Source organism: Sphingomonas sp. RS6 (genome assembly GCF_054489705.1).
The window spans coordinates 1-111085 of record NZ_JBTMWM010000006.1; the positions used below are offsets into that span (position 1 = coordinate 1).

Annotated in this window: 102 protein-coding genes, 3 tRNA genes, 3 pseudogenes, 2 riboswitches and 1 other annotated feature (1 of these 111 cut by a window edge); of the genes and pseudogenes, 44 read left to right on the forward strand and 64 right to left on the reverse strand. The window is 65.0% G+C overall.

Features of this window, described 5'->3' with window-relative positions; genetic code table 11:
• Positions 1–99: 99 nt before the first annotated feature.
• The 4 genes and pseudogenes from ACX40Y_RS12125 to ACX40Y_RS12140 all read left to right on the forward strand — a co-directional run bounded on the left by ACX40Y_RS12125 (position 100) and on the right by ACX40Y_RS12140 (position 2984).
• A complete protein-coding gene (locus tag ACX40Y_RS12125; RefSeq protein ID WP_459119829.1) occupies positions 100–1419 on the forward strand; it encodes a tyrosine-type recombinase/integrase in 1320 nt (439 codons plus the stop codon).
• Positions 1420–1639: 220 nt separating this feature from the next.
• Positions 1640–1783, forward strand: a pseudogene (locus tag ACX40Y_RS12130) (zincin-like metallopeptidase domain-containing protein); the annotation flags it as partial.
• Positions 1780–1983 carry a sigma factor-like helix-turn-helix DNA-binding protein gene (locus ACX40Y_RS12135; protein WP_459119830.1) on the forward strand — a complete coding sequence of 68 codons (204 nt, stop codon included), beginning with the start codon at positions 1780–1782 and terminating at the stop codon, positions 1981–1983. The pseudogene ACX40Y_RS12130 and the gene ACX40Y_RS12135, both read left to right, overlap by 4 nt.
• A 77-nt stretch (positions 1984–2060) precedes the next feature.
• Entirely contained in the window at positions 2061–2984 is a 924-nt protein-coding gene (locus ACX40Y_RS12140) for a HEPN domain-containing protein (RefSeq protein WP_459119831.1), read from the forward strand.
• Between the two features lie 42 nt (positions 2985–3026).
• Here ACX40Y_RS12140 and ACX40Y_RS12145 read toward each other — a convergent pair whose 3' ends face one another.
• From ACX40Y_RS12145 to ACX40Y_RS12155, 3 genes are all read right to left on the reverse strand, one after another.
• The gene (locus ACX40Y_RS12145; RefSeq protein ID WP_459119832.1) at positions 3027–3536 is read right to left on the reverse strand and encodes a Ros/MucR family transcriptional regulator; all 510 of its coding nucleotides are present in this window, start codon (positions 3534–3536) and stop codon (positions 3027–3029) included.
• 100 nt (positions 3537–3636) lie between these two features.
• Complete coding sequence (locus ACX40Y_RS12150; RefSeq protein WP_459119833.1) at positions 3637–3852, reverse strand: conjugal transfer protein TraD; 216 nt, start codon at positions 3850–3852, stop codon at positions 3637–3639.
• Between the two features lie 13 nt (positions 3853–3865).
• Positions 3866–4189 carry a conjugal transfer protein TraD gene (locus tag ACX40Y_RS12155; protein ID WP_459119834.1) on the reverse strand — a complete coding sequence of 108 codons (324 nt, stop codon included), beginning with the start codon at positions 4187–4189 and terminating at the stop codon, positions 3866–3868.
• A 172-nt stretch (positions 4190–4361) separates the two neighbouring features.
• On the opposite strand from ACX40Y_RS12155, the gene traA reads away from it, so the two are divergent.
• Positions 4362–7259, forward strand: a complete 2898-nt coding sequence (gene traA / locus ACX40Y_RS12160; protein ID WP_459119835.1) for a Ti-type conjugative transfer relaxase TraA — start codon at positions 4362–4364, stop codon at positions 7257–7259.
• Positions 7260–7302: 43 nt separating this feature from the next.
• Here traA and ACX40Y_RS12165 read toward each other — a convergent pair whose 3' ends face one another.
• The 10 genes from ACX40Y_RS12165 to ACX40Y_RS12210 are packed head-to-tail and all read right to left on the reverse strand — an operon-like array spanning position 7303 to position 16145.
• Complete coding sequence (locus ACX40Y_RS12165; protein ID WP_459119836.1) at positions 7303–7713, reverse strand: TrbC/VirB2 family protein; 411 nt, start codon at positions 7711–7713, stop codon at positions 7303–7305.
• Complete coding sequence (gene virB11, locus ACX40Y_RS12170) at positions 7710–8714, reverse strand: P-type DNA transfer ATPase VirB11 (RefSeq protein WP_459119837.1); 1005 nt, start codon at positions 8712–8714, stop codon at positions 7710–7712. The genes ACX40Y_RS12165 and virB11 overlap by 4 nt, the downstream gene beginning before the upstream one ends.
• A 7-nt stretch (positions 8715–8721) precedes the next feature.
• Positions 8722–9339 (reverse strand): hypothetical protein, encoded by a 618-nt coding sequence (locus ACX40Y_RS12175; RefSeq protein ID WP_459119838.1) that lies wholly within the window; start codon positions 9337–9339, stop codon positions 8722–8724.
• Positions 9340–9399: 60 nt separating this feature from the next.
• On the reverse strand, positions 9400–10506 hold the full coding sequence (locus ACX40Y_RS12180; protein WP_459119839.1) for a TrbI/VirB10 family protein: 1107 nt from the start codon (positions 10504–10506) through the stop codon (positions 9400–9402).
• Positions 10506–11213 (reverse strand): TrbG/VirB9 family P-type conjugative transfer protein, encoded by a 708-nt coding sequence (locus tag ACX40Y_RS12185; protein ID WP_459119840.1) that lies wholly within the window; start codon positions 11211–11213, stop codon positions 10506–10508. Before ACX40Y_RS12185 ends, ACX40Y_RS12180 begins: the two co-directional genes overlap by 1 nt.
• Positions 11210–11998, reverse strand: a complete 789-nt coding sequence (locus tag ACX40Y_RS12190; RefSeq protein ID WP_459119841.1) for a VirB8 family type IV secretion system protein — start codon at positions 11996–11998, stop codon at positions 11210–11212. Before ACX40Y_RS12190 ends, ACX40Y_RS12185 begins: the two co-directional genes overlap by 4 nt.
• On the reverse strand, positions 11995–13221 hold the full coding sequence (locus ACX40Y_RS12195; RefSeq protein ID WP_459119842.1) for a type IV secretion system protein: 1227 nt from the start codon (positions 13219–13221) through the stop codon (positions 11995–11997). Before ACX40Y_RS12195 ends, ACX40Y_RS12190 begins: the two co-directional genes overlap by 4 nt.
• Positions 13218–15572, reverse strand: coding sequence for a VirB4 family type IV secretion/conjugal transfer ATPase (locus ACX40Y_RS12200; RefSeq protein ID WP_459119843.1), 2355 nt, complete (start codon positions 15570–15572; stop codon positions 13218–13220). Before ACX40Y_RS12200 ends, ACX40Y_RS12195 begins: the two co-directional genes overlap by 4 nt.
• Entirely contained in the window at positions 15551–15835 is a 285-nt protein-coding gene (locus ACX40Y_RS12205) for a VirB3 family type IV secretion system protein (RefSeq protein WP_459119844.1), read from the reverse strand. The genes ACX40Y_RS12200 and ACX40Y_RS12205 overlap by 22 nt, the downstream gene beginning before the upstream one ends.
• Before the next feature lies 1 nt (position 15836).
• Complete coding sequence (locus tag ACX40Y_RS12210; RefSeq protein ID WP_459119845.1) at positions 15837–16145, reverse strand: TrbC/VirB2 family protein; 309 nt, start codon at positions 16143–16145, stop codon at positions 15837–15839.
• Positions 16146–16648: 503 nt separating this feature from the next.
• Between ACX40Y_RS12210 and ACX40Y_RS12215 the strand changes: the two genes are divergently transcribed.
• Together ACX40Y_RS12215 and ACX40Y_RS12220 are read left to right on the forward strand one after the other, a co-directional pair.
• On the forward strand, positions 16649–20815 hold the full coding sequence (locus tag ACX40Y_RS12215) for an RHS repeat-associated core domain-containing protein (RefSeq protein WP_459119846.1): 4167 nt from the start codon (positions 16649–16651) through the stop codon (positions 20813–20815).
• Positions 20816–21003: 188 nt separating this feature from the next.
• Entirely contained in the window at positions 21004–21282 is a 279-nt protein-coding gene (locus tag ACX40Y_RS12220; RefSeq protein ID WP_459119847.1) for a hypothetical protein, read from the forward strand.
• A gap of 18 nt (positions 21283–21300) precedes the next feature.
• Here ACX40Y_RS12220 and ACX40Y_RS12225 read toward each other — a convergent pair whose 3' ends face one another.
• A complete protein-coding gene (locus tag ACX40Y_RS12225; protein ID WP_459119848.1) occupies positions 21301–22038 on the reverse strand; it encodes a hypothetical protein in 738 nt (245 codons plus the stop codon).
• A gap of 1403 nt (positions 22039–23441) precedes the next feature.
• Here ACX40Y_RS12225 and ACX40Y_RS12230 point away from each other — a divergent pair.
• The 4 genes and pseudogenes from ACX40Y_RS12230 to ACX40Y_RS12245 form a co-directional block, all read left to right on the forward strand.
• Positions 23442–24213, forward strand: a pseudogene (locus ACX40Y_RS12230) (IS3 family transposase); the annotation flags it as partial.
• Positions 23723–23832: a sequence feature (AL1L pseudoknot), on the forward strand. It overlaps the preceding pseudogene by 110 nt.
• Before the next feature lie 235 nt (positions 24214–24448).
• Positions 24449–25156 (forward strand): transposase, encoded by a 708-nt coding sequence (locus ACX40Y_RS12235; protein WP_459119849.1) that lies wholly within the window; start codon positions 24449–24451, stop codon positions 25154–25156.
• Positions 25059–25355: a transposase gene (locus ACX40Y_RS12240; protein ID WP_459120006.1), complete on the forward strand. Its 297-nt coding sequence runs from the start codon at positions 25059–25061 to the stop codon at positions 25353–25355. Before ACX40Y_RS12235 ends, ACX40Y_RS12240 begins: the two co-directional genes overlap by 98 nt.
• A 15-nt stretch (positions 25356–25370) precedes the next feature.
• Positions 25371–25962 (forward strand): annotated as a pseudogene (locus tag ACX40Y_RS12245) (IS30 family transposase).
• A 444-nt stretch (positions 25963–26406) separates the two neighbouring features.
• Here the strand turns inward: ACX40Y_RS12245 and ACX40Y_RS12250 are convergent.
• The 3 genes from ACX40Y_RS12250 to ACX40Y_RS12260 form a co-directional block, all read right to left on the reverse strand.
• Positions 26407–28314 carry a BCCT family transporter gene (locus ACX40Y_RS12250; RefSeq protein ID WP_459119850.1) on the reverse strand — a complete coding sequence of 636 codons (1908 nt, stop codon included), beginning with the start codon at positions 28312–28314 and terminating at the stop codon, positions 26407–26409.
• Positions 28315–28446: 132 nt separating this feature from the next.
• Positions 28447–30633: a TonB-dependent receptor gene (locus ACX40Y_RS12255; protein WP_459119851.1), complete on the reverse strand. Its 2187-nt coding sequence runs from the start codon at positions 30631–30633 to the stop codon at positions 28447–28449.
• Between the two features lie 102 nt (positions 30634–30735).
• Positions 30736–31785 (reverse strand): alpha/beta hydrolase, encoded by a 1050-nt coding sequence (locus ACX40Y_RS12260; RefSeq protein WP_459119852.1) that lies wholly within the window; start codon positions 31783–31785, stop codon positions 30736–30738.
• 113 nt (positions 31786–31898) lie between these two features.
• Here ACX40Y_RS12260 and ACX40Y_RS12265 point away from each other — a divergent pair, with 113 nt between their 5' ends.
• A complete protein-coding gene (locus ACX40Y_RS12265; protein ID WP_459119853.1) occupies positions 31899–32999 on the forward strand; it encodes an alpha/beta hydrolase in 1101 nt (366 codons plus the stop codon).
• On the opposite strand, the gene ACX40Y_RS12270 is transcribed toward ACX40Y_RS12265, so the two are convergent.
• The gene (locus tag ACX40Y_RS12270) at positions 33000–33953 is read right to left on the reverse strand and encodes an alpha/beta hydrolase (protein WP_459119854.1); all 954 of its coding nucleotides are present in this window, start codon (positions 33951–33953) and stop codon (positions 33000–33002) included. It lies immediately after the preceding gene.
• Positions 33954–33955: 2 nt separating this feature from the next.
• The gene (locus ACX40Y_RS12275; protein ID WP_459119855.1) at positions 33956–35008 is read right to left on the reverse strand and encodes an alpha/beta hydrolase; all 1053 of its coding nucleotides are present in this window, start codon (positions 35006–35008) and stop codon (positions 33956–33958) included.
• Positions 35009–35185: 177 nt separating this feature from the next.
• Between ACX40Y_RS12275 and ACX40Y_RS12280 the strand changes: the two genes are divergently transcribed.
• Complete coding sequence (locus ACX40Y_RS12280; protein WP_459119856.1) at positions 35186–36190, forward strand: LacI family DNA-binding transcriptional regulator; 1005 nt, start codon at positions 35186–35188, stop codon at positions 36188–36190.
• A gap of 6 nt (positions 36191–36196) precedes the next feature.
• On the opposite strand, the gene ACX40Y_RS12285 is transcribed toward ACX40Y_RS12280, so the two are convergent.
• The gene (locus ACX40Y_RS12285; RefSeq protein ID WP_459119857.1) at positions 36197–37360 is read right to left on the reverse strand and encodes a glycoside hydrolase family 68 protein; all 1164 of its coding nucleotides are present in this window, start codon (positions 37358–37360) and stop codon (positions 36197–36199) included.
• 113 nt (positions 37361–37473) lie between these two features.
• On the opposite strand from ACX40Y_RS12285, the gene ACX40Y_RS12290 reads away from it, so the two are divergent.
• A complete protein-coding gene (locus tag ACX40Y_RS12290) occupies positions 37474–38406 on the forward strand; it encodes an alpha/beta hydrolase (RefSeq protein WP_459119858.1) in 933 nt (310 codons plus the stop codon).
• Positions 38407–38498: 92 nt separating this feature from the next.
• Here ACX40Y_RS12290 and ACX40Y_RS12295 read toward each other — a convergent pair whose 3' ends face one another.
• From ACX40Y_RS12295 to ACX40Y_RS12315, 5 genes are all read right to left on the reverse strand, one after another.
• The gene (locus ACX40Y_RS12295; RefSeq protein WP_459119859.1) at positions 38499–38966 is read right to left on the reverse strand and encodes a DUF4396 domain-containing protein; all 468 of its coding nucleotides are present in this window, start codon (positions 38964–38966) and stop codon (positions 38499–38501) included.
• Complete coding sequence (locus tag ACX40Y_RS12300) at positions 38957–39196, reverse strand: hypothetical protein (protein WP_459119860.1); 240 nt, start codon at positions 39194–39196, stop codon at positions 38957–38959. The genes ACX40Y_RS12295 and ACX40Y_RS12300 overlap by 10 nt, the downstream gene beginning before the upstream one ends.
• A 161-nt stretch (positions 39197–39357) precedes the next feature.
• Positions 39358–39990 (reverse strand): hypothetical protein, encoded by a 633-nt coding sequence (locus tag ACX40Y_RS12305; protein ID WP_459119861.1) that lies wholly within the window; start codon positions 39988–39990, stop codon positions 39358–39360.
• A gap of 52 nt (positions 39991–40042) precedes the next feature.
• A complete protein-coding gene (locus ACX40Y_RS12310; RefSeq protein ID WP_459119862.1) occupies positions 40043–40654 on the reverse strand; it encodes a methyltransferase family protein in 612 nt (203 codons plus the stop codon).
• Positions 40651–42369, reverse strand: a complete 1719-nt coding sequence (locus tag ACX40Y_RS12315; RefSeq protein ID WP_459119863.1) for a M1 family metallopeptidase — start codon at positions 42367–42369, stop codon at positions 40651–40653. Before ACX40Y_RS12315 ends, ACX40Y_RS12310 begins: the two co-directional genes overlap by 4 nt.
• Before the next feature lie 210 nt (positions 42370–42579).
• Between ACX40Y_RS12315 and lon the strand changes: the two genes are divergently transcribed.
• The 6 genes from lon (at position 42580) to ACX40Y_RS12345 (ending at position 51196) form a co-directional block, all read left to right on the forward strand.
• Complete coding sequence (gene lon / locus ACX40Y_RS12320) at positions 42580–44985, forward strand: endopeptidase La (RefSeq protein WP_459119864.1); 2406 nt, start codon at positions 42580–42582, stop codon at positions 44983–44985.
• Positions 44986–45145: 160 nt separating this feature from the next.
• Entirely contained in the window at positions 45146–45418 is a 273-nt protein-coding gene (locus ACX40Y_RS12325; RefSeq protein ID WP_459119865.1) for an HU family DNA-binding protein, read from the forward strand.
• 100 nt (positions 45419–45518) lie between these two features.
• Positions 45519–45593: transfer RNA gene (locus ACX40Y_RS12330), tRNA-Val, on the forward strand.
• A gap of 92 nt (positions 45594–45685) precedes the next feature.
• The gene (locus ACX40Y_RS12335) at positions 45686–46570 is read left to right on the forward strand and encodes an EamA/RhaT family transporter (RefSeq protein WP_459119866.1); all 885 of its coding nucleotides are present in this window, start codon (positions 45686–45688) and stop codon (positions 46568–46570) included.
• 205 nt (positions 46571–46775) lie between these two features.
• Positions 46776–48425 (forward strand): hypothetical protein, encoded by a 1650-nt coding sequence (locus tag ACX40Y_RS12340; protein WP_459119867.1) that lies wholly within the window; start codon positions 46776–46778, stop codon positions 48423–48425.
• Between the two features lie 83 nt (positions 48426–48508).
• Positions 48509–51196: a TonB-dependent receptor domain-containing protein gene (locus ACX40Y_RS12345; protein WP_459119868.1), complete on the forward strand. Its 2688-nt coding sequence runs from the start codon at positions 48509–48511 to the stop codon at positions 51194–51196.
• A gap of 55 nt (positions 51197–51251) precedes the next feature.
• Here ACX40Y_RS12345 and ACX40Y_RS12350 read toward each other — a convergent pair whose 3' ends face one another.
• Complete coding sequence (locus ACX40Y_RS12350) at positions 51252–51929, reverse strand: prolyl hydroxylase family protein (RefSeq protein WP_459119869.1); 678 nt, start codon at positions 51927–51929, stop codon at positions 51252–51254.
• A 121-nt stretch (positions 51930–52050) separates the two neighbouring features.
• Between ACX40Y_RS12350 and ACX40Y_RS12355 the strand changes: the two genes are divergently transcribed.
• The 3 genes from ACX40Y_RS12355 (at position 52051) to ACX40Y_RS12365 (ending at position 54403) form a co-directional block, all read left to right on the forward strand.
• Positions 52051–53190, forward strand: coding sequence for an ATPase, T2SS/T4P/T4SS family (locus tag ACX40Y_RS12355; protein ID WP_459119870.1), 1140 nt, complete (start codon positions 52051–52053; stop codon positions 53188–53190).
• Positions 53191–53247: 57 nt separating this feature from the next.
• A tRNA-His gene (locus tag ACX40Y_RS12360) sits at positions 53248–53324 on the forward strand.
• A gap of 26 nt (positions 53325–53350) precedes the next feature.
• The gene (locus tag ACX40Y_RS12365; protein WP_459119871.1) at positions 53351–54403 is read left to right on the forward strand and encodes a Glu/Leu/Phe/Val family dehydrogenase; all 1053 of its coding nucleotides are present in this window, start codon (positions 53351–53353) and stop codon (positions 54401–54403) included.
• A 19-nt stretch (positions 54404–54422) separates the two neighbouring features.
• On the opposite strand, the gene ACX40Y_RS12370 is transcribed toward ACX40Y_RS12365, so the two are convergent.
• On the reverse strand, positions 54423–54995 hold the full coding sequence (locus ACX40Y_RS12370) for a TMEM165/GDT1 family protein (RefSeq protein WP_459119872.1): 573 nt from the start codon (positions 54993–54995) through the stop codon (positions 54423–54425).
• A gap of 94 nt (positions 54996–55089) precedes the next feature.
• A riboswitch (yybP-ykoY riboswitch) is annotated at positions 55090–55194 on the reverse strand.
• A 108-nt stretch (positions 55195–55302) separates the two neighbouring features.
• On the opposite strand from ACX40Y_RS12370, the gene ccmC reads away from it, so the two are divergent.
• From ccmC to ACX40Y_RS12410, 8 genes are all read left to right on the forward strand, one after another.
• Positions 55303–56022: a heme ABC transporter permease CcmC gene (gene ccmC / locus ACX40Y_RS12375; protein ID WP_459119873.1), complete on the forward strand. Its 720-nt coding sequence runs from the start codon at positions 55303–55305 to the stop codon at positions 56020–56022.
• Positions 56019–56150 (forward strand): hypothetical protein, encoded by a 132-nt coding sequence (locus ACX40Y_RS12380; protein ID WP_459119874.1) that lies wholly within the window; start codon positions 56019–56021, stop codon positions 56148–56150. The genes ccmC and ACX40Y_RS12380 overlap by 4 nt, the downstream gene beginning before the upstream one ends.
• Positions 56147–56581 carry a cytochrome c maturation protein CcmE gene (ccmE, locus tag ACX40Y_RS12385; protein ID WP_459119875.1) on the forward strand — a complete coding sequence of 145 codons (435 nt, stop codon included), beginning with the start codon at positions 56147–56149 and terminating at the stop codon, positions 56579–56581. Before ACX40Y_RS12380 ends, ccmE begins: the two co-directional genes overlap by 4 nt.
• Entirely contained in the window at positions 56578–58518 is a 1941-nt protein-coding gene (locus ACX40Y_RS12390; protein WP_459119876.1) for a heme lyase CcmF/NrfE family subunit, read from the forward strand. The genes ccmE and ACX40Y_RS12390 overlap by 4 nt, the downstream gene beginning before the upstream one ends.
• On the forward strand, positions 58515–59042 hold the full coding sequence (locus tag ACX40Y_RS12395; protein ID WP_459119877.1) for a DsbE family thiol:disulfide interchange protein: 528 nt from the start codon (positions 58515–58517) through the stop codon (positions 59040–59042). Before ACX40Y_RS12390 ends, ACX40Y_RS12395 begins: the two co-directional genes overlap by 4 nt.
• On the forward strand, positions 59039–59464 hold the full coding sequence (locus ACX40Y_RS12400) for a cytochrome c-type biogenesis protein (protein WP_459119878.1): 426 nt from the start codon (positions 59039–59041) through the stop codon (positions 59462–59464). Before ACX40Y_RS12395 ends, ACX40Y_RS12400 begins: the two co-directional genes overlap by 4 nt.
• Positions 59461–60105 carry a tetratricopeptide repeat protein gene (locus tag ACX40Y_RS12405; RefSeq protein WP_459119879.1) on the forward strand — a complete coding sequence of 215 codons (645 nt, stop codon included), beginning with the start codon at positions 59461–59463 and terminating at the stop codon, positions 60103–60105. Before ACX40Y_RS12400 ends, ACX40Y_RS12405 begins: the two co-directional genes overlap by 4 nt.
• Positions 60106–60234: 129 nt before the next feature.
• Positions 60235–61701 carry a radical SAM protein gene (locus ACX40Y_RS12410; protein WP_459119880.1) on the forward strand — a complete coding sequence of 489 codons (1467 nt, stop codon included), beginning with the start codon at positions 60235–60237 and terminating at the stop codon, positions 61699–61701.
• Between the two features lie 43 nt (positions 61702–61744).
• On the opposite strand, the gene ald is transcribed toward ACX40Y_RS12410, so the two are convergent.
• Positions 61745–62851 carry an alanine dehydrogenase gene (gene ald / locus ACX40Y_RS12415; RefSeq protein WP_459119881.1) on the reverse strand — a complete coding sequence of 369 codons (1107 nt, stop codon included), beginning with the start codon at positions 62849–62851 and terminating at the stop codon, positions 61745–61747.
• Positions 62852–62985: 134 nt separating this feature from the next.
• On the opposite strand from ald, the gene ACX40Y_RS12420 reads away from it, so the two are divergent.
• From ACX40Y_RS12420 to ACX40Y_RS12435, 4 genes are all read left to right on the forward strand, one after another.
• Positions 62986–63456, forward strand: a complete 471-nt coding sequence (locus ACX40Y_RS12420; RefSeq protein ID WP_459119882.1) for an Lrp/AsnC family transcriptional regulator — start codon at positions 62986–62988, stop codon at positions 63454–63456.
• Positions 63457–63669: 213 nt separating this feature from the next.
• Positions 63670–65556 carry a potassium transporter Kup gene (locus tag ACX40Y_RS12425; RefSeq protein WP_459120003.1) on the forward strand — a complete coding sequence of 629 codons (1887 nt, stop codon included), beginning with the start codon at positions 63670–63672 and terminating at the stop codon, positions 65554–65556.
• Positions 65553–66065 (forward strand): 2'-5' RNA ligase family protein, encoded by a 513-nt coding sequence (locus ACX40Y_RS12430; protein WP_459119883.1) that lies wholly within the window; start codon positions 65553–65555, stop codon positions 66063–66065. The genes ACX40Y_RS12425 and ACX40Y_RS12430 overlap by 4 nt, the downstream gene beginning before the upstream one ends.
• A 56-nt stretch (positions 66066–66121) precedes the next feature.
• Positions 66122–66198: transfer RNA gene (locus ACX40Y_RS12435), tRNA-Met, on the forward strand.
• Between the two features lie 43 nt (positions 66199–66241).
• Here the strand turns inward: ACX40Y_RS12435 and cobU are convergent.
• The 9 genes from cobU to ACX40Y_RS12480 all read right to left on the reverse strand — a co-directional run bounded on the left by cobU (position 66242) and on the right by ACX40Y_RS12480 (position 75246).
• Entirely contained in the window at positions 66242–66757 is a 516-nt protein-coding gene (gene cobU, locus ACX40Y_RS12440) for a bifunctional adenosylcobinamide kinase/adenosylcobinamide-phosphate guanylyltransferase (protein WP_459119884.1), read from the reverse strand.
• Positions 66754–68220 (reverse strand): cobyric acid synthase, encoded by a 1467-nt coding sequence (locus tag ACX40Y_RS12445; RefSeq protein WP_459119885.1) that lies wholly within the window; start codon positions 68218–68220, stop codon positions 66754–66756. The genes cobU and ACX40Y_RS12445 overlap by 4 nt, the downstream gene beginning before the upstream one ends.
• Positions 68208–69146, reverse strand: a complete 939-nt coding sequence (cbiB, locus tag ACX40Y_RS12450; protein ID WP_459119886.1) for an adenosylcobinamide-phosphate synthase CbiB — start codon at positions 69144–69146, stop codon at positions 68208–68210. The genes ACX40Y_RS12445 and cbiB overlap by 13 nt, the downstream gene beginning before the upstream one ends.
• A complete protein-coding gene (locus tag ACX40Y_RS12455; RefSeq protein ID WP_459119887.1) occupies positions 69139–70119 on the reverse strand; it encodes an aminotransferase class I/II-fold pyridoxal phosphate-dependent enzyme in 981 nt (326 codons plus the stop codon). The genes cbiB and ACX40Y_RS12455 overlap by 8 nt, the downstream gene beginning before the upstream one ends.
• A complete protein-coding gene (locus ACX40Y_RS12460; RefSeq protein WP_459119888.1) occupies positions 70116–70835 on the reverse strand; it encodes an adenosylcobinamide-GDP ribazoletransferase in 720 nt (239 codons plus the stop codon). The genes ACX40Y_RS12455 and ACX40Y_RS12460 overlap by 4 nt, the downstream gene beginning before the upstream one ends.
• Positions 70832–71401: a histidine phosphatase family protein gene (locus tag ACX40Y_RS12465; protein ID WP_459119889.1), complete on the reverse strand. Its 570-nt coding sequence runs from the start codon at positions 71399–71401 to the stop codon at positions 70832–70834. The genes ACX40Y_RS12460 and ACX40Y_RS12465 overlap by 4 nt, the downstream gene beginning before the upstream one ends.
• A complete protein-coding gene (cobT, locus tag ACX40Y_RS12470; RefSeq protein ID WP_459119890.1) occupies positions 71398–72414 on the reverse strand; it encodes a nicotinate-nucleotide--dimethylbenzimidazole phosphoribosyltransferase in 1017 nt (338 codons plus the stop codon). The genes ACX40Y_RS12465 and cobT overlap by 4 nt, the downstream gene beginning before the upstream one ends.
• Positions 72411–72818: a DUF1636 domain-containing protein gene (locus ACX40Y_RS12475; protein ID WP_459119891.1), complete on the reverse strand. Its 408-nt coding sequence runs from the start codon at positions 72816–72818 to the stop codon at positions 72411–72413. Before ACX40Y_RS12475 ends, cobT begins: the two co-directional genes overlap by 4 nt.
• Positions 72819–73040: 222 nt before the next feature.
• A riboswitch (cobalamin riboswitch) is annotated at positions 73041–73227 on the reverse strand.
• Between the two features lie 51 nt (positions 73228–73278).
• The gene (locus ACX40Y_RS12480) at positions 73279–75246 is read right to left on the reverse strand and encodes a beta-N-acetylhexosaminidase family protein (protein WP_459119892.1); all 1968 of its coding nucleotides are present in this window, start codon (positions 75244–75246) and stop codon (positions 73279–73281) included.
• 171 nt (positions 75247–75417) lie between these two features.
• Between ACX40Y_RS12480 and ACX40Y_RS12485 the strand changes: the two genes are divergently transcribed.
• Positions 75418–77007: an asparaginase domain-containing protein gene (locus ACX40Y_RS12485; RefSeq protein ID WP_459119893.1), complete on the forward strand. Its 1590-nt coding sequence runs from the start codon at positions 75418–75420 to the stop codon at positions 77005–77007.
• Positions 77008–77028: 21 nt separating this feature from the next.
• On the opposite strand, the gene dcd is transcribed toward ACX40Y_RS12485, so the two are convergent.
• The 3 genes from dcd to ACX40Y_RS12500 form a co-directional block, all read right to left on the reverse strand.
• On the reverse strand, positions 77029–77583 hold the full coding sequence (dcd, locus tag ACX40Y_RS12490) for a dCTP deaminase (protein WP_459119894.1): 555 nt from the start codon (positions 77581–77583) through the stop codon (positions 77029–77031).
• A gap of 197 nt (positions 77584–77780) precedes the next feature.
• Positions 77781–78230 carry a cytidine deaminase gene (locus tag ACX40Y_RS12495; RefSeq protein ID WP_459119895.1) on the reverse strand — a complete coding sequence of 150 codons (450 nt, stop codon included), beginning with the start codon at positions 78228–78230 and terminating at the stop codon, positions 77781–77783.
• A gap of 5 nt (positions 78231–78235) precedes the next feature.
• A complete protein-coding gene (locus ACX40Y_RS12500) occupies positions 78236–78718 on the reverse strand; it encodes a UPF0262 family protein (protein WP_459119896.1) in 483 nt (160 codons plus the stop codon).
• An 82-nt stretch (positions 78719–78800) separates the two neighbouring features.
• Between ACX40Y_RS12500 and ACX40Y_RS12505 the strand changes: the two genes are divergently transcribed.
• Positions 78801–80297 carry a replicative DNA helicase gene (locus ACX40Y_RS12505; protein ID WP_459119897.1) on the forward strand — a complete coding sequence of 499 codons (1497 nt, stop codon included), beginning with the start codon at positions 78801–78803 and terminating at the stop codon, positions 80295–80297.
• Between the two features lie 94 nt (positions 80298–80391).
• On the opposite strand, the gene ACX40Y_RS12510 is transcribed toward ACX40Y_RS12505, so the two are convergent.
• Together ACX40Y_RS12510 and ACX40Y_RS12515 are read right to left on the reverse strand one after the other, a co-directional pair.
• Positions 80392–81075 (reverse strand): hypothetical protein, encoded by a 684-nt coding sequence (locus ACX40Y_RS12510; protein ID WP_459119898.1) that lies wholly within the window; start codon positions 81073–81075, stop codon positions 80392–80394.
• Positions 81076–81111: 36 nt separating this feature from the next.
• Entirely contained in the window at positions 81112–81810 is a 699-nt protein-coding gene (locus tag ACX40Y_RS12515; RefSeq protein ID WP_459119899.1) for a VIT1/CCC1 transporter family protein, read from the reverse strand.
• Between the two features lie 273 nt (positions 81811–82083).
• On the opposite strand from ACX40Y_RS12515, the gene ACX40Y_RS12520 reads away from it, so the two are divergent.
• Entirely contained in the window at positions 82084–82716 is a 633-nt protein-coding gene (locus tag ACX40Y_RS12520; protein ID WP_459119900.1) for a PEPxxWA-CTERM sorting domain-containing protein, read from the forward strand.
• A 75-nt stretch (positions 82717–82791) separates the two neighbouring features.
• On the opposite strand, the gene ACX40Y_RS12525 is transcribed toward ACX40Y_RS12520, so the two are convergent.
• The 11 genes from ACX40Y_RS12525 to ACX40Y_RS12575 all read right to left on the reverse strand — a co-directional run bounded on the left by ACX40Y_RS12525 (position 82792) and on the right by ACX40Y_RS12575 (position 91193).
• Positions 82792–83595 carry a fructosamine kinase family protein gene (locus ACX40Y_RS12525; protein ID WP_459119901.1) on the reverse strand — a complete coding sequence of 268 codons (804 nt, stop codon included), beginning with the start codon at positions 83593–83595 and terminating at the stop codon, positions 82792–82794.
• 51 nt (positions 83596–83646) lie between these two features.
• Positions 83647–84411, reverse strand: a complete 765-nt coding sequence (locus tag ACX40Y_RS12530; RefSeq protein WP_459119902.1) for a phosphoadenylyl-sulfate reductase — start codon at positions 84409–84411, stop codon at positions 83647–83649.
• Positions 84404–84829 (reverse strand): DUF934 domain-containing protein, encoded by a 426-nt coding sequence (locus tag ACX40Y_RS12535; RefSeq protein WP_459119903.1) that lies wholly within the window; start codon positions 84827–84829, stop codon positions 84404–84406. The genes ACX40Y_RS12530 and ACX40Y_RS12535 overlap by 8 nt, the downstream gene beginning before the upstream one ends.
• Entirely contained in the window at positions 84822–86456 is a 1635-nt protein-coding gene (locus ACX40Y_RS12540; RefSeq protein ID WP_459119904.1) for a nitrite/sulfite reductase, read from the reverse strand. The genes ACX40Y_RS12535 and ACX40Y_RS12540 overlap by 8 nt, the downstream gene beginning before the upstream one ends.
• A 196-nt stretch (positions 86457–86652) precedes the next feature.
• Positions 86653–86949 carry a DUF2849 domain-containing protein gene (locus ACX40Y_RS12545; RefSeq protein WP_459119905.1) on the reverse strand — a complete coding sequence of 99 codons (297 nt, stop codon included), beginning with the start codon at positions 86947–86949 and terminating at the stop codon, positions 86653–86655.
• Complete coding sequence (gene cobA, locus ACX40Y_RS12550; RefSeq protein WP_459119906.1) at positions 86946–87743, reverse strand: uroporphyrinogen-III C-methyltransferase; 798 nt, start codon at positions 87741–87743, stop codon at positions 86946–86948. Before cobA ends, ACX40Y_RS12545 begins: the two co-directional genes overlap by 4 nt.
• 101 nt (positions 87744–87844) lie before the next feature.
• Positions 87845–88318, reverse strand: coding sequence for a cyclic pyranopterin monophosphate synthase MoaC (gene moaC, locus ACX40Y_RS12555; protein ID WP_459119907.1), 474 nt, complete (start codon positions 88316–88318; stop codon positions 87845–87847).
• Positions 88315–89085, reverse strand: coding sequence for an indole-3-glycerol phosphate synthase TrpC (gene trpC / locus ACX40Y_RS12560; RefSeq protein WP_459119908.1), 771 nt, complete (start codon positions 89083–89085; stop codon positions 88315–88317). Before trpC ends, moaC begins: the two co-directional genes overlap by 4 nt.
• A complete protein-coding gene (gene trpD / locus ACX40Y_RS12565) occupies positions 89082–90077 on the reverse strand; it encodes an anthranilate phosphoribosyltransferase (protein ID WP_459119909.1) in 996 nt (331 codons plus the stop codon). The genes trpC and trpD overlap by 4 nt, the downstream gene beginning before the upstream one ends.
• A 79-nt stretch (positions 90078–90156) precedes the next feature.
• Positions 90157–90564 carry a hypothetical protein gene (locus ACX40Y_RS12570; protein WP_459119910.1) on the reverse strand — a complete coding sequence of 136 codons (408 nt, stop codon included), beginning with the start codon at positions 90562–90564 and terminating at the stop codon, positions 90157–90159.
• A 44-nt stretch (positions 90565–90608) separates the two neighbouring features.
• Positions 90609–91193 carry an anthranilate synthase component II gene (locus ACX40Y_RS12575; RefSeq protein ID WP_459119911.1) on the reverse strand — a complete coding sequence of 195 codons (585 nt, stop codon included), beginning with the start codon at positions 91191–91193 and terminating at the stop codon, positions 90609–90611.
• A gap of 129 nt (positions 91194–91322) precedes the next feature.
• On the opposite strand from ACX40Y_RS12575, the gene ACX40Y_RS12580 reads away from it, so the two are divergent.
• On the forward strand, positions 91323–91733 hold the full coding sequence (locus tag ACX40Y_RS12580) for a hypothetical protein (RefSeq protein WP_459119912.1): 411 nt from the start codon (positions 91323–91325) through the stop codon (positions 91731–91733).
• A 46-nt stretch (positions 91734–91779) separates the two neighbouring features.
• On the opposite strand, the gene ACX40Y_RS12585 is transcribed toward ACX40Y_RS12580, so the two are convergent.
• Together ACX40Y_RS12585 and ACX40Y_RS12590 are read right to left on the reverse strand one after the other, a co-directional pair.
• Positions 91780–93267 carry an anthranilate synthase component I family protein gene (locus ACX40Y_RS12585; protein WP_459119913.1) on the reverse strand — a complete coding sequence of 496 codons (1488 nt, stop codon included), beginning with the start codon at positions 93265–93267 and terminating at the stop codon, positions 91780–91782.
• Positions 93264–95204, reverse strand: a complete 1941-nt coding sequence (locus tag ACX40Y_RS12590; protein WP_459119914.1) for a peptidylprolyl isomerase — start codon at positions 95202–95204, stop codon at positions 93264–93266. Before ACX40Y_RS12590 ends, ACX40Y_RS12585 begins: the two co-directional genes overlap by 4 nt.
• Before the next feature lie 118 nt (positions 95205–95322).
• On the opposite strand from ACX40Y_RS12590, the gene tpiA reads away from it, so the two are divergent.
• Both tpiA and ACX40Y_RS12600 read left to right on the forward strand, forming a co-directional pair.
• The gene (gene tpiA / locus ACX40Y_RS12595; RefSeq protein WP_459119915.1) at positions 95323–96081 is read left to right on the forward strand and encodes a triose-phosphate isomerase; all 759 of its coding nucleotides are present in this window, start codon (positions 95323–95325) and stop codon (positions 96079–96081) included.
• A 34-nt stretch (positions 96082–96115) separates the two neighbouring features.
• Positions 96116–98086 (forward strand): putative bifunctional diguanylate cyclase/phosphodiesterase, encoded by a 1971-nt coding sequence (locus tag ACX40Y_RS12600; protein WP_459119916.1) that lies wholly within the window; start codon positions 96116–96118, stop codon positions 98084–98086.
• A gap of 27 nt (positions 98087–98113) precedes the next feature.
• Here the strand turns inward: ACX40Y_RS12600 and ACX40Y_RS12605 are convergent, their stop codons facing one another.
• Positions 98114–99508 (reverse strand): leucyl aminopeptidase family protein, encoded by a 1395-nt coding sequence (locus ACX40Y_RS12605; RefSeq protein ID WP_459119917.1) that lies wholly within the window; start codon positions 99506–99508, stop codon positions 98114–98116.
• Positions 99509–99688: 180 nt separating this feature from the next.
• Between ACX40Y_RS12605 and ACX40Y_RS12610 the strand changes: the two genes are divergently transcribed.
• On the forward strand, positions 99689–102109 hold the full coding sequence (locus ACX40Y_RS12610) for a membrane-bound PQQ-dependent dehydrogenase, glucose/quinate/shikimate family (RefSeq protein ID WP_459119918.1): 2421 nt from the start codon (positions 99689–99691) through the stop codon (positions 102107–102109).
• Positions 102110–102124: 15 nt separating this feature from the next.
• Here ACX40Y_RS12610 and ACX40Y_RS12615 read toward each other — a convergent pair whose 3' ends face one another.
• From ACX40Y_RS12615 to rimO, 4 genes are all read right to left on the reverse strand, one after another.
• Positions 102125–103051, reverse strand: coding sequence for a hypothetical protein (locus ACX40Y_RS12615; protein ID WP_459119919.1), 927 nt, complete (start codon positions 103049–103051; stop codon positions 102125–102127).
• Positions 103051–104448, reverse strand: coding sequence for a serine hydrolase domain-containing protein (locus ACX40Y_RS12620; protein ID WP_459119920.1), 1398 nt, complete (start codon positions 104446–104448; stop codon positions 103051–103053). Before ACX40Y_RS12620 ends, ACX40Y_RS12615 begins: the two co-directional genes overlap by 1 nt.
• Positions 104449–104566: 118 nt before the next feature.
• On the reverse strand, positions 104567–105325 hold the full coding sequence (locus tag ACX40Y_RS12625) for a DUF2306 domain-containing protein (protein ID WP_459119921.1): 759 nt from the start codon (positions 105323–105325) through the stop codon (positions 104567–104569).
• 170 nt (positions 105326–105495) lie between these two features.
• The gene (gene rimO, locus ACX40Y_RS12630) at positions 105496–106827 is read right to left on the reverse strand and encodes a 30S ribosomal protein S12 methylthiotransferase RimO (RefSeq protein WP_459119922.1); all 1332 of its coding nucleotides are present in this window, start codon (positions 106825–106827) and stop codon (positions 105496–105498) included.
• A 125-nt stretch (positions 106828–106952) separates the two neighbouring features.
• On the opposite strand from rimO, the gene ACX40Y_RS12635 reads away from it, so the two are divergent.
• The gene (locus ACX40Y_RS12635) at positions 106953–107477 is read left to right on the forward strand and encodes a GNAT family N-acetyltransferase (protein WP_459119923.1); all 525 of its coding nucleotides are present in this window, start codon (positions 106953–106955) and stop codon (positions 107475–107477) included.
• 8 nt (positions 107478–107485) lie between these two features.
• Here the strand turns inward: ACX40Y_RS12635 and ACX40Y_RS12640 are convergent, their stop codons facing one another.
• The 4 genes from ACX40Y_RS12640 to serS are packed head-to-tail and all read right to left on the reverse strand — an operon-like array spanning position 107486 to position 110518.
• The gene (locus ACX40Y_RS12640) at positions 107486–107830 is read right to left on the reverse strand and encodes a DMT family protein (RefSeq protein WP_459119924.1); all 345 of its coding nucleotides are present in this window, start codon (positions 107828–107830) and stop codon (positions 107486–107488) included.
• Complete coding sequence (locus ACX40Y_RS12645) at positions 107830–108438, reverse strand: murein hydrolase activator EnvC family protein (RefSeq protein ID WP_459119925.1); 609 nt, start codon at positions 108436–108438, stop codon at positions 107830–107832. The genes ACX40Y_RS12640 and ACX40Y_RS12645 overlap by 1 nt, the downstream gene beginning before the upstream one ends.
• Positions 108439–108470: 32 nt before the next feature.
• The gene (surE, locus tag ACX40Y_RS12650) at positions 108471–109244 is read right to left on the reverse strand and encodes a 5'/3'-nucleotidase SurE (protein WP_459119926.1); all 774 of its coding nucleotides are present in this window, start codon (positions 109242–109244) and stop codon (positions 108471–108473) included.
• Positions 109244–110518: a serine--tRNA ligase gene (gene serS / locus ACX40Y_RS12655; RefSeq protein ID WP_459119927.1), complete on the reverse strand. Its 1275-nt coding sequence runs from the start codon at positions 110516–110518 to the stop codon at positions 109244–109246. Before serS ends, surE begins: the two co-directional genes overlap by 1 nt.
• A gap of 94 nt (positions 110519–110612) precedes the next feature.
• On the opposite strand from serS, the gene ACX40Y_RS12660 reads away from it, so the two are divergent.
• Positions 110613–111085 carry the 5' portion of a host attachment family protein gene (locus ACX40Y_RS12660; protein ID WP_459119928.1) on the forward strand. 37 nt of this gene lie beyond the right edge of the window, so 473 of the gene's 510 nt are visible here — the first part of the coding sequence; it begins with the start codon at positions 110613–110615; the stop codon falls past the right edge of the window.

Consider the following 111085-nt stretch of genomic DNA (forward strand, 5'->3'; position numbering starts at 1 on the left):
ACACCGACATACCAAAGCGCTTCAGGACATCCTGAGGCGGCTTTTTTATGCCTGTTTTCCGAAGCTTGCGCCCGAGTCGCGTCGTCTCAGATGGCTCCTTTGGACCCCACCGAACGCCAGGACGTCGATTTGCTTTTGGGGGTATTTTCTGGGGTAATCGCCGCAACCCCAGCGGAGTACCCCCAGATGGCGCTCAAGGAACTCGAAGTCCGCTACGCGACCAAGCGGCAGAAAGATTACAAGCTCGCCGACGGCGAGGGCCTGTACCTGCTCGTTCGGCCCAATGGCTCTAAGCTATGGCGGATGAAGTACCGCTTCGACGGCAAGGAGAAGCTGCTCTCCTTCGGCCGCTATCCCGACCTCAGCCTTGCTGAGGCGCGGCTCCGCCGCGCAGAGGCCAGGGTGGCGCTGGGGCAGGGCAGGGACCCAGGCGCCAGCAACAAGTCGCCGGTCGGCAAGACCTTCGAGCAGGCGGCGCGTGCCTGGCATGAGAACCGCGAGGGCAATCTCGACGACGGCCACGCCAGGCGGCTGATGACGCGGCTCGAGCGGGATGCCTTTCCGGTGATCGGCGATCGGCCGCTTCGGTCTATCACCAGTGCCGACGTGCTGGCCATGGTGCGGACCGTAGAAGCGCGCGGCGCGCTCGACGTCAGCCGGCGAATCAAGCAGCATGTCAGCCAGATCTATCGCTTTGCCATTCCGCAGGGCTGGGCGGATCAGGACCCGGCGGCCTATCTATCTGACCTGCTGAAGCCGAAGCCGCGGGTGCGGCACATGGCGCGGGTGGGCCTGCAGGAGCTGCCGGCGCTGGTGCGCGCGATCGATAACTACGACGGCGAGGAGAACCCCAGGCGGCGTGCTGTCACCCGTGCGGCGTTGCTGTTCACGCTGCTGACCTGGGCACGTACCAACGAGACGCGGCTCGCCCGCTGGGACGAGTTCGAGGGGCTCGACGGGTCGGAGCCGCTTTGGCGCGTGCCAGCGGCGCGAATGAAGATGGAGCGCGAACACATCGTACCCATCTCGCCTCAGGTCGTGTCTCTGCTCGAAGACGTTCGAACTTACTCGACCGGCATGTACGTCTTTGGCGGGGACAAGCTTGGGCAGTCCATTTCGCAGAACACGATGATCTATGGCTGTTACCGCATGGGCTATCGCGGGCGGCAGACGGTCCATGGCTTCCGCGGCCTCGCATCGACCTGGGCGAACGAAGCGGAGCGCTATCGATCCGACTGGATCGAGATGGCGCTCGCTCACGTCGACCGCGATGACGTCCGCAGCGCGTATAATAGCGCGCTGTACCTCTCACCGCGCAGGCGCGTGCTGCAGGATTGGGCCGATCACGTGTTCGGCTTCCTGAAGCAAACTAGCGACACGTCTCACCTTGGCGGTCACCGACTGGCTCGCACGGCCTGACATGCGCCTGCTGACAGACTTTGGATCCGCGATGGACTGCCGCAGCCAATAATGCCCGGGGTGGCCGGTCACGACCAGTCCCAGTCGTTCACATTCGGCCTGGCGAACGTCCGATCTTGGCATAAGCTGCCGATGAGGACAGCCGAAACCACCGATCGCCAACGCGGGGCTTATCGCCATTCCCGAAATCGGACGAGACCTCCAGCTGTAGGACAGGAAAACGGTGCGGCACGCCGATTATATCGGCAGCTGGCTGGCGGTGCTGCGCGAGGACGAAAAGGCGATCTTTCGGGCGGCGAGTGCTGCCAGCAAGGCGGCTGACTATCTGCTCGGGTTCGTCTCGGATGAGGAGGCGGGGCAATGATGCGCTGGCTTCGTTTGCGGCGCATGCGCCGCGCGTTTCGCGCGCTCCCCGAGCGGGATCGGGCAATCTTCGGATCGGTGCGGTTCGACGATTTGGACTGCGTCCAAACCGCTCAGCGGCATGGCTGCACGGTGGCGGAGGTGGAACAGACGCTCGCCCGCGTGCTGATCGCGCTCGACCGCGCCGCGCGGGGCAAATGACAATGACCCAGACGACACCTCGGTCGGTGAAATCGGGTGAGGTGTACGCCGCCGCATCAGCGCGTTAGGATCGATCCATGAGGACCACCCTCGACCATCTGCCCCCAGCCAAACAGCGCGAGCTGGAGCGTGTCGTCCAGATCCTGTTCGAGGAGTTTGGCGACGCGATCGCCATCGCGACACAGGACTGGAAAAAGCAGGCGCGTATTCTCAAGGTGATCCTCTACGGCAGCTATGCGCGCGGCGGCTGGGTCGACGAGCCGCATACCGCCAAGGGCTATCAGTCGGATTTCGACCTGCTCGTCATCGTCAACAATGAGAAGCTCACCGACCGCGTCGAATTCTGGGCGACCGCCGAGGATCGGCTCAACCGCGAACTGGCGATCACCAGGACGCTGCGCACGCCGGTCAATTTCATCGTTCACACCCTGCACGAGGTGAATGACGGCCTCGCGCATGGGCGATACTTCTTCATGGACGTCGCCCGCGATGGGATCGCGCTCTACGAGAGCGATCCCAGCGAACTGCACGAGCCGAAGCCGAAGACGCCGGAACAGGCACTGGTGATGGCGCGGGAATATTTCGAAGAGTGGTTCTCGGCGGCGATGCGCAGACATGACTTCGTGCGCTTTGGCTTGGAGAAGGGGCACGCTCGCGAGACCGCTTTTGAGCTCCACCAGACCGCCGAGAGCCTCTATCACTGCGTTTTACTGGTATGCACTTTCTACACGCCGCACACCCACAATTTGGGGTTTCTGCGCACCCAGGCCGAACGCATTGATCCGCGTTTGGTCGACGCGTGGCCGCGCGACCAGCGTGGCGACCGCTCGCGGTTCGAGAAGCTCAAGGCTGCCTATGTGAAGGCGCGCTATTCGAAGCACTACCGGATCAGCGCCGAGGAACTGGCGTGGCTGGGCGAGCGCGTCGAAGTGCTCGGGCAGGCGGTGCAGGTGATCTGCGAAGAGCGCATCGCCGCGCTGGAGCAAGCGGCTGCAGCATGATCGTCGCGCGCCGAGGCTTCGAGCCTCGGCGCGCGAATGGGGTCAGGCAGTGGGTGCCGCCTTAGCGCGCGGCTTGCGCGCGGGCTTTGGGGCTGGCGTTTCGGCAGGCGCGTTCCGTGCTGCGCGGCCCTTGGCACCAAGGCCAATCTTGTGCGCCATCGCGCGGCGCTGTTCCGAATAGGTCGGTGCCACCATCGGATAATCGGACTTCAGATTGTAGCGCGCGCGGTATTCCTCGGGCGTCAGACCGTGCGTGCTCAAATGTCGGCGCAGCGTCCGGTACGGCTTGCCGTCGATCAGCGAGATGATGTGGTCTTTCGAGGCCAGCGATTTGCGAACCGAGACGGCAGGCGTGAATTCTTCCGAAGCAGGTTCTTCGCTCGCGCCTTCCGCGCTCGCGACGCCACCTGAAAGCTCCATCACATCTGCATGCATCTTCCGAAGAAACGTGGAGACATCGTCCATCGACGCGCGATTGTTCGGGTTCGATAGCCAGGCAATGGTAAGGTCGCTTGCGAGTTCAACGGGATCGGTATTGCTCTGCTCAGACATTCTGCGTCCCTGCTCCTTGTTTTTCGGCATGCTGCCGACCTTTTGATTATAGGAGCGTGCGTACGCCGTCTGCTAAAATATGCTGGAAGGCGCGGCGACATTACTCATTCTGCAGCTGCTCGAACGCGCGACGTCCACGTCTTCGCCATAACGTAAGCGCCTGATCCCGTTGTTCGCCTTTGAGCGTAGCAGCAGCGTCGATCATCACACCGAACAATACGGCGCGATCATCGTCTGTGAGTTCGATCAGTCCGGCTTTGGCAACCAACCCGCCCAGCTCGATCAGCTGGCGCGTTCGTTCGCGGCGCTTCACCACCCATTCTCGCGTATCATCCCGCGCCCGCTGCCTTTCCAGCCGGTGCCTTGCCGCCGTCAGCTGCCGCAGCCGATGCCGCACGCGAACGAGCGCCGCCGCGAGCTTTCCCCTGTCGTTGAAAGAAGGCCGCGCCACGCTGGCGCCAGTCCTCCCGCACGATCAAGTCGGACATGCTGACAGCGGCGAGCAACGCGCCCGCCAGGCGCTCGTGTGGCAGCGCATCGGCACCGGTCGCGACGACCAGCTCGCCGAGTTGCTGGAGTTTGGCTTGTTTGAGCTGCCGCGCCTTGCTGTCGAGCGCCTTCAGCTCCGAATCGAAGTCACGTGGTTTGCGCATCGAACCCTCCGCAGTTGATGGATGATGCTCGGTGATTTAGGAACTGCATCGATCAGCGCAAATGTCGTGAAACATCTTGGGATGATCACGTCGCGAAAAAGATGAAATCTTTTGAGGGCGCGCTTATACGTCGTGCCGACGTCGCTTGTTTTAGTGTAAGTGAAGTGTCGCTATGGCGATCTACCATTTCTCGGCCAAGATCATCAGCCGCGCCAGCGGATCGTCGGCGCTGGCCGCTGCCGCCTATCGTTCGGCCTCCCGACTGCACGATCAGCGGCTCGACCGGCATCACGACTTCTCGAACAAGGCCGGCGTCGTGCATTCCGAAGTGCTGCTGCCGGACGGTGCACCTGAGCATCTCGCCGATCGCGAGAAGCTGTGGAATGCCGTCGAAGCCGTCGAGCTGCGCAAGGACGCGCAGCTTGCCCGCGAGATCGAATTCGCGATCCCACGCGAGCTGAACCAGGCCGAGGGCATTGGACTAGCGCGCGAGTTCGTCCAAGCAGAGTTTGTGAACCGCGGCATGGTCGCCGATCTCAATGTCCATTGGGATATCGGCGCCGATGGCGAAGCCAAACCGCATGCGCATGTCATGCTGGCGTTGCGCGAGGTGGATGCCGATGGCTTCGGCAAGAAGAACCGCGACTGGAACCGCACCGACCTGCTGGAAAAATGGCGCGAGCGCTGGGCGGGGCACGTCAATGCGCGGCTGGCGGAATTGGATATCGATGCACGTGTCGATCACCGCTCGCTGGAGGCGCAGGGCGTCGACCTCGAACCCCAGCACAAGATCGGCCCGGCCGCGGCGCGAATGGCTGGCCAGGGCCTAACGTCGGAGCGGCTGGAAGAGCATCACGAGATCGCGCGGGCCAATGGCGAGAAGCTGCTGGCCAACCCGGCGCTGGCGCTGGATGCGATCACCCGCACCCAGGCCACCTTCACCACCTGCGATCTGGCGATGTTGGTGCATCGCCACAGCGAAGGGAAGGAGCAGTTCGACCAGGTGATGGCGGCGGTGCGTGCGTCGCCCGAACTGGTGAAGCTCGGCAAGGACGGGCGCGGCGAAGATCGCTTCACCAGCCGCGACATGATCGAAACCGAAGCGCGGCTGGAGCGCGCAACGATGAAGCTGGACGCCAGTCGCGGGCACGGCATGGACGAACAGCATCGCAAGCTTGCGCTGGCACGCGCCGAGATGCGCGGGTTAGTGCTGTCGAGCGAACAGCGCAGCGCCTTTGACCATATCACCAGCGGAAGGGATCTGGGCGCGGTCGTTGGCTATGCCGGTACCGGCAAATCGGCGATGCTCGGCGTTGCCCGCGAAGCATGGGAGAGCGCCGGCTATCAGGTGCAGGGGCTGGCGCTGTCCGGCATCGCCGCCGAGAATCTGGAGAGCGGCTCTGGCATCGCATCGCGCACCATTGCCAGCATCGAGCATCAATGGGGGCAGGGGCGCGAGTTGCTGACCGACAGGTCGGTCCTCGTGATCGACGAAGCCGGCATGATTGGCACACGCCAGATGGAGCGGGTGATTGCCGAAGCCGAGAAGCGCCGCGCCAAGGTCGTGCTGGTCGGCGACCCCGAGCAGTTGCAGGCGATCGAAGCGGGGGCAGCGTTCCGATCGGTGGCCGAACGGCACGGCGCCATCGAGATTACCGACATTCGCCGGCAGCGCGAGGACTGGCAGCGGCTGGCGACGCGGCAACTAGCAACCGGCCGCACCGCCGAGGCGCTGGAGGCTCACCGGCAGCAGGATGCACTTCATGTTGCCGAGACGCGCGAAGCTGCGCGTGCCGCGTTGGTCGAACGCTGGAATAGGCGGCGGCACGAAGCACCCAGCGCCAGCCGGATCATCCTCACCCATACCAATGACGAAGTGGCGGCGCTCAATCGGGCGGCGCGCGACCGGCTACGTGCACACGGCGAGCTGGATGAAGATGTCCCTTGGCAGGTCGAGAAGGGCGAACGCCAGTTCGCCGCTGGCGACAGGGTCATGTTCGGGTGCAACGAGCGCAGCCTGGGCGTCAAGAATGGATCGCTCGGGCGTATCGAAAGCGTCACCGCCACCCGAATGGCGGTGCTGCTGGACAATGGCGGTTCGGTCGCCTTCGACCGCAAGGACTATGCAGCGGTCGATCATGGCTACGCCGCGACCGTGCACAAGGCACAGGGTGTCACCGTCGACGAGGTGCATGTGCTGGCGACGCCGGGTTTGGATCGGCACGCCGCCTATGTCGCATTGTCCCGACACCGCGAGCGTGTGGACCTCCATTATGGCCGAGACGACTTTTCGGGCCATGCGACGCTGGCGGCGGCGCTGTCGCGCGAGCGGGTCAAGGATATGGCGTCGGACTACGCGCCCGAATTCGCAGAACGTCGGCAGATCGTGCTGCCGCCGCCGGTTCCGGCCCTGCAGCCGGCACCCAAGCGCGACATGTTTGCCGGGCTGAAGCTGCGGGTATCGCCCGAAGTGCCGCCACCGGTGCAGCCATTGGCGCCCAAGCAGGCGCCGCAGCCTGAACCCGTGATCGTGCCGTCGCGGGCCGTGCAGCGCCATGCGACGATTGTCCGCGCGATGCGCTTCGCGAATCGTGTTGGTGACCGCCACACCCACGCACAGCGCGAGGAGCTCCAGGCGAGCCGTGCAGCGCTGAATGCGCTTGCTCCGTATGCCGCGCGCGGTCTTGAGCTGGCGTTCTCCAACGATCCAAGTCTAATCCAGGAAGCGTCAGAAGGCCAGGGGGCCAGGTCGATCCGCGCCATGCAGTTCGAAGAAGATATTCGTGTCGATCCGCAACTTCGCGCCGACGCCTTCGTGCAGCGCTGGCAGGCATTGGAACGGCAGCGCCGGCTCTTGTTGCGAGACCATGAGACCACCGCCGCGAACAACGTCGGCAACCGGATGATCGGTATGGCGAAGAGCCTTGAGCGCGATCCGCAGGTCGAGTCCATTTTGCGCAACCGGAAGGCGCAGCTCGGCTTGCCCGAAATACCCGGAAAGAGTGTGGGTCAAAGCTTGGCAGACCTCATCGGCCGCGGACGAAGCCGTGGGCTCAATATCGGGATATGAGCTGAATACGGCAGGAAGTATGCTGGCTGTTTGAGCGTCAACGTCAGTGCTGTTGCGGCACGGCAGCGCCCGCATAGGGATCGTAAGGTTGGCTTCTTGGAGCTGGGGTGGGCGTGGCGATCACCGAAAGGGGGGAGGGGGCGACACTGCCGGTTACCGCTCGATTGTCCTCGCCGATGCGGCCCTCCAAAGCGTCGCGGATCCCCCTCGCGATGGTGGCCGCGCCAAAGAGCAGGAAGCAGCCTGCGAGGACAGTCAGCCCGTGTCGGATATTTGCCCGTCCCGTCAGCAGCAGGAGCCCGAGTATCGCCACGGCAATCACCGCAACAGACGTAGCGAGCGTCCCCAGCAGTGTCTCCAAAACCCAGCTGCTCGCATTCAGAAACGGACTGACGGAGGGCGGCTCGGTCAACGGACCGGATGCGCGCGATAGCGTTGCGATGATCCCGATCACGCCAAAACCACTTCGGCAACGTGCCGGCGGCCACCCGTCCGAGCCAGGTGCACGAACACATCGACTGTGCTGCGCACGTAGTGGCGAACATCATCGCGGCTGAGCTGGGTTCCGGCTTGTAGCACCAGGAGCACGATCTGCTCGATCGCCCGCTCGGCCGAATCGGCATGCACCGAGCTCATTGAGCCGGGGTGCCCCGTGTTGATGGCGCGCAGGAAGGTGTAGGCCTCCTCCCCGCGCAGCTCGCCGAGGATGATGCGGTCGGGGCGCATGCGCAGCGATGCGGCGAGCAGCTCGGTGGCGCTCACCCGTGCTTCTCCAAGGCTGCCGCGCACGGCCAGCAGGCCAACCAGGTTGTCGTGATGCTGCTGAAGCTCGGGGGTGTCCTCGATCAGGATCAAGCGCTCATGTGCCGGGATCTCGCGAATGAGCGCGTTGAGGAAGGTCGTCTTGCCGGTGGAGGTGCCGCCCGAGACCAGAATGTTCTTGCGCTCGCGGACCGCGCCAGACAGCAGCGCCGGGATATCACCGGCGTCGAGCAGCCGCCTCAGCCGGTCCTCCTCCGGGATATGCTGGGAGACAGTACCCAATCGGGTCTGATTGAATGCCCCCGCCTCGACATAGTCGGCAAGGCTCAGATCGGAGGAGAGGTGTTTCCGGATTGCGATGGCCATCGGTCCGCGGGTCGCGGGTGGCGCAATCACCTGGACCCGTGACCCATCCGGCAGCGTGGCCGAGAGCAGAGGGTGCTCCCGGCTGATGCCCTGATGCGACAGGGCGGCGATCTGCCGTGCAAGACGGTCGAGCGTCGCGGCATCGAGCGCAGGCACGTCAAACCGCTCAACCGCGCCGCCCAGCGTCTCTGCCCAAGCCTCCTCCGGGCGATTGACATAGATGTCGGTGACGTCCGAGCGGAACAAAATGGGCGCAAGTGGCGCCAGGTACGCCTCCAGAAACATACGATCCGGCCTGCCCGACACGCCTGCGCTCGTCTTCGTCATCCGTGAGTCAACGATAGCCGACACGTTCTATACGGACATAGGACTGTTGCTGATACCAGACACGAAATTCAATGGCATGCCCTGCTCGCGAAGCATCCAGAACAAAGGGAATTTCGAAGACCTGATAGGCAAAGGGGGCCTTGAACTCCCGTCTTGTCACCTGCCGAGATGCCAACGTGGTCAAAGACGTGGTATCAAAGACGTCCAGTAGCACGACGTTCGCATTGTTCGCTATGTTGTTGTCGACCAGCATTCTGAAGGCCGCGACATGCGACCCAACGGAGACGTTCGCAGTGTACGGACCGAACGACATGAAGCTGGCAGCGTCGGTTGCGCTTGCCGACCAGGCGCTCCCTTCAGCGCGCCCAACATAATGTCCGATGGCCGGATCTGTCGCTGACCAAGCCATTGGAAATTGCGGTGTCACCCGGACGCGTGTTCGGTTGCTCGCTGGGTCCATGGTGTAGTCTGACGTGACGCCCTCACCCTGCTGGGTGCCAATCAGTCTCCCTTGCGCATCATAGGAATACTGTGTCACGCTCTGCGCTGACGCTTCCAGTGGCAGGAGCGTCGAGAACGCGGTCAGTACAATGCCCGGCGCACGATGTATGATTTCCAACGCCATAGTTTCCCCCCTTTAACGATCTGCCTCGACACACTCGAACGTCATTATGTCGGCCCGGCATCATGGCGTCTCAACTCCCGTGAAGTCGAGATCTCTTGAGACGAAGACTGAAATGCTCGTCGCAGGCTTCACCTTGAGCGTCGGGCGCACCTGATTGGGCGTGACGGTCTGGCGGATCGATCCGGCCGTTCCCGGCAGGGCAACAATGACGGGCGAGTTGGCCGACCTTGAGGCGAGGTTCACACCAACGTCGAGGACGGATTGAAGAATAGCGCCCGAGAAGCGTGCGAAGAAATGGGAGTCCACCTTCGCGCGGACGCCACCACGCCCTACCGGGTCGGCGGCAGGCGATCCGATTGCGATGGTGACCCCGTCTGGCCGGATCAGGCGCAGCCAGTTGACCAGCATCCGGTTCTGGCCGCTTTCAGTGGTCGCACCATATTCTCCTATCAGGCGACTGCCCCGCGGGATGAGCACGCGTGTGCCATCGAAACCCCTCACGTCACTCGAAACGACGGCGCGGGCGAGCCCGGGCAAGGTGGAATCGAGTGCTGTCTCCAAAACCGCCGGGATGAGAGTTCCCTGTGCGACGGTAAGCGTTCGACTGGCCAGCACGCCCGCGCCAACTCGCGTTCCAGCGATCTTACCCGAACCTGCTTCGTTCCCTCCCTGCTCGCCGCCCGCGGATGCTGGCGATTCCGCGCCTGCGGGCGCGCTGCTCGTGTCGATCATGAGCGCGGACCCGCTTGCAACTCGGGCCGGCGGCTGTGGCGGTATTGTGCTGCCTTGTATGGTGGTGGTGATTGGCTCTTGGATCAGGCGCTGCGGTTCTGCCCGAACGGGAGCGGGCAGCTGCTGCAGGGTTGGTGCAGGCGCCCGAGATAGCGGGGCCGGCACGATTGACTGCGCCGGCGTCAGCTCAGGTGGAATGTACAATGTGGGCGGCGGGGCAGGAGAGGATATCGCGTCGACGCTGCGTGGACGCACTGCCGGCGCCATGACGGAACGGCGTCGTGCATCCAGGACGATGAAGAGCAGCATCGCAGCCACGACGGCGCCTCCCAGGATCAGCCAGAGCGGCAGTCCGGTCGATTGCCTGGCGACGACGGGCAGGGCCGAGGCGGTGGACTCGGGCTGCGGCGACGATGCGGGAGGGACCTGCGCCATCAGTTCTGCTCCAAGATGACGCGGGTGGCCGTCGCCTTGCGCCTGTCGATGCGGAAGACGAGCACCTCTGCGACGCTGTCCACCACCATCCGTCCGTCGCGCATCATGCCGTTCACGAGCGTCTCGCGACCTCGTCCGTCGATCGCGTAGATCGCCGGCAGCGGAACGCCTTGGGCGAATTCGATATAGGTCTGTACGCCGTCATCGTGAATTCCGGCGGGTCTGAGGCCCTTGTCGCCACGAAGCTTGTAGCGCCCGACGGGCGGTGTCTCGGGCTGCGTTGTACCAGGACTCCCGGGAATGCGCTCAAGCGTGACGGGGGCCGGATAGCGGAATTCTACCGTGTAGGGCGTGTCTGCTTCCGGGGTGGCGATCGTCGTCAGGTCGAACAGATAGAGCCGGGCATCGCTTACGACCGTCATGTTGGTACTGGCACCTGCTTGAAGCGGCTTGAGAAACAGACGATTGCCGGCATGATTGATGTTCACCTGCCACGCGGCGCTGTCGCCAAGCGCGACATTTTCGACATGCTCGTCCGGGGCTAGCTCGACCATCAGCTGATAGCCAGGTGCTGATTGCAGCTGAACGACCTGGCCGGCGATGAAATCCACCGACTGGACATGCGCGTTTGCGCCGGTGGGGCGCGGCCGGATCTGCGCCTCTGCGGAAGGCGCCAGGAGGACCAGGAAAAGGAGCGCGTATTTCACGGCGTTGCTACCGATGGGGTGGGGGCGGCGGCGGGCACATCTTTGGGAGCGACCGGCTCCGTGTTAGGTGCCGCGACAATCGGCTGAGTGGCTGGATCGATTCTGGGGAAGGCCTCGGGGTTGCGCTGATAGGCAGTCACTTCGAACCCGAGCGGGTTGAGGAACCGATCTTCCAGGCTCATCGGCTCGCCCGAATAGCGATAGGCGAGCACCGCCACCCATGGCTGCGCCGGCAGCTGGCGACCGTTGGCGTCGCGGCGGATGGTATCGAACCGCACCATGGCCCGATTTCCGCCGAGCGGACTTACGCTCTTCACCCGCGTCTCGACGATGCTGCTGCGGGGCAGACGGGCAAGCGGACTGTCCGGATTGGATGCCTGCATGCTCGCGATATACATGCTGCGGGCGCGCCCCTCGGACCAGAGCGATACCTTGCGGTAATTCGCCTGGAGCGCGTTGATGTCGAAGCTCTCGCGGGCAATGACGTATTGGACGAGGAAGGATTGAGTGAGTGCGCTGTCGGGGGCAATGCGCTGTGCGTTGACCGGTTGGAGAGCCTGGACGAACCCGGTCTGCTTGTCGACGAGCAGCGTATAGGGCTCCACCGTCTTGAGCGGGGTCAGGAAAACCAGCGCCAGCGCCTCCAGCACGGCGACCCCGCACGCGCCGCCGGCTACAATCCAGGCGGCGCGCCTGGATTTCTCCAGCGCCGAGCGCTGATCCTCGGCCCAGCTGCCAGCTTCGTGATAATAGGCGTCGAGCGCTTCGCGCGCTTTGTTCTTCATGGCTTTTGATCCCTGCGGCCGGCACTGGCGGAAATGCGTCCGCGCGTCCGTCGGCGATGTTGTTGACCAAGCGGCTGCGCGGCGTTGCCGCGCTGTGGCTGAAGCGCGCTTTGGAGAATGGCGGTCTGGTTCGCCACCGCGTTGTCCCGGCCGCGCGCTTCGCGACGCTCGACCTGCGCAACCGCTTCGGCAACCGCTGCGGCGCGAGAATGGCTTTCTGCTGGCGATGAGGTGCGTTCCGGCAGCGGCCGGGACTTTGATGCCGCCTCGCCGAGGCTGTTGGTAAGGCGCTCGGGCAACGCTCGCAGTGCGAGTGGCAAGCGAAAGGCCATGGCGAACCGCGCGGCCATCCCGAGGCCAGCAACCAGCGTCAGCGCGAAGGCGAGCGTTACCACCAGCAGTTCGGTTGCGGCGCCGCCGATCAGCAGATCGCCGCGCCGTCGCAGGATGAGCGAGCCAAGCCAGGGCTCGAGCAGGGCCAGTTCGACCGATAGCAAGATGGTGACGGCAATCGCGCCGAGCGCCGCGCCAAGCAGGCCGCGCATCCAACCTTCGAAAAGCGATCGAGTACCGTCGAACAACAGAAAAGCGATGAACAGCGGCCCAAGCGCCAGCAGCAACCCTGCGACCAGCCGGACGGCAGCAAAAGCCGCGATAGTAGCAGTGAGATACACGATGCGGGCGGTGCCCAGCCCATAAGGGCTGAAGATGCTCGGCGGATCGCTGACTTCTTGCGTTACAACCGATGCCTGCCCATTGTCGACCTGCGGACGGCTTGCCATCATCGCCGAACCCGGCCCCAATCGACCCAGTTCCTGTATCGCACGATCGACTTGACCCAACCGGCCGACGATCCCACCACTGGTACCCGGCAGGCCCGCCGGTGCGCCGATATCGGAGACCAGCGATGCGGGCCCATGGAACACGACGTCATAGGCGAGGGTGCGATAGGCTGCCCAGCTCATCGCGAGCGCGAAAACGATACCGACCTTGACGAAGGCGATGACGCCGTCGCGCGCCGACGGTGTCTCGCCGAGGATCATGCGATAGCCAATCAGCGCGATGAAGATCGTCAGCATGCCGCCAAGGAGCAGCGAAAGCGAAGAGCCCGGCGCCGCCATCGCCTGGTAGCCTTGCGCACCCAGCGTCTGCGCCTGGCAGTCGATTGATGTGAGCACGCTCTCGAGGAACGTGTTGTCGGCGATCCCCGGACAGGTGTTCATGTGCGTGCCATGAGTTGCGGCAGCCATATTTCTGGATCATCACCGGTGGTAGCGCGAATTTCGTCGAGCAGGCGGACAGTACGTTCGCGACCTGAGAGGATCGTGAGCAAATCCTCCTCGCCGCTGAGGTTGAGTCGCGCGACCACGCTCTCATTACCATGCTTGATCAGGAAGCAGTGCGAACTGTCCGGCAGCGTGCGAACCAGCGCGAACTCATGCTCGGTGAGCCCGAAGCCCTCGATATAATCAGCCGCACGTGCCTTGGGATTGACCATGAAAATTTGGGTCGCGGCCTGTTCGATGATGGCGCTGGCAATCTTGCTCTCCAGCGCATCCTGCGCGCTCTGCGTGGCGAAACCGACCACGCCGTTCCTTTTGCGGATGGTCTTTTCCCAGTCCTTGATCCGGCGAACGAAAACCTCGTCATCGAGCGCCTTCCATCCCTCGTCGACAACGATGATCGCGGGTGTGCCGTCGAGCCGCTCCTCCACCCGGTGGAAGAGGTACATCATCGCCGGGGTACGCAATGCCGGGTCGTCGAGGATCTGGGTCATGTCGAACCCCACCGTCGCGGCGGTGAGATCAGTCTCGTCGGCCGCATTGTCGAACAACCAGGCGCGCTCGCCATCGCCCCACCAGGGGCGCAGCCGCGCCCAGAGGTCGTGGCCATGGGGCCGGTGGCCGCCACGGAACAGCTCGACCAGGTGGCGGAGGCGTCGCTGTTCGAGGGGCTGCCCGAAGCTCGCGTCGATCGCGTCCTTGATCTGGGCGAGTTCCTCGATGTCAGCGCCGCCGGCAAGCAGCGCCACCCAGTCGATCAGGAACTGGCGATTTGCCGGTGTGTCGTCGATCTGGAGCGGGTTCAGTCCCGAGGGCGTCCCAGGCCGCAGCACATCGTAACGTCCGCCGATCGCGCGCAGGAACAACTCGGCGCCCCGATCCTTGTCGAAGAACACGATGCGGGGGGCGAACTTGCGCGCTTGTGCCAGCAGGAAGTTGAGGACCACCGTCTTGCCCGAGCCCGAGGGGCCGATGATCGTGAAATTGCCGAGATCGCCCTGGTGGAAGTTGAAATGGTACGGGCCGGCAGCCGTGGTCTCGAGCAGCGTGACAGCCTGTCCCCAATGGTTGCCGGATGCCTTGCCCTGCGGCAGGTTGTGCCCAGAGGCAAAGCCGGCGAAGTTGCTGGTCGAGATCAGCCCGCGACGGGCGATATAGTTGAAGTTGCCCGGGAACTGCGCCCAGAACGCCGGCTCGAGCGCGATGTCCTCGCGTACCGCGATGATGCCCATATCAGCGAGCGCCGCATGGACCTCGGCCACGCCTTCATCGACCTCCGCCAGTGTCTGCCCGCGGATCGCGACTGTCATATGATGCTCGCCGAAGCCGGCGCGACCGGCGGCGACATCGTCCTTGGCGCTGGAGAGATCAGCGCGCAGGCTAACGGCCTCGTCTTCGGCTGAGCGCATTCGGCGAAGCGCCAGATTCATCCGGGAAAGCGCTGCCTGGCGCTCGACAAAGCCGAAGCTCTGCGAGATTGTCAGTTCGAACGGCAGGCGGAGCAAATCGTCGAGCATGCCCGCCGCGGTTTGCCCTGGATAATCCTTGATCGAGAGTAGTCCCATGAAGCTGCGCGGCAGTGCACCGACGGGGGCGAGCTCGATCGCCTCCTGACCAAAGCTGATCCGGCGATAGGGAAGATACGCACCGATATCCTGGCGCGGCAGCCGCACCGGCCGGGTCTCGCCATTGAACAGGCTGGATAGAAACTCGAGCGGCTCGGAGCAGGGCCCTTGCTCGGTCTCATACACGCTCAGCAACCGGGGCTCATAGCTGCCAAGCGCCGCCATCATCGCCTCGCGCGCCGCATCGAGTTGGCGCAGGCCGCGCGTGCCGTCCTGCGCGACGCCGGTGCCGCGAAGTCGATCGAGCAGGCCGATCCGGCCCTGTAACGGCCTGCGGATCAGTGTCAGGAACAGGTCGTTGACGTAGAGCTTCTTGCGCGAAAGCCGCGCTTGCCAGGCGTCGTCGAGCCGCTGCGAGAACGCATCGGCGAACACGGCGTCGAGCTCGGGTTCGACCTGCCGGCGCACGACATGGTGGTAAAGCGCGAACTGGGAGGAGCCGATCGTCTGCAGCATCGCGTCGCGCAGGCGCTTGCGATAGTTGATTTCCTCGCTGTCGGCCGTTTCGAACAACAGTCCCCGCAGATGGAGGAACTGCATCAACACGCCGTGGCGTGTCTGGATCGTATGATCGTCGACATGCGCGGCATAGGGCAGATGCCGCCCTGCCGGCGCTTCCCTTGCGACGATCTTCCTGTCGCGGGTCAGGGCCGGTAGGAATTGCATCGCCACAGGCCATGGTTGCGCACGCGCGGGCAGCGGCCGACGCGGGTCAACCAGAGATCGAAGAAGCGCGGCTCGCGCAGGCACAGCAGCACGCCGGCAAGGTGCACGGCGAGCGCGATGGCCAGCACCCAGGCGGACTTGAAGATCAGGAACAACTCGGTCGCGATCACCGCGTTGCCGACGAAATAGCTATAGGTGACGCCAGCGAACATTTGCGGTCGTGTGAGGGCGACGAACAGTTGGTCACGCTCCAGATGATCCATGTCACTGTCCGAGCTGAGCAGAGGATTGTATACCGGCCACGATGCTGGCCGCGCCGAACAGAATGAAGCACCCGAGGATCACAGTCGCACCGTAGCGCCAGTTGATTCGCCCGGTCAGCATGAGGAAGCCAACGGTAGCGACGGCGATCACCGCCACGACCGTCGCCACGGTGCCGAGCAAAGTACCTTCAAGCCATTGTACTGCCGAGACGATCACGCCTGAACCGGCCGGATCTGCCAGCCCATCCTGCGCAAGAGCTGATCCCGAAAATTGGGTTGTCAAAACCGCCATCAACGCCGCGGCACTCATTCGCGCCCTCAAAGTGACCTCCCCCGGTAGCTGCGTTTGCACGCGCATCCTTGCAGCCAATCCGAAGATTTTCAACGCGTTTCGCGAGTGAGTGCGAACGTCTTATGGTTGATCAACAATTATTTGAAATGATCTCTTGCGAGACTTGAAAAAACGTGCATCCTCTCATTTTGCGTAAGCACGACGAACGGCGTCTAAGCGGCGTCTACAGCCAACTTTATCTCGTGCTGCATAGAAGGGGGTGGGGGATGCGGAGTTTCTGGACAGCAGTCTTGATTGGCGTTGGGCTGCTTGGTGGGGCTTCCGCAATGGCAGCCGAAACAGTGACCTATACATACGACGCCAAGGGGCGACTTGTCAGGGTGGTTCGATCTGGAACTGTGAACAACGGCGTAAGTGCGCAGTATACGCATGATGCTGCGGACAATCGCACGAAGGTCAAAGTAACGGGCGCGAACTGAGCATCCGCAGCGGTTTCTTCTTTCTGTTAGAGGGGGGGTATGATGTTGAACTCGGCGTTCGCCGGGCGCGGCTTTGCGCGCGCGAGCTATGTCACTCTGGTTGTCACCACAGCTCTGTGTTCCAGTATTGCAATTCCCGCATTGTCGCAGGTTGCTGCGCCTGCGCCGGTCCGGAGTAATGTCGACGCCAACGGTGTGGATTTGTTTTTGGGAACGATGAATGTCGACGGGCCGACCCTCTCAGCTGGTGATGGCGATCGCCAGGGTCTGGTCTGGCAGAAGATGTTGCGAGGACAGAATGGCTGGGGCGACACCCTGGTGGGCACGCTCGTCGTTAGTGGGTCGACGACCAGCATATCATTTGGAGCAAACACCTATCGGTTCACGCTCTCGGGCTCTACCTATACGTCTACGGAAGGCGATGGCGCTTCGCTGACCAAGAGTGGCTCCACCTACACATTCACGGCATCAGACGGCACTGTCGCGACATTCACCTCCAACTATGTCGGCGCATACCCTTACGGTTCGATCCAGGGTAATCTTACGAGTGTGGTCAAGCCAGATGGCACGACATTCTCCTATAACTATAGTAGCGTTGGCTATTGCGCTGCTTCGAAACCGGGAGGCGATGGTGACATCTGCTTGCAGCACCGGACTGCATACAGAATCTCATCAATCACGTCGAATGCGCAGTATCGATTGACATTCCAGTACGCCAATTGGGAAAGCGTTTCCTTCGAGCCGGATACGGTGCCGATTTCGGCGCAGTGGGCCGGCTGGGGCGACATTACCAGTGTGACGATGGTCAACCTGGCGGGCAGTGGTTCGCCAGGGCGAACCCAGTCCTTCGGGTGGTCAAGCGCGAACGGCAACTCGTTCTACAATATCACCGACGCGCTCAATCAAACGACCAGATACCGCATTGTCAGTCAGGGCCTCGCCGGCATTCAACTGCCGGGCAGCACCTCAGAAGACGTCGTCGTCGGGTATAATGCCGCTGGTCGCGTGGCCACCGTAGCGACTAGCGCGGGTACCACCACTTATGCCTATGCCGACAGCGGCGGTACGCGAACGACGACCGTCACCGACCCGCTGGGGCACGCCACCGGCTACGAGTTCAACATCGCGCTTCAGCGGATGACAAGGAAAACGCTGCCAGCGCCGATTGGCACCAGCACGCAGTGGGCATATGATGGAAGCGGCCGTCTGACAAGGGTGACGGCGCATGAGGGAAACTATACCCAATACAGCTATGACAGTCGGGGCAACGTAACCGGCACCCTCGTCGTCGCAAAAGCGGGGTCTGGTGTCGCGAATATTTCGACGTCGGCAAATTATGATTCGAACTGTGCTAGCCCTGCCAAGTGCAACAGCCCCAATTGGACCAGGGATGCCAACGGCAACCAGACCGATTACACCTATGATAGCACGACCGGAAACGTGCTGACCATCGCACAGCCTGCAGCTTCAGCCGGCGCAGCGCGTCCGACCACGACCTACGCCTATGGTAGCGTGAATGGCATCTCGATGCTCTCGAGCATCTCTACCTGCGCCACTGCGGCGACATGCGCAGGCAGCGCGAACGAAACCAAAACGACCTTTGGTTACAATGCGAACGGCCTTGTCACCAGCGTCACAACAGCGGCGGGTGATAACACCTTATCGAGCACGGTGACCGCAGGTTATGACGATGCTGGCAATAAAGTGTCCCAGACGGATGCGCTTGGTGCCGATACTCGATACCGTTACGACGCCAATCGCCGGTTGATCGGGATTGTCGCGGCAGACCCGGATGGATCCGGTCCCTTGGTGCGTCAAGCGCAGAAGAACAATTATGATGCGAAGGGGCGTCTGATCGTCAGCGCGGTTGGAACGGTGTCCGACGCTTCCGACAACGCGTGGAACAATTTTTCGGAATCTTCGCGACAGACCGTTACGTTCGATTCGGCGGGGCGCCCGGTCCGGCAGAGCGTGTCCGCAGGCGGCATCACCTACGCCGTTGTCGATGCACTCTATGACGGTGCCGGCAGGCAAACCTGCGCTATTCAGTATATGGACAGTTCCAACTGGGGGTCGCAAGCGTCGAGTTGCGTTCCGCATCAGACCTCAGGCCCGAATGGCCCGGATCGCGTCACGCTGGGCACGTACGATGCCGCGAGCCGGCTTGTCAGCGTGACCAGCGGTGTTGGCACCGCCGATGCATCGACGGAGCAGACCGGCTACACGGCCAACGGGCAGATCGCCTGGGTCCGAGACGGCAACAACAATCTCACCAGCTATACCTATGACGGGCTTGATCGCCGTCGCAGGACCACCTTTCCGAACGGTACGTTCGAGCAAGTTGAATATGATCCGAACGGCAATGTGATCTCGCTACTGCCACGTGGTGCGACACAGGCGATCGGTTTCGGCTATGACAATCTCAATCGTCTGACATCGCGCGATCGACCGAACACGATTTTCTGGGAGACGGATCAAAGCTACGGCTATGACCTGCTCGGGCGGATGACGAGCGCCTCTGATTCGAACAACCGAACGATCAGTTTCACTTATGACGCGCTCGGCCGTCGAAAGACCCAGTCCGACAGCTGGTACGGCTACGGGAGCACGAGTTACCAATATGATGTCGCAGGTCGCCGTACCAGGCTCACCTGGGCCGACGGTTTCTTTGTCACGTACGATTACAACAACGTCGGCGCGATGACGGCTATCAAGGAGAATGGCAGCTTCGTGCTGGCAAGCTTCGGGTACGACAGCCTTGGCCGGCGGACGAGCCTTAGCCGGGGCAACGGAACATCCACGACCTACAGCTATGATGCCGTCTCAAGGTTGAGCAATCTTGGCCTCGATCTGGCCGGAAGCAACTATGATCAGTCGATCGGCTTCAGCTACAACGCCGCCGGCCAAATCGCAGCTCGGACGTCGCAGAACGATGCCTATGCCTGGAGCGGTGCGGTCAACACCGATCGGAACTATACTGTCAACAACCTCAACCAGTATACCAGCGCCGGTAGCATCAACTTCGGCTATGATGCGCGTGGCAATCTGACGAGCTCGGGCAGCCAGACCTACGGCTATACCGCAGACAACAAGCTTGCGACGTCGCCGGGTGGCAATCTGGCCTATGACCCTCTCGGGCGACTGTTCAATCTGAGCGGCGGCGCGGAACATACGACGTTCCTCTATGATGGTGCGGATCTGATCACCGAAATCGATCAGCCGACCAGTACGCTGCTTCGCCGCTACGTGTTCGGGCCGGGCAGCGATGAGCCACTTGTCTGGTATGGTGGTCCGGGCACGAACAATCGCTATTGGCTGCACGCCGACGAGCGTGGCAGCGTCGTGGCCGTAACTGACAACAGCGGGACGCCATTTGCGATCAACAGCTATGACGAATATGGCATCCCGGCACAGAACAACCAGGGCCGCTTCCAGTATACCGGGCAGAAGTGGATTTCCGAGCTCGGCATGTACGACTACAAGGCACGCATTTACTCGCCGTCGCTCGGTCGCTTCATGCAGACCGACCCCATTGGCTATGGGGATGGGCTGAACATGTATGCTTACGTTGGGAACGATCCGGTAAATGCAACAGATCCTAGCGGTCAGTACGAAGTCAGGATTTGTCCACCGCAACCTCAAAGTAGTGGTTGGTCGGTTTGGGATGAACACGGAGGAAGGGCGACTCAGTACCAAGTTAAGTGCCAAACTATAGACATTCCTGAAACCAGTTATTTTCAAGACCATTCCAGCGGTCAGCAGCAGTCAGGTTCTGGAGGCGGTCAATCAGGTGCTTCGCAGCAAAGTGATGACATCGTCGTCACCGCTGTCCGTCCGTCAAAAGATCGAATCTTGGTTGATGCCGCTGAAGAGGCTGCTAACTCCATTCCGCCATTTTTTAATACCCTCTTGGGCCGTTCAGTTTTTGGTTGGCTTCGTGGCATTCTAATTCATAACCGGTTTGCTGCTATCATTCGAGCAATGAACAACCCGATGTATAACGCTGAGGTTTCATATCTCCGTGGTAAAGTTGTTCCTTACGGCACACCAGGGTCGAGTAGGCCTGATGCCGTAGTAGGAAATATTGCCTCACCATTGTTCGTCATTGATCTCAAGACTGGTGCAGCCGTTGTTGGGGTCGGTCAGCTTAACGGCTATCGAGCTAATATTCCTTCTAGCGCCTTAATACAGCAGATACTGATACCATGACAAAAAAATCAGATTTACTTGCCAATATGGTTGCCGAAATTTCCTCCAAATTTCTGCCCGTCGATTCGTTTATATATTATAGAAATCCAGTTCTAATGTTGAGGGGATTTGCTTTCGACATGCCTCCTGGTGGGTGTTATATATGGAAATTCTATATTCCTCTATTTTCCGAAGTCCATTTCCTAAATATGAGCTTGGGCTACAGGATACATAATGGGTATATAGAAACGAAAAATAAAGACATAAAACAATTGGCTAGTGAGGCGATCGTCATCATTGATGAAAATGATGACTTCTCCGAAAATGAGAGTTTAGAAGAAATAATTTCGTTTTCTAGGAACAGAATGGTTTCTCCGATAGAAAGATCAAACCTATTCAAAGACCTAGAATGTTTCAATAATGAAAATCTAGAAATCATCCTTAAGAGAGCTGCGATGAATAGAGAGCGGCTTGGTATAGCAGGGTAGATGGATGGGAACTCTTTGCTACCCGATCCCTATCCCCACGGCCCTGACTGGTGCGGGGATGGCGATCGTCGCCACCTTCCCCCGCGCGAGGGTCTCGTCGATCGCACCGACCTTTGCACCGTCGCGGCCTTCGATGGCGTTCACCAGCGCGAGGCGATCGTCGGTATAGATGGCGGCGAACGTCTTGGCGCGCGACACGGCGACATAGGCCGCGCGGGTGTCCACGGTGTTGGTGCGGAAGGACTCCAGATGCGCCATCACCCGCTCGGCGGTCGCGCCCTGGGCAGCATGGATGGTCTGGACCCAACCGGGGCGGACGTGGCGATCGGCGAGCTTGGCCATGTCGAGCTGCTGGCGTTGCCCGTCCTGGTGCCGCTCGACCAGCATCGCGCCGCCCGCCACATCGAGTGCGACCACGGTGGCGCTGTGGCCGTTGAGGCGCTTGGCGGCATAGTTGTTGCGGGTGAACTGGACCCGGTCCCCGGTGCGGAACTCCTGGGTCACCTCGACGAACGCCTCGGCCTGATCGCCGCCTGACACGGAAGGCGACCAGGTGATCAGCTTGCCCTTGGGGCCAAGCAGCCGCACGGTGCCCGCGTCGGCGTCGACGCTATCGACGCGGTAGCCGATGCCGGGGCGCGGCTGCCCCTTGCCGGCACCTTTGCGGAAGGTAACGATCTGCCCGGGTTGATAGCTGCCGGCGTTGCGCGCTTCGGCGCGGGTCAGCCCCACGGGCTCCAGCACGGTCGCGACCATCGCCTCCTGGCCCAGCGTGCCGTCGCGGACCAGCGCGAGGCGAATCGACTCGGTCAGCCGCTGCCGCTGGCGGCACGCTGGAACTGCGCGTCGAACTTCCCGGCAAGGGCGTCATGCACCTGACTGGCATGGGCGAACTCGCCCCCTGACCACGCTGGCGCGGCGCCTGTCGCCGCGCTACGCTTCCCCGATGCAGGCCCAACGACTCCTGGTCGCCATTCCGCGCGCGCCTATGCGCCGCGTCGCCGCACGCACCCGATACCGAACCGCTTCTGCACCCGAAACCGCGTCTAGGGGCTCTCGCCTTCGGACCCGCTTCCGCATCGGGCAATTCGCCCCGCAAGCCACGGACGCATCACGGAAATTCGCTCCGAGCTACGATTTCGCGCGTCGGGGTGCTGTGTTGCCGCAAAATAAGAAGGAAGAACCTAAGGGGGACCTGAAGCAGTGTTTGCTCGGAGTTGGTGGAAAGCTTTTGGAAGGTGCACTGGATCCAGTGGGCGTGCTTGCCAACGGCGCGGCGTCTGTAGCTGTCTCTGCCGGATACGATATAGCTAAATATAACGCTTCTGCTGGAGGGATCATTGCGGAAACGGGTGTGAAACTTGCACCTCCAGGCGGTGCAATCAGCCGCTGGTCTATAGCTCGGGCAAGCGGGGCACTAGCTGGAAAGCTCTTTGTCGCGGGCACGGCAATAGTGGCAGTAGGTTACGCATCGTATTACGCTTACCATTCCCAAGACTGCAGGCCCCATTGATGAAATATCCGCTCTTAATATTTCTGGCTATATCCATGCCATCTTTTATCGTTATGAAGATTTTTCATTATGATGGAGTGTCTCTGTGGCTATTATCCTCCGCCTATATTATTATACTTGGCGTGGGAGTTATTTTATTCTGGAGAATGGTCCGGAGGAGAAGAATTCGCCAATCAAGCAAAGGCGAGAAACTTGAATGATTGGGGCGTTGGCAAGATAAAAGCAGTGGCTCCCCCTGTGGGCTAACCTGTTGTCTGCACATCATTATTTAGCGAGACAGACGGCACTGGTAGCGAGACACCAGTGCCGTTTTTGGTGCCAAGGCATTGATGTTGCGGGCGGAATGCCGGTGCCGCGAGTCTCGCGGCCTGGTTGCCCGGCGAAAGCCGGTACCCGGCTCGATCCGGCGACCGAACTGATCCAGCGCGATCGGCCCGGAAATGGCGGTATAGGGAAGCACACCCTACGCACGAGCGTGCATGACATTATTGAGCGATAGCAATGGCTTATCGGTGATAGCCCGTGTGTTACGTTGTGGTACAGCTTTTTGCGGAGGCGGAAAGCGCGCTATATTAATTCCTTGAGTGTGGTACTGAACCGCACCGGGTTTGCCGGAGGCCCCAACTCCTGAGAGGAAGGGGCTACGATGAGCAAGACGACGAACAAGTTTGCACCGGAGGTACGCGCCCGCGCGGTACGGATGGTGCAGGATCACGAGGGCGAGCATCCGTCTCGCTGGGCAGCACTGGTATCTATCTCCGAGAAGATCGGCTGTTCGGCGCACACGCTGAACGAGTGGGTGAAGAAGGCCGAGGTTGAGAGCGGCAAGCGTGCCGGGGTCCCGACCGACCTTGCTGACCGGCTCAAGGCGCTGGAACGCGAGAACCGTGAACTGCGGCAGGCCAACGAAATCCTGCGCAAGGCATCGGCTTATTTTGCCCAGGCGGAGCTCGACCGCCCGTTCAGACGATGATCGCTTTCATCGACGAGCATCGTGGGGAGTCGAGCCGATCTGCCGGGTTTTGCCGATCGCCCCATCCACCTATCATGACCAGGATGCCAAACGCCGCGACCCGTCGCGGCTGCCCGTTCGTGCGCGACGAGACCAGGCGCTGAAGCCGGAGATCGTGCGGGTCTTCGCCGAGAATTTCGGCGTCTATGGTGTTCGCAAGGTGTGGCGGCAGATGCGACGCGAAGGGTTCGACATTGCCCGATGCACGGTCGAGCGGCTGATGCGCGATCTCGGCCTGCAAGGCGTGGTCCGGGGCAAGCCGGTGCGCACCACGGTCAGCGACAAGACGGCGCCGTGCCCGCTCGATCAGGTCAACCGACAATTCCATGCACCAGCGCCGAATATGCTGTGGGTCTCGGATTTCACATACGTCCCGACCTGGGCGGGGTTCGTCTATGGCGGATTCAACCGGTCGTCGCAACACCAGGAAATTGGAGGTTGCGAACATGGCGGGTCGAAGAGCATCAGAGCGTTGCACCCGAGAGAAGCTGCATTCACCCGGGCGTCCATCTGCGTGGTTGCGTGAGCATCATTGTCGCTTCTGGGAGTCCATCTCTCGCGGGCGTTCGAGCGAGGAGGCTGCTGCGGACGCTGGCATCTCGACGCCGCTTGGACCGCGCTGGTTTCGGAGTTCGGGAGGTATGCCGCCAACCCATCTGGCGCCTTCGGCGTCGGCGCCCAGCGGAAGATTTCTGACCTTTCGCGAGCGGGAAGAGATCGCCATCGAGCTTGCCACGGGATCGGCGATCCGTGCGATCGCGCGCAAGCTGGGGCGCTCGCCCAGCACGATCTCGCGCGAAGTAGGGCGCAACGCTGCCACGCGTGGCGGCAATTTGGAGTACCGTGCCAGCGTTGCGCAGTGGCACGCTGAACGCGCGGGCCGGCGCCCGCGTCCGAGCAAGCTGGCCAGCAACTCTGCTCTATGCGCTTATGTCGAGGAGCGTCTTGCTGGCCTGGTCACGAATGCGGATGGCATCGGCTTTGCCGGCCCTGAAGTGGTATGGAGGAAGCGGCGCGCCGTGCTTCGACAGAATCGGCGCTGGTCGATTGCATGGAGCCCGGAGCAGATCGCCCATCGGCTTCGGATCGATTACCCAGAGGATCCCGCCATGCGCATCAGCCACGAGGCTATTTATCAATCCCTGTACGTCCAGGGACGTGGAGCCCTGCGCCGGGAACTGACGGCTTGCCTGCGTTCCGGCCGCGCGCTTCGTACCCCGCGAACGGACCCGCGGCCGTGGAAAATCCTTCGTGGGGGACGCCATCATGATCAGCGCGCGGCCTCCGGAAGTGGAAGATCGTGCGGTTCCCGGACACTGGGAAGGGGATCTTATCCTGGGCCTGCATAGCTCGGCGATCGGTACCCTCGTAGAACGCAGTTCGCGATTTACAATGCTGCTGCACCTACCGCGCGAGGAGGGATATCAGCGCGGGCAAGGGATCAAGAACGGCCCGCCGCTTGCCGGGCATGGCGCCGAAGCCGTCCGCAAAGCCATCGCCGAATCCATGCGGGCGCTGCCAGAGAAACTCCGTCAGTCGCTAACGTGAGACCAAGGTGCCGAGATGGCCCAGCACGCAACGCTCCGGGTCGACAGCGGACTGGAAATCTACTTCTGCGATCCGCAAAGCCCGTGGCAGCGTGGCTCCAATGAAAATACCAACGGCCTGCTCCGCCAGTACTTTCCGAAGGGCACCTATCTCAGCCGGCACTCGATGCAGGAACTCGACGCGGTTGCTCACGCCATGAACACGCGCCCGCGCAAGACGCTCGGATGGAGGACCCCCGCAGAAGTCCTCGACCAGTTCCTCGACCCTCAGTAGGAAGCTGGTGTTGCGACGACCGGTTGAATCCGCCCAATATCTTGCAATGAACTACACCCAGCGCCTCGCCGAAGCCGGGATCGAACCGTCCGTCGGCAGCGTCTGTGACAGCTACGACAACGCTTTGGCCGAAACCATCAACGGCCTTTTCAAGGCCGAGGTGATCCACAGGCGCGGGCCGTGGCGGTCCTTCGAAGCTGTCGAGTACGCCACGCTCGAATGGGTGGACTGGTTCAACCATCGTCGGCTGCTCGAGCCCATTGGCAACATCCCGCCGGCCGAAGCCGAAGAACAATATTATGCTGCCGCAAACTACATCGATATGGCAGCGTGACTCACAACCCAATGCCTCCGGCAGACCCGGTGCGGTTCACATCGTCCATCCGTCCCTCCGTCGAGCCGGGTCTGACACGCCATGCGCGCGGCGCCAACCTTTATCAGTCACGACCTAGCTTTGGTTCAGCACGTATTATCGCGAAGACGTCTTTTTGGGGTATTGTCGGGGGTATAGGACTCGAGTTTGCGATAGAACTCAAAGATAACAATAGAATAAAAGGGGTGATCTTCCAAGAAAGATCCTGCCCCCGCAACCAACATCACCAAACAAGCCCCGGCGCTACACGCTCCGGGGCTTGTTTGCGTTCAAACTCAACCCTCCAGCCGCTGCTTGATCGCCAGCAACTCGCCAGCAATCTGATCCCGCAGCTCCGCGCTCATCCGGATCGACGGCGCCGCAACGCCGATCGTCGCACAAGGTGTGGGGCGGACTAAGCGTCGCTCAGCGCGCCTTCCACCGTTCGAGTTCGCTGAGAACGTCGCTGGTGATCTGGCGAATGGAAAGGCCGGTCAAATCTCGAGGGCGCTCTGGCGAGTTCGTTTCCACGCTCAGCGACCAGCCCACGCTCCGGCGGCCTTCGGAAGCCTCCAGCGCCGTGAAGGCGGGGAGCGGCCGGGCCCGGGGCAGCAGGCGATAGATGAATGGACGGTTGCTCTGGCCGCCGACAATCAGCGCCACCTGTCCCTCCTCAATCTCAAGCATCAGGTCGGTCCAGCCTTGCGCCAGCATCGCTGCGTAGACTGCGCGCAACGCAGGTTCGCCGTTGCGATGAATCTGAGTGAGAATGTCGGCGCGCCGTGCGGGTAGCACCAGCCTTTTCAGCCGCTCGCTGATCGCCGGCGCCTCGTCGGGCAATGCGACACCCGCAAGATCGGCGTTAGTCTGCCGGATTAGCCCGAAGGCCAGAAGGAGCATGATGAAACAGAAGGGGAGCGCCGCAAGCAACGTCGCCGCCTGGAGTGCACCCAAGCCGCCGGCGACCAGCAAGAGTGTGGCGGTTGTACCGAGCAGAACACACCAGTACATCCGCTGCCACCGGGGTGCTTCTTCCTTGCCGCCGGAGGCCAGTGTATCGATCACCAGGGCCCCTGAATCCGCCGAGGTTACGAAGAACACGGCCACGAGCAGGATCGCGAGCGTTGAAGTGACGCCCGCTGCCGGCAGATATTCGAGAAACTTGAAAAGCGCCGTTGAGAGATTGGCCTGCACCGCCTGCGCGATCCCGCCGGACGCGGCACCCAGGTCGAGCGAAATGGCCGTATTTCCGAACACCGTCATCCAGAGAAAGGTAAAGGCGGTTGGCACGAACAGCACGCCGATAACGAACTCACGGATCGTTCGCCCGCGGGAGATACGCGCGATGAACATGCCGACAAAAGGCGACCAGGCTATCCACCACGCCCAATAAAACAACGTCCAGTCCGCCATCCAGGCGCGCGGCTCATAGGCGTAGAGCGTGAAGGTGCGCATCACGAAATGGTCGAGATAGAGTCCGAAATTCTGTACGAGCGCGCGCATCAGGAATAGTGTGGGCCCAAGCGCGAGCACGAACAGCATCAGTAGAACTGCGACCGTCAGGTTCAGTTCGGACAGCCGCCGTATTCCCCGGTCGGCACCGCTCAATACCGACAGGGTCGCCGCGCCCATCACGAGCATTATCACGACGATCTTTGTTGTCAGCGTATCGGGAAGCCCGTAGATATAGGCGAGGCCCGCGGTCATCTGCGACACGCCGAAGCCAAGCGAAGTGGCGACGCCAAACACCGTCCCGCACACCGCGAAAATGTCGATCGCGTCGCCAAGCGGCCCATTGATCCGCTTGCCGAGGATCGGCGCGAGCCCCGAACGGAGGGTGAGCGGCAGGTTCCTGCGGTAGGTGAAATAGGCGAGGCTAAGACCGACAAGGGCATAGATTGCCCATGCATGGACGCCATAGTGATGAAAGGTGATCGCCATCGCCTCGCGAGCGGCGTCAAGCGTTCCGCTCTTTGCCTCCGGCGGCGAGATGTAGTGCTGGATTGGTTCGGCGACCGCGAAATACATCAGTCCGATCCCCATGCCGGCAGCGAACAACATTGCCAGCCATGAAAGATACGGGAAGTCTGGCTCGGCATCATCCGGACCCAGCTTCAATTTGCCGGCTGGCCCAAAGCCCAGCACGACGACAACGATCAGAAAGACAGCCACCGCCGCGATGTAGAACCAACCGAACGTGTCGATGGTCCATGCCTGCGCCGCCTTGAACGCGAGATCCGCGCTGCCAGGCATAATGAGGGTGACGGCCAATAGTGTCGAAACGAGCACCGAGGCGCCAAAGAACACGCGGGGGTTTATTGCGCTTTTCAGCATATGTGAACGCCAAACGCGCGTCGGGCGAAATGGTAACAACCTGAAACGATTTTTCTGCGTTCCCGCGCGGCGATGCACAACCGCATTTGTGACAGCCACGGCGCGAGCTATTGTCGCGCCGTGAAGTGCTTATCACTGACTGTTCATGCGAAACGTCAGGCCCACCGTGCGCGGGCGAGGGCCGGCTAGCAGCGTCGGGCCGTTCGCTGCGGTCGGGCCACGCTCGTCCGAAAGATTGTCGCCGAACAGGCGAACTTCATAACGGTCGAAGCGGACGCCGATGCTCGCCTGGAACAACTGATAGGGATTGAGCGTGTCGACCGTGGCGTCGCCGTTGCGCGCACGCCCGACCGCGGTTGCCGATGCGGTGGCAAACCAGTCGAGATTGCCGACGCGGCGGTCATAGGTCGCATCAAGCCTAAAATTGTGCGGCGGCGTGTTGAGCAGGCGGGTGCCGTCGGCGATGCGCGGATCGCTGGCGGTATAAGCCGGGATTACGGCGGTGTAGGTGGAATCGTTGAGGTTCCCGATCAGTGACATCGTCAGCCCTTTGAGCGGGGTTCGCCAGGTCGTCTCGATGTCGATGCCCTGCGCCTTGCCGTCGCCCAGATTCGCGAAGGCCGACAGTCCGATCGAGGTGTTGAAAGCGCTCTGGATGTTCGTGTATTTGATGTCGTAGATGCTCACTGCGACGCGCAGCGCGCCATCGAACATCGATCCCTTCATGCCGAGTTCGAGGTTGCGTAGCTTGTCCGGCGTCAGCGACAACGCGCTGGGCACGCCATCGGCGATCACTGCGTCGGCTTGGGCCTTCGACTGGAGGATGCCGCTGCGGAAGCCGGTGCCGCTGTTGAAGAAGATCATCCAGTCCTTGCCCGGATAATAAGCGAGGTTCGCGCGCCAGGTGAGCGCGTCCGGTGTTGCCCGGCTGTAGACCTGTTCGCCGTTCGACAGCGAGTCCGACGAACGGGTGTCGCGGAAATAGCGCAGGCCGACCAGCGGCACGAGCTTGCCGCCGAACAGCTCGTAGCTCGCTTCCGAGAACAGCGCGGCATTTTCGGTGCGGGTGATCGTGTTGCCTTCGAGCGAAAGGCTGGGGAAATCGAGGTTGAAGGTGTAGAGGCCCTTCGCCTTCTGGTAGAACACGCCCGCGACGCCGTGGAACGGCCCCGATTTCGAGGTCGCCAGTCGCAGTTCGTTGACGAAGTTGTTGGCATCGCCGCCATTGGTCAGCGTCCCGATCCCGAGCGGCGCGCCAAGATTGAGGCCGACCGAGAAGCCGCCGGGCAGCGAACGCTGGAACGAGGTGGCGTTGGTAAGCGTGAAGTTGCCGATGTCGCGCGAAATGGTGCTCGACAGATAATAGGCGCGACGCTTGTCATAGCCGACGACATCGCCCTGATAGGAGGCATAGGGCGGATCGACCGAGTTGAGGACGTTCAGATAGTCCTGATCGGTGGAGAAATACCAGCCGCGCAGGCGCACGGTGGTCAGTGCATCCGGCTGCCAGAGCAGCACTGCCTGGATGTCCTTCGATCGGATTTCGTTGGCATCGCGCTCGCGCGGCATACCGGTGGGGGCGCCGCTATAGATGTCGGCGACGCCGGCGCGGCGATCGTAGCCGCCGCTGATCCGCAGGCCGACCGTGCCCGGCACCAGCGGCACCGAAACGGCGGCGGCGGCGCGATAGTTGAGCGCGCGCGCATCGGCAGAGCTCGACAATTCGACTTCGCCGGCGGTGGTGACGCGATCCAGATCGGGGTTCTTGGTGTGATAGATGATCGTGCCGCCCGACGAGCCGAGGCCATACAGCGTGCCCTGCGGGCCACGCAGCACTTCGACGCGATCGATATCGAAATACTGGACCGGCGGGGCTGCCTGATTGTTCGGCACCCCGAACGGAGTTTCGTCGAGATAATAGCCGATCAGCCCGTCGCCGATCGGGCCACCAGCGCCCGAGCCACGAAACGAGAAGATGCGATAGCCGGCGCCGATTTCCTGCGCCTGCGACGCGCCTGGGATCAACTGGATCAGATCGGCGCCGTCGCGAACATTGCGCTGCTTGAGCGTGTCGCCGGTAAACGCCTGGATCGCAAGCGGAACGCGATCGAGACGCGCGGCGCCAGATTTGAGGGCGGTGACGATGATTTCGCCGTCGTCCTCGGCTGTCTGACCAGCGGGGCGATCCGATGCGGCCTGCGCCTGGTCCTGCTGTGCCAGCGCAGGCGAGGTTGCCAGCGCGGCGACCGCCGAAGCGTAGAGCAGCGCCTTCCACTGGCGGCCACGGCCGGCCCGGGCACGATGTTGCGGAAGCGTCATATCCAATCCTCCCCTTTGACTCGCGATCTTGGTGATCGTGTAATCGATTGCGCAATCGGTATCATCGTCCTTGCACGTCCGCAACCGCTTTCGTCGGTGTGATCAGCGCGCTTGAAAGGCGGTTCGCAACGTCTGCTTCCATGCGGCGGTGAAGCCGATCGCCGCCCGGGACTGCGGCGCGAGGAAATCGAAGCCATGATAGGCGCCCGGCACGACCGTTAGATCGGTTCGCACCCCCGCATCGATCAGGCGCTGGGCATAGGCGATGTCTTCGCCGACGAACAAATCAATCGCCCCGACACCGATGAAGGTCGGGGGCAGTCCCGCCAGCGTCGCTGCACGCGCCGGCACCGCCCCGGCCGGCACCTGCACGCTGCCAGCGGGAACGCCGAGAAAGGCGGACCAGCCATAGCGGTTCGATGGCGCGTTCCAGCCGATCGTGCCGATGAACGGCGGCACCGGCCGTGTACTGCCGGTGCGATCATCGAGCATCGGATAGATCAGGATCTGGCAGCATAGCGCGATGTGCCCACGATCACGCGCGGCGAGCGCCACCATCGCGGCGAGCCCGCCACCTGCGCTCTCCCCCATGATCGCGATCCGCTGGCGATCGACACCGAGCCGATCGGCATTGGCGTGGAGCCAGACGAGGGCGGCGTAGCAGTCCTTCATGGGCCCGGGGAAACGCGTTTCGGGCGATAGCCGATAATCGGCCTCGACGACGACGCAGTCGAGCTCGGCTGCCAGTCGCTGTGAGGTGACATAGGTGTCCTGCGGACGCCCGACGATGAACCCGCCGCCATGAATGTGCAGGACGGCGGGACGCGGCGTTGCGCCGGGCCGCGCGCCGATCACGGCGACGCTGGACGCCGGCCGGTGCTCGCTCGCGGGCAGCGGATGAACGGCGATCGCCGGAGCGGCCAGAGGCGCAGCGGGCGGCGGCGCGCCTGCCCGCATCCGCAGCACCGCCGCATGATCGATTGGGTCGGGCAGGGGAAAGCCCATCACCTGCCGGGCGCCATCGCGAAGCTCGGGGTCAACGCGGTCGAGAATCGAAGCCTCGGCCGCATTCACGCTGGCGTTCTGGCCCGTCGCGCTGCCAGTGGTCGCGCCGAACGCGGCGGCGCCGAGTTGAAAGGTTCGTCTCGTCATCGGCATTGCGTGCCTCCTCCCCCGTATCGTGATGCAAGCGTAATCGATTGCATTCGCATTGTCGACGCAGCTGTAATCGATTACGCTACCTTAAAATGGTGAGGAGAGGGACAATGGCGCTCAAGCAACCGAGGGCGTGGCAGGGCATTTGCGCGGCGTTGATGACGGCGGCAGCGATCGTGCCGACGACCGGATCGGCGCAGACCGGAACTGCGGTTCGCGTCGAGCAGGACGGGACGGTGCATGTGCCGGCGATGACGGTGCCGGTTTCCCCGATGCTGAGCCCCGAGGCGCAGCGCTATGTCGCCGATCATCTGCTGGCGATGCAACAGCCGGCGCTGCTCAAGCAGGTGGCGGGTGTGCCCGTATTCCTGGCGCCTTATCTCGCTCGGCAGAAGCAGCTTTACGCCGTGGACAGGGCCGACACGCAGATCGGCGGCGTTCATGTGTATGACTATATGCCGAGACAGGGTATCGCCCCGGCCAACCGCAACCGCGTGCTCATCAACTTGCACGGCGGCGGGTTCATGGGGTGTTTTCCCGGCTGTGCCGAACTCGAATCCATCCCGATCGCGGCGCTGGGCCGGGTGCGGGTGGTGTCGATCGATTACCGGCAAGGCCCCGCGCACCGCTTCCCGGCAGCGAGCGAGGACGTTGCGAGCGTCTATCGTGAACTATTGAAACGCTATCCCGCCGCGAACATCGGCATTTACGGCTGCTCCGCGGGCGGCATACTCACCGGCCAGGCGGTGGCATGGTTTCAGCGGCACGACCTGCCCAGGCCGGGCGCCATCGGCATTTTCTGCGCTGGGCTCACCAGTTCGACGCGCGGTTTCGGGGGCGATGCGGATTACATGACCGCCGCGATCGGCGAGGCGCGGCCGGCGCCCGAATGGCCACGGGCCGAGCCGACGCAGGGATCCGGTCTGCCCTATTTCGCCGGCACCGATCCGGCCGACCCATTGACCTGGCCGGCGGAGTCGGATGCGGTGCTGCGCGATTTTCCGCCGACCCTGATCATCACGGGCACGCGCGGGTTCGAGTTCAGTTCAGCGGTCTATACGCACAGCCGGCTGGTGCGCCTGGGCGTAGACGCCGACCTGCATGTCTGGGAGGGGATGTTCCACGGCTTTTTCTACAATCCCGATGTGCCCGAATCCCGCGATGCCTATGACGTGATCCTGCGCTTTTTCGATCGTCAGCTGCACCGCTGATCAGAGATTGCGAAGCCAGCGATCGAACAATTCCATCCATTCGCCATCGGGCTGGCTCGGCGAGCCCAGGCCGAAGCCGTGCCCACCGCGCTGGAAGAAATGTGCTTCGGCCGCGACCGCGGCGGTGCGCAGTGCTGCGAGCATCCACAAGCTGTTTTCCGGTGGCACCGCCTTGTCGTCGAGCGCGTGGACGAGAAAGCAGGGCGGCGTATCGGCGTCGACGTGCAGATCGGGCGAGCGTCGCGCCAGCGCCGCTGCGCCCGGGTCGGGGCCGAGCAGCGCCGCGACCGAACCCGCATGGGTGAAGCGGGGATCGGTGGTGATGACGGGATAGATCAGCCCGGCGGCGTCGGGCCGCGTCGAAAGCCGGTCGGCAGCATCGCGCGGCGCATAGACGGTTTCGCGATAGCCGGTGGTCAGGCTGGCGGCGAGGTGGCCGCCCGCCGAATAGCCGAGCGCGACGACACGAGCCGACGCCTCGCGCACGCGGATCAAACGGATCGCGCGTTGGGCATCCTGAAGTGGCACGTCCTGACGGTGCGTCCAGCCTTCGCCGGGCAGGCGATAGATCAGGACGTAGCAAGTGTAGCCGCGCGCCGCGAGCGCCTCTGCCGTATCGGTGCCCTCATGCGTGCCGACGACGATGCTGTAGCCGCCGCCCGGGGTAAGCAATACTGCCGTGCCGTTGGGGCGGGCGGCAGGAAAGCGGTGCAGCGTCGGGCGCGCGACGTTGCGAAAGAAGCCCGGCGGCGCATCGGCAGGGAGCGGTTGCGGCTTGAAGCCGGTTTCGGGCATGGCATCGCCCCATAGGTCGATCACCTCGGCCTGGTGCCAGCTCGGCGGCAGCGGGCCGAGCGGATCGCGCGCGGTCTGCGCATGGGCCAGTGCCGGCGCGGCGGTGACGGCGGCGGCGGCCCCGAGCAGGGTGCGCCGGGTGAGGGATGCGTCGGCCATGCTCATGCCCCCTTTGCAAAGGCGGTGTGCAGCGCGGCCTTCCACGCTGCGGTGAACGCCTTTGATACCGCAGCATCGGGAACGACGAAATCAAAGGCGTGGAAGGCGCCGGGCGCGACATGGATGCCGGTCGGCACGCCCGCATCGATCAGCCGCCGGCCGAAGTTGAGATCCTCGTCGACGAACAGGTCGATCGCGCCGACGCCAATGAAGGTGGGTGGCAGGCCGGCGAGCGGTTCGACGCGTGCCGGGACGGCGCCGGCGGGGACGCTCGTTGCGCCGGCAGGCACGCCGAGAAAGGCCGACCAGCCGAACGCATTCGCCTCTGCCGACCAGCCGACAGGCGCGAGATGCGGCGCCGGCTTGCGTGTGCTGCCGGTGCGATCGTCGAGCATCGGATAGAGCAGGATCTGCTGGCAGGGCTGGATGCCGCCGCGATCCCGCACCGCCAGTGCGACCAGGGCGGCAAGTCCGCCGCCCGCGCTGCCGCCGAACAGTGCGACCCGGCGCGGATCGACGCCCAGCGTTTCGGCATTTGCGAACAGCCAGTCGAGTGCTGCGACATTGTCGTCAACCGGCCCTGGAAAGGGCGTTTCCGGTGCGAGGCGATAGTCGACATTGACGACGACGCAGTCGAACGCCGCCGCCAGCGTCTGGCAGAATGTGGTCATGTTGCGCGCGCGGCCAGAGATCATGCCGCCGCCATGGATGTGGAGGATCGCCGGGCAGGGTGCGGGGCGGCTGCGCACCCCGATCAGTTCCACCGGCACGGCGGGCGCGCCCTTCGCCCCCGGCGCCGAGCGGATTTCGACGGGAGGGCTTGCCAGTGGCGGCGGAGCGACCCAGCTCGCCCGCAGGGCCGGCAGACCGGCGCGGGTGAGCGGCGGAAATGTCTGCGCCAGCATCGCCTTGGCTGCCGGCCGCAATTCGGGGTCGACCACGGCAAGCGGATCGTCCGCGATTGCGGCGGCAAGCGCCCGTGCCGGTCCGCCGACCATCGCCGCCACCCCGGCTCCCAACAGCCAGCGATTGAGTTCGCGTCGATCCAGCTGCATTCTGTCCCCTCCCGGGCGCGCGGTTCGCGCCGTTTCCTTGCGATTGTGGAATCGATTGTGCATCGCTGCAAACGCTTTTTGCACCGATAGACGCGTGAAGCGGACCGCTGCTGCGGGGCTATCGGCGGTCGCCTGTGCGCGATACCATGCGGGGTGGAGGAGCACGAGCAGCGCGGCATGTCTACCATCAAGAATCTGAAGGAATTCGCACAACTCGCCGGTGTGTCGACCGCGACCATCTCGCGTGCGCTGTCCGGCACGGGGCGGGTGAGCGACGAGACGCGCGAGCGCATCGCGGCGCTCGCCGATCGGCTGGGCTATCAGCCCAACGCGACCGCGCGGAACCTACGCACCCAGCGGACGATGACGATCGGCGTGCTGGTACCGCTGGGGCATGAGGCCGCGCAGCATCTTTCCGACCCGTTTTTCAATACGATGACCGGCTTTCTTGCCGATGCGTTGAGCGATCATGGTTACGATCTGCTGCTTTCGCGCGTGCTGCCCAAAAGCGATCGCTGGCTCGATCGCTATATCGGTTCGGGCAAGGTCGACGGGATCATCGTGATCGGCCAGTCGACCGAGTTCGCGGTGATCGAGACGGTGTCGCGCCGCTATCTGCCGATGGTGGTGTGGGGCGGTCAGGTTCCGGGGCAGACGCACTGCTCGGTGGGTTCGGACAACCGCACCGGCGGCGCGTTGGCGGTGCGTCATCTGATCGAGCGGGGGTGCCGGCGGATCGCCTTTGCAGGGCCGGCACGGGGGCCGGAATTCGGCGAGCGGCTGGAGGGTGTGAAGCAGGAACTGCGCGACGCCAGGCTGGGCGAAACGCTGATCGAATTGCCATCGCATTTCGAGCCCGAAGCCGCGTTCGAGGACATCCGCGCGCAACTGAGCGGCATCGCCACGCTGCCCGATGGCATTGTCGCGGGGTCCGATGTGACTGCGATCGGCGTACTGCGCGCCCTCCAGGCGCTCGACATCGACGTGCCCGACCAGGTGAAGGTGATCGGCTATGACGGGCTGCCGGTGGGCGCGCATGTTTCGCCGCCGCTGACCACGATCGATCAGCAACTTCGCGCGGGCGCGGGGATGATGGTCGATCTGCTGCTGCGACGGCTGGCTGGCGAGCGCACCGAAAGCTGCATGATCGAGCCAAGGCTGATCGTCCGCGGCTCGACCTGAGGCGGATCAGGCGATCCGCGTGCGCGCGCCGTCGAGCACCAGCCGGAACCAGGGCGCGGGGTAGCCGCCGAAGCGGGCGCGGCGCATCGCCGTTTCCGTCACCTCGTCCATCGTCAGCACCGCTGGCAGATCGACGAAACTGGTGACGCGCAGATCATCCATAACCCACCAGCTATAGGCCTGGTAGGGCGCGTCGGGGGGATTTGCGGCGACCAGGCCGGTGCCGTTGAGCGGCTCGAACGGGCCGAGCGGGCTGGCAGCGACCATGCCGTAAAGGCCGGTCGGGCCGACCGGACCATCGGGCGCGAACACCTTCGCCTGGGTCGACCAGAACAGATAATATCGTCCGGCGATGTGCCGCATGTGCGGCCGTTCCAGTTCGTTGTTGACGCCATCTGCGGAGACCACCGGCGATAGAAGTCGCCAGTCGGCGAGGCCATCTTCACCCGTCACGGCGACGCCAATCACGCCGTTCCAGGGCGAATCGGAACCGGCCCTCGATCCGGTGAAGAACAGATAGTCGCGCCCGTCGGCCGGATCGCGGAAGAAGGCAGGATCGCGCAACGCCTTGATCGTGCCTGCGCCGCCGTCGCGCTGGTCGACGACCATATAGCGGATGCCATCGGCGACGAGGCTCTCGCGGTGGTCCCGCCAGTCCGATGCAATCGGCGCGTCGCCATCGAGTGAAAGGTGGAAGCGCAGCTGGAACAGCCGCTGCTCGAAGCTGACCGCCGGCTCGCCGCGACGCCCGGCGGCGGTGTAGAACAGCGTCACCGTCTCGCTCGCCGGATCGAACAGCGCCGAGCCCGACCATTCGCGGCTGCCGGCCGAAAGACCTTCGGGCAGCGCGGGGTCGTGGACGCGCCAGCCGCCGTCCAACTCGCTCACCAGCCGGATGCGGGCATGCGCGTGGCGCGCTTCAGGGTCTTCCTCCAGCGGCGCGGTGAGCGCGAGCCAGATCGCGGCGCCGCCGATCCTCGCCGGGGCACCATCGGCCTGCTCGACTGGCCACATGTCCCACAGGTCGAGCCCGTCGATCCGGCATTCGGGCGCCAGTGCGAAGGGCGGGATGCGTTGTTCGGCGGGAATGGCGTTGCGGCATAGCCCCGTGCCGGTCCATTGGCGGGTCTCGCAAGGCCCACCGGACTGGTTCAACAGCGATCCCGACATCCATCCTCCGACGAGTGCTTGAACAAACGATTACGCACGCTAAGCCGCGCTAACTTGTTTGGCGTCGCGCGGCAAGCGGTGACAGACTGGAAATGGCAAAGAGGGACCGAAGAATGGCCGCAGCGAATGGAGATGACGGGCTGGACATTCCGCCGTCGCGCGTGCCGATCGCGCCGCGCTGGACGGCGGCCGAGGCGATTGGCCTTTGGCCGGACACGCCACCCGGCGGCGGATTCGTGGCGCCCCGCCGAGACGCGGACCTGCCCGAAAGTTTTTACACCGGCATCGATCGGCCTCAGATCCACATCTTTCGTCCGGCGGTGCCGAACGGGATTGCGATCCTGGTGCTGCCGGGGGGCGGCTATCGGTTCGTGTCGGTGCAAAATGAAGGGCTCGACATCGCCGATGCGTTCTGCCCGCTCGGCTACACGGTGTTCGTGCTCCGCTATCGTTTGCCGGGCGAGGGCTGGCGCGAACGCGGCGAGGTGGCGTTGCAGGATGCGCAGCGTGCCATGCGCCTGATCCGTACGCGCGCAGCGGAAGAGGGATTGAATCCGGCGGCGGTTACGGTGCTCGGCTTCTCGGCGGGCGGCCATCTCGCAGCCTCGTTGCTTACCCGCGCCGGGGAGCCGCTTTATGCGCCGATCGACGCTGCCGATGCGCTGTCGCCGGTGCCGCTCGCCGGCGGGCTGCTCTATCCGGTGATCGCGATGGCCGGTGCGCAAGCGCATCCCGGCTCGCGTCTCGCCCTGCTGGGGGAGGCGCCTGGTGATTCGCTGGTCGCGCGACATTCGCCGGCGACACTGGTGCGAACCGATACCCCGCCTGCATTCGTCGCTCACGCGGTCGACGACGATACGGTGCCCTATGAGAACAGCCTGGCCTTCGCGCAGGCGATGGCGCGGGCGGGCCGGCCGTTCGAATTGCACCTTTTCGAAGAAGGCGGGCACGGGTTCGGCACCGGTCCTCGCAACGCCGGTGCGGGTACATGGCCGATCCAGTTCGATATCTGGTTGCAGCGAATATGGACGCGGCAGTGGGGGTGATCGACCGTCGCCCGCGCCGCATTTCGATGTTTCCGCTCACAGTCACCGATCGATGAGTTGACGGATTTCAGGGGCGCACGGCTGTCGTCGGATCACATGCGCTCCTTGAGCCCGGCGCGGATCAGCCGCCAGTTGACGGGATAGCTGGTCGCGAAGCCCGCAAGCATCGCCAGTTGCATGGCGAACCAGAATTCGGGCGTCGCGACGTCGGCGATGCCGCCATAGGCCGGTTTGAACCAGGCGAACTGGATCACCGCCATCAGCCCGTACATGCCGACCTGCCACGCGGTGATCGAGGCGATGTCGGCTTTCAGCGCGGCGATGATCCCTTGTCCGGGGGACAGATCGCGCGTCGGCTTGATCGTGAAATGTTGAAAACCGACGCCGATCAGGAAGGCGAGCAGAAAGTCGACGATCCATACGGCAAACAGCTTTTCGGCGAACAGGCTCTGCCAGCCGAACCAGATGGCGATCGCCGGCACCGCAAAGGCCGCCCATTCGGCAATGATGTCCCCCAGCGTGCAACCGGCGCCGCAATGGCTGGCGCCCTTCAGCACCATCGCCGGGTAGGGCGTTCGTCGTCGGTGCTGCGTCCCCATTTGTAACAGGCTGCCAGCCATAACACACCGCCGAACAGCGCGGTCAGCGGCCAGACCAGGCCCATGATCCACATCGTCGGCGGATGCCTCAGTTCGTCGGCGACGATGACGATCGCGCAGGCGAACCCGGTCGCAAGCGATATGATCGCGAGGACATGAAGCCAGTGCGGGACGGCGGTCATGGGCCGCATCGTCGATCCTCCTGGTGGCTGGGCGGCCGGCGCAGGATCGAACGCCCAGCGCGGGTTTCAGCCACGCTCCGCACGCGGCGGCCGCGCGGCATGAGACGCTTCATTTTCCAATGAAGAAGTGCTGGCCGGTTCCGCCCGGCGATCACCCGACTCCCGGGGGATCAGTTCGTGGAGGTTTCCACCCGCGGTGCAGTGGCTAGCGGCTGCGATGGTGCATCCAACGCATCGGGCCAGGAAAAGGCGTGCAGAAAGTCTGCGAACGCATCCTCGAAGTCCGCGCCCTCCTGCGCCCAGCTTGCCCGCGCGGCGACCAGCCAATTGCCGCCTGCCGGGCAGAACAGATAGCTTTCGGAATGGAGCGGGCGCTGCTTGCCCTCCAGTTCGCCGATGAACTGGAAGCTCGTATGATAGGCCGCATCGGGCGTCCGGCCGGAAGGCGACGTCCAGCGATCAACGGCGCCGCGCTGAACATCCGAATAGGATTGGTCGACGCCCCTCGACATGTCCTCGAAAGTGGCGGCGCAGTCCATGCCCTGCCGAACCGGATAGACATAGACGGTGAAGAACGCGACATCGTTCCGGCGCTTGATGAAATAGCCGGCGCTCGCATCGAGCCCCTCGGCGTCATAGGTGTGGACACGGGTGCGAACCGCCCCGCCGACCCGTTCCGGGAACACGAAGCCGGTCCCCGGATGCGTCCAGTCGCCTTCGACCTTCAGGTCGCCCTGGGCATGGGCAGCCGGGGCAGCCATAAACAGCGTAGCCAGCGAGATCAGGCTTGAAAGCCAATTCATCGCAACAGTTTGGCCGATCAGCGCCGCGCTGGCAACCCGTCGGGCGAAACGATCAGAGCAATCGGGGGACGAAGCGCTTCACGCGTGCGGCATATCCTTCATATTCCGCGCCGAATCGCTCTCGCAGCAACCGCTCTTCCTCGCGCACCCGCAGCCAGGTGCCGGCCCAGTAGAGCGGCACCGCCAGCACCAGCCCGCGCCAATGGCCGAAGGCGATGGCAACCGCGATCACAAGCAGGAACAGGCCGGTGTAGATCGGGTGGCGGAGCGTGGCGAAGGGTCCCCAGGTGACCAGGACATGATCGTGCCGCGTGCGCGCGACCACGCTCCATTGCTGCTGCATCGCGGCGGTGGCGGACAGGAACATCCCGATCGCCACGCCGCACAGGATTCCGATCGTCACCGCGATTCCCACCGCCGGCGCCGAGGCGGGCAGCAGGATCGGGCGAATCGGCCCGATCGCGACAGCAAGAAACGCCAGTGCCTGCACGATGACACCGGTCAGTGACGTCTGGCTGCGCGCGGCGTAGCGGCGGCTTGCCCCGCTCGCCCGGTATCGCCAGCGGGCGAACAGCACCGCGCCGGCAAAGAGGATCAGCCCCGCCGCCAGCGCCATCAGGCCGGGGACGCCGATCGGCACCGGGGCGACGATCGTTTCAATCATGGCTTGTTCCTGTTCTGGTAAGCATCAACACTGTCGGATTGCCGCAAAATGCGCGCCGCCGGATCGAGCACGACATGCGCCGCGGCGGGTATGTCGAGCGTGGCTGCGCCGCCGGTCATCTCGATCTTGCGCGCCACTCCGTCGACCGACACTTCAACGGGGAGCGGGAAGGGGCGATCATGGGGCGTCTTCCAGCGCAGCGTGAGCCGATCGCCCCGGCGTTCCGAGACGAGTTCCGGCAGTGCCGCTTCGTAGAGATAGACGTCGAAGAACCATTGCAGGTTCCGGCCGGTCACTTGGTTCACGATCGCAATGAACTCCGGCGTACTGGCGAATCGGGGCTTGAAATTGCCCGGTTTCGGATCGGGCCTGCCGTAGACGAGCCGGCGGGTCGCATCGAAGAACGCTTCATCGCCGATCAGGTTGCGCAGCGTATGCAGAACCCATGCGCCTTTGACATAGATGTCCAGCCCCGGGCCGCCCTTGGCGGGCTCGTACACCTCTTCCTCGGTGCGGATCTTGCCCGAGACGATCGGGGCTGCGTTGCGGATATCGAGGCGGAACGCGTCCATCATCGTCGCGTAGCGGGCCGAGCCCTCGCGCCATTCGCCGTAGAGCGGCTGCATATATTGGGTGAAGCCTTCGTGCAGCCAATAATCGTCCCAGTTGGCGGCGGTCAGCTGGTTGCCGAACCATTCATGGCCGAGCTCGTGCTGGAAAATCTCGTCGAAGCCGGACGGCGTCTTCTTGTAGTTGTTGCCATAGGCGTTGATCGTCTGGTGCTCCATGCCGAGATGCGGCGTTTCCACCACGCCCATTTTCTCGTCGCCCCAGGGATAGGGGCCGATCACCTGCTCGTAGAAATCGAGCGTCGGCGCGAATTCGGCGAACAGCGCCTTTGCCTTGGCCTCGCGGCCGGGAATGAACCAATAGTGCATCGAATAGGTGTTGCCATAGCGGCTATGATAGGGCGCCGAAAGTTCCGCATAGGGCGCGACGTCGAGCGCGACCGAATAGGGATTGGGGCTGCGCGCGCCCCAGTGCCACGTCGTTCGCCCATCCGCCAGGGTGTCGATTCCGATCAGCTTGCCGTTGGCCGGTGCCTTAAGACCTGCGGGAATGGTGATGTGCAGGTCGACGGCGTCCGGTTCGCCGCGCGGAAAATCGAGACAGGGCCAGAACAGGTCGCAGCCATAGCCTTCGGCGGTCGTCGCGACCCATGGTTTGCCGTCGCCAGGCGTTTTTGCCCAGACAAGGCCGTCGTCCCAGGGCGCGCGCACCGCGACATGCGGCGTGCCGCCATAGGTGATTTTCGCAACCACGCGATCGCCCGCCGCAATCGGCCGGGGGAGCGCGATTTCGAGACGGCCTTCGGGATTTTCCCATTGGCCGGGGGCAAGCGGCTTGCCGTCGATCTGGATGGTGCTGACCGGCAGGTTGCGATCGAGATCGATGAGCAGCGCACGCTGCGGCGCCGAGCTGCGCAGCGTCAGCGTGGCGACGCCGGCAAGGCGATGCGTGTCGGGAAACACCTCGATCGCCAGATCGACATGCTCGAGATGCAGGGCAGCCCGCGCCGCGCTGATCGGCCCGCCCGATTCCTGGGTCGTCGGCGTGATCGGCGGTTCGCCCCGCTTCTGCGCCCAGGCCGGCGCCGCGGCAATGGCGGCGGCCGAGCCGGCGATGAGCAGAATCGAACGGGCGTTTGAGATCATTCCTGGGTTCCCCTGATCGGCGAATCGCTGGGAGATTCGGCCTCGTCCAAGCATAGCTTCGCTGCGGCGCAACGCGAGCCGCGCGCGACCACGGTTCGACGCAAGCCGCCAATCTATCCGCAGCTTAATGCCCCCGAATGATTGATGCCGCTGGCGCCGGCCCCATATATAGTGGAAAGTAGGGCCCCGACGGGCCGACCCGGAGTACCCATGAAGCAGTCTTATCCCGTTCTGCCGCTTCGAGATATCGTCGTATTTCCGCACATGATCGTGCCGCTGTTCGTCGGCCGCGACAAGTCGGTGGCGGCGCTGGAAGCGGCAATGGCAGCCGACAAGGAAATCTTCCTCGTCGCCCAGCTCGATCCGGCCGAGGACGATCCCGGCCGCGACGATCTCTACGATACCGGCGTTTCGGCCGAGGTGTTGCAGCTGCTCAAGCTGCCCGATGGCACCGTCCGCGTGCTGGTTGCGGGCAAGGAGCGCGCGTCGCTCGTCTCGATCGAGGAGGCCGACGGCTATCTGACCGCCAATGTCGCGCCGGTTGAAGTGGCTGACGCCGACGAGGCGCCGAGTGCCGAGCTGAAGGCGCTGATGCGTTCGGTGGTCGACCAGTTCGAGAATTATGCCAAGCTCAATCGCAAGCTGCCGGCCGAGACGGCGGTGCAGCTGGGTGAGCTCGATGATCCGTCGCGACTTGCCGATGCGGTTGCGGCCAACATCGCGGTGAAGGTGGCCGACAAGCAGTCGTTGCTGGTCGAAACCGATCCCCAGAAGCGCCTGGAGATGGTGTTCGCCTTCATGGAGGGCGAGCTGGGCGTGCTGCAGGTCGAGAAGAAGATCCGCAGCCGCGTCAAGCGCCAGATGGAGAAGACGCAGCGCGAATATTACCTCAACGAGCAGCTCAAGGCGATCCAGCGCGAGCTGGGCAATGAGGGCGAAGAGGGTGAGGGCGACGAGGTCGCCGAGCTCACCCAGAAGATCGCCACCCTCAAGCTCTCCAAGGAAGCGCGCGCCAAAGCGCAGGGCGAGCTGAAGAAGCTCAAGACGATGGCGCCGATGTCGGCCGAGGCCACCGTCGTGCGCAACTATCTCGACGTGCTGCTGGGCCTGCCTTGGGGCAAGAAGTCCAAGCTGAAGAAGGACATCGCCGAGGCGCAGGGCGTGCTCGACGAGGACCATTATGCGCTGGAGAAGGTGAAGGACCGGATCGTCGAATATCTCGCGGTCCAGGCGCGCACCAACAAGCTGAAGGGGCCGATCCTGTGCCTCGTCGGCCCGCCGGGCGTGGGCAAGACCAGCCTTGGCAAGTCGATCGCCAAGGCGACGGGGCGCGAGTTCATCCGCCAGTCGCTGGGCGGCGTGCGCGACGAGGCCGAAATTCGCGGCCACCGCCGCACCTATATCGGCTCGCTGCCGGGCAAGATCGTCACCAACCTGAAAAAGGCCGGTACGTCGAACCCGCTGTTCCTGCTCGACGAGATCGACAAGCTCGGCCAGGATTTCCGCGGCGACCCCGCCTCGGCGCTGCTCGAGGTGCTCGATCCGGAACAGAACAGCAAGTTCAACGACCATTATCTGGAGATCGACATCGATCTTTCGGACATCATGTTCGTGTGCACGGCCAACTCGCTCAACCTGCCGCAGCCGCTGCTCGACCGCATGGAGATCATTCGGCTCGAAGGCTATACCGAGGATGAGAAGGTCGAGATCGCCGAGCGGCACCTGATCGCCAAGCAGATCGACGCACATGGCCTGAAGGATGGCGAGTTCACCCTGACCAATGCAGGGCTGCGCGACCTGATCCGCTATTACACTCGCGAGGCCGGCGTGCGTACGCTGGAGCGCGAGATCGCCAAGCTAGCGCGCAAGAGCCTGCGCAAAATCCTCGAGGGCAAGGAGACCCAAGTCACCATCACGCCCGAGAATCTGGCGGACTATGCTGGTGTCAGGAAATACCGCTTCGGCGTGGGCGAGGAGGAGCACCAGATCGGTGCTGTCACCGGCCTCGCCTGGACCGAAGTGGGCGGCGAGCTGCTGACCATCGAGAGCGTCACCGTGCCCGGCAAGGGCGCGATCAAGACGACCGGCAAGCTGGGCGATGTGATGAAGGAATCGGTGGAAGCCGCGTTCAGCTTCGTCCGCGCGCGCAGCCCGGGCTATGGCATCAAGCCGAGCCTGTTCTCGCGGAAGGACATCCACGTCCATTTGCCCGAGGGCGCGGTGCCGAAGGATGGGCCGTCGGCGGGTATCGGCCTGGTCACGTCGATCGTCTCGACACTCACCGGCGTGGCGGTTCGCAAGGACATCGCGATGACCGGCGAGGTCACGCTGCGGGGTCGCGTGCTGCCGATCGGCGGGCTCAAGGAAAAGCTGCTCGCGGCGCTGCGCGGCGGAATCAAGACGGTGCTGATCCCGACCGAGAATGAAAAGGATCTCGCGGAAATCCCTGCCAACATTCGCGAAGGGCTGGAGATCGTCCCGGTGGCGCATGTCGATGAGGTGCTGCGGCTTGCGCTGACCGAACCGCTCTCGCCGATCGACTGGACCGATGCCGACGATCTGGCGGCGCAGCCGCCAGCCGGCGTCCCTGCGATCGGAGACGCGGTTCATCATTGACAAGGTGTAACTTTTCTGACGCAATCCTGTCGGAAAGGCTTTGACAGCGGCGGCGGCCCTGTGCTCACTCGCACATCGGTTTGCCGCCGCGATTCATTCCAATCGTTTATCCGTTCCAACGCGACGTACGGCGCACAAATTTTAGGGGGTTTGCACCAGCATGAACAAGCAAGAGCTGATCGGACAGGTCGCGGACGCGTCCGGCCTTGGCAAGGGTGACGCGGTAAAGGCCGTTGAAGCGGTTTTTGACGTGATCTCCGAGGCGCTGAAAAAGGGTGACGAAGTTCGCCTGGTCGGATTCGGCACGTTCTCGGTCAGCAAGCGCAAGGCTTCGACCGGCCGTAATCCGCGCACGGGCGAGGAGATGACCATCAAGGCGTCGAACCAGCCCAAGTTCAAGCCCGGTAAGGGCCTGAAGGACGCGGTCAACTAAACCGCGCCAAAATTTTCCGGCCCGCCGCCGCGGATCGGGTCTGGACAGCGGGCTAGACTGTTCGTAAAGGCCCGCTTCCCGTTTCGGCCGATTGGCCAATGGGCGCGTAGCTCAGTGGTAGAGCACTGTGTTCACACCGCAGGGGTCGCTGGTTCAATCCCAGCCGCGCCCACCATGTAGCAAGCCCGCCGGTCGCAAAGCCGGCGGGCTTTTGCGTTTGGCGGCGACCGTTCCTTGCCGTCGCTCGCACCAAAAGGAGTGCCATCGATGCTCTGGGCAGCGGCGACGATCGCGGCAGCGACGTTTCAGGTGGCGCGGAACGCCTTCCAGCGCGGCATGATGTCGAGCAGCGGCCCCTGGGGGGCAACGCTCGTGCGCTTCCTGTTCGGCCTCCCGTTCTCCTGCCTGCTGGTGGCGGCAGCGATTGTGGCGGCCCCGGAGGTTCAGCCGCAGTTCGGACTGGCATTCTGGTGGCCCGCCATGCTGGGCGCGCTGGCGCAGGTTATGGCCACCGCCGCGCTGCTGCTGGCGATGCACCATGCCGGATTCGCGGTCGGCACAGCGCTTCAGCAAAGCTCGGTGCCGCTCGCCGCGGTGGCGGGCCTGGCCGTGTTCGGCGACCAGCTTTCCATGCTCGGCTGGACCGGCATCGCGATCACCTCGGCGGGTCTGGGCATCGCCGTCTGGCCGCGAGACACCGAGGGTGCGACCCGCCCCTGGCTCGGCATCACCTATGGCGCCATATCGGGCCTGTTGTTCGGCCTGGCGCTCAACGGCTTTCGTCACGCGGGTCTCGCGCTGGAGCCTGCGCATCCCTTTTTTGCCGCGACCGCCAGCCTGACGATCGTGCAGGCGGTGCAGGCGGCGGTGCTCGGCGCGATCCTGGCGTGGCGCGATCCGGCGGCATTGTGCGCCGTGCTGGCCGGATGGCGGGGCTCGCTCGGCGCCGGTGCCTTCGGCGCACTCGCCTCGACCGGGTGGTTCCTTGCACTCAACCTCGCGACGGCGGCCGCGGTGCGATCGCTGGGCGTCATCGAAATGCCGATCGCGGCGCTGGCGGGCCACCGCGTCTTCCGCGAAGGGCTCGGCATCCGTCAGTTGCTCGGCGGCGTCGCAATCTGCATCGGCGTGGTGATGACCGCCGGCTTCTGAGCGGCCATGCAGCCGCGGTGTTCAGCAACGGGACGCCTGTCACATCAGCGTAATCAATGAGTCTCCGAAGTTTCTCGAAGGTCGCACGTTCGCGTCATCTCCGTCCCCTAGCGGAGGCCTGCGGCCGACGGGGGAACAGCCGAGTCGATCCCGCACAGTTTCGCATTCGCGCAAAACAACCGGTGTTCGCCGGAACGGAGATATTATGGCCAGCTTCAAACGCCTTAGCCTTATTCTGATGACCAGCTGCGCGGGCGCTGCGCTCTCGGCCTGCGACGGGGCGAACGACATCGCATCGCCCGGCACCGGCGGCAACGTGATCATCAACAACCCGACCCCGGCGCCGACGGCGACCCCGACCCCGACGCCGACGACCGCGCTCGTCACGCCGGCCACGGGCTGCCCCACCATCGCCGACCCGAAGGGCCTGACCGATGAGGGCACGATTACCGGCCCGACGGGCACGTGGCGCGTCTGCACGCTGCCCGCGATCATCTCGAAGAGCGTGACGCTGCCGAAGATCGCCGGCCTGCTGTACCAGATGAAGGGCCGCGTCGACGTCGGCTGCGACGGCGGCTTCACCGCGCCGACCAGCGCCGCGCCGCGCGCCAGCTCGACCGTTGGCTGCACCACCGCCAACGGCTTCACCCTCAACAGCAGCAGCCAGCTGACCGCCGACACGAACGTCACGCTGACGATCGATCCAGGCGTGATCGTTTATGGCGGCACCGGTACGTCGTGGCTCGCGGTCAATCGCGGCAACAAGATCAACGCCGTCGGCACCGCAAGCCAGCCGATCATCTTCACCAGCCGCGACAACGTGCTTGGCATCAACAATGACGCGTCGTTCGGTCAGTGGGGTGGCGTCGTGCTGATGGGCCGTGCGCGGGTCACGGACTGCTCGACCGGCACGACCGCAGGCAACACTTGTGAGCGTGCCACTGAAGGTTCGGCCGATCCGGCGGTGTTCGGTGGTACCGATGATACGTACAATGCTGGTACGATGAAGTATGTCCAAATCCGGTATTCGGGCTATGTTCTTGGTGCGAATACCGAGCTTCAGGCGCTGACGACCGAAGGCATCGGCAGCGGCACCACGCTCGACTATATCCAGAGCCACAACAGCTCGGATGACGGCGCCGAGTTCTTCGGCGGCGTGGTGAACTTCAAGCACTATATCGCCACCGGCGCCGACGACGACAGCCTCGACATCGACACCGGCCTGCGCGGCGCATTCCAGTACGTCCTGCTGATCCAGCGTCCGGGCCAGGGTGACGCGCTGATGGAAGTCGACAGCAACGGCTTCGAAGCCGATCTGCCGCGCCAGAACACTGCAGTCGCCAACTTCACTGCGATCCAGAGCCAGGTCAGCAGCAACAACGAGGCGAACGACCAGGCTTCGGTCCTGCTTCGCGGCAATGCCGATCTGACGCTGGTGAATGGCCTGCTGATCTCGCCGAACAACGAGTGCATCCGCATGAACGGCAGCGGCACGACGCCGGCGACGCTGGTTGCCCGCTCGGTGGCCCTGCAGTGCAACAGCACCAAGTTCATCGGCACTGGCAGCATCACGGCGGCGCAGGTTGCCACGGCGTTCGGATCGGGCACGAACAACAACAACGACAGCTTCGTGAACTCGCTCGCAAACCTGTTCGTCAACGGTGCGACCGAGACGGCGGTGACTGCCACGGATCCGAAGACGGTCAACTCGTTCTTCGACACGACGACCTGGATCGGCGCGGTCAAGGACGCGAACGACACCTGGTATGCGGGCTGGACCTGCAACTCGGGCTACGCATCGTTCGACAACACCAGCGTCGCAGGCCGCGCCTGCACGTCGCTGCCGACGACCTGAGGCCAGGCCTCACCTGACTGGAGGGCGGGGCGTGGCCATCAGGCGGCGCTCCGCCCTCTTCCGATAAGAACTAGGGGTTCACGATGACCAAGTCGTTGGGGCTTGCCAGCCTGCTGCTACTCTCTTCCGCGCTCGTCGCGCCTGCGACTGCACGCGCGCAGACGACACCGGATTCGCCGACCGGACCGGCGACGGATGCGGCCGTGCCGCAGGATGACACGGCGGCAGCCGATGCCGTGCAGGGGCAGGACGAAGCCACCGACGTCTCGATCCCCGGCGACATCGTCGTCACCGGCCGGCGACTGAATATCGCACGCGATACGCCGCAGGTAGTTTCGGTGCTGTCGACCGCCGACATCCAGCGGACGGGCGAGGGCGACATCGCGGGCGCGCTGAGCCGCGTCACCGGCCTTAGCGTGGTCGGTAACGGCTACGTCTTCGTTCGCGGCCTTGGCGACCGCTATTCGCTCGCGCTGCTCAACGGTTCGCCGCTGCCGAGCCCCGAGCCACTCAAGCGCGTCGTGCCGCTCGACATTTTCCCGACCAACGTGGTCTCGTCCTCGCTCGTCCAGAAGAGCTACTCGGTCAATTTCCCAGGCGAGTTCGGCGGTGGCGTGATCAACCTCACCACCAATTCGGTACCGCGCGAAGGCTTTCTGACCGTGAGTGGCGGCATCGGCGCCAATACCCGCACGACCGGGCAACTCGGCTATGTCTATGCCGGCGGCGGTCATGACTGGACCGGCTATGACGACGGCACGCGCGACACGCCGCCCGCGCTAGCGGCGTTCTTCGCCAGTGGTGAGCGGATCAGCTCGGGGAACGTAGACACCGGGGCGATTGCCAAGCAACTGGTCAATGCGAACAACGCGCTGCTCCAGCGCAACACCAATCTGCCGCCGAACTGGTCGGCAAGCGTTTCCGCCGGCAAGTCGTGGGACGTGGGCGAGAATACGCTCGGCGTGATCGCCACCGCCGGTTACAGCAACAAGTGGAGCGTGCGGGACACGATCCAGCAAAGCTCGCTGACACAAGACCTTTCCACGCTTGAAAATGATTTTGAACGAGTTATCACTGACAATCGTGTTGTTGCAAACGCGCTGCTCGGCCTCGGGTACGAGTTCGGTGACAATAAGATCCGCTGGACCAGCGTCTATATTCACGACACCCTGAAGAATACGCGCTTGGGTATTGGCAAGCGTAACAATAACGAAATAACTGATTTTCAGGATCAGGATAGCCGCTGGTTCGAGCGTCAGCTGATCGACACCCAGCTGGTCGGTGAATTCAAACTGACCCCAACGCTCAGCCTGGACCTGCGCGGAAGCTATGCAAATTCGAAGCGTAAATCGCCGAGTGAGCTGACGTTTGAATATGTCCGTACTAACGTCGCTTCCGACCCCTATGGAAATTACTTTATTAACCGGCTGAACAACGGCAACGGCGGTGACGCCACCGTCAGCTATTCGGACCTGAACGAGGATCTGTGGTCTGGCGGCGCCGACTTGACGTTCAAGGTCGTACCGGACCTGAGCCTGTCGACCGGCTATGCCTATCTGGACACCAGTCGCTACAGTTCGCGTCGCGATTTCCAGTTCACGGCCCCGAGCGATTTTCCGAGTGCCGTTGCTATGCTGCGGCCAGACCTGCTCCTCGGCAGCGCGATCATCGACTATTATGGTATCAAGCTGACCGAAACCAACGAGGGCAACCCGGCCTTCGATGCCACGCTGCGCAGCCACGCCGGTTATGGCCGAGCAGTCTACCAGATCACGCCTGAACTCTCGATTGACGCCGGTGTGCGCTATGAAACTGCCAAGGAGCGCGTGACGCCAGCGCAGGTGTTCACCGTGGTGGGCTCCAGCAACGCATCGACCAGCTTGGACAATGATTACTGGCTGCCGGCCGCGACGATTACCTGGCAGTTCCAGCCTTCGATGCAGCTGCGCTTCAATGCATCGAAGACGATCGCGCGGCCGCAGTTCCGCGAGCTGATCTACCAGTTCTACTTCGATCCTGAAACCAACCGCCAGTATCGTGGCAATCCGCTTCTCCAGGACAGCAAGCTGTTCAACACCGAAGCGCGGTACGAATGGTATATGGGCAGCGATCAGCGGGTTACCGCTGCTGCCTTCTACAAGCGGATCGACAAGCCGATCGAAACTTTCATCGCGGGCGGTGATTTCATCACCAGTTTTGCCAACGCGCCCAAGGCCGATCTGTACGGCGCTGAGTTTGAAGCGCAAAAGGGCTTTGCGCTGGGCAACTGGCTGAATGGCGACTTCTTCGCCGACCGCAGCCTGCTGGCGATCGCCAACTACACCTACACGCACTCCGCGCTGAAGGTGAAGGACGGCGATCCGGTGGCGGTCTATGCGGCGTCCTCGACGAATGCGGCCGACTTCTTCCGCGACGGCTCGGCGCTGACGGGCCAGTCGGATCACCTGGTCAATTTCCAGCTCGGCATGGAGCGTAAGGGCCTGTTGTCGCAGCAGACCTTCATCCTCTCCTATGCCAGCAAGCGCGTCACCAGCCGCGGCCTGGCCAACCAGAACCAGCCGGACGTGTACGAATATCCGGGCTTCAACCTCGATTTCGTCGCGCGACAGGGCGTGATGGTCGCGGGCCGCGAAGTCGACCTCAAGTTCGAGGCGCGTAACATCACCGGCCGTCGCTATCGCGAGACCCAGTCGAACGGCACCAACACGGTGACGTACAACAGCTATGCGCCGGGAACGACCGTGTCGCTGTCGCTCTCGACGACCTTCTGATCCGACGGAAAAGCAAGGCCCGTGCCGCGACTGCGGCCGGGCCTTTTGCTTGCGATCATTGCCAGGGGCGTTCGCGAAACCACTGGGTGACGACATATTTCAGCCCGGCGCGAACCTTCATCGCGTGGTGGATCGTCGACGGGTTCGGCGTGCCGTCGGGGCGCAGATTGTTCCAGACGAGCAGCTTGCCGGTTTCCGGCTGGACGATCTTGTCGATCGCCTTGAAGCGGGTAGCGCCGCCCGCATCGACGTCGTTGAGATAAAGCATCACCGTCCAGGTGCGCTGGCCGGCGACGCTGCAATAGCGTTCGAAATCGACGCCGCTCGGCTCGAAATAATCGGTGTGCGCCTTGAACTCCTGGCCGATCGCGTAACGCTGGCCCTGCATCGGTTCGGCATGGGCCGGATCGAGCCCGGTCAGCGCGATGATCTGTCGCCGAAGTGTGTCGACGGCCGGATCGTCGGGCGGGAAATCACAGGTCTCGCTGGTGCGGAACGCATAATCGTCACCCCCATCGGCGATCGTCGAGGGGCGGCGGTTCGCGTCGATCGCGGTGATCAGTGTCTCGCACAATGCCGGATCGGCGAAGGCGCGGACGATGAACAGCGATACCTTGGGGTTCGGCACCCGTTGGACGCCGGGGTGGCGCATCAGGCATTCGATCACTGGCTCGGCGGGATGGCCGCCTCCGGGTGACGCGGCGACGATGGACGGATGGAGCGACACAGGCATGGTCGCCGCTTTTGCCAAAATTGCCCGCGGTTCGCCACACCGACTCGCCACCGTCATAAAAGCGACTCGTAACCGTCATATGGGATCCCTAGCGAGCAGCGATCATGCTGGGGGAACACGCGTGAACACGCTTGTAGAAACGATGGCGCGCGACGCGGCGCTTGCGCTGAGGCTCGATGATTTGCTCGCGATCGCCGCTGATCTAGGGGCGTCGCACGTCCATTTCGACTCCGACGAGGCCGGCATGCGGATCGGCTACCGCGTGGCGGGTCAGATGCGCGCCGAAGGGCCGTTGGCCTCCTTCGCGGTGTGCGAGGAAATTGCGCAGGCATGCGAGCTCTCGTTCGAAGCGCGAATGCCCCAGAATGCCGTCTTTCGCCGTGGTGGCGAGACATTCGACGTTGCGGCGATGCCGGCCGAAAATGGCGTTCGCATCGTTCTTCACCGCGAAGCGGCGCGCGGCGCCGGCGATGAGTGCGAGCGGCTTGGCATGAGCCCGTTGCTGGCACGCGAGACACGGGCGGCGATTGCCCGTCGCGGCCTTGTGCTCGTCGCCGGGCCGGCCGGTGCGGGACGAAGCACCACGCTGGCGACGCTGCTTGGCGTGGCGGCGGGGCGGGAGCGGCCGGCCCTTGCCATTGGCGGCGAGACGATCCCCGATCGCCCGGAAATTTGCCGAGGCGATGTCGAGCGCGCGCCACCGGCGGAGTTGCTGCGCGCGGCGCCCCGGCAGGATTTCGACGTGGTGATGATCGACTCGCTCTGCGACCGGGTGACGGCGGCCGCGGCGGTGCATGCGGCGCAGGCGGGGCTGCTGGTGCTGGCGGGGCTTGCGGCGCCCAATGCCGTCGCTGCCGTCCAGCAGCTGCGCGCCTGGCGAGTCGAGGCGTTCGAATTGGCGGCGTCGCTTAACCTGGTGCTGGCGCAGCGCCTCGTCCGGCGGCTCTGCCCGCATTGCCGCCAGCCGGTTCAGGCGACGGGATCGGTTTCGGCGTTGCTGGGATTCGATCCCGGCGCGATCGTCTATGCACCTGTGGGTTGCGCGCTGTGTGAGGGCTCCGGATTCGCTGGCGAGCTCGCGGCATTCGAGGCAGTTCGGGGCGATCCGGCGATCCGGCGGCTGATCAACGATGGCGGCGACGCGGCGATTCTGGCGCGGCATGCCTTTGTCAGCGCACCCGATCTTGGCGCGGCGACGCGGGCGCTGGTGCGGTCGGGCGTAACCACCCCGGAAGAGGCGGTAAGAATTTCGCGCGGATAACCGGCGGCATCGGCTTGCGCTCGGCTCAAGACCTCGCTAAGCGCGCATTCCTTCACGGCGACCGTAGCTCAATTGGTTAGAGCGCTGGTTTGTGGTACCAGAGGTTGCGGGTTCAATCCCCGTCGGTCGCCCCAGTTTCTCACGGCGTGCGGACCCTTCCATGATCACCGACTGGGGCTTTCCCGATTTCGACGACCATGAGGGCGTCCACCTGTTTTCCGACCGCGAATCGGGTCTGAACGCGATCATCGCGGTTCATTCGAGCAAGCTCGGCCCGGCCGCCGGCGGTGTCCGCTTTTGGCATTATGCCGATCACCGCGCCGCCATCACCGATGCGCTGCGCCTCTCGCGCGGCATGAGCTACAAGAACGCGATGGCCGAACTGCCGATGGGCGGTGGCAAGGGCGTTATCCTGGCCGACAAGCCTGGAGCACAGGTGACGCAAGCGCAGCTTGAGGCGTTTGGACGCGCGGTCGAGTCGCTGGGCGGTCGCTATGTCACCGCCGAAGATGTCGGCATGTCCGAAGCGCGGATGAAGATCGTCGCGACGCAGACGCGCCATGTCTCCGGTCTGCCGGTCGCGGCCGGCAATGCCGGTGGTGATCCGGGCCCTGTCACGGCGCGCGGCGTCTATCTGGGGGTTAAGGCGGCGGCCAAGCGCGGCCTGGGCACCGACACGATGGCCGGTGTCCGCGTCGCGATCCAGGGCGTCGGTTCGGTTGGCGGCGGGCTTGCCCGTCTGCTCGCGGCCGACGGCGCGAAGCTGATCCTCGCCGATGTCGATGCCGATCGCGCCCGTGCGCTGGCGTCGGAACTCGGCGGTGAGGCGATCGCTGCCGATGCGATCCTGACGGCGGAGGCCGATATTCTGAGCCCGTGTGCGCTCGGCGCGATCCTCACCGAAACCTCGATCGAGGCACTGAAGGTGGGCATCGTCGCCGGTGGCGCCAACAACCAGCTCGCCACCCGCGAGGACGGCCACCGCCTGCACGCGCGCGGCATTCTTTACGCGCCCGATTATGTGATCAACGCCGGCGGCATCATCAATGTCGGCCTCGAATATCTCGGCGCGGGCGACCGCGCGGCGGTCGATGCGCGCGTCGAACGCATTCCGGTGCGGCTCGAGCAGGTGTGGGACGAAAGCGCCGCGACCAGCGATCCCGCCAGCGAGGTCGCCGACCGGATCGCGCAGCGGCTGATCGGCCGGGCCTGAGCCCGGCCAGCTAGCGCGCTTACAGCCAGCCGGCGGTCTGTGCCGCCAGCCAGAGGCCGATCGCCACGAACAGGCCCGCCGCGATCCGATGGACGAGCGTCATCGGCACGCGCTCGACCACGGCGTTGCCGAAATAGACCGCAGGCACATTGGCAATCATCATGCCGAGCGTGGTGCCGGCGGTGACTGCCACGACATCGTGGAAGCGGGCGCCGAGTGCGACGGTGGCGACCTGGGTCTTGTCCCCCATTTCTACGAGAAAGAAGGCGACGGCCGTCGTGGCGAACGCGCCAAAGCGGGCGGGGCGGGGGGCTTCATCGTCGTCGAGCTTGTCCGGGATCAGCGTCCAGATGCCCATCGCGACGAACGAAGCGGCGATGACATAGCGGAACCAGCGTCCTTCGATCAGGCCGGCCACCTCCGCACCGACCAGCGCGGCGAGGAAGTGGTTGGCGAGTGTCGCCACCAGAATGCCGAAGACGATTGGCAGCGGCCGTTTGAAGCGGGTGGCGAGCAGGATCGCGAGCAGTTGCGTCTTGTCGCCGATTTCAGCGAGCGCGACGATCGCCGTCGAGGTGAACAGGGCTTCCAAGCAATGATCTCCGGGCCGGACGGATCGCGATTTCCAACGACATCGCATCTCCCCGCCCGGCATGGACGGAGATGCGACGTCATTGGTCTCGCCCGGATCGCAATGACGATCCCGCCCGCGCCACGGCCTCTCGACCGAGTGTGTTGACGCGAGCGCCCGGCGCCTTGGCGCCCGAGGCTACTCCCCAGATGACGGGGGCGCCCTAGCCGCTGTAATCGTGGCACGCAAGAGCCGTGATGACTCAAGAGCAGCTGAATTGGTGCTATGGATTTGCGTGTCGAAGCAGGCTAATCGAATAGTCGTGACGATGTTTCACGCCCTCGCCAATCCGGCGCGTTTCCTGAAGGTCGCCCGGCCGCTGACGCCAGTCCTGTTCTGGACCGGGGTGGTGCTGGCATTGTTCGGAAGCTGGGCGGGCCTGACGCAGACGCCCGCCGATTATCTGCAGAAGGAAAGCGTCCGCATCCTCTACATCCATCTTCCCACCGCCTGGTTGGGCATGGGGGGATGGACCGGGCTCGCACTTTCCAGCCTCGCCTATCTGGTGTGGCGGCACCCGCTGGCCCTCGTCGCCGCGCGGGCGATCGCGCCGGTGGGGGGGGTGTTTGCAGCGCTGTGTCTGATCACCGGATCGATCTGGGGGCGGCCGACCTGGGGTACCTGGTGGGAATGGGACGGGCGACTGACCAGCATGCTGCTGCTGTTCTTCGTCTATATCGCCTGGATCGCGCTAGCACGCGCCGATGCGGATCGGAATGGCGATGGCCGCATCCCGGCGCTGCTCGGCGTGGCCGGCACGGTGTTGCTGCCGATTGTCCATTATTCGGTCGTGTGGTGGAACACGCTGCATCAGGGCCAGAGCATCGGACTGACCGGCACGTCGATCGATCCGTCGATGCTGTGGCCCTTGTGGTTCACACTGGCGGGGTTCACTCTGTTGTTCGGAGGGGTTGTGCTGATGCGGATGCGGGCGTTGATCGCAGCACAGAAGCTGGAGGCGCGGTTGCGCCGGATGGCGCAGCGGTGAACGGCTGGCCATTCGTGATCGGCGCCTATGCGGCGACGCTGATCGGCACCGCAGGCATTGCGCTCGCGAGCTGGCGGGCGATGCGCCGGGCCGAGCAAGGCGTCGAGACGCTGGGGCAGCGGCGGTGAAGGCCAAGCATCAGCGGCTAACGCTCGCGGTGCTGGCGGTCGGCGCGATCGTCGCGGCCGGGCTGCTCGCATTGTCGGCGTTCAAGGACCAGGCGGCATTCTTCTATGCACCGGGTGATCTCGTGGGCAAGCCGCTGCCGCTGGCGCGTGCGGTACGGCTGGGCGGCATGGTGACGCCCGGCTCGCTCCAGCGGGCGAGCGACGGCGTGTCGATCCGCTTCGCCGTCAGCGACGGCAAGGCCAGCGTGCCCGTCCGGTTCCGCGGCGTCGCGCCCGATCTGTTTCGCGAGGGTTCGGGCGTGATCGCCGAAGGCCAGTTCAATCCCGATGGCAGCTTCGTCGCCGACAACCTGCTCGCCAAGCATGACGAGCGCTACATGCCGCCCCAGCTGGAAGGCAAGATGCAGAAGCGCGAGACGGCTTCCCAGTGATCGCAGAAGCCGGTCTCATCGCATTGTGGCTCGCCGCCGGGTTCGCGGTGGCGCAATTGCTGCTCGGTGCTGCCGCCGCACGGGCTTCCATCAGCAATGGCGAACGCGCGGTGCTCGCGCTGGCCGGGGTGCGGCGGATCGCCATCGTCCAGGGTGTCTTGGCGCTGGCTGCGTTCGCGCTGCTGATCCTGCTATTTGCGCGTTCGGACATGTCGGTGCTGCTGGTCGCGGAGAACAGCCATTCAGCCAAGCCGATGCTGTATAAGATCGCCGGCGCCTGGGGGAATCACGAAGGCTCGATGCTGCTGTGGGTGACGGTGCTCGCGGTTGCGGGCGCGGGCGTCGCCCTGTTCGAGCGAGGCCTGGCAATCGGCACGCTCGCTGCGACGCTGGCGGCACAGGCGGCGATCGCGATCGGCTTCTATGCCTTTCTCGCCTTTGCCTCGAACCCCTTTGCGCGGCTCAATCCGGCGCCGGCAGACGGCAACGGGCTCAACCCGCTGCTTCAGGATCCCGGCCTCGCCTTCCACCCGCCGACGCTCTACATCGGCTATGTCGGTCTCTCGGTAGCGTTCAGCTTCGCGGTCGGCGCGCTGGTGATGCGCGATGTCGGTCCTGTCTTGGCCCGGGCGATGCGGCCCTGGGTGCTCGCCGCCTGGATCTTCCTGACAATCGGCATCACCGCCGGCAGCTACTGGGCCTATTATGAGCTGGGCTGGGGCGGTTGGTGGTTCTGGGACCCGGTGGAGAATGCCTCGCTGATGCCGTGGCTTGCGGGAACGGCGCTACTCCATTCTGTCAACGTGCTGGCGACGCGCGACGGGCTTCGCGCCTGGACGTTGATGCTGGCGGTGGTCGCATTCTCGATGTCGATGGTCGGCACCTTCCTGGTCCGCTCGGGCATTCTGGTGAGCGTCCATGCCTTTGCCGTCGATCCGACGCGCGGAGCGTTCATCCTCGCGCTGCTAGGGCTGTACATCGGAGGGGCGCTGCTGCTGTTCGGCGCGCGCGTCGGGACGGTGACGCAAGGGTCGACGTTCCGCGTGATCAGCCGCGAAGGCGCGCTGGTGCTCAACAACCTGCTGCTCAGCGTGATCCTGGGGATCGTGCTGATCGGTACGCTCTATCCGCTGGTCGCGCAGGCGGCGGGCGTACAGCTTTCGATCGGGGCCCCGTTCTTCGAAAAGGCGGCGGTGCCGATCGGCCTGGCGCTGGTCGCGGCGATGGGAGTGGGGCCGCTGCTCAACTGGCGACGTGACAGCTGGAACGCGCTGGCCGGCCGTATGCTGATACCGACGGCAATCGCCGGCTTGACCTTTGTTGCGGTGCTTGTGCTGGCGGGCGGCGGCAGCATCATCGCCGCGCTGGCGATCGGCCTTTCTGCCGGGCTGGCGGCCGCGAGCGTCGCGCCGCTTTGGAAGCGTAACCTGCGCCGGACGCCGCTGCCGGTATGGGGGATGGTGATTGCGCATCTGGGCATCGCCGTGAGCGTGACCGGCATGGCGTGCGACAGCGCGTTCAAGCAGGAGCGGCTCGCCGCGATCTCCGTTGGCCAGTCGCTGGGGGTTGGGCCGTTCCGCGTCTCGTTCATTAGCGTGCAGCCGACGATCGGCCCGAACTGGTCGGCGATCGAGGCGCGGCTGCGCGTGCAGCGCGGCGACGGCAAGCCATTCGACGTGTTTCCGCAGCGCCGCTTCTTCGCCACGCCGCCGACCGACACGAGCGAGGCCGCGATCTCGATCATGATCGACGGTCAGCTCTATGCCGTGCTCGGCGCGTCCGACGCCGATGGCCGCTGGCAGATTCGACTTTGGTGGAAGCCGTTCATCACGCTGATCTGGGCGGGCGGCGTGATGGTCGGGCTGGGCGGGCTGATCGCGCTGATCGGGCGTGTGCGCCGCAGCGCGCTCGATCGTCGCCAGGATGGTGTGGCATGAAGAAGCTGCTGATCTGGGCGCCGCTGGCGCTGTTTGCGCTGGTGTTCGTGCTGGTGACGAACGGGCTGCTGGAACCGAGCGACCATCTGATCCGATCGGCAATGGTGGGCAAGCCGCTTCCCGCATTCAAGCTGAGTCCGATCGTCGCCGACAAGGACGGCCTTTCGAGTGCCAATTTCGGCAAGGGCAAGCCCAAGCTGCTCAACATATTCGCCAGTTGGTGCGTGCCGTGCATCGCAGAGGCGCCGCAACTGATGAAGCTGAAGCAGGCCGGCGTCGAGATCGATGCGATCGCGGTGCGCGATACCAGCGACGATGTCCGCGCCTTCCTCGCTCGCAACGGCGATCCATATACCCGGATCGGCGACGACAAGGCGAGCCGCGCGCAGCTGTCGCTCGGTTCGTCGGGCGTGCCCGAGACGTTCGTCGTCGATTCGCGTGGCATCATTGTCGATCAGCATATCGGCGACATTCGCGAGGAGGATGTGCCGACGCTGCTCGCCGCATTGGCGAAGGCGAAATGACGGGGCGGGCGATCCGGAGCGCGGTTACGGCGGCGTTGCTGGTTGCGGCGCCCTGCGCGGTGCTGGCCGACACCAAGCTGCCGGCGTCGCCGCTTGCCTATACCCAGCTGCCCGATCCGCAGCAGGAGGCGGAAGCGACGGCGCTGATGGAAACGCTGCGCTGCGTCGTCTGCCAGGGGCAGTCGATTGCCGATAGCGATGCCGACATGGCCGGCGAGATGCGCGCGATCGTGCGCCAGCGCATTGCCGCTGGCCAGTCGCGCGAACAGGTGCGCACCTGGCTCATCCAGCGTTATGGCGACTATATCAGCTATGATCCGCCGCTGCGCTGGGTGACGGCGCCGCTATGGATCACACCGCTGGTGCTGCTCGTGGCCGGATTTCTGCTGTCGCGGCGGCTGTTTCGAAGGTCGAGACAATGAACGGCTGGTTGCTTTTCGCACTGGCAGCGCTTGCCGGCGGCGGGGTGCTCTGGGCGCTTCGCTTCCCGCGCCGGCTCTGGACGCTTCCGGCGACGGCCGTCATGCTGGCCGGCGCCGGCTATGCGTGGCAAGGGCAGCCGACGCTGGACGGCCGCCCCGCCACCGGTACGGCGGCGGGGGCGTGGATCGATCCCAATCTCATCGCCGTGCGCGAGGCGATGTTTGGCCGGTTCAACTTCGACTACAGCTATTTCATGGCGGCTGACGCGATGACGCGGACCGGATCGCCCGACAGTGCGGTCGGCGTGATGCTGGGCGGCGTGCGCAAGGCGCCGAAGGATGCGGCGCTGTGGACGGGGCTGGGCCTCGCGCTCGCTGCGCATGACGACGATCAGGTCTCGCCCGCCTCGCAGTTCGCGTTCGATCGCGCCCGGGCGCTGGCCCCGAGCCATCCCGGGCCCGCCTTTTTCCACGGCGTCGCGTTCGCCCGCGCGGGCAATTTCGGCGCCGCCCGGCGCGAATGGGCCGTTGCGATGCGGCTGGTCCCAGAGGATGCGAGCTACCGGATGGACATGGTCAAGGTGATCGTCGCGCTCGATCCCGAAATCCTCGACGCCGCGCAGGGGCAGCAGCCGCAATAGACCCAAGGGCGAGCGCCATCCGGCGGCTACCATGTCGGGCATGCACCGCACTTCATCCCCGCATCCGCTATATTGGGAGTAGCGCCTGCCCGGTCAGGTGGCATTTTCAATGGATTCAGGGGATCCCGAATGCGCGTTGCCGCGGCAAAATCCACCGATTTCAAACAGCATGGCCTGAGCAAGGCCGATCACGCCGCCTATTCCCAGGCCGAGGATATGCTGTGGATCCTGCTTGAGGATCTGCTCAAGCCCGACGATCGCCCGGAGATATGGACTGCGTTTCCGCAGTTCCTGTCTTCCCTGCCGATGTTCTCGACGGTCATCCGTAACGCTCACGCAAAGGCGTTGAGCGGGACGGTGAAGCTGGCGACCGGCGTCGCGATCGGGCTGGAGATCGTGCTCGCGATGTGCGACGCGCATGAAGGCCAGATCGATCGAGCGCTGGCGCGGCTGAACCGGCTCTGGACGATGCAGAATACGTCGACGCTGATTCAGGGCGCGCTGTTCCACGTCCACGGCATGGCCGATCCTGAAAATCTCAAGTACAGGCTTGAAGGACGTTTCTGCACCAAACCGTTCCTCGAAATGCACGTGCTCGAGAAGTCGAGCTTCCAGTGTTGCGCAAGCTGGCTCAACAAGTCGGCGGGCGATCTGAATCAGACCGCATGGCAAGACGTGTGGAATTCCGAGGCGGCACAGGCGGTGCGTGCGAGTGTCCATGACGGCAGCTATCGTCACTGCGGCAAAATGGCCTGTCCGGCGATCCAGGCGGGCACGCTGCCGAGCAAGGCGGACGTCGCAGCGGCGTTCCCGACGCTCGCAACGCTGATCGACGAGTGCGAAACCGCGCTCGCCGATGGCCCGCAGGACGTCAATCTGGCCTATGATCTGACGTGCAATCTTTCCTGCCCCAGCTGCCGCACGGCCAAGATCGCGGCCGATGAAGAGACGCGCCAACGATATGACAGGCTGCAGGAACAGGCGATCCTACCGATGCTGCGGGGCGCCAAGACCGTGTTCATCACCGGATCGGGCGATCCGTTCGCTAGCAAGAATTTCCGGCGACTGATCGAGCGGCTCACGCCCGACGAATATCCGGATCTGCGATTCCGCATCATGACCAATGCGATGCTGTTCACCCCACGCGAATGGGAGCGTTTCCCCGCGCTCCACCGCCGCGTCTTTGCGCTTCAGATCAGCATCGACGGCGCCTCAAAGGAAACGCACGAACTGCTGCGCCGGGGTGCGCGGTGGGAGGTGATGCAAACCAACCTGCGCTTCGCCGCGGACCTGCTGGCGCAAGGGCTGATCGATCGGCTGTCGCTGAGCTTCACCGTCCAGACCGAGAATTTCCATGAAATGGGCGAGGGCGTCGCGCTGGCCGATTCGCTGGGGGCGACCAGCATCTATTTTGGCAAGATCACCAATTGGGGCACCTTCAGTCCCGAGCAATATGCCACGAAGGCGGTGTTCCTGCCGCAGCATCCACGGCATGCCGAGTTCCTGGCGGCAATGGCGGACCCGCGGCTGCGGTCGCCGCGCGTCCAGATCGGCAATCTGATCGAATATCTGCCGGCGAAGGAACTCGCCGTTTGATCCGACCATGCGGCCGGCAAGAGGCCGGGCGCATGGTCGCCGGTCAGTCTGCCCAGGCTTCGAACGGCAGGTCGAGGGCCTCCGCCACCGCCTGGTGACGAATCTTGCCGGCCGAGACGTTGAGGCCGTTGGCAAGGTGGCGATCGGCCTTCATCGCCGCGTCCGCGCCGTGATTGGCGAGCGTGAGCACGAAGGGCAGCGTCGCGTTGTTGAGCGCGAAGGCCGAGGTGCGGGCGACCGCGCCCGGCATGTTCGCTACGCAGTAATGGATCACGCCGTCGATCTCGAACACGGCATCGTCATGGGTGGTCGGGCGGCTGGTCTCGAAACAGCCGCCCTGGTCGATCGCGATGTCGACCAGCACCGAGCCGCGCATCATCGTCTTCAGCATGTCGCGAGTGACGAGCTTCGGCGCCGCGGCACCCGGCACCAGCACGGCGCCGATCACCACTTGCGAGGTGCGGACCGCCTCGGCGATCGCGGCCTTGCTGGCATAGGCGGTCTTGATCTGGCTGCCGAAATGCATGTCGAGTTCGGCAAGGCGTTCGTTGTTGATGTCGTAGATCGTCACGTCGGCGCGCTGGCCGGTCGCCATCTGCGCGGCGTTGATGCCCGAGACGCCGCCGCCCAGGATCGCGACCTTGCACGGCGCCACGCCCGGCACGCCGCCGAGCAGCTCGCCGCGGCCGCCCTGTTCCTTCTCGAGATAGTGCGAAGCGACCTGCACCGACATGCGGCCGGCGACTTCGCTCATCGGCTTGAGCAGGGGCAGGGCACCCGAGCTCGATGTCACCGTTTCATAGGCGATGCAGGTGGCGCCCGACTTCATCAGCCCTTCAGCCTGCGGCTTGTCGGCCGCGAGGTGGAGATAGGTGAAGAGCAGGTGGCGCGGCTCTAGCAGGGCGATTTCCTGTGCCTGCGGCTCCTTCACCTTCACGATCATGTCCGACTGGGCAAACACGGCCTTGGCATCGGGCGCGATCTGCGCGCCGACGGCGGTATAGGCGTCGTCGTCGAAATCGATGCCCATGCCAGCCTTGGTCTCGACCAGCACGCTGTGGCCGGCATGGACCAGTTCGGCGACCGAGGCCGGGGTCAGACCGACACGATATTCGTGATTCTTGATTTCCTTGGGAACGCCGATGCGCATGGGAACTCTCCTAAGTCCGATGCGGCGATAATAACCCAGGCGGGCCGGCGAATCCCTGCAAAATCGATAGCCTTGGGTGGCTGGGGTTGCATGGATGTTGCGTCCTGACGGGAAGTACGGGACATTTATGCGTGATGGATCGAATCGACACAGCAATTCTCAAATCGCTCGCGGCCGATGCGCGAGCACCGGTGAGCCAGGTCGCTGCCGCCGTCGGGCTGTCGCAGTCCGCCTGCACACGGCGCATCCAGGCGCTGGAGGCGAACGGGCTGATCGTCGGCTATGGCGCGCGGCTCGGCCATCGCCGGCTGGGCTTCCGCGTGACGGCGCTGGTCGACATCACACTGGGCACGCAGGTGGAAGAGGATCTGGCACAGTTCGAGGCGGCGGTGGGGCGAATCGACGGCGTGGTCGAATGCGCGCTGGTTTCGGGCGGGCAGGATTATCGGCTCAAGATTTTGTGCCGCGACCTTGATGATTACGAGCGACTCCACCGCGAACATCTCGGCCGGCTGCCGGGTGTGGTGACGATCAATAGCAGCTTCGTCCTGCGCGACGTGCCGACTCGGGGAGAAGGCGACGCGCTTTTTCCGGTCAACCGGTGATCAAAGCTCGGTTTTGGAACACTCCCGACGCCTGGCGCGTCTCTGCTGCCGACACCATTGTTGATAGGGCATGTTGCGCATGCTAACGGCCCGCATCCTGATGAAGACGAGAACACAGGTCGGTATGGCCAGGTCCGTTCACCCCGTTCAGCGACGCTTGCCGCGGTGACGCACTCACCCGAAGACGCCGTCGTGCCATCTGATTCCGATCCGATGGCAGAGACGCATGGCGGCCACGGCCACGCCCAGGCGACGTGGAAGCTCGCGCTCGGCGCGGTCGGCATCGTCTTTGGCGATATCGGCACCAGCCCGCTCTATGCGTTCCGCGAAACCTTCGCGAACGAACATCACGAACTCCCGCTCGATACCCCGCATGTGATGGGGGCGATCAGCCTGATGTTCTGGTCGATGATGGCGGTTGTGACGCTGAAATATGTCACCGTCATCATGCGCGCCGACAACAAGGGCGAGGGCGGCAGCCTCGCGCTGCTGGCGCTGATCTCCGGCCGTGGCGGCCAGCGACGCTGGACGCAGGGCATCGTGCTGCTCGGCGTGTTCGCCACCGCCCTGTTCTACGGCGATTCGATGATCACCCCGGCGGTGTCGGTGCTGTCGGCGGTCGAGGGGCTGGCGGTCGCCGCGCCCGCGTTCCACCGGCTAGTCGTGCCGATCGCGGTCGTGATCCTGGTCATGCTGTTCTCGATCCAGCGTACAGGCACGTCGCGGGTCGGCGCGTTCTTCGGCCCGGTGATGATGGCCTATTTCCTCGTCATCGCCAGCCTTGGCGTGATCAGCATGGTCCAGACGCCGTACATCCTCTACGCGCTCTCGCCGCACCATGCGGTGCATTTCTTCGCGATCGATCCGCTGCGTGGCTTTCTCGCGCTCGGCTCGATCGTCCTCGCCGTCACCGGCGCCGAGGCGCTCTATGCCGATATGGGCCATTTCGGCCGCAAACCGATCCGCGTCTCGTGGCTGTGGTTCGTGCTGCCGGCGCTGATGATGAACTATATGGGGCAGGGCGCGCTGCTGATCCGCGATGCAGAGGCGCTGCGCAGCCCCTTCTACCTGCTTGCGCCGGAAGCACTGCGGTTGCCGCTGGTTGGCCTTGCCACCGCCGCCGCGATCATCGCCAGCCAGGCGGTGATTTCGGGCGCCTTCTCGGTCACGCAACAAGCGATCCAGCTCGGCTTCGTGCCGCGCCTGCGGATCGATCACACCAGCGCGTCGACCGCGGGGCAGATCTACATCCCGATCATCAACTGGGCGTTGATGGTGATGGTGATCCTGCTGGTGCTCACCTTCCAGACCTCGTCGAACCTCACCGCCGCCTATGGTATCGCGGTGACGGGCGCGATGCTGATCGACAACTGCCTGCTGGCGGTGGTGCTGTTCAACCTGTGGCACTGGAAGAAGCGCTACGCGATCCCGCTGCTGATGGTGTTCTTCACCGTCGACCTTGCCTATTTCGCGGCGAACCTGACCAAGGTGCCCGATGGCGGCTGGTTCCCGCTGATGGTGGGCTTCATCGTTTTCACGCTGCTCACCACCTGGGCCAAGGGCCGCAAGCTGATGATCGAGCGGCTGCGCGAAAGCGCGATGCCGATCCAGATCTTCATCGAATCGGCCGCTAATGCCGCAACGCGCGTGCCTGGCACCGCCGTGTTCATGACCTCGACGCCCGAAGGCGTGCCCCACGCGCTGCTCCACAACCTCAAGCACAACAAGGTGCTGCACGACCGCGTGATCCTGCTGACCGTCAAGATCAGCGACGTGCCCTATGTGCCCGAGGAGCGGCGCATGGTGGTGGAGGATCTCGGCAAGGGGTTCCACCGCATGATCCTCTATTACGGGTTCATGCAGGAAGCCGACGTGCCTGCCGCGTTGAAGATGGTCGATGCCTGTGGCGCCGAGTTCAAGATGATGGAGACCAGCTTCTTCCTCGCGCGGCAGACGCTGCTGCCCTCGTCACGGCCCGGCATGATGATCTGGCGCGAGAAGCTGTTCGCGTGGATGCTGCGAAATGCCGAAAGCGCGATGGAGTTCTTCCGCCTGCCCACCAATCGCGTCGTCGAGCTGGGCAGCCAGGTCGAGATTTGAGCGGGGGCGGCGCGCCGCTGATCGTCACAGCGCTGTTCGGGCGCCAGGATCAGGCATGGTTCGATTCGCTGCGCCGCGCCCATTTTCCGCCCGAGCGTAATTTCCTCGACGCACATCTGACGCTGTTCCATCATCTGCCCCCATCGGCGGCGGACGAACTCAGCCATCGGCTGGCGCAGGAGACGCGCGCGATTCGCGCGCCGCGGGCGAGCGTGACCGGGCTGATGTCGCTAGGGCGCGGTGTCGCCTATCGAATCGAGGCCCCCGAACTATCGGCCACGCGCGAGCGGTTGGCCGATGCCTTCGCGTCCTTGCTGGTGCCGCAGGATGCGGGCCGCTGGCGTCCGCATGTGACCATCCAGAACAAGGTAACGCCGGTGCTCGCCAAGACGCTGCTGACGGCATTGTCGCAGGATTTCCACCCCCGCACGGTCGAAATCGCCGGTCTGGCAAGCTGGTGGTATCACGGCGGCCCCTGGGAATTGCATTCACGTCACATGTACGCTTGACCGCTCGAAAAGCCGGACCTATGTGACCGCCTCGCCCGAACGGGTCGCCTTGGTAGGGCGGAGTAGCTCAGTTGGTTAGAGCACGGGAATCATAATCCTGGGGTCGGGGGTTCAAGTCCCTCCTCCGCTACCATTTAAATCGAAACAACGAGGAAACGCCGCTTGGCGAGGCTCGCCTATTTGAGGCGGAGCGGCAGGCCGGCGGCGATCAGTTGGACTTCGTGTGCCGCCTGCGCCACCTGTTGGTGAAGCCGGCCGGCGGCATCGCTGAAGCGGCGGGCGAGGGCGTTGTCGGGGACGATGCCCTGGCCGACTTCGTTCGATACCAGGATCAACTGTCTGTCGAAGCGCCCGATCGCTTCGCAGAGCCGGCCGCCGGCCGCCTCCACGTCTTCGTCGGCGAGCAGGATGTTGCTCAGCCACAGCGTCAGGCAGTCGACCAGCACGATATCGGCCGCGCCCGATTGCGCCTCGATCGCGTCTGCGAGCGTGCGGGGTGCCTCGACTGTCGACCAGCGCTGGTCGCGATCGGCGCGGTGGCGGGCGATTCGCGCGCGCATCTCGTCGTCCCAGGCTTCGGCAGTGGCGATGAAGACGCGGCGGCCGTCGAGCGATTCGGCGCGCTCTTGCGCATAGCGACTCTTGCCCGAACGGGCGCCGCCGAGGACGAACAGGACGTGCGGTGCAGTCATGGGTGCGCCTCCGCTTCGCGAGCAATTGTGAGCATCGCATCGAGATCGAGATGGCGCTCCATCGCCGCTGCGATGTCCTCGAGCGCGGCGTCGACGGCGGCGGCATGATCGCCGCCCGCCGATGCAATACCGATGCGGTCGAGCAGCGCGCGCCGAATCCCGGGCGTGCCGAGAAAGTCGTGGAGATAGGTGCCGATCACGCTGCCATCGGCGTCAACCGCACCGTCGCCGGCGCCGTCGGCGAGGTGGGCGAAGGGCCGGGCGGTGTCGGCGCCCGTGGTCAGCCCCATGTGCATCTCATAGCCGGTAACCGGCGCGCCGAGGGCGGTGCCTGTCACGGCACGCAAGTTCTTCGACGGCGCGAGCCGGGTGGTGACGTCGAGCAGCCCGAGCCCGTCGACCTCGCCGGATGGCCCCTCGATCCCGTCCGGATCGGCGATCCGGCGGCCGAGCATCTGATAGCCGCCGCAAATCCCCAGGATCAGCCCGCCGCGCCGGTGATGGGCGCGGATGTCGATGTCCCAGCCCTGTTCGCGGATCGCCGCGAGATCGGCGATGGTCGCCTTCGAGCCCGGCAGGACGATCAGCGCCGCCGCAGCGGGGATCGGGCGGCCGGGTGGGACCATAACCAGCTCGACGCCCCGTTCGAGCTTGAGCGGATCGAGATCGTCGAAATTGGCGATGCGCGGCAGGATCGGGCAGGCGATCAGCGCTCGTGGCGATTCGCGCTCGCTGTGCCGCTCGAGCACGACGGCGTCCTCGCTGGGCAGCCGCGACGCGGCGGGCAACCAAGGCACTACGCCGAAGCCGCGCCAGCCAGAACGCTGCTCGATTGCGCGATAGCCGTCATCGAACAGAGCCAGATCGCCGCGGAACTTGTTGATCAGGAAGCCGCGGACCATCGCCGCGTCGGCGGGATCGATCACCGCGCGCGTGCCGACGATCGACGCGATCACTCCGCCACGATCGATGTCACCGATCAGGATCACCGGCACACCGGCGGCGCGGGCGAATCCCATATTGGCGATGTCTCCGGCGCGCAGGTTGATCTCGGCAGGCGAGCCGGCGCCCTCGACGACGACTAGGTCGCATTGCGCGCGCAGCCGGCGGTAGCTGGCAATCACCGTGTCGAGCAGCGGCGCACGCCCTTCGCGGAAATTGCCCGCGCCGAGCGTGCCGCGAACCCGTCCGCCGACGATCAGCTGGGCGGTGCAATCGGCCTGCGGCTTGAGCAGCACGGGGTTCATGTCGGTATGCGGCGCCACGCGGCAGGCGAGCGCCTGAAGCGCCTGAGCTCGGCCGATTTCGCCGCCGTCGCAGGTAACGGCGGCATTGTTCGACATGTTCTGCGGCTTGAACGGCCGCACGGAGAGGCCGCGATTGGCGAAGGCCCTGCACAGGCCGGCAACTAACACCGACTTGCCGACGTCCGAACCAGTTCCCTGGAGCATCAAGCAAGCCATGCGACGCTCCCCGCGACGATCCAGAGCAGCAGGCATGCACGATTATAGAGGCGGAGCGCGCGGATGATGTCGTCGGCTGTTGCCCGCTGGCGGCTGTCGCCGATCCACGGCTTGAGATGTGCCACGCCGTCATAGGTCGCCGGGCCGGCGAGGCGCAGCTTCAGGGCGCCGGCCATCGCTGCCTCGGGCCAGCCGGCGTTGGGCGAGGCATGGCGGCGGGCGTCGCGCCACATGATGCGCCAGCCCCCGGCCCCCGCGATGCAGACGAGCAGCCCGGAGAGGCGGGCAGGGATGAGGTTGAGCAGATCGTCGCTCCGAGCTGCAGCCCAGCCGAAGTCGCGCCAGCGCGGTTCGCGATGGCCGATCAGGCTGTCGGCGGTGTTGATGGCTTTGCAGATCCACACGCCGGGCAGGCCGAGCAGCAGCAGCCAAAACAGCGGCGCGACCACGCCGTCGCAGAAGCTTTCGGAAAGGCTTTCGATCGCGGCGCGCGCCACGCCCGCTTCATCGAGCGAACCGGTGTCCCGGCCGACGATATTGCCGACCGCCGTGCGGGCAGCGGCGAGGTCGCCGCCGGCGAGCGGCGCGGCGACGGCGGCGACATGGGCGTGAAGGCTGCGCTGGGCGAGCGCGGGCCAGGCGAGCACGGCGATCACCGGCCATGACCAGACGCCGAGCGCGGCGTCCAGTATCCTCTCGATCGCCCATCCTGCCGCGCCGGTGCCGACGACGAGCAGCAGGACGGTGATGACCCCGAGCGCGCGCCGTACCGGCGGCGAATGGGTCGGCCGGTTCCAGCGCGCCTCGCAGGCGCCGATCAGCCGCGCGAAGATGCCGACCGGGTGGCCGATGCGGCGATAGAGCGCGCCCGGCCAGCCGATCGCCGCATCGAGCGCCAACGCCGCCAGCGCGACCGGCTCAGCCATTCGCCAGCGCCCGTTCGAGGCGGGCGAGTGCCGCCGCATCCTTTAGCAGCCCGAAGCGCAGCCAGCGCGGCTGATCGGCAAAGGGGCGGCAAAGGATCGCATTCGCCGCCAGCCGCTTGAAGATCGCGGCGGCGTGGTCGGTCTCGACCAGTCGGAACAACGGGCATTCGCCGATCGGGCGCAGGCCGGCGCGCGTGAGCAGCGCGTCAAGGGCGGCGGTACGGTGCGGCAGCGTGTCGCACGTCGCCTCGATCCAGGCGCGGTCACGATAGGCGGCGGTGCCGATCGCGATCGCGGCGGCAGAGACCGGCCAGGCGCCGAATGCCGCGCGCAGCTCGTTTAGCAGGCCCTGAGGGCCGAGCACGAAGCCAAGCCGAACGCCCGCCAGGCCAAAGAACTTGCCGAACGAGCGAAAGACCACCAGTCGGCGCCCATCGCCGATCGCATCGGCCAGACTGATCGCCCGGTCGGCATCGGCAAAGGCTTCGTCGACCAGCAACCAGCTGTCCGCCGGCCGCCGATCGAGGAGCGCCGCCATTGCCTGCCGCGATTGGCGGCGGCCGTCTGGATTGTTGGGGTTGGCGAGGATCAGCGTGTCGGGGCAGGCGGCGGCATCGTCTGCGGCGATCGGCCGCGCGCCGTCGATCATCGCGCCATGCGTACGATAGGCGGGGGCGACATAATGGGCGGATCCCCCGATCGTGCGCCCCACCGCCCGAAGGGCCAGCTCGGTGCCCGGCACGGCGCAGACATGGCGCGGATCAATGCCGAAATGCGCCGCGGCGGCGGCCTCCAGTTCGGCGAGCGCCGCCTGGCCGGGCAGCGTCTGCCAGTCGATCGCGACGCTTGCTGCGCCGGGCCAGGGTAGCGGGTTGATCCCGGTCGACAGGTCGATCCATGCGTCGGGTGCATCGGGAAAGGCGCGGCGCGCCGCATCGATCGCGCCGCCATGCCAGGTCCAGGGCTCGATCATGTTAGCCGGGTCGCGAGCAGCGTCGCGAACAACAGCCCGGATTCGACGAGTTCGATCCCCGCCCCGTGCCCGTCACCCGAGATGCCGCCGAGCCGCGATCGAAGCCACAGCCCCCACGCCGCGATCAGCAGCGCCGCCGCCGCGAGACCAGGCGCGAGCGGAACCGCGGCGATCAGCAGCACGCCCCAGATAGCCAGATCGACCGGCCGGACCGCATCCCGGAACCGCGCGCCGAGGCCGGCATGGAGGCTGGGCAGCCAGCGTGTCCAGACGAGCGGCCCCATACGGGCCGCGAAGGGCACGAGCAGAATTGCGAGATAGGCTTGGGTTTCGATCAGGCCGTGCAACAGCACCAGCTTGGCGGCGAGTTGCAGCCCGATCGCGACAACCCCGAAGCTGCCGATATGCGGATCGGCGAGCACCGCGCGGCGCGTCGCCGGGTCCTTGTGCCCGGCTCCGGCTGCGTCCGCGACGTCGCCTAGCCCGTCGAGGTGCAGCGCGCCGATGATGCCGGTCCATGCGAGCAGACCCAGCAACGCTCCCGTCCACGGATCGATCGCCGCGCCGGCTATGGTCGCGGCCGCTACGATCGCGCCGATGATCAGCCCCACCGCCGGAAACCAGCGCATCGATGCGGCAAACGCATCGTCGCTGACGGCAAAGCGCGGCATTGGCAGGCGGGTGAGGAACTGGATCGCGACGATCAGCCCGGTCATGGCAGCAATCGGGTGATCTGCGCCACGGGCTGATCGCCCGGCCACACCCGCAGCGAAACCAGCGCCGCATAGGGCAGGTCGAATGCCCAGGATTGCGGCTGATCGAAGCCGCAAAGGACATGCAGCGCCGCACGGATCGCGCCGCCATGCGTCACCACGATCGTCGGTTGGGGCGCGAGATCGGCGATTGCCTTGGCGATGCGCGCGACGAGCATCGACCAGCGCTCGCCACCCGGGGGCGCATGCCTTTCCGGGTCGCTCCAGAAGCGGGCAAGCGCCGGCGGATCCACCTCGTCCGGCGCCAGGCCGTCCCATTTGCCGAAATCGAGCTCGCGCCACCGCGCGTCGGTCACCGGCGAGAGATCGATCGCCGCGCCGATCGCCTGCGCGGCAAGGCTGGTGCGCTGCAGGTCCGAGGTGACGAGCCGCGTGACCGACAAGTCGAAAGTCTTGGCGAGGCAATCGGAAATGCCTTGTGCGGTGGGTTCGCCATCGGTGCTGCCCATCAGCAGACCCGGCGCCGCCGGGGCGCCGTGGCGGAGCAGGTGGAGCGTAAACGGCGTCATAGCAACGATGTTACCTGCGCCTCGGCAAAGGTCGCCATGCCGTCATGGGCGGCGAGCGCGGCGCGGATGATCCCGGTCGCCACCGCCGCGCCGCTGCCTTCGCCCAGCCGCATGTCGAGCGAAAGCAGCGGGACGAGCCCGAGCTGGCCCAGCATCCGCGCATGCCCCGGTTCGGCCGAACAATGCCCGGCCAGGCAGTGCGCGGTGATCGCTGGATTGTCGGCCGCCAGCGGCGCGGCCGCAGCACTGCTGATGAAGCCATCGAGTACCACCGGCACCCGCGCCAATCGCGCCGACAGCACGGCGCCAGCGATCGCAGCGATCTCCCGCCCGCCGACGCGCCGCAGCGTTTCGAACGCATCGCGGCTGGCATCGGCATGATGGCGCAACGCCCGGTCGACCACATCGATCTTGCGCGCCAGGCCAGCGCTGTCGATGCCGGTCCCCGGTCCGACCCAATCGGCAGCGGTGCCGCCGAAACTGCGTGCGGCAATCGCCGCCGCTGCCGTCGAGTTGCCGATGCCCATTTCACCGACGACCAGAAGGTCGAGCCCGTCGCTCACGGCCGCGGCACCGGCGTTGAGGGCAGCGAGGCATTCGTCCTCGTCCATTGCCGGGCCGATCGTGAAGTCGGCAGTGGGACGTTCGAGATCGAGCGGGGTCACGGAGAGTTCCAGCCCGGCGGCTGCACAAAGCGCGTTGATCGCGGCGCCGCCGGCCTGAAAATTCGCGACCATCTGCGCCGTAACGCTCGCCGGGAAGGCGCTGACGCCGTGGACCGTTATGCCGTGATTGCCTGCGAAGATCGCCGCGCACGCACGTTCGATCCGCGGCCGTGCCGTGCCCTGCCATGCCGCCATGAAGACGGCCAGATCCTCGAGTCGTCCCAGCGATCCGGCGGGCTTGGTGAGCTCGTCCTGGCGCGCGCCGGCCGCGGCCACCGCTACGGCATCGGGATGCGGCAGCGTCGCGAGCGCGGTGCGGAACGCGGTCGGCGAAGCAAAGGCGGTCATTGGCCCAGATATCCGGCTGGCGGAACGCGGGCGATGAAGTGGCCCTTCACGCCCTCCGGCCATTTCGAATAGGCGACTTGGCCATGTTCGCTGGCGGCATATTCGACCGCATAGTCGAGGATCGCGCGGGCGGCGTCCTCGTCGGGTTCGAAGCGCCCCATGACATAGCCGATCTTGCCCGGCGCGCGCAGATGAACCGTGCAGAACTCCTGGCACGCGAACAGGCAGGGCATCTCCTCGACGGCGACGCCGGCATAACGCGGATCGCGCTGCTGCACGGCGCGCATCGCCAGGATCAAGCCGGCCCCGCCGCGCACGCCTTCATCCGAATCGCGGGCGTTCGCCGAATGGCGACACGTGTTGCAGGCGACGATGGCTGTGCCATCGGCAACGCGCTTCAGCATGCCGGTCCACTCGCGCCACAGCAGAGCGCCGAGCGTGAAACGGCTTCAGGAACGGGTAGAACCAAGCGACAACCAACCATACGCGACCCTTCTCGACATGGCCGCGTCGCGCGGGGGCAGGCTCGCGATGGTCCGGCGGACGCACGCGGCCGCCCCGCGATCCGCAGGCCGGCACGTCGTCGCTCGGGTTGAACCCGTCCGCTCGGCGCACCCTGGCCGAACGAAGGACGACCGCGACGGGCAGGTCTCCTGGCTCGCGGGTCAGCGCCGGTCCGGCCGCCTTCTCAGGGTTATCAACCCCAATGGCATCTGGCCGATGGCTCGCCGCTTACAGTTGCAGGGGCAGCCGGGGTTTTCCCGTTCCCGTTTTAATCCCCGTCTCCGGGGAACCTGTCGCAGCAACGCGCATACGCGCCGCCGCCAGCCTTGGCAATTGGCGGCGGCGGTGCGGGCGTCGGGATCAGCGGGCCTCGGCGGCCGGGGCCGGTACCGTCGCGATCAGGCCGGGAGCATCGGCGATGAAGCGATCGAGCACACCGTCGGCGATCTTGATCGGCCCGTCGAAGCGGGTGGCGCCGGAGATGCTTTGAATCGCCGCCGCCTCGGCCGCCAGCCGGGCGGCATCGGCGAAGTAGCGCCGCGCCGCCTCACTGCCCTGATTGGCGGCGCTCAGGCCTGACGCGGTCAACTGGAGCGCGCGGCCCCAGCGCTGGAGCGCGTCAAGCCAAGGCCGCGCCTGCTCAGCAAAGCCGGGATCGACGGTGCCGGCGCGAATGATGTCCGCCGCGCCGGCGAGGCGATCGGCGGTATGCGCCAACTCGGCGAGCGCCGACTCCCTCGCCTGCGCATCACCGCTGGCAAGCGCATCGCGGACATGATCGAGCGTGGCCTTCAGGCGGGGCGCCTGCTCCTGCCAGGGCTGGCTGCCGAAGGTGGGCGCGAGATGCTGGGTATCGAAAAAGGTCAGCAGCGCCTCGGTCGCGGCTGCGTCGCCACCGGCCAGCGCTTCGGCGGCAAAGCGCCAGGTGCGCTGCGCGTCATAGGCCTTGTCGTTCCACGCAAAGGCGGCGACGCCGGTCACCGCCACCCGGCTGGGGACTTCCTGGTTCATCGGGTTCGACAGGATGCCGGTGAGCTCCGCCGACAGCCCGGCTTCGCGCCGGTCATAGGGAGCGAGCAGCAACCGGCCGGTCGACTGGCCATAGTCGTTGACGGGATAATTGTCCCACAACAGCGTCTTGCGGCCGAACGCCTTGGTCGCGGCGCGTGCATCGGGGATCGAAATGGCGGGCGGCACGACGTCGGTGCCGGTCCACTGCACGACGACGCGGGGATCGAGGTGCTTGCGGAGAGCCGCCTTGTACGGCGTTTCCTTCGCATCATAATATTCGGTCGGCACCATGATCAGCGGCATCGATGCGGGATCGTTGGCGACGAGGCTGGCCTGGACGGCGTTTAGCAGATGCGCCTGGGCAATGCCGGCCGCTTCCGCGCCTGACGGGCCGAAGGTCGCCTTGTCCTTGTCGCAGTTCCACTTGGTATATTCGATGTCGTCGAGCGCAACGTAGAAGCGGTGGACGCCGATCGCGCGCAGCGCATCGAACTTGCGCTCGAGCGCCCGGAGGTCGGCCGGATCGGAGAAGCACACCGTCGGTCCGGGCGAGATCGCATAAACGAAGTTCACATGGTTGCGTCGGGCGGTGCCGACCAGCGTGCCGAGCGCGGACAGCGTCGCCGCCGGATAATCCTCGCGCCAGCGATCACGGGCATAGGGATCGTCCTTGGGGCTGTAGATATAGGTGTTGGCCTTTACCGTGGCCAGGAACTCGATGTGCCTGGTGCGGTCCTGCATCGACCAGGGCTTGCCGTAAAAGCCCTCGATCGTGCCGCGGATCGGCATCGCCGGATGGTCGCGGATCACCAGCGCCGGCAGCGACTTGCGTGTCACCAACTGGCGAAGGCTCTGCGCGGCGTGGAACAGGCCGTCGCCATCGTGGCCAGCCAGCGTGATCAGGCCGGTGCCGTTCGCCGGCGAGATCGCGATCGTATAGCCCTCCGCCTGATCGTCGGCCTTGGCGCCGGCGCGGGCGAGCGCCGCGCGGACGATCGCCATATCGTCCCCGCCGATCACGATGTGCGGGCGATCGAGCACGCTCGGAAGCTTGCGAGCGCTGACGATGTCGGTGACGCCGGCGCCGCGCAGGATGGTGCCGACCAGCGACACCGTTTCGGGATCGGTGCCGGGTGCCGCGACCAGAACAACCGAGGTGCCGAGCGAAAAGCTGCCGATGCCCAGCGTCATCGAGACCGGCGTGGGAAAGATCGCCGGCAAGGTTGCGGACTGCGCCGACGCGGCGATGGGGGCAAGGCCGGCCAGCGCCGTCGCAAAGGCGGCAAGGGCGCCGAGAGTGCCCGAACGTCGCGTCATATCCATCCTCCGGTATTAAACTGGTACTATGAGGTGGTGTTAGGTCGGTGAGCCTCGGACGGCAAGCACGCTCGGTACGACTGCATCAAATTGCATGGGCGACGCCGGGGATCATGACTATAGCAGCCCCATGCGCGCGAAGCGTCACGTGAGTTCAGGGAGAAAGGCGCAATGAAGATCGCAGTCATCAATACCGGGGGCACGATCAGTTGCGTGGGCGATCCATTGGCACCGATGTCGGCTGCCGAGTTTGCCGAGGCCTGTGGCTCGATTTTCGATCCGATCTTTGCAGCCCAGTTTCCCGATCTGACTTTGAGCTATGTCACCGATTTGAGATTTCCGGAGTCATCGACGGGGACGCTGGACAGCACGAATCTGCAGCCGAGCGACTGGTGCCTGATGGCGGGGTATATCCTCGATCATTATGCCGCCTACGACGGATGGATCGTCCTGCACGGCACCGACAGCATGGATTTCACGGGTGGCGCCCTGCCGTTCCTGCTGTCGAGTTTCTCCGCTGTGGGGGTGCCGCTTGCGACGCTCAGCAAGCCGGTCGTTCTCACGGGATCGCAGGTGCCGATGTTTCGTCGGAGCGCGGAGGGGGGAGCGGTCACGCTCAATTACAACACCGATGCCTATCAGAATTTTTGCGGCGCGGTCGCGGCCGCGCAGAGCGGCGTGCCCGAAGTCTGCGTCTATTTCGATGGCAACCTGTTTCGCGGCGCGAGGGTCGTGAAAACCAATGCAAACCAGTTCAACGCCTTCTCTTCGCCCAATTACCCGCCGCTCGGCACGTTCGGGATCGAGTTCGCCCTCAATCCGACGCTGCTGATGCCGCCCCCCGTTTCTGCCTCGGTCAGCCTCGACGATCCCGATGCGCTCGCGCGGGCACGGGCACAACTCGATGCGATCCGCGAGACGATCGATCAGGTCCCGGTGATGCAACTGAACGCCTTCCCGGCATGGTACAGGCGGGGAACGGGTAAGGCGGACGGCAAGGCGTTTCTGGCCGATATCATCGCGGCCTGCGTCGCGCAGGGGGCCGCTGGGCTGATCCTCGGTTCCTATGGCGAGGGAAATTTCCCCTCGGGCGACCCCGACACGCCGTCGCAAGGGGCGATCTATCAGGCGCTTGATGCGGCCAACCGCAAGGGCGTGGTGATCGTCGATAACACGCAGGTGCTCCAGGCGGTGGTCGACAACAGCGCCTATGCGGCCGGTGCCTGGTTGCCCGAAGTGGGGGCATTGAGCCCGGCGGACATGACGCCGATGGCGGCGCTGGCCAAGCTAACCGTGCTGCTCGCTGCCGCGGCGCATCACGGCTGGAGCGCTGACGACGTACGGCGGCTGATGGGCCTTTCACTGATCGGTGAAATGATTGAAACCAGCCGGCTCGACAGTCGGCGCAACGCTACGCTGCTGGGCGGCCAGTCCCTCACGACACAGGATGGCAGTGCTGTGCTGCGGAACGATCCGTCTGCCGGTCCGATGCTGACCGACGCTGCCGGTAATTTGTTGTGGAAGCCGCCGATCGTCCCGTCGGCAGATCAGACGCCCGTTTGGCTGGCGATGCAGAATGACGGCAATTTGGTACTCTATGGCCGGGATAATGCGCCACTATGGGCGACCCAAACCGGCACGCCGGACGGTGCATCGTCGATGCTCGTCCTTGCGGGATCGGCGCGCGCAGGCTCAGTCTCGCTACGCGTGTACGACTATTCGGCTGGCCGGATCAGCGTGACATTGTTCGAGCAGGGCTGATCCGAGCGCGGGAACGGCGTGTCACAAGCGCGGAAGCGTTACCCCGCGCTGGCCCATATATTTGCCGGCTCGGTCGGCATAGCTCGTCTCGCAGGGCGCTTCGCCTTTGAGGAACAGAAACTGGCAGGCGCCTTCATTGGCGTAGATCTTGGCCGGCAGCGGCGTTGTGTTGGAAAACTCCAGCGTCACATGACCTTCCCATTCGGGCTCCAGCGGCGTGACGTTCACGATGATCCCGCAGCGCGCATAGGTCGACTTGCCGAGGCAGATCACCAGCACGTCGCGCGGCACCCGGAAATACTCCACCGTGCGGGCGAGCGCGAAGCTGTTCGGCGGGATCACGCAGACATCGGTCTTGCGGTCGACAAAGCTGTTCGCGTCGAAATTCTTCGGGTCCACCACCGCGCTGTCGACATTGGTGAAGATCTTGAACTCGTCCGCCACCCGCGCGTCATAGCCATAGGAAGAGAGGCCATAGCTGATGCAGCCCTCGCGCCGCTGGCTCTCGACAAAGGGCTCGATCATGCCGTGGTTGAGCGCCTGCTCGCGAATCCAGCGGTCGGATAGAATGGACATGCGCGCGGTACTGCGGGGGAGGGGGCGCGGCGTCAAGCTTGGGGGGCGGGACCTCGGCCATTCAAACCTCCATCGTCATTCCAGCGAAGGCGGGAATCCGTTTGCCAGGACGCCGGGGGCAGGGACCGCCAATCCAGCGCCAATGGATCCCCGCCTTCGCGGGGATGACGGCGGGAAGGGGTGCCGGCGGCAACCCCTCAACTGATCCCCAGATCGCCCGGCCCGAACGCATGGGGCAGCAGCTCGGACAGGCGGTAGCTCGCCACCGCATCCCCCTCGGCCGCACCGCAATGGACGGGCAGGTCGCGCTTGCCGAGCTGCGCCGCTTCGTTGATCACCTGGCGGCAGCGGCCGCAGGGGCTGACCGGCGCGGTGCCCTTGGGAACGCCGTCGGCGCCGATCGGCCCGCCGATCACCGCGATCTCCGCCACGTCGCGCAGCCGCCCCTGGGCCGAGACCGTCGCCAGCGCCACCGTCTCCGCGCAGAGCGACAGGCCGTAGCTGGCATTCTCGAAATTGGCGCCGGTCACCACCGTTCCGTCGGTCAGCAGCACCGCCGCGCCGACGCCGAAGTTCGAGTACGGCGCGTGCGCGTGGCGCGCGGCAGTGCGGGCGGCTGCGATCAGCGCATCGCGTTCGGTCGTCATGAAACTCATCCCTTGATGTGGAGCACGCAGATCAGCGTGAACAGCCGCCGCGCGGTATCGAAATCGATGTCGATCTTGCCGTCGAGCGCAGACCGCAACAGCTCGGCGCTGTCATTATGGATGCCCCGCCGCGCCATGTCGACCGTCTCGATCTGTGCCGGCGTGGCGTTGCGGATCGCCTGGTAATAGCTGTCGCAAATCGCGAAATAGTCACGGATCGGCCGGCGGAAGCGGGCGAGGCCGAGCACGATCGTTTCCAGCGGTGTATCGTCCGCGCGGCTAATCGCCAGGGCCAGCCGCCCTTCCTCCACGCTAAGGTGCAGCTTGTACGGCCCGGCATAGCCATCGGCCTGTTCGCGCTGCGGGGCGAAGTGATTGTCCTCGAGCAGATCGTAGATCGCGATCCGCCGTTCCTGCTCGATATCCGCCGAGCGCCACAGGATGGTGCGCTCGTCGAGGGTCACGTCGATGATCCGCGGATCGGCCATAGGGCGCAGCTTTGGAAGCATTCCCCGTTTTCCACAAGCCATGCCGGTTGCCGTTGCCCCCGCATTGGCCGATGAGGGACGGATGGCACAGCCGATCCCTTTCCCCGCCCCGGAGCCCCAAGAGGGCCTCAGCCTCCCCCAGAACGTAGAGGCGGAAGCAGCCCTTCTCGGCGCGATGATGATCGACAACCGAGTCGCGGAAGACGTGCTCCAGAAGCTGCGACCCGAACATTTCTTCGAGCCGCTGCACGGCCGCATCTATGAGCAGATCGCCCACCTCGTCGGCGACAACCGCCTCGCCACCCCGGTGACGCTGCGCCCGCTGTTCGCCAACGATCCCGCGATGAAGGAGCTGGGCGGCCCGGCCTATCTCGCCCAGCTGACCGGCAACCCGGCCAGCCTGATCGGTGCGCGTGCCTTTGCCGACCAGATTTACGACCTCGCCCAGCTCCGTGCGCTGGTGGACGTAGGCCGCGGCATGGTGGAGGGCGCGCTCGACACCAGCCAGGACATCAACCCCGCCAAGCAGATCGAGCAGGCCGAACTCCGTCTCTACCAGGTCGCCGAGCAGGGCGATTCGGAAGCCGGCGTGAAGTCCTTCACCCGCGCCGCCACGCTCGCCGTGCGCCAGGCGGAAAAGGCGATGAACTCGGGCGGCGGCATCTCGGGCATCACCACGGGGCTGAGCGACCTCAACGCCTCGACCGGCGGTTTCAACCGATCGGACCTGCTGATCCTCGCCGGCCGCCCGGGCATGGGCAAGACCTCGCTCGCCACCAACATCGCGTTCAACGCTGCCAAGCGCTATATGGACGATCTCGACGCGGGCATCGCCGAGGAAAAGTCGATCGGCGCGCCGGTGGCGTTCTTCAGCCTCGAAATGTCGGCCGACCAGCTGGCGATGCGTATCCTGTCCGAGCAGGCCGAGGTCGTCTCGGAAAAGCTGCGTACCGGCCAGCTGAGCAATGCCGAGTTCCAGAAGTTCGCGCGCGCCGCGGGCGATCTGGAGCGGCTACCGCTCTATATCGACGACACGCCCGGCCTCACCATCGCCGCGCTGCGCACGCGCGCGCGGCGGCTCAAGCGCCAGCACAAGATCGGCATGGTGATCGTCGACTATCTCCAGCTGCTCACCGGCTCGGCCAAGGCCTCGGGCGACGGGCGCGTGCAGGAAATCTCGGAGATTTCACGCGGCCTCAAGACCCTGGCCAAGGAACTCCATGTGCCGGTGCTGGCGCTTTCGCAGCTGAGCCGCGCGGTGGAAAGCCGCGAGGACAAGCGCCCGCAGCTCTCCGACCTTCGCGAATCCGGCTCGATCGAGCAGGACGCCGATATCGTGCTGTTCGTGTACCGCGACGAATATTATCACGACTTCAAGGCCCCGACGAAGATCCCCGACGGCACCGAGACCGCCGAGGAGCGCATGGCCTATGAGGAATGGCAGGCGCGCCAGCTGGAAGTGGCGAACAAGGCGACGGTGATCATCGCCAAGCAGCGCCATGGTGCGACCGGCTCGGTGCATATGCGCTTCGACCGGCAGTTCACCAAGTTCAGCGATCTGGCGCCCGAGGGGTATTGAGGAGGACTGCTGCTGGGCCTGCTAAGCCCCTCGCCTTCCGGGGAGGGGCTTAATGGAGTTCGTTCAAGTATGAGCTTTCAAGTGCTGCTTGTAACTAGCGCTCGAACGGATCTTGACCTTCGTAGAATGCTTCTACCACTTTGATAAAATCAGGCATCATGCTGTATACTCTCTCGGAGTAGCCGAGGCACAGCCCGATTGACCCGGCCAATCTTCCTAGAATCATCTCATAGTGACGTTTCGCGGAGCGCCCGCCCCGTGCAAAAGACACTTTTGCTTCTTCTTTGTGAATGATTCCGTATGATCCGTAAGTGCCAAGCCAGTTCGGGTGTGAGTACTCACTTAGCGAAGCATAATGTTCGTCAAAAAATCCAGGGATTATCTTTTGAGTGTCTCTTAGTAAATTGTTGACGTGAATTGGGTCATTTAACTCGCTCCACTGCTTGGATCCTAGCAGGAGTTTGTCAATTTTGCTGATAAAATCTGGTGACAAGCCATGAGAAATAGATTTTTCAATTAAATTCTGTATTAGGATGATGCCGCCCAATGACTCCATTAGCGCTCGAGTTAAAATGGCGGACGTAACGAAATTTTGTTGATCAAGTGCCTGTATGGCTTGTTCGCCTAACTCTTCTGATCTCCATATGAGCCCTCCTAGGGACATCAGTATCTTGCCCGGTAATTTATAACGAGAGACATTCACTAGATCTGTTTCATGTGGCTTGATTCTTGCCAGTCTAGATAGCTCGCCGCTGGCCTCCTTCAGTCTGTCGTCCACGGTAAACTCCCATCTATTTGTTCAACAGACTTCCCCTCAAACACTCGTCCCGACAAGCCGCCCGATCCCCGCGGTCAGCGCCATCGCCAGCGCGCCCCAGAACACCACCCGCACCACCGGCTTGAGCGGCCTGGCCCCGCCGGTGATCGCGCCCAGCGCGCCGAGCAGGGCGAGGAACAGGATCGATCCCGCCGCTTCCCCCGCCGCCATCCAGCGCATCGGCAGCAGCGCGGCGAGCAGCAGCGGCAGCGCCGCGCCCGCGGTGAAGGTCGCCGCCGAGGTGAGCGCGGCGACGACCGGCCGCGCGGTCGTCATCTCGGTTATGTGCAACTCGTCACGGGCATGGGCCTCCAGCGCGTCGTGCGCCATCATCTGCTCGGCGACGGCCTTGGCGGTCGCGGGGTCGACGCCGCGGGCGGTGTAGATTGCGGCCAGCTCGCGCAGCTCGGCCTCGGGGACGGTCGCCAGCTCCACCCGCTCGCGGGCGAGGTCGGCGCGTTCGGTATCGGCCTGCGAGCTGACCGAAACATATTCGCCCGCCGCCATCGACATCGCGCCCGCCACCAGCCCCGCCACGCCTGCGACGAGCAGCGCCGGCCGATCGGCGCCCGAGGCGGCGACGCCCAGGATCAGGCTGGCGGTGGAGACGATGCCGTCATTCGCCCCCAGCACGGCGGCGCGCAGCCAGCCGATCCGGGATACGAGATGCTGTTCGCGGTGCGGTCTCAACGCCATCCTCCGGGCGGTTCGTGACGGCGCAAGCGTGAAGACAATTTCGGCCAGCAACAAGCCGTAACAACCCGGATCGAAGAAGTGTCGCAACCCTTGCGCGGCGCAGCTCAAGTCATCCCGAATATTAACCATGTTAACGCGGATCGTCGGAGATCGCCGCGAAATGACGCGTTGGCGCGGCCGCCCGTTGGAACCTCCGCACAGGCGCATGGTTAGCTTCGCGTTCGTGCATGGCTCGGCCGCATGAACTGGTACTGCATGTTCAGGAGGAATCTGATGAAGAAAGGCGCCCTGTGCGCGGCGGCTCTGTTTGCGGGCCTGTCGCTCTCTCCCGTTGCCGCTTCGGCTTCGACGATCATCGGCGGCGGGACTTCGGTTGAACTGACCGCCACATCCACATTCCAGTCGCTCGGCCTCGGGGTCGCGACCTATGGCACGGCCAGCGCGACCATGAACGGTTCGAACATCGTCGCCAATTTCCTCATCACCGGCGGATCCAAGAATGATTCGACCGGCGCGCTGCTCGTCCAGCACAATGGCTCGGGCCTCAACTTCAGCTCGGGCACCGACATGCTGAGCATCGGCAATTTCGAAATCGATACCGATGCCGGCACGGTGATGGGCATCGCCTCGGCAAACGGCACCGATCTCGGCATCGTGCCGCTGTTCACGCTGGGCGCAAACAGCACGCTGCTGCTGACGTGGGAAGCGGCGGGCGCCTTCACCAGCGTGTTCGGCGCCCCCGATCTGACCGGCGCCAACATCGGCACCGCGACGATCACCGCCGTCACGGCCGGCGCCGTGCCGGAGCCGGCGAGCTGGGGCCTGATGATCGGCGGTTTCGCGTTTGCCGGCGCGGCGCTCCGTCGTCGTTCGGCGCAGGCAACCCGCCTGGCCGCCGCAGCCTGATCCCCCCGGAAGCGGCCGGGCAACGACCCGGCCGCTTCATCCTCGACGATCCTCTCTTCCGGCCGCCCGCTTCGATCAGGCGATTTCGGCCAGCGTGCCTTCCACCGCGCCCAGATAGCTCGCGCCGAACAGGCGAAGATGCACCAGCAGCGGCCAGAGCCGATAGATGGGCTGCCGATCGCGCCAGCCCGGCGCCAGTTCGAGCGCGTCGAAAAAGGTGACCGGTGGGTGATCGAACAATGTCAGCATCGCCGCGTCCACCTCGCGGTCGCCATAATAGCTTGCCGGGTCGATCAGGCCGGTGACGCGTCCCTCGGCGGCAAGCACGTTGCCGCCCCACAGATCGCCGTGAAGCAGCGATGGCGGCGGGTTCGCGGGCAGCAGTTCGGGTAAGCGATCGGCGAGCGCCTCGATCCGGCGCGCAAGCCCGCCCGACAGGTGCGGCAGGTGGCAACGCAGCCGGTGATCGGCCCAAAAGGATGGCCAGTCATCGCTGTCGCCGTTCGGAATCGAAACCGCGCCAAAGGCGTAATCGGCATGCCAGCCATAGCGTCGGCCCCGCGCCGCGTGCAGCCGTGACAGCGCGGCGGTCAGGCTGTCCCAGGCGCCGCCCGGCCCGCCACCGCCCGGCAATTCGACCAGCAGCAACAGATCGTCGGTCACGGCCAGCACGTCGGGCGCGGGCGCGCCGCTGACGGCAATCGCCTCGAGCATTTCGGCTTCCAGCGAGACCATCGGCCCCTGTTTGGCGATGGCGCTGCCGCCATCGGCGAGCCGCAGGCGATGGACTGAGGAAAGATCGCCTCCCGCCAGTGGCGCCGCGCAGGTGGCGGTTTTGCCCAGCGCCGCCGAAGCGCGTGCGAGAAGGCTGGCATACATGTCGGCATGATGGGCGCCCGCTGGCCGATTGGGAAGGCGGTTTCGGCCCGATCAGAAGACCGGCTGGTTCGCCTCGTCGTCGCCGGTCGGGGTGTGGATGCCGCACTCGGTCTTGTCCCAGCCGCGCCAGCGGCCGGCGCGCGGGTCTTCGCCTGGCTTCACCACGCTGGTGCACGGCGCGCAGCCGATCGACAGATAGCCTTGTTCGACCAGCGGGTGCGGCGGCAGATCATGCGCGGCGAAATAGGCGTCGATATCCGCCTTGGTCCAATCGGCCAGCGGATTGATCTTCAGCCGGTCGCCATCGAGTTCGAAGCGGGGCAGGGCGGCGCGGGTGCTTGCCTGGAACGCCTTGCGGCCGGTGATCGTCGCGTCGAAGCCGGCCAGGCCTGCCGCCAGCGGCTGCACCTTGCGGATATCGCAGCAGCCATCGGGATCATAGGACCAGCGCAACTCGGTGGCGTCGCGCTTCGCCAGCAATTCGGGGTCGGGGCGAAGGTTGCGGAAATCGGCCAGGCCCAGCCGCTCGACCAGCAGGTCGCGATAGGCGAGCGTTTCGGGGAAGTGCTTGCCGGTATCGAGGAACAGCACCGGCACGCTCCGATCGACGCTGGCGACGAGATGCAGCAGCGCCGCCGATTCCGCCCCGAAAGACGAGACGATCGCCACCTCGCCGGCCAGCCCTTCCGCCAGAACGGCGCGCAGCATCTCGACCGTCGACACGCCCGCGAACCGCGCGTTCAGCCGGGCGGCGTCCGCCTCGGTAAACCGCGGGGCGGTGTCGATACGGTCGATCTGGCGAGCCGCATCAGCCATGCCGCAGTTTCCACACCGGCACGATCGCGTCCGCCGCCGCCTGGTAGCGGAAGTCATAGCGGTCGAGCGCGGCGTCCAGCGTCGTCTCGTCGATCGGCGCGTCGGGCGCGAAGCTGTCGAAGCCGCAGCGACGCATCAGCGGGATCTGGTCGACCAGCACGTCGCCCTGCGCGCGGAGTTCGCCCTGGTACCCCGCCTCGCGCAGGATGCGCGCCGTGGAATAGCCGCGGCCATCGCGAAAGCTGGGGAAGCTCACTTCGATCAGCGCGATGCGATCGAGGTGCGGGAGCAGCGCGCGAACATCTTCGCCGGACTCGATCCTCACGGCGGTGGCGTTCGACTGGCCGAGAAAGCTGTCGAGCGTGACCGCCGGCTCGTCATGCGCCTCGTCGTCGCGGTAGCGCAGGAACTCAACCATAGATGGCCTCCTTGAACGGTGCCATGCCGATGCGGCGATAGGTATCGACGAAGCGCTCGCCGGGCGTGCGTTCGCGGACATACACGTCGGTCGCGCGCTCGATCGCGTCGACCACGCCGTCCTCGCTGAAGCCGGGGCCTGTGATGTCGGCCAAGCTCACATCCTCCGCGCCCGATCCGCCGAGCAGCAGCTGGTAGTTCTCGGTGCCTTTCCGGTCGACGCCCAGGATGCCGATATGGCCGGCATGGTGATGGCCGCAGGCGTTGATGCAGCCCGAGATCTTGAGTTTCAACTCGCCCAGATCGCGCTGGCGGGCCGGATCGGCGAAGCGCTGGCTGATCTTCTGCGCAAGCGGGATCGAGCGGGCGTTGGCGAGGCTGCAATAATCGAGGCCCGGGCAGGCGATGATGTCGCTGATCAGGTCGAGATTCGCTTCGGCCAGACCCGCCTCGCGCAGCGCCGTCCACACCCTATAGAGATCGGCCTTGCGGACGTGCGGCAGCACGATGTTCTGCGCGTGGGTGACGCGCAGCTCGTCGAAGCTGTAGCGCTCGGCGAGATCGGCCATCAGGTCGATCTGGTCGGCCGAGGCGTCGCCGGGGATGCCGCCGGTCGGCTTGAGGCTGATCGTCACGACGGCGTAACCCGGCGCCTTGTGGGCATGGACATTCTGGTCGAGCCAGAGGGCGAAATCGGGATCGCTGCGGTCGACGGTGTCGGGGGCGCCAGCCTCGAACGCCGGCGGCGCGAAATAGGCGGCGATGCGGTCGAACTCGGCCTGGGGCGGGTCGATGCCCAGCGCCTTCACCGCCTGGAACTCCTCCTCCACCTGACGCGCATATTCCTCCGCGCCAATCGCGTGGATCAGGATCTTGATGCGCGCCTTGTAGATATTGTCGCGCCGGCCATAGCGATTGTAGACGCGCAAGCACGCCTCCAGATAGCTGACGAAATCGGCGAAGGGCACGAAGTCCTTGATCAGATGCGCGATCATCGGCGTGCGGCCCATGCCGCCGCCGGCGTAGATGCGCGCGCCGAGTTCGCCGGCGTCGTTTTTTACGATCTGAATACCGATGTCGTGCAGCCGCATTGCCGCTCGGTCCTCGTCGGCGGCGATCACCGCGATCTTGAACTTGCGCGGCAGGTAGCTGAATTCGGGGTGGAAGCTGCTCCACTGGCGGAGCAGCTCGGCCCAGGGGCGCGGATCGGCGATCTCGTCGGCGGCGGCGCCGGCGAACTGGTCCGAGCTGATATTGCGGATGCAATTGCCGCTGGTCTGGATCGCGTGCATTTCCACCGTCGCCAGCTCGGCGAGGATGTCGGGCGCGTCCTCCAGCTTGATCCAGTTGTACTGGAGGTTCTGGCGGGTGGTGAAATGGCCATAGCCGCGATCGTACTTGCGCGCAATGTGCGCCAGCATGTGCATCTGCCGGCTGTTCAGCGTGCCATAGGGCACCGCGACGCGCAGCATATAGGCGTGCAGCTGGAGATAGAGCCCGTTCATCAGCCGCAGCGGCTTGAACTGGTCCTCGGTCAGATGGCCGGCGAGGCGACGCTGCACCTGGTCGCGGAATTCCTCGACGCGCGCGGCGACGATGGAGGCATCATATTCGTCGTACTTGTACATGGGCGTTCTCAGTCGATGCGCGCGGGGTAAGGGAAGGACCAAGATTCTCCCCGGAACGGGGAGGGGGACCGCCGCCAAAGGCGGTGGTGGAGGGGGGTATCCACGAGAGACTCGCCCGCGCCGATCCCCCTCCACCATTCGCTGGCGCGAATGGTCCCCCTCCCCGTGCCGGGGAGGATCGATTGTGGCATCACCCTCATATCACCCAGCTTCCGGCCTGCGGGTCGGCGGGCTTGAGGGTCAGGTCCGGACGCACGGTGGGGCCGAGCGCGCGGATGCGGTCCTTGATGTGCGCGGGGCGGGGGCCTTCGGGCGTCGCCTCGGCATCGATGACATAAGGTACGTTCACGCGCCGCGCGGCTTCCTCGGTCGCCGCGAGCGTGTCGCCACGATCGCCGACATCGACGGCGTCGCTCAGGTGGCGGGACCAGCCTTCGCCGGTCCACCACACCACGTCGCCCGTGAACAGGTCGTTGCCGGTCAGCAATTTCATACCTGAATGTCTCCCAATGCCTCTGCCGCACGCGCCCAGCGTGCCAGCTTGTCCTCGGCGTCGGCCAGTTGAACCACTTCGCCCACGACGATGATCGCCGGGCTCTGCACCGCTTCGCGTTCGACCATCGGGCCGAGATCGGCGAGCAGCGTGCGCAACGCGCGGTGGCCGGCGAGCGTCGCGCGCTCCAGCACGGCGACCGGCATGTCCGGGGCAACGCCATCGGCGATCAGCTTGTCGGCGATCGCCGAAGCCGTCGCGACGCCCATATAGATCACCAATGTGCGGCCCTTGCCGGCGAGGCCCGACCAGTCCTGGTCGGTCAGCCCCTTGCACTGGCCGGCGACGAAGCTGACCGCGCTCGACCAGTCGCGATGGGTGAGCGGCAGCATCGCCTCGGCGGCGGCGCCCAGCGCGGCGGATACGCCGGGGATCACTTCCACCGGCAACCCCGCTTCTCGCACGGCTTCCACTTCCTCGCCGCCGCGCCCGAAGATGAACGGATCGCCGCCTTTGAGCCGCACCACGACCGCGCCGGTCTTCACATGCGCAACGATCAGCGCATTGATCGACTCCTGCGGCAGCGTGTGCTTCGAGCGCCGCTTGGCCACCGAGATGCGGTGCGCCTGGGGCGCGAGATCGAGCACGCGATCGTCGACCAGCCCGTCGTGGACCAGCACATCACACCCCTTCAGCGCCTCGACAGCGCGCACCGTCAACAGGCCGGGATCGCCGGGACCGGCACCGACAAGGATCACGCGACCGCGCGATTGGGGATCGAGAAGCGTTGCCATGCGACCGCAAATGGGCGCGCGCGTCCGTCGATGCAAAGGAGGAAGCGTTGGGAAAGGGGTAGGGAAACTTTGGGCGGCGTTCCTGCCCGTTGACCGTCGCCTCAGCCTTGGGCCCGCCAATCGCCGGATTTGCCGCCGGTCTTGGTCAGCAGCCGGATGTCGCCCAGCACCATACCCTTATCGAGCGCCTTGGCCATGTCGTAGAGCGTGAGCAGCGCGACCGATACGGCCGTGAGCGCCTCCATCTCGACCCCGGTCTTGCCCTCAGTCGCGGCAGTTGCCGTCGCGGTGATGCCGCCTTCGTCGAGATCGAGATCGATCGATACGCGGGTAAGCGGCAGGGGGTGGCAGAGCGGAATCAGCTCGGCAGTCCTCTTCGCGGCCATGATGCCGGCGATGCGGGCGGTGGCGAGGACATCGCCCTTTTTCACGCTGCCGTCGCGGATTGCCGCCGCAGCATCGGCTGACATGAAGATGCGGCCCTGTGCCACCGCCTCGCGGGCGGTGACGGCTTTACCGCCCACATCCACCATGTGCGCGGCGCCGGTTTCGTCGAGATGGGTGAGCCCGCTCACCCGACCAACGCCCGCGTCGCCGCCTCGACATCGGGCTGACGCATCAGCGACTCGCCGATCAGGAAGCAGCGAATGTCATGTTCGGCCATCGCGTCCAGATCTGTGCGGCTGTTGAGGCCGGATTCGGCAACGAAGGTGCAATCCCTTGGTGCATGCGCGACGAGATCGTAGGTCTTCTGCACATCGACTTCGAACGTCTTGAGATTGCGGTTGTTGACGCCGATCAGCCGTGAGCGAAGCTTCAGCGCGCGTTCCAGCTCGTCCGCATCGTGCACCTCGACCAGCGCATCCATGCCCAGCTCGAACGCGGCGGCTTCGATCTCCGCCATCTGGCCGTCATCGAGCGCGGCAACGATAATCAGAATCGCGTCGGCGCCCATTGCGCGCGATTCCCCGACCTGCCACGGGTCAATCAGGAAATCCTTGCGGATCACCGGCAGGTCGCAGGCAGCACGGGCGGCGACCAGATAGTCCTCGTCGCCCTGAAAATAGTCGCGGTCGGTCAGCACCGACAGGCACGCAGCGCCGCCGGCGGCATAGGCGCGGGCATGGGCAGGCGGATCGAAATCGGCGCGGATCAGCCCCTTTGACGGGCTCGCCTTCTTGATCTCAGCGATCAGGCCGTAGGCGCCGGCTGCGGCGCGGGCGTCGAGCGCTGCCTTGAAGCCGCGCGGCGCGCTGGGCGTCGGCCAGGTGCGCGGCGCGGCGCGGCGTGCGGCGACTTCGTGGCGCTTCGTTTCCAGGATGGTGTCGAGGATGGTGCTCATGCAAAGGCGATCCAGCAGTCGAGCAGCGCGTTGGCAAGCCCGTTGTCGAGCATTTCGGCGGCCTCCTCCACGCCCTCGCGCAGATCGCCGGCTCGCCCGGCGACCATCAGCGCTGCGGCGGCGTTGAGCAGCACGGCGTCGCGATACGCGCCTTTCTCCCCCTGCAGCAGCCGGCGCAGCGCCAGCGCGTTATACTCGGGATCGCCGCCGCGAATGGCGGCAAGCGGGTGGCGGGGCAGTCCCGCATCCTCGGGCACGATCCGGGTGGGAAGCGAGGCGCGGCCGACATTCACCACCACGCTCGCCGCTTCGGTGGAAAGCTCGTCCAGCGCATCCTCGCCGGAGACGACCGCAGCCGCCTCGACGCCGAGCTGCGCCAGCGCCTCGGCATAGACCGGCGCGTAATCGGGCCGGGCGATGCCGATCAGCTGGTGTCGAACATGCGCCGGATTGGCGAGCGGCCCCATCAGGTTGAAGATCGTACGCCGTCCGATCCGCCGCCGGATCGGCGCGATGCGGGCGAGCGAGGGGTGGTGGTGCTGCGCGAAGAGAAAGGCGATGCCGATCTCGTTCAGGCTCTGCTCGGCCCGCGCCGCAGCGCGATCGAGATTGAGGCCAAGCGCCTCCAGCGTATCAGCCGCACCCGCCTTTGACGATGCGGCGCGGTTGCCATGTTTGGCCACCGGCACGCCCGCGGCCGCAACGACCAGGCTGACCGCCGTCGAGACGTTGAGCGTATGGTGGCCGTCGCCGCCGGTGCCGCACACGTCGATCGCGCCTTGGGGCGCCGTCACCGGGATTAATCGACTTCGCAGTGCACGCGCGGCTTCGGCGATTTCGACGCTGGTTTCGCCGCGAATCGACAGCGCGATCAGGAACGCCTCGATCTCGGGCTCCGGCGCCGTGCCGTCGAGAATGTCCGCAAAGGCCTGCGCGGCGGTTTCGCGGGCGAGCGGGGACGACGGATCGGGCAGGAGGCTCAGGCGGGTCACCGGCCCTCTATTCCGTCGTGCGACGCCACTGTCGAGATAATCCTTCGCGAAGTCCGCGCGGAACCCCGGTCAGAACGGCTCAGCTCGCCTTCTTCTCGCGCGTGTAGGGAACGAACTTGCCGAGCAAGACGAAACCGCGCGGGAAATAGCCGAAACGGTCGACCAGGTGGACCGCATCGATGCTGCACAGCTGCGACCCGAAGGTGTTGGTCACCAGGATCGAGTCGTCGTCCAGCCGGTCGGCGCCCGCGCGCGGCTCGTTCACATAGAGCGTGGCGCCGCTGCGATAGACGATCGCCTTGCCGTCGACGACGGTGCTGGAGGTCGCCATGCCGAGATTGATGCAGTCCACGGGCTTTCCGGCCACGCGGCCTTCGATCATCTTAGCGAGCTGGGCATCGGGGGTATCGCCATCGCGTTTCGCGCTGGCAACGGGCGCCGCGAGAAGTGCGGCGCCGGCGAGCAGGGTTGCGAAAATCTGTTTCATGGCCCCTTCATATCACGACTGCGATGAACCGGGGCTGAAAAACGTCAGGCGGCCGCGCGAACGCCGATCCCTGCCAGCGCCAGGAAATTCGCCAGCATGGCATGGCCATGTTCGGTGGCAATGCTCTCCGGGTGGAACTGCACGCTGTGGATCGGCAGCGATGCGTGGCGAAAGCCCATCACCGAACCATCCTCGGCGGTCGCATTGACGATCAGCGTTTCGGGAATGTCGGTGACGATCAGTGAATGATAGCGCGTTGCCGTGAAAGGCGAGGGCAGGCCGCTGAACAGCCCGGTGCCGTCATGCGCGACGGGGGAGGTCTTGCCGTGCATCAGCCCGCCGCGAACCACCCTGCCGCCGAAATGCTGGCCGATCGCCTGATGGCCGAGGCAGACGCCCAGCAGCGGCCGCTCCAGTTCGGCGCAGGCGGCGACGAGATCGAGGCTGATTCCGGCTTCGTTGGGCGTGCAGGGGCCGGGCGAGATCAGAAATCCCTGCGCATTGCTCGCGATCGCCTCCTGTGCCGTCAGCGCATCGTTGCGGACGACCTGAACCTCGACACCCAGGTCCATCAGGTAATGGACCAGATTCCAGGTGAAGCTGTCATAATTGTCGAGGACGAGGATCATGGCGCTGCCATTAGGCGCTTTGCGGATGCTTCACAATGCGGCTCGGTGCCATCGTGCCTTGGCGCCGCCACAGTGCGCGGGCAACGCGTGCGGCGCAGGGATGTTGTACCCTCCGAAGGAGTATCGTGAATGATCGCCCCAATGTTGATCGCAACCGCCCTGCTGGCCACACCCGCGATGGCGCCGCCGCAGGACCAGGATGCAGCTCAGGGCCCGCCCCAGCGCGTGCGCAGCATCCTGCTCTATGGCGATGAAACCTGCCCGAAGCCGACCTCGCCGGACGAAATCGTGGTCTGCGCCAATGCCGGCGACTCGCCCTATCGCATTCCCAAGCGGTTTCGCGATCAGCCGAAGGAGGATGCGCCTTCGACCAGCTGGACGCGGCGGATGGAAGTGGTCGAGCAGGTCAACCGCGCGGGCCTCCCCAACAGCTGTTCGCCGGTTGGCGCGGGCGGCCAGACCGGCTGTACCCGCCAGATGATCCAGCAATGGTATCAGGAGAAGCTCGACAAGGAAGCCAAGAACGCCGACGTGCCCTGAGCACCGAGCAGGGCGTCAGGCCCGTGCGGCGGCGGCTGGATTTCGGTTACTGGCCGAAACCCGCCTCACCGGCCCGGGCGACCGCCTCGCGCGCAGCGGCGAACAGCGCCCCCGCCTTGGCCTCGCATTCGCGCTGTTCATAGGCGGGGTCCGAATCGGCGACGATGCCGGCACCCGCCTGAACATGCATGACCCCGTCCTTTATCAGGGCGGTGCGCAGGACGATGCACGAATCCATCGAACCGTCCGGGGAGAAGTAACCGACGCCCCCGGCATAGGGACCGCGCGTTTCCGCTTCCAGTTCGGCGATGATTTCGCACGCGCGCACCTTGGGAGCGCCGCTGACCGTCCCGGCCGGGAAACCCGCGAACAGCGCGTCGATCGCATCGGCATCGTCGCGCAGCCGCCCGACCACGTTCGACACGATGTGCATGACGTGGCTGTAGAATTCGACCGTGTAGCTGTCCGTCACCCGAACGCTGCCCGCCGCCGCGGCGCGGCCGACATCGTTGCGTCCGAGATCGAGCAGCATCAGATGCTCGGCCCGCTCCTTCGGGTCGGCGAGCAGCGCCTCGCGATTGGCGGCATCCTCCGCCGCCGTGCGGCCGCGCGGTCGCGTCCCGGCGATCGGCCGGATCGTGATTTCGCCGTCGCGCGCGCGGACCAGGATTTCCGGGCTCGATCCGGTGAGGCTGAAGCCCGGCAGGTCGAGATGGTAGAGAAAGGGGGAGGGGTTGATCCGCCGCAGCGCGCGATACAGCTCGAACGGCGGCAGCGTAAACGGCGTGGTGAAGCGCTGGGCCAGCACCACCTGAAAGATGTCGCCCGCCGCGATATAGTCCTTCGCCGCGGCGACCATGTCGGCATAGCGGCCCGCCGGCAGCACCGGTTCCGCCTCGATCGGTTGCGGCGCGGCGCGGACCGGGGCCGGCAGCGGCGCGCTCGCCAGCCGCGCCGCAACGGCTTCGATCCGGTCCGTCGCGATATCGACATCGCCGCCCGGCCAGACCGGCGCGACGATATAGAGCGCGTCGGCGAGGCGATCGAACACGAGCAGCACGGTGGGGCGCACGAAAATCATGTCGGGCACGCCGACCGGGCTTCGCAGCGGCCGCGGCAGTTTCTCCACCAGGCCAACCGTCTCATAGCTGAAATAGCCGACGAGACAGGCGAGCGCGCGCGGCAGTTCCGCGGGCACTGCCATCCGGCAATCGGCGACCAGCGCGCGCAGCGCGTCGAGCGGCGGCGCGTCACAGGCCCCGAAGGCATCGGGGTCGGTCAGCCATTGGCGGTTGATCGATGCCTCGGCGCCGGTTGACCGGAACACGAGATCGGGCGCCAGCCCAATCAGGCTGTGGCGCCCGCGCACCGATCCGCCCTCGACCGATTCGAGCAGAAAATCGCCTCGGCCCGGCTCGATCAGCTTGAGTGCTGCGGCGACCGGCGTTTCAGTGTCGGCGATCTGCCGCTGCCAGAGCAGCGCCGGCTGCCCGGCCGCCAGCGCGGCGCGGGCTGCGTCGACTCCCTCGATCACTGGCCGCCGGCACCCTGGCGTTCAAGCTCGGCGCGGAGGCGGGCAAGCGCCGATTCGTTGCGCGTCACCTTCAGCTGCTTGCGGATCGCCATGCTGAACTGGCCCTGATACTCGTTCCCGGCCAGTTGGGTGAGCGCACCCTTTACCGGCTGGAGGATCGCCTGATCGCCTGCTGCACTCTGCGGCTGGATGCTGTCGACATAGACGACGTAATAGCCGGCGCGGCCCGGCGCCTCGACCAGGCGCGCGGTCTTGGCCGGCATGTCGAACGCCATCTGGATGAAGTTTTCCTTACCCTGGATGTCACGACGGCGGAAGTCGAATGGCTTGGGCGGGGCGCCGCGGTTGACGCCCGCCTCGGCCATCGCCTGGGCCATCGACATGCCCTTCTGGAGCTTCGGCAGCATATCACTTGCCGCCTTGCGCGCCTTGGCGAGCGCCTGGTCGAGCAGATAGTCCGCCTTCACCTTCTCGGTGATCTGCGCGAGCGGGCGAGGGGCTGCGGGGACGATGCGTTCGAGCCCGATCAGCGCAAAACCGCCATCCTGGCCAATCGCGACAATCTGCGGCTCGTCGCCCGGCTGATCGAAGCCGAAACCGGCCTTCATCAGCGCGACCATCGTGTCGTCGGCCTTCTCGCCGGGCTTGTCCGGGTCGCTGCCGTCGGCGGCCAACGCTGGCGAGCGCGTCGCGGTCAGCCCCGCGTCGCGGACCGCTTCTTCAAAGGTGTTGCCGTCGCCAATGCCGTCGTCGATCTTCTGGCGCAGGTCGGTGAGGGCGGTGGCGAGCTTGCGCTTCGCGACCTCGTCGGTGAGCTCGCCACGAACCTGATCGAGCGAGCGTGCCGCGATCTTGTCGACGGCAGTGACGCGGTAGACATACCAGGTGCCGGCAAGCTGCACGGGGCCGGTCAGCGTGTTCGCCGGTGCCGTGAAGGCTGCATCGGCGAAGGCATCCGACACCTGCTTGCCAAGCGCCGCCTTGTCGGCCGCATCGACCTTGCGCATTTCGAGGCCGGCGCCCTTGGCGGCATCAGCGAGCGAGCCGGAAGCTGCCGCCTTCGCGACCTTTTCGGCGGTCGCACGGTCCAGCGCTGCCACGAGTTCAACCGCGCGCTTCTCGCTGGCCGCGAAGCGGGCCGCGCCCTTCTTGTACGCCTCGGCAATCTCGGCGTCGGTCGGCGTCGCCTTTGCGCGCAGTGACTCCGGTGCGACCAGCGCATAGCGGACGACGCGGCGTTCCGGCACAAGATACCGGCTGCGATTGCGCGCATAATAGTCGGCGAGCGTCTTTGCGTCCGGATCGGCGCCGGGGTCCATGGCGAGCGACTGGACAAAGCCGATCGTCCCGGTGCGGCGCTCGAGCATCATCGAGGCATAGGGCAGGACGACGCCGTCCGGCGCCGGGATCGTCATCGTCGCCGGCATCATCAGCCAGGTCGCGTAACGATCGCTGGCGATCGCATCGCGGAACTGCGCCGGCGCGATCCGGTTCTGCGCGAGCAGCGCTTCATAGGTCTGCTGGCTGAACTTCCCGTCCATGCCCGCAAACTGCGCATTGCTGGCGATCTCGGTATCCACCAGTCGCTTGCCGACGATCATGCCGTGATCATTGGCGAAGGATTCCAGCGCCGCCGTGTTGATCGCATCGTTCAGCGCCGCTTCGAGGCCGCCCTGCGCCAGCACCTGCGCCATCGTGACGCTCTGCCCCTGGGCCTGCGCATTGCGCATCAGCCGTTGGATGCGGTCGCGCACATCGGCATCGGTGATCGCCTTGCCATCCACGGTCGCCAGCGTCGTGCTGTTGCCGCCGAGCGTGCCGTTGCGCATTCCGGTGATATCGCCCGCGGCAAAGGCGAGCGCGATGATGCCCAAAAAGATAAAGACCGCGACGAGACCGTAGCGCGACTTTGTGAAGTTCCGGAAGGCTTTGAGCATGGATGGCCGTTCGTTCGAGTAAATTCGCGCCACGCTTTAGGGCGGTGGCCCTGCACCTTCAAGCTTGTGCGACGGCCGCGGATGAGTAACGGCCGATACGAACAAGCGAGGAGCGGATATGCGCCGGAAACTGGTGGCGGGAAACTGGAAGATGCATGGGTTGCGCGCCCAGCTGGACGAGATCGCGGCGATTGCGCGCGCCGCCGAGGCGCACCCGGCGGTGGACACGACCTTGTGCGTGCCCTTCACGCTGATCGCGGCCGCGGCGGCAATCGCATCCGATGCGCTGCCGATCGGCGCGCAGGACGTGCATGAGTCCGATTCGGGTCCCAATACCGGCTGCATCTCCGCGCCGATGCTGGTCGAGGCGGGGGCATCGATCGTCATCGTCGGCCATTCGGAGCGCCGGGCCGACCAGCATGAAACGAGCCATGACGCCTGGGCCAAGGCGGCGGCGGCGCGCCGCCACGGGCTCAAGGTGATCCTGTGCTGTGGCGAAACCGAGGCCGAGCATGATGCGGGTCGCGCCGAACGGATCGTGCAGTCGCAGATCGAAAAGTCGCTGCCGGACGGCGCCTCCCCCGACTGGCTGACGATCGCCTATGAACCGCGCTGGGCGATCGGTACCGGCAAGACACCGACGCTCGACGAGATCGGTTCGATGCATGCGATCATCCGCGCCAAACTGCGCGGGACGATCGGCGATGCGGCTGCGGACATGCGGATTCTGTACGGTGGCTCAGTCACCGGCGCCAATGCGGAAACGATCCTGTCCGTCGACGATGTCGACGGTGCGCTGGTGGGCGGTGCCAGCCTGACCGCGGCAAAATTCATTCCGATTATCGAGGCGGCCGCCGCAATCTCGTCGCGGCGTTAACCCGGTTTCATCGGAATAGTGCCTAAAATGGCATATGTTCCGTCGTTTGCGTCTGGTGCCCTCCGGCAAGACCAAGCTGGAGCGAGCGATCCTGGTCGAACAGCATCGCTCGCTCGGCGACCTCGTGCCGTTGATGTATGTTCTGGTCTTCATCGACGCGGTTTTCCTGAGCATCGCTTCCTATGATTCGGCGCCGCGCAAACTGACGATCGTCGCGCCGCTCCTGCTCGGGCTGGCGGCGGGCGGGCGTTCGCTGGTCTGGCTGATCCGGCGTCGCCGTCCGCAGCCGGACCTGCGTGCGATCCGACGCTATCTTACCGGAACGATCGTTGCCGCTGCCGTGCTGAGCCTTGCCTTTGGCGGCTGGGCGCTGATGCTGTTCGACGATGCCGACCTTACGCGCCGGACGTGCATCGCGCTGTACATCTTCATCGGCGCGATGACCTGTTGCTATTGCCTGCAAACCTTCCCGGTCGCGACGCATCTGGTGCTCACCTGCGGCGCATTGCCGGTGACGATTCGCCTGCTGACCTCGGACAACTGGTTCCTGGTGGGCATCGGAGTCGACATCATGGTGGTGTCGGTCGTGGTGCTTCGCATGTTCCGTGCGAACTATGCCGGTTTCGTCGAGGTGCTCGCATCGCGTGCCAAGATGGTGACCGAGCAGCGTCTGGCTCGCCTTGCCGAGGGGCGGGCGCATCAGTTGGCCTATCATGACCCGCTTACTGGCCTTCCAAACCGCCGCGCGCTTGCCGAGCATCTCGACGCGACGACGCGATCGATCGGGCCTGACGAAGCATTCGGGCTGATGCTGGTCGATCTGGATAGGTTCAAGTCGGTCAACGACGTCTATGGCCACCCCGCCGGGGATCAGTTGCTGCGCGCCGTCGCCGATCGACTGAAGACGGTGGTGGGCGAGAGCGGTCGCAGCTACCGGCTGGGCGGCGATGAATTCGCGATCGTGGTGCATCACCATCGCCGCGACCTCGATCGCGTGCGGGGCATCGCCCACGCCGTCGTCCGCGACGTCGCCCGCCCCTTCCTCGCCGACGATTATGTCCATCATATCGGCGCAAGCGTTGGAATCGCGCTGTTCCCGATCGATGGCGACGACGCCCAGACGCTGATGCGCCGCGCCGATGTGGCGCTGTACAAGGCCAAGGAGGCGGGCCGGGGCTGCTATTGCGCATTCGCCGAGCAGATGGATTCCGAGATACGTCGCCGCTCCCAGATCGAGGCGGAGATGCGCGTCTCGCTCGGCGCGCGGCATTTCTACCCCAGCTATCAGCCGATCGTCGAACTTGCGTCGGGGCGTCCGATCGGCTTCGAGCTGCTCGCCCGGTGGAAGCGGCCCGACGGTGACGAGATCGGCCCGAGCCAGTTCATCCCGATCGCGGAGGAATGCGGCCTGATCAACGCGCTGATGCTCGACCTGCTCGAGCGTGCCTGTATCGAGGCGCGTGATTGGGAGGGTGCCGGCAACATCGCGATCAACGTATCGCCCGTCCAGCTGCAGGACGGCTGGCTGAGCCAGAAGATGCTGTCGGTTCTCGCCCGGACAGGTTTCCCGCCGCAGCGGCTGACGGTGGAGATCACCGAAAATGCGCTGATAGTCGACGCGGCGGCGGCCCGACAGGCGATCGAATCGCTGAAAAACCAGGGTATCCGGCTGGCGCTTGACGATTTCGGCACCGGCTATTCGTCGATCCAGCATCTACGCATGCTGCCGTTCGACAAGATCAAGATCGACCGATCCTTCGTCGAGACGCTCAACGAGGATCCCGAAGTGCTCCGCATCGTCCGCGGTATCATCGGGCTGGCGGCGACGCTGGACCTGCCGGTCGTCGCCGAAGGCATCGAGACGCAGGCTGTGGCTGATCTGCTGCGCACGATGGGCTGTGCGCAGGGGCAGGGCTATCTGTTCGGCCACCCCATGTCGAAAGCTGAGGTCGAACGCTGGATTGCGGCCGAGCCGTCGCGCGAGGCGCGCCCGGCCGCATCCTGACCGGGCGGCGGTTCGCCCGGCCGGCGATCAGCCGCCATAGCGGTCCTTCAGCACCTTCCACGTCGCGCGCAAGCTGACGGCCTCCGCACCCTTGGGGCGGCCAGGCTTGGGGCTGCCGTTCCAGCAGAAGATGTCGAAATGCGCCCATTGGGCCTTTTCGGGCACGAATTCCTTGAGGAACAGTGCCGCGGTGATGGCGCCGCCAAACGGGCCCTCGGCGGCGTTCACCATATCGGCGACGTCGGATTTCAGCAGGTCCTTGTACGGATCATAAAGCGGCATGCGCCAGATCGGATCGGCTTCCTGTTCGCCCGCAGCCAGGATTTCGGCGGCCAGCGTGTCGTCATTGGCGAACAGCGCCTGAAGATCGGCGCCGAGCGCCACGCGGGCGGCGCCGGTGAGCGTCGCGAAATCGAACACCAGTTCGGGGTTCTTTTCCTCGGCGCGGGTGAGCGCGTCGCCCAGGATCAGGCGCCCTTCGGCATCGGTATTGCTGTTTTCGACGGTGATGCCCTTGCGCGAGATCATCACGTCGCCCGGGCGCGTGGCCTCGCCCGAGATCGAATTCTCGACAGCGGGTACCAGCATGTGCAGGCGAACCGGCAGCCGGTTCATCATCACCAGTTCGGCGAGGGCGAGCGCGTGCGCCGCGCCGCCCATGTCTTTCTTCATCAGCCGCATGCCGCTGGCCGGCTTGATGTCGAGACCGCCGCTGTCGAAGCAGACGCCCTTGCCGACGATCGCGATGCGGGGGTGATCGGGATCGCCCCATTCCAGTTCTATGAGGCGCGGCTCGCGACCCTTGCCGGCAGCCTTGCCGACGGCCCAGAGCATGCCATAGCCCTGCTGAAGTTCCTCGCCCTTCACGACGTTGAACGTCGCGCCATAGGCCTTGGCCAGTTCCCATCCGGCCACCTCGAGATCGGCCGGGCTCATGTCGTTCGCGCCTGTATTGATCCGGTCGCGCAGCTTGTACGTCACCGTCGCCATGCGAACGGCGTCGTCCATCTTGGCGGGATCACCGGTCAGCAGCACGCGCGCGCCTTGCGGCTTCGCGTCGGGCTTCTTGTATCGATCGAACTTGTACTGGGCGACCAGCCAGCCATAGATCGCGGTGCCGGGCTCGACGCCTTCGACGCGGTAGCTGCCCTCGGGCAGCGTTTCGGCGAGCTTGGCGAGGCACCAGGGCGACAGCTTGTCGACGTTTGCAACCACGCTCACGACCGACCAGTCATCGGCATCGTCGCCGGGCAGGATCGCGTTCGAATAACCGACCGGCGCCAGCTTCTGCGCCTGGGCGGCGGCACGGTGGCGCGGCGGCTGTGCCGCGAGCCAGGCATCGAAGCCTTTCGGATCGATCAGGTGGATGGTGCGGGCGGTCTGGCCGCGGTCGGGCTGAACGAGCGTCGTTGGATCAATCATGGCCATGATCTAGGACGGCAACCGGCCGTCGCCTAGCCAGACGATCCAGTTTTTGTCGGCATTTTTTGGACGATCTTTGGAACAACTGGGCAGTTGCCGAGGTTTGCGGGCTGTTCCTGACGCATTTTCCGGCGGCCTCTGTGGCTGACCGGTCGCGCCGCCCAGCAGGGAGAAACGGCCATGCCCGACGCCAATTCGCCAACAGCATCACCATTCACCGCCCGTCGCCGGGGCAGCAGTTGGACGGCCCGCATCGTCGGCGTGGTCGTCGCTGCGATCGGCCTGATCCTGGCAGGGGGCGGGGCTTGGCTCGCCGTATTGGGTGGGTCGCTCTACTACCTCATCACAGGGGTGGCGATGGTCGCATCGGGCGTGATGCTGGTGCGGGGGCGCGTCCTCGGCGGCTGGCTGTATGTCGCGATCGTCGCGCTGACCTTTATCTGGGCGTGGTGGGAGGTCGGCGCCAACGCGTGGGCGCAGGTGCCGCGGATCATCGCGCCGGTCGTCCTGTTGATCGCGGTGATCGCCGCGATCGCCACGCTCATTCGCTCGCGGCGGCGCTGGCAGTTCGCCGCCGGGGGTGCCGTGGCAGCGGTTGCCATCACCGCGGTCGATCTGGCGATTGCGGCCAATGGCGCACCGCCCACAGTTCGCGGCGAACTGCCGGCGCCCGGCACGCAGGGCATGGCCGATCCGTCGGGCAAGCAGACCGGCGCCGACTGGCCCGTCTATGGCGGGACGGGCGCGGCGCGCCGCTACTCGCCGCTTGCGCAGATCAACCCGTCAAACGTCGGGAAGCTAGAGCGCGCATGGTTGACCCATACCGGCGACATGCCGCGCAACAAGGATGTTGCCGGAACCTACGGCGCGGAGAACACGCCGCTCAAGATCGGCAACCGCCTGTATATCTGCACGCCGAAGAACATCCTGATGGCGCTCGACGCGGCAACCGGCGAACAGCGCTGGCGCTATGACCCCAATGTTCCGGACAAGGCCATTCCGTACACCGCCGCGTGCCGGGGCGTGGTCTATTACGAGGTTCCGGGCATGGCCGCGAACCAGCTCTGTGCGAAACGCGTGATCGAAGGCACACTCGACGCACGCCTGATCGCGGTCGACGCCCGCAACGGCAAACCCTGCACCGATTTCGGCACCAACGGTCAGGCCGATATCACCAAGGGCATGGGGCAGGTGCAGCCCGGCTATGTCTCGATCAACTCGCCGCCGACGCTGGTGCGCGGCATCCTCGTGGTCGGGCATCAGGTGCTCGACGGGCAGAATCGCTGGGAACCTTCGGGCGTGATCCAGGGCTTCGACGCGCAGACCGGCAAGCTGCGCTGGGCGTGGGACATGATGCACCCCGATTGGAACGGCTATCCGCCCGAAGGACAGACATGGGCGCGGGGCACGCCGAACATGTGGACGATGGCGAGCGGCGACGATCAGCTCGGTCTCGTCTATCTGCCGATGGGCAACGCATCGGTCGATTATTATTCGGGGAAGCGCCGGCCCGAGGAAAACATGTTCGCGACCTCGCTCGTGGCGCTCGACGTGACCACCGGCAAGCCGCGCTGGCGGTTCCAGGCGGTCCGCAAGGACGTTTGGGATTACGACTTCGGCGCACAGGCGACCTTGGTCGATTACAAGGGTACGCCGGCGCTGGTGCTCCCCTCGAAGCAGGGCGACATCTATGTGCTCGATCGCCGCACCGGCCGTCCGTTGACACCAGTCGGTGAAATCAAGGCGCCGATCGCGGGCGTGGAGCCGCAGCAGCGCGCCGAGACCCAGCCGGTGTCGCTGTGGCACACGCTGCGCCAGCCCAACCTGACCGAGCACGACATGTGGGGCATGTCGCCGATCGACCAGATGGTCTGCCGCATCCAGTTCCGTCGCGCGAGCTACAAGGGCTTCTTCACGCCGCCCGAATCGCAGCAACGCTCGATCGAATATCCGGGCTATAATGGCGGGACCGATTGGGGCGGGATCGCTGTCGATCCGCAGCGCGGCGTGATCGTCGCCAACTACAACGACATGCCGAACTATGTGAAGCTCGTTCCCCGCAAAGTCGCGAACGAGAAAGGCTGGGCGCCGCGTGACCAGGCGCGCGGCAGCATCGGCGGGGCCGAGGGTGCGGGCGATCCGCAGGCGAACACGCCCTATGCCGTCGATGTGAACGCCGGCTGGCGGCTGCCCTTTACCGGCATGCTGTGCAAGCAGCCCCCCTATGGCGGCATCCGCGCCATCGACATGGCGACCGGCAAGACGATCTGGGACCGGCCGCTGGGCGAAGCGCGCACCAACGGGCCATTCGGTATTCCGTCGATGCTGCCGATCACGATCGGCACGCCCAACAATGGCGGATCGGTGGTGACGGCGGGCGGGCTGATCTTCGTCGCGGCGGCGACCGACAACCTGATCCGCGCGATCGACCTGCGCACCGGCAAGACATTGTGGAAGGACGTGCTGCCGGCCGGCGGCCAGGCGACCCCGATCACCTATGAAGTGAACGGCAAGCAATATCTGGTGATTTATGCCGGCGGGCACCACTTCATGGAAACGCCGATCGGTGACGAGGTGGTCGCCTATGCGCTGCCGGGATGAGGCCGGGAAGGGCGGTCAGGGCATGACCGCCTTCACCTCTGGTGCGCAAAGGCCGAACGCAGTGCGGATCATGTAGGTCAGCCGGTCGCGCGCGCCGGCCAGTTCCACCGGATCGAGCCCGCGTTCCTGCGTCTCGAAGTTCAGATAATGGATGCCGTGCAGAATCGCGTAATTGGACAGCGAACCGTCGCTCGCCACCACGCGTTCCTGCACCACATTGAAATCGGCGCCGACCATCGCGTTGCGGCAGAACGCATCCTCGGGCCGCTGTGTCGCGCGATAGGTAGCGAAGGCCACCGTATCGTCATCGTCGAACGGCCATTCGCGCCGCTGTGATGCACTGGGCGTCAGCGTGTCGTCGCAGAAGCGAATCGAGATGATGCCTTCGCCCTTGGGATCGTCGCGATGGCATTTCGAGTCGGTGGGGTCGAAGCCGGGCGTATTGGTGTGAAGCGCGATGATCGGGCCGCCGACCCGCTTCAGATCGGCAAGGATATGACCGGCATAGCTCGGCAGCGCGGTATCGAAATTGCGATTGGGATCGATCGGCGGACCGTAATCGACCGCCGCGTTGTAGCGTTCGCCGTCATGGCCCGGCGCAACGCCCGAATCGACAGCGATCAGGACGCCGCCATAATGTCGCACCGCCCATAGTCCCGCTTCGAACCCGGCATTTTCATTGTCGTGCGGCACGAAGAACAGCGCGCCTTTGGGGTTGCGGATATTGGCGATCCGCCACAGCCGCCAATGGCCGCGCTCGGCCTGGAACTCGATCCGCCGGACCGACAGGCCTTGCCATTCGCCGGGATCGCGATGGCGCGAGAAATCGTCATCGGCGATCGTCAGCGGATCGACCCGCCTCACCACCGCGCGGTCGGTGGCCGACCCTGCCACCAGCAGCGGCGCCAGCGCGGCGGCGAGCAGGGCGGCCGCATGCCGCATCAGCGCGGCATCACCAGAAACTGCTCGAAGCGGCCATCGGTGCCCGGTTCGGCATAGGTGATCGCGACAAGGCGGCGATCCTTGAACTGGATCACATAGTTGCGGTTGACGAAGCCGCCCCGCAGCCGCGGCCTACCGATCGCGGTGAACGACACCGGATCACCGAGCGGGGCGAGGCTGTCTCGGTAATCACCGAGCACGGTCGCATCGAAATAATAGTTCGCGTCCTCTGTCATCAGCGAGCGATCGGGCGTGCCGACGCGGAGTTGGTCATAGAGCTTGCGGGCAAGCGTGTCACGATGCTGGTCGATCGCCGCGGTATCGGCCTTCGCGACGGGAACCAGATAATCGGTGATGCCGTCCGCAATCGCATCCTGCGCGCCGCCGAAATCGGCATTGACCAGCGCGACCACCGCATAGCGATCGTCGGGGATCACGACGTTGCTGGACAGGAAGCCCACGGCTTCGCCGCCGTGCGATACTTCCTTCTTGCCGCCATGTTCGCCGAGAGAGACGCCGAGACCGTAGTGGGTTGGCGAGCCATCGTTCAGCTTCACCTCGGCTTCCTGTTCGGCCCAATCATCAGAGGGCATGACGGCGCGGTTGATCCGGGCGATGTCCCATTTGGCGAGGTCGCTGGCGCTCATCGCCAGTTCGCCCGCCGCCCACAGCCAGCCGTCCGCCGCTGGCTTGGCGACCCGGACCGGGCCGAGCGCATAGCGGTGCGTGCCCTGTGGAAAGCCCTTGCCGATCGCCTTGTCCTGATCGATCGGATGCATGCCGAGCGGCTTGAAGATCTTCGCGTCGAGATAGTCGAGCAGCTTCATGCCCGACGCCTTTTCGATGATCATGCCGGCGACGACATAGCCGGTGTTCGAATATTGCCACGCCGTGCCGGGCGTGAAGTCGAGCGGCTTCTTGCCCCAGCGATCGACGATCTGCTGCGGCGTCACCGGATGCTCCATCGCCGCGAAGTTATAATCCTGCGGCCAATAATCCTGCAGACCGGCGGTGTGGCTGAGCAGCTGGCGGATCGTGATCTGGTCCGCGTCAGTGACGTCGGGCACCCATTTCGAGACCTTGTCGTCGAGGCTCAGCTTGCCCTCGTCTTCGAGCAAAAGAAGCGCAGCCGCCGTGAACTGCTTGGAGATCGAGGCGATCTGGTATTTGGCGTTGGCATCCGGCCCCTTAGCGATGCCGGGGCCCTGGTCGCCATAGGCCTTGGCGAAGACGATCTTGCCGTCGCGCACGATCGCGACCGATGCGGAGGGCACGCCGCTGCTCTTCAGCGCATCGGCGACGATCGAATCGACCTTCGCGGTCTGCTCCGCCGTCAGTTCCTGTGCGGCGGCGGGCGTGGCGATCAGCAGGGTGGCAGCAAGAACGGTACGGAACATCGGGCCTCCGGGATGGCTGAACATAGCGGCGCAGCGCTTCCCGTCATCAGGGTGTTGCCTCGCCGTTATAGGGTGGCAACGCTTTTGACTGCACGACGCGCGGAATGCCAGCGGTCGTTTAGCTGGGGGCTGCGCCCGCCCGCCACAGCATTCCGGGCAGCCAGACCTGCGCAGTGAAGAAATAGGTGGCGAGCAGCAGGAACAGCGTCGCGCCAGCCATACCTGCCGCGGCAGCGATCTTGACGCCAGGAGGTGTCGTCGGGCGCCGGGCGCGGAGAAACAATTCGGCGATGATCAGATTGGGCAGATAGAACCAGAAGATCATGATGGCATCGAACCACCCGTCGAACTGCGATGTATGGCCGAGCCTTCCGGCGAAAAGAAACCAGAAGCCATAGTCCATCCGGTACAGCCAAGAGCCGATCGCAAGCGCGAACAGCCGGACTGCCCAGGCGCGGTGCTGGAGGATTTGGCGCATCATCGCGAACCGCAAGGTCTGGGCGGCGGCGCCGATCATCAGGATGCCGTAGAGCCCGAAGCCGACATCCATCACCCAGCCGCCCACCGTGCCTCGCGCGACGATGAAGATGAGGCCGCCAATGCCGGTGACGAGTGCCGCAAACAGATAGAGCCGCCCCGTCCAGCGGTGAATTTGGGGCCATCTGCGTCGCACCCCGGCGAACAATTGGACCGGACCGAAGAGAAGCAGGACCGCCCCGAGTGCGAAATGGGCGCCGATGCCGACATTGGCGAGCCATGAGCGCGAGACATGAAGGCGGGGAAGGGTGCGATTCCAGTCATCCGGCGTGCCGGTGGCAACGGCGCCGACATAAAAGGCAAGGATATAGAGCGCGAAGATCGCCGAACTGATCCACACAGCGGCGACCAGTGCCCCCACCGACCAGCGCAGGACACGGGATGCCCGCGCATCAGCGGGCGTCCTACTTGCCGGAGAATCACCGGACAGAGGGGATAGGGTCGCCACGGCGGCCTCCAATGGTTCGCGCGACCGAGCATCGACGCGAAAACAAGGATTGTCGATGGCGCTCAGCCCATCGGTACCCCGTACAGGTCATGCTCGTCGGCGTCCTCGATCTCGACGCGGACGATGTCGCCCTGTTCGAGATGGCCCGCGTCGCGCAGGAAGACTTCGCCGTCGATCTCCGGCGCGTCGGCCTGGCTGCGGCCGGTGGCGCCGCCTTCGGCGTCGACTGCGTCGATGATGACCTCCAGTGTGCGGCCGATCTTCGCCTGGAGCTTGGCGGCGCTGATCGCGGCGGTCTTTTCCATGATCCGGGCGTAGCGCTCTTCCTTGACCGATTCCGGGACCGCGCCGGGGAGATCATTGGCCGAGGCACCCTCGACCGGTTCGAAGCGGAACGCGCCGACGCGGTCGAGCTGGGCTTCGTCGAGCCAGTCGAGGAGGTATTGGAAGTCTTCCTCTGTCTCGCCAGGGAAGCCGACCACGAAGGTCGAGCGGATCGCGATGTCAGGGCAGATTTCGCGCCAGCCGCGCAGCCGCTCGAGCACCTTGGCTTCGTTGGCCGGGCGCTTCATCGCGCGCAGCACGTTAGGCGCGGCGTGCTGGAACGGAATGTCGAGATAGGGGAGCACCAGCCCCTCCGCCATCAGCGGGATCACCTGATCGACATGCGGGTAAGGATAGACATAGTGCAGCCGCACCCAGGGAGCGATCCGGCCAAGCTCGCGGGCGAGGTCGGTCATGTGGGGGACGACTTCGCGGCCCTTCCACATGCGCGGCTCCTTGCGGATGTCGATGCCGTAGGCGGAGGTGTCCTGGCTGATGACCAGCAGTTCCTTCGTCCCCGCCTCGACGAGCTTTTCCGCCTCGCGCAGGATCGCGTCGGGCCGGCGGCTGACCAAGTCACCGCGCAGCGACGGGATGATGCAGAAGCTGCAGCGATGGTTGCAGCCTTCCGAAATCTTCAGATAGCTGTAGTGGCGCGGCGTGAGCTTGAGCCCGCTGTCCGGCACCAGGTTGACGAAGGGCGAGGGCGGCATCGGCGCTGCGTCATGCACCGCGCCGACCACTTCCTCATATTGATGCGCGCCGGTGACCGCGAGCACGTTGGGGAAGCGGGCGCGGATCACCTCGGCTTCCTTGCCCATGCAGCCGGTGACGATCACGCGGCCGTTCTCGGCGATTGCCTCGCCGATCGCTTCGAGCGATTCTTCCTTGGCGCTGTCGAGGAAGCCGCAGGTATTCACCAGCACGACGTCCGCGCCGGCATAGTCGGGCGACAGCGCATAGCCGTCCGAACGGAGCTTGGTCAGGATACGCTCGGAGTCGACCAGATTCTTGGGACAGCCGAGCGACACCATGCCCACCTTGGGGGCTTCGGGGAGTTTGGTTGCCATGATTGGCGCGGCACATAGGATGTTTCGCGAAAAATGCCAGCGGCCGCGCTCCGTCTGCGGTGTCTACGGATACGTCTGCGGCCATGCTATGTTTATCGAAGCGTCAGCATCACCGGGAGATTATCATGACCGCGACCGCCGCGCCCATCATCGAGCCTGTTCAGCTGCCGACGCGTTCCGGGCTCACCATCGAGGTGCGCTCGGTGCGCGACTCCGATCGCGATCAGCTCAGCGCGCTGTTCGATCGGGTCTCGGCCGAGGATCGACGCTTCCGCTTCTTCACCGCGAGCCCGGGCCTTCGCCCCGACCAGGCAGAGGCGCTGGTCGCCGTCGATCATTGGCGGACGGAGAGCTATCTGGCGTTCGCGCCCGAAGGTGAACTCGTCGCGTCCGGCGTGCTTGCTTGCGATCAGGCGATGGAGACGGCCGAGGTGGCGATTTCGATCCGGTCTGACCGCAAGGGGCAGGGCATCGGCTGGAGCCTGCTGCGCTTCATCGCCGACGAGGCGCGGCGCCGCGGCGTGAAGGCGCTGGTCTCGATCGAGAGCCGCGAGAATCACCAGGCGATCGAACTCGAGCGCGAAATGGGCTTCGTCGCCCGCGCCGTCGATGGCGATCCCAGCGTGGTGATGCTCGAAATCCGTTTCTGAAGCGGCGATCAGGCGGGCGCGCGAAACAGGAAAAAGGCGCCCGCCGCGATCAGCGCAAAGCCGATCGCGTGATTGATCGTGATTTTCTGCCCCAGATACAGCACCGAAAAACAGGCAAAGACCGTCAGGGTCAGCACTTCCTGCAGCCCCTTCAGCTGCGCAGCGGAATAGACCGCGCTGCCATAGCGGTTGGCCGGCACCGCGAAGCAATATTCGATAAGCGCAATTCCCCAACTGGTGACGATTACCAGCAGAAGGGGCGCGTTCTTGTATTTGAGGTGGCCGTACCAGGCGAACGTCATGAACACGTTCGACACGAGCAGTAGCGCAATCGGCAGCAGGCGTTCGGCCATTATCGCGGCAACCTGGTAAGCGGGTCCACGGGGGTTCGCCCCTGACGCAGCTCAAGATAGACGCCCGGCCGGGTCGCGCCGCCGGACTTGCCCGCGACGGCGATCGACTGGCCTTGCTTCACGGCGTCGCCGTCACGGACCAGTAGCTTGCCGACGCGGCCATAAAGGCTGGACCAGCCGCCGCCGTGCCGGACGACGACGATCGTGCCGAGCGAAGGAACATCGCGTCCGGTGTAGCTGACGACGCCGTCAGCCACCGCCCGCACCGGCGTGCCTGCCGGTGCCTCGATCGCAATGCCGTCGCTGCGGCTGCCGCCCGCTTGCATGCCGAACCGCGTCACGAGTGCGCCGCGCGCCGGCCACGCGAAGCCGGCAGGCGGTGCGGCAGCGACTTCACTGCCGGGTGACTTCGTGGTCGGCGCTCTCGGCGAGGGTGCCGGTACGGCAAGAGGGCGCTGGGCGGTGGGCGCGGCGGGGCGGGGGGGCACGGCGCGGGGTGGCGGCGTGATTGCGGGTGCAGCAGCGGGCGGCGCGGGCAAGGGATCGGTCTCGGCGCGCTGCACCGCCGGTGGAATGCAGCCGCAGAGCAGAAGCGTAGCGGCCGCCACCGACCCGCGGCCGATTGCGTGGCTGCGGCGTGCTATGACTGCCCCCGATAGGCGGTGTCGAGACGATCGAGCGACTCGCGATGCGTAAGATCGAGATGGAGCGGGGTCACCGTCACAAAACCCTGTTCGATCGCCTCCAGATCAGTGTCCGGCATTGCCTCGTGCGGCAGTCTTGCCATTGCCAGCCAGTAATAGGGGAAACCGCGCGGATCGGTGCGCTTGTCGAGGCCGACCCGGCCGTAATCGCGAAGCCCTTGCGATACGACCTTGATCCCCTGCACGGCGTCTGCAGCGACGGGCGGGAAGTTGATATTGATTAGCGTTCGCGGCGCCCAATCGAGGCTCAGCAGCGGTTCCAGCGCGCGAGCGCCCCATGCCTCGGCGGTATCGAACGGCACGGCATAGCCCATGCCTGTCTGGGCATATCGCTGACTCAATGCCACCGAACGGATGCCGGCAAGCGCCCCTTCCATCGCCGCCGAGACGGTGCCCGAATAGCTGACGTCCTCGGCCAGATTGCCGCCGCGATTGACGCCGGAGAGGATCAGGTCCGGCGGCGCGCCCTTCATCGCCTCGGCTAGCGCGAACATCACGCAATCGGTCGGCGTGCCACGCACCGCGAAACGATTGTCGCCATGACGGCGCACGCGGAACGGCTCGGTAAGCGTCAGCGATCTGCCCTTGCCAGACTGTTCCTCGGTGGGCGCGACGACGGTGATGTCGTCCGAAATGGTGCTAGCGATTCGCTCCAGCACGGCAAGGCCGCGTGCATGATAGCCATCGTCATTGGTGAGAAGGATTCGCATCAGGACTTCGGCTCGAACCGATCGACACCGCCGAGATAGGGCCTCAGCGCGTCCGGCACCGTCACCGATCCATCCGCCTGCTGATAGTTTTCGAGCACGGCGACCAGCGTGCGGCCGACGGCGAGGCCGGAACCATTCAGCGTATGGACGAATCGGGTGCCCTTTTCACCTTCTGGCCGGTAGCGGGCGTTCATCCGACGTGCCTGGAAATCGGTGCAGGTCGAGCAGGACGAGATTTCACGATAGCGCTGCTGCCCGGGCAGCCAGACTTCTAGGTCATAGGTGCGCGCGGCGGTGAACCCCATGTCGCCGGTACACAGCTTCATCCGCCGATAGGGCAGGCCGAGCTTGTCGAGAATGCCCTCCGCGCAGGCCGTCATCCGCTCATGCTCCGCCAGCGACTGAGCGGGCGTGACGATCGAGACCATCTCGACCTTCTCGAACTGATGCTGGCGGATGAAGCCGCGAGTGTCGCGCCCGGCGGCGCCCGCCTCGGAACGGAAGCACGCTGTCAGTGCGGCAACGCGCAGCGGCAACTCGCCCTGGGCCAGGATCTTGCCCGCGACCATGTTCGTCAGGCTCACCTCGGCGGTCGGGATCAGCCAGCGGCCATCGGTTGTCTTGAACAGATCCTCGGCGAATTTCGGAAGCTGGCCGGTGCCGAACAGCGCCTCGTCGCGCACGAGCAGCGGCGGCGCGACTTCCTCATAACCATGATCGCGCGTGAGCGTATCGAGCATGAACTGGCCGAGCGCGCGGTGCAGGCGGGCGGCATGGCCGCGAACCAGCGTGAAGCGCGCACCGGACATCGCCGCGCCGGTCTCGAAATCGAGCCCCAGTGCCGGCCCGATCGCATCATGTTCCTTCGCCTCGAAATCGAAGACGCGCGGCTCGCCGTGGCTGTGGACGAGTTGGTTGTCGTCCTCGTCCCGCCCGAACGGAACGTCCTCCAGCGGCAGATTGGGAAGCGTCGCCAGCACTGCGGTAAGCGCCTCGCCGGCCGCTTTTTCCTCCGCATCGATCAGCGGCATCCGCTCCTTGAGCGCGGCGACCTCCGCCATCAGATCGGTGGGATCGTCACGACGGGCCTTGGCTGCGCCGATCGCCTTCGACGCCTCGTTCCGGCGCGCCTGCGCCGACTGCGCCTCGGTGATCAGTGCGCGGCGTCGTTCGTCGAGGGCCAGCAGCTCTGCCGAAGCCGGGCCGAGCCCGCGCTTTGCAAGGCCCTGATCGAAAGCGGCGGGATGTTCGCGGATAAAGCGGATGTCGTGCATGGCCGCCAGCCTATGGCGGGGCGCCCTTGTGCACGCAACCCCGCCGTTCGCCGTCCGTTGAGAAGGAGAATCGACACATGAGAGGAGACGGAAGATGGAAGTCCCGCACGACGCGATGGTTGTGGTCGCAGATGGTCGCAAGATGCTGATGCTGCGGAACGAAGGCGATGCAGAATACCCAAATCTCCAACTGGTGAAAAAGGAGATCCACCCGAACCCGAAGGATTCCGATCAAAAGACCGATGCGGCCGGCGGCGCTTCTTCGACTCAGTCCGGCCCAGGCGCACCGCCGGTCGCGACAGGCGGTTCGATGCATGCCCAGGGCGGCGGCGCCCAGTTCGCCCCGTCGCGCGGCACGATGGCGGAGACCGATTTCCATCAGCTGGAGGAAGACCGGTTCGCGGCCGAGGTGGCAGGTCTGCTGAAGGAGCGGGCGCTCCGCAACGAATTCGAATCGTTGATCATCGTCGCGCCGCCCAAGACGCTGGGCGAGCTTCGCAAGCAGTATCACCAGTCGGTGACGGAGCGCCTGAAGGGCGAGGTCGACAAGGATCTGACCGGCCATAC

Coding starts and splice junctions, on each gene's coding strand:
- ACX40Y_RS12195 (WP_459119842.1), bottom strand. CDS start 13,221: ATGAACACCTGTCCGGGGATCGCCGACAACACGTTCCTCGAGAGCGTG.
- ACX40Y_RS12395 (WP_459119877.1), top strand. CDS start 58,515: ATGAAGAAGCTGCTGATCTGGGCGCCGCTGGCGCTGTTTGCGCTGGTG.
- ACX40Y_RS12545 (WP_459119905.1), bottom strand. CDS start 86,949: ATGAAATTGCTGACCGGCAACGACCTGTTCACGGGCGACGTGGTGTGG.
- ACX40Y_RS12205 (WP_459119844.1), bottom strand. CDS start 15,835: ATGGATCATCTGGAGCGTGACCAACTGTTCGTCGCCCTCACACGACCG.
- ACX40Y_RS12475 (WP_459119891.1), bottom strand. CDS start 72,818: ATGCTGAAGCGCGTTGCCGATGGCACAGCCATCGTCGCCTGCAACACG.
- ACX40Y_RS12635 (WP_459119923.1), top strand. CDS start 106,953: ATGACCGCGACCGCCGCGCCCATCATCGAGCCTGTTCAGCTGCCGACG.
- cobA (WP_459119906.1), bottom strand. CDS start 87,743: ATGGCAACGCTTCTCGATCCCCAATCGCGCGGTCGCGTGATCCTTGTC.
- ACX40Y_RS12260 (WP_459119852.1), bottom strand. CDS start 31,785: ATGACGAGACGAACCTTTCAACTCGGCGCCGCCGCGTTCGGCGCGACC.
- serS (WP_459119927.1), bottom strand. CDS start 110,518: ATGCACGACATCCGCTTTATCCGCGAACATCCCGCCGCTTTCGATCAG.
- ACX40Y_RS12575 (WP_459119911.1), bottom strand. CDS start 91,193: ATGATCCTCGTCCTCGACAATTATGACAGCTTCACCTGGAATCTGGTC.
- ACX40Y_RS12540 (WP_459119904.1), bottom strand. CDS start 86,456: ATGTACAAGTACGACGAATATGATGCCTCCATCGTCGCCGCGCGCGTC.
- ACX40Y_RS12250 (WP_459119850.1), bottom strand. CDS start 28,314: ATGCTGAAAAGCGCAATAAACCCCCGCGTGTTCTTTGGCGCCTCGGTG.
- ACX40Y_RS12500 (WP_459119896.1), bottom strand. CDS start 78,718: ATGGCCGATCCGCGGATCATCGACGTGACCCTCGACGAGCGCACCATC.
- ACX40Y_RS12220 (WP_459119847.1), top strand. CDS start 21,004: ATGAGCTTGGGCTACAGGATACATAATGGGTATATAGAAACGAAAAAT.
- ACX40Y_RS12345 (WP_459119868.1), top strand. CDS start 48,509: ATGACCAAGTCGTTGGGGCTTGCCAGCCTGCTGCTACTCTCTTCCGCG.
- cobU (WP_459119884.1), bottom strand. CDS start 66,757: ATGACTGCACCGCACGTCCTGTTCGTCCTCGGCGGCGCCCGTTCGGGC.
- ACX40Y_RS12225 (WP_459119848.1), bottom strand. CDS start 22,038: ATGGTCGCGACCGTGCTGGAGCCCGTGGGGCTGACCCGCGCCGAAGCG.
- ACX40Y_RS12530 (WP_459119902.1), bottom strand. CDS start 84,411: ATGGCTGATGCGGCTCGCCAGATCGACCGTATCGACACCGCCCCGCGG.
- dcd (WP_459119894.1), bottom strand. CDS start 77,583: ATGTCCATTCTATCCGACCGCTGGATTCGCGAGCAGGCGCTCAACCAC.
- ACX40Y_RS12235 (WP_459119849.1), top strand. CDS start 24,449: ATGCCGCCAACCCATCTGGCGCCTTCGGCGTCGGCGCCCAGCGGAAGA.
- ACX40Y_RS12580 (WP_459119912.1), top strand. CDS start 91,323: ATGATCGCCCCAATGTTGATCGCAACCGCCCTGCTGGCCACACCCGCG.
- ACX40Y_RS12485 (WP_459119893.1), top strand. CDS start 75,418: ATGAAGATCGCAGTCATCAATACCGGGGGCACGATCAGTTGCGTGGGC.
- ACX40Y_RS12135 (WP_459119830.1), top strand. CDS start 1,780: ATGATGCGCTGGCTTCGTTTGCGGCGCATGCGCCGCGCGTTTCGCGCG.
- ACX40Y_RS12535 (WP_459119903.1), bottom strand. CDS start 84,829: ATGGTTGAGTTCCTGCGCTACCGCGACGACGAGGCGCATGACGAGCCG.
- ACX40Y_RS12265 (WP_459119853.1), top strand. CDS start 31,899: ATGGCGCTCAAGCAACCGAGGGCGTGGCAGGGCATTTGCGCGGCGTTG.
- ACX40Y_RS12270 (WP_459119854.1), bottom strand. CDS start 33,953: ATGGCCGACGCATCCCTCACCCGGCGCACCCTGCTCGGGGCCGCCGCC.
- ACX40Y_RS12515 (WP_459119899.1), bottom strand. CDS start 81,810: ATGGCGTTGAGACCGCACCGCGAACAGCATCTCGTATCCCGGATCGGC.
- ACX40Y_RS12190 (WP_459119841.1), bottom strand. CDS start 11,998: ATGAAGAACAAAGCGCGCGAAGCGCTCGACGCCTATTATCACGAAGCT.
- ACX40Y_RS12365 (WP_459119871.1), top strand. CDS start 53,351: ATGATCACCGACTGGGGCTTTCCCGATTTCGACGACCATGAGGGCGTC.
- ACX40Y_RS12310 (WP_459119862.1), bottom strand. CDS start 40,654: ATGATTGAAACGATCGTCGCCCCGGTGCCGATCGGCGTCCCCGGCCTG.
- ACX40Y_RS12600 (WP_459119916.1), top strand. CDS start 96,116: ATGTTCCGTCGTTTGCGTCTGGTGCCCTCCGGCAAGACCAAGCTGGAG.
- virB11 (WP_459119837.1), bottom strand. CDS start 8,714: ATGACGAAGACGAGCGCAGGCGTGTCGGGCAGGCCGGATCGTATGTTT.
- ACX40Y_RS12495 (WP_459119895.1), bottom strand. CDS start 78,230: ATGACGACCGAACGCGATGCGCTGATCGCAGCCGCCCGCACTGCCGCG.
- ACX40Y_RS12140 (WP_459119831.1), top strand. CDS start 2,061: ATGAGGACCACCCTCGACCATCTGCCCCCAGCCAAACAGCGCGAGCTG.
- ACX40Y_RS12570 (WP_459119910.1), bottom strand. CDS start 90,564: ATGAAACAGATTTTCGCAACCCTGCTCGCCGGCGCCGCACTTCTCGCG.
- ACX40Y_RS12445 (WP_459119885.1), bottom strand. CDS start 68,220: ATGGCTTGCTTGATGCTCCAGGGAACTGGTTCGGACGTCGGCAAGTCG.
- ACX40Y_RS12325 (WP_459119865.1), top strand. CDS start 45,146: ATGAACAAGCAAGAGCTGATCGGACAGGTCGCGGACGCGTCCGGCCTT.
- ACX40Y_RS12640 (WP_459119924.1), bottom strand. CDS start 107,830: ATGGCCGAACGCCTGCTGCCGATTGCGCTACTGCTCGTGTCGAACGTG.
- ACX40Y_RS12590 (WP_459119914.1), bottom strand. CDS start 95,204: ATGCTCAAAGCCTTCCGGAACTTCACAAAGTCGCGCTACGGTCTCGTC.
- ACX40Y_RS12525 (WP_459119901.1), bottom strand. CDS start 83,595: ATGTATGCCAGCCTTCTCGCACGCGCTTCGGCGGCGCTGGGCAAAACC.
- cobT (WP_459119890.1), bottom strand. CDS start 72,414: ATGACCGCCTTTGCTTCGCCGACCGCGTTCCGCACCGCGCTCGCGACG.
- ACX40Y_RS12420 (WP_459119882.1), top strand. CDS start 62,986: ATGGATCGAATCGACACAGCAATTCTCAAATCGCTCGCGGCCGATGCG.
- ACX40Y_RS12520 (WP_459119900.1), top strand. CDS start 82,084: ATGAAGAAAGGCGCCCTGTGCGCGGCGGCTCTGTTTGCGGGCCTGTCG.
- ACX40Y_RS12300 (WP_459119860.1), bottom strand. CDS start 39,196: ATGCGGCCCATGACCGCCGTCCCGCACTGGCTTCATGTCCTCGCGATC.
- trpC (WP_459119908.1), bottom strand. CDS start 89,085: ATGAGCACCATCCTCGACACCATCCTGGAAACGAAGCGCCACGAAGTC.
- ACX40Y_RS12315 (WP_459119863.1), bottom strand. CDS start 42,369: ATGATCTCAAACGCCCGTTCGATTCTGCTCATCGCCGGCTCGGCCGCC.
- ACX40Y_RS12340 (WP_459119867.1), top strand. CDS start 46,776: ATGGCCAGCTTCAAACGCCTTAGCCTTATTCTGATGACCAGCTGCGCG.
- ACX40Y_RS12405 (WP_459119879.1), top strand. CDS start 59,461: ATGAACGGCTGGTTGCTTTTCGCACTGGCAGCGCTTGCCGGCGGCGGG.
- ACX40Y_RS12180 (WP_459119839.1), bottom strand. CDS start 10,506: ATGGCGCAGGTCCCTCCCGCATCGTCGCCGCAGCCCGAGTCCACCGCC.
- ACX40Y_RS12210 (WP_459119845.1), bottom strand. CDS start 16,145: ATGAGTGCCGCGGCGTTGATGGCGGTTTTGACAACCCAATTTTCGGGA.
- ACX40Y_RS12615 (WP_459119919.1), bottom strand. CDS start 103,051: ATGCGGCATGCGGCCGCCCTGCTCGCCGCCGCGCTGGCGCCGCTGCTG.
- ACX40Y_RS12505 (WP_459119897.1), top strand. CDS start 78,801: ATGGCACAGCCGATCCCTTTCCCCGCCCCGGAGCCCCAAGAGGGCCTC.
- ACX40Y_RS12145 (WP_459119832.1), bottom strand. CDS start 3,536: ATGTCTGAGCAGAGCAATACCGATCCCGTTGAACTCGCAAGCGACCTT.
- ACX40Y_RS12335 (WP_459119866.1), top strand. CDS start 45,686: ATGCTCTGGGCAGCGGCGACGATCGCGGCAGCGACGTTTCAGGTGGCG.
- ACX40Y_RS12350 (WP_459119869.1), bottom strand. CDS start 51,929: ATGCCTGTGTCGCTCCATCCGTCCATCGTCGCCGCGTCACCCGGAGGC.
- ACX40Y_RS12285 (WP_459119857.1), bottom strand. CDS start 37,360: ATGTCGGGATCGCTGTTGAACCAGTCCGGTGGGCCTTGCGAGACCCGC.
- ACX40Y_RS12255 (WP_459119851.1), bottom strand. CDS start 30,633: ATGACGCTTCCGCAACATCGTGCCCGGGCCGGCCGTGGCCGCCAGTGG.
- cbiB (WP_459119886.1), bottom strand. CDS start 69,146: ATGGCTGAGCCGGTCGCGCTGGCGGCGTTGGCGCTCGATGCGGCGATC.
- ACX40Y_RS12605 (WP_459119917.1), bottom strand. CDS start 99,508: ATGATTGATCCAACGACGCTCGTTCAGCCCGACCGCGGCCAGACCGCC.
- lon (WP_459119864.1), top strand. CDS start 42,580: ATGAAGCAGTCTTATCCCGTTCTGCCGCTTCGAGATATCGTCGTATTT.
- ACX40Y_RS12455 (WP_459119887.1), bottom strand. CDS start 70,119: ATGATCGAGCCCTGGACCTGGCATGGCGGCGCGATCGATGCGGCGCGC.
- traA (WP_459119835.1), top strand. CDS start 4,362: ATGGCGATCTACCATTTCTCGGCCAAGATCATCAGCCGCGCCAGCGGA.
- ACX40Y_RS12200 (WP_459119843.1), bottom strand. CDS start 15,572: ATGCAATTCCTACCGGCCCTGACCCGCGACAGGAAGATCGTCGCAAGG.
- ACX40Y_RS12155 (WP_459119834.1), bottom strand. CDS start 4,189: ATGCGCAAACCACGTGACTTCGATTCGGAGCTGAAGGCGCTCGACAGC.
- ACX40Y_RS12620 (WP_459119920.1), bottom strand. CDS start 104,448: ATGTTCCGTACCGTTCTTGCTGCCACCCTGCTGATCGCCACGCCCGCC.
- surE (WP_459119926.1), bottom strand. CDS start 109,244: ATGCGAATCCTTCTCACCAATGACGATGGCTATCATGCACGCGGCCTT.
- ACX40Y_RS12295 (WP_459119859.1), bottom strand. CDS start 38,966: ATGGTGCTGAAGGGCGCCAGCCATTGCGGCGCCGGTTGCACGCTGGGG.
- ald (WP_459119881.1), bottom strand. CDS start 62,851: ATGCGCATCGGCGTTCCCAAGGAAATCAAGAATCACGAATATCGTGTC.
- ACX40Y_RS12275 (WP_459119855.1), bottom strand. CDS start 35,008: ATGCAGCTGGATCGACGCGAACTCAATCGCTGGCTGTTGGGAGCCGGG.
- ACX40Y_RS12280 (WP_459119856.1), top strand. CDS start 35,186: ATGTCTACCATCAAGAATCTGAAGGAATTCGCACAACTCGCCGGTGTG.
- ACX40Y_RS12175 (WP_459119838.1), bottom strand. CDS start 9,339: ATGGCGTTGGAAATCATACATCGTGCGCCGGGCATTGTACTGACCGCG.
- ACX40Y_RS12610 (WP_459119918.1), top strand. CDS start 99,689: ATGCCCGACGCCAATTCGCCAACAGCATCACCATTCACCGCCCGTCGC.
- ACX40Y_RS12215 (WP_459119846.1), top strand. CDS start 16,649: ATGTTGAACTCGGCGTTCGCCGGGCGCGGCTTTGCGCGCGCGAGCTAT.
- ACX40Y_RS12305 (WP_459119861.1), bottom strand. CDS start 39,990: ATGAATTGGCTTTCAAGCCTGATCTCGCTGGCTACGCTGTTTATGGCT.
- ACX40Y_RS12400 (WP_459119878.1), top strand. CDS start 59,039: ATGACGGGGCGGGCGATCCGGAGCGCGGTTACGGCGGCGTTGCTGGTT.
- ACX40Y_RS12460 (WP_459119888.1), bottom strand. CDS start 70,835: ATGACCGGGCTGATCGTCGCGATCCAGTTCCTCACCCGCCTGCCAATG.
- ACX40Y_RS12410 (WP_459119880.1), top strand. CDS start 60,235: ATGCGCGTTGCCGCGGCAAAATCCACCGATTTCAAACAGCATGGCCTG.
- tpiA (WP_459119915.1), top strand. CDS start 95,323: ATGCGCCGGAAACTGGTGGCGGGAAACTGGAAGATGCATGGGTTGCGC.
- ACX40Y_RS12425 (WP_459120003.1), top strand. CDS start 63,670: ATGGCAGAGACGCATGGCGGCCACGGCCACGCCCAGGCGACGTGGAAG.
- rimO (WP_459119922.1), bottom strand. CDS start 106,827: ATGGCAACCAAACTCCCCGAAGCCCCCAAGGTGGGCATGGTGTCGCTC.
- ccmC (WP_459119873.1), top strand. CDS start 55,303: ATGTTTCACGCCCTCGCCAATCCGGCGCGTTTCCTGAAGGTCGCCCGG.
- ACX40Y_RS12290 (WP_459119858.1), top strand. CDS start 37,474: ATGGCCGCAGCGAATGGAGATGACGGGCTGGACATTCCGCCGTCGCGC.
- ACX40Y_RS12465 (WP_459119889.1), bottom strand. CDS start 71,401: ATGACGCCGTTTACGCTCCACCTGCTCCGCCACGGCGCCCCGGCGGCG.
- ACX40Y_RS12480 (WP_459119892.1), bottom strand. CDS start 75,246: ATGACGCGACGTTCGGGCACTCTCGGCGCCCTTGCCGCCTTTGCGACG.